Annotated in this window: 88 protein-coding genes, 1 tRNA gene and 1 pseudogene; 39 read left to right on the forward strand and 51 right to left on the reverse strand. The window is 61.2% G+C overall.

Annotated elements, in window-relative coordinates; all coding sequences use genetic code 11:
• From E1958_RS11215 to E1958_RS11225, 3 genes are all read left to right on the forward strand, one after another.
• Window positions 1–279, forward strand: a 279-nt coding sequence (locus E1958_RS11215) for a hypothetical protein (protein WP_208108593.1), incomplete at its 5' end; no start/stop codon positions are given.
• Between the two features lie 15 nt (window positions 280–294).
• The gene (locus E1958_RS11220; RefSeq protein WP_243725264.1) at window positions 295–1,017 is read left to right on the forward strand and encodes a DNA/RNA non-specific endonuclease; all 723 of its coding nucleotides are present in this window, start codon (window positions 295–297) and stop codon (window positions 1,015–1,017) included.
• Window positions 1,018–1,894: 877 nt separating this feature from the next.
• Window positions 1,895–3,640 carry a phosphohexomutase domain-containing protein gene (locus tag E1958_RS11225; RefSeq protein ID WP_133511957.1) on the forward strand — a complete coding sequence of 582 codons (1,746 nt, stop codon included), beginning with the start codon at window positions 1,895–1,897 and terminating at the stop codon, window positions 3,638–3,640.
• 427 nt (window positions 3,641–4,067) lie between these two features.
• Here the strand turns inward: E1958_RS11225 and E1958_RS11230 are convergent, their stop codons facing one another.
• The 3 genes from E1958_RS11230 to E1958_RS11240 form a co-directional block, all read right to left on the reverse strand.
• Window positions 4,068–5,312, reverse strand: coding sequence for a D-alanyl-D-alanine carboxypeptidase/D-alanyl-D-alanine-endopeptidase (locus tag E1958_RS11230; RefSeq protein ID WP_133511958.1), 1,245 nt, complete (start codon window positions 5,310–5,312; stop codon window positions 4,068–4,070).
• Window positions 5,313–5,317: 5 nt separating this feature from the next.
• Entirely contained in the window at window positions 5,318–5,998 is a 681-nt protein-coding gene (bioD, locus tag E1958_RS11235) for a dethiobiotin synthase (protein WP_089725963.1), read from the reverse strand.
• A gap of 271 nt (window positions 5,999–6,269) precedes the next feature.
• Window positions 6,270–6,344, reverse strand: a tRNA-Val gene (locus tag E1958_RS11240).
• Window positions 6,345–7,012: 668 nt separating this feature from the next.
• Here E1958_RS11240 and E1958_RS11245 point away from each other — a divergent pair.
• Together E1958_RS11245 and E1958_RS11250 are read left to right on the forward strand one after the other, a co-directional pair.
• Complete coding sequence (locus E1958_RS11245) at window positions 7,013–8,017, forward strand: sodium:calcium antiporter (RefSeq protein WP_133511959.1); 1,005 nt, start codon at window positions 7,013–7,015, stop codon at window positions 8,015–8,017.
• A gap of 476 nt (window positions 8,018–8,493) precedes the next feature.
• Window positions 8,494–8,961 (forward strand): Hsp20 family protein, encoded by a 468-nt coding sequence (locus E1958_RS11250; protein WP_089725968.1) that lies wholly within the window; start codon window positions 8,494–8,496, stop codon window positions 8,959–8,961.
• Window positions 8,962–9,266: 305 nt separating this feature from the next.
• Here the strand turns inward: E1958_RS11250 and E1958_RS11255 are convergent, their stop codons facing one another.
• Together E1958_RS11255 and E1958_RS11260 are read right to left on the reverse strand one after the other, a co-directional pair.
• The gene (locus E1958_RS11255; protein ID WP_133511960.1) at window positions 9,267–13,352 is read right to left on the reverse strand and encodes a hypothetical protein; all 4,086 of its coding nucleotides are present in this window, start codon (window positions 13,350–13,352) and stop codon (window positions 9,267–9,269) included.
• 102 nt (window positions 13,353–13,454) lie between these two features.
• Window positions 13,455–14,726, reverse strand: coding sequence for a glycosyltransferase family protein (locus tag E1958_RS11260; RefSeq protein ID WP_089725972.1), 1,272 nt, complete (start codon window positions 14,724–14,726; stop codon window positions 13,455–13,457).
• A gap of 403 nt (window positions 14,727–15,129) precedes the next feature.
• On the opposite strand from E1958_RS11260, the gene E1958_RS11265 reads away from it, so the two are divergent.
• The 3 genes from E1958_RS11265 to ubiD all read left to right on the forward strand — a co-directional run bounded on the left by E1958_RS11265 (window position 15,130) and on the right by ubiD (window position 19,686).
• A complete protein-coding gene (locus tag E1958_RS11265; RefSeq protein ID WP_133511961.1) occupies window positions 15,130–15,699 on the forward strand; it encodes a CNP1-like family protein in 570 nt (189 codons plus the stop codon).
• A 329-nt stretch (window positions 15,700–16,028) separates the two neighbouring features.
• Complete coding sequence (gene prlC / locus E1958_RS11270) at window positions 16,029–18,059, forward strand: oligopeptidase A (RefSeq protein WP_133511962.1); 2,031 nt, start codon at window positions 16,029–16,031, stop codon at window positions 18,057–18,059.
• A gap of 160 nt (window positions 18,060–18,219) precedes the next feature.
• Window positions 18,220–19,686 (forward strand): 4-hydroxy-3-polyprenylbenzoate decarboxylase, encoded by a 1,467-nt coding sequence (gene ubiD, locus E1958_RS11275; protein ID WP_133511963.1) that lies wholly within the window; start codon window positions 18,220–18,222, stop codon window positions 19,684–19,686.
• A gap of 117 nt (window positions 19,687–19,803) precedes the next feature.
• On the opposite strand, the gene E1958_RS11280 is transcribed toward ubiD, so the two are convergent.
• Window positions 19,804–20,070: an RNA recognition motif domain-containing protein gene (locus E1958_RS11280; protein ID WP_089725980.1), complete on the reverse strand. Its 267-nt coding sequence runs from the start codon at window positions 20,068–20,070 to the stop codon at window positions 19,804–19,806.
• A gap of 82 nt (window positions 20,071–20,152) precedes the next feature.
• Here E1958_RS11280 and E1958_RS11285 point away from each other — a divergent pair, with 82 nt between their 5' ends.
• Window positions 20,153–20,422, forward strand: coding sequence for a hypothetical protein (locus E1958_RS11285; RefSeq protein WP_133511964.1), 270 nt, complete (start codon window positions 20,153–20,155; stop codon window positions 20,420–20,422).
• 528 nt (window positions 20,423–20,950) lie between these two features.
• Here E1958_RS11285 and E1958_RS11290 read toward each other — a convergent pair.
• On the reverse strand, window positions 20,951–22,201 hold the full coding sequence (locus tag E1958_RS11290) for a permease (protein ID WP_243725261.1): 1,251 nt from the start codon (window positions 22,199–22,201) through the stop codon (window positions 20,951–20,953).
• A 126-nt stretch (window positions 22,202–22,327) separates the two neighbouring features.
• On the opposite strand from E1958_RS11290, the gene E1958_RS11295 reads away from it, so the two are divergent.
• Window positions 22,328–23,359: a CDP-6-deoxy-delta-3,4-glucoseen reductase gene (locus tag E1958_RS11295; RefSeq protein WP_133511965.1), complete on the forward strand. Its 1,032-nt coding sequence runs from the start codon at window positions 22,328–22,330 to the stop codon at window positions 23,357–23,359.
• Window positions 23,360–23,659: 300 nt separating this feature from the next.
• Complete coding sequence (locus tag E1958_RS11300) at window positions 23,660–24,613, forward strand: serine hydrolase (protein ID WP_133511966.1); 954 nt, start codon at window positions 23,660–23,662, stop codon at window positions 24,611–24,613.
• Window positions 24,614–24,811: 198 nt separating this feature from the next.
• Here E1958_RS11300 and ureG read toward each other — a convergent pair whose 3' ends face one another.
• The 6 genes from ureG to E1958_RS11330 all read right to left on the reverse strand — a co-directional run bounded on the left by ureG (window position 24,812) and on the right by E1958_RS11330 (window position 30,747).
• Window positions 24,812–25,459: an urease accessory protein UreG gene (gene ureG, locus E1958_RS11305; protein WP_133511967.1), complete on the reverse strand. Its 648-nt coding sequence runs from the start codon at window positions 25,457–25,459 to the stop codon at window positions 24,812–24,814.
• A gap of 10 nt (window positions 25,460–25,469) precedes the next feature.
• Complete coding sequence (locus tag E1958_RS11310; protein ID WP_243725262.1) at window positions 25,470–26,183, reverse strand: urease accessory protein UreF; 714 nt, start codon at window positions 26,181–26,183, stop codon at window positions 25,470–25,472.
• On the reverse strand, window positions 26,140–26,598 hold the full coding sequence (gene ureE, locus E1958_RS11315) for an urease accessory protein UreE (protein ID WP_133511968.1): 459 nt from the start codon (window positions 26,596–26,598) through the stop codon (window positions 26,140–26,142). The genes E1958_RS11310 and ureE overlap by 44 nt, the downstream gene beginning before the upstream one ends.
• A gap of 602 nt (window positions 26,599–27,200) precedes the next feature.
• Window positions 27,201–27,848 (reverse strand): LutC/YkgG family protein, encoded by a 648-nt coding sequence (locus tag E1958_RS11320; RefSeq protein WP_133511969.1) that lies wholly within the window; start codon window positions 27,846–27,848, stop codon window positions 27,201–27,203.
• A gap of 610 nt (window positions 27,849–28,458) precedes the next feature.
• Window positions 28,459–29,871: a LutB/LldF family L-lactate oxidation iron-sulfur protein gene (locus E1958_RS11325; protein WP_243725263.1), complete on the reverse strand. Its 1,413-nt coding sequence runs from the start codon at window positions 29,869–29,871 to the stop codon at window positions 28,459–28,461.
• A 132-nt stretch (window positions 29,872–30,003) separates the two neighbouring features.
• A complete protein-coding gene (locus E1958_RS11330) occupies window positions 30,004–30,747 on the reverse strand; it encodes a (Fe-S)-binding protein (protein WP_133511970.1) in 744 nt (247 codons plus the stop codon).
• Between the two features lie 227 nt (window positions 30,748–30,974).
• Here E1958_RS11330 and E1958_RS20880 point away from each other — a divergent pair, with 227 nt between their 5' ends.
• The 3 genes from E1958_RS20880 (at window position 30,975) to E1958_RS11345 (ending at window position 36,860) form a co-directional block, all read left to right on the forward strand.
• On the forward strand, window positions 30,975–31,370 hold the full coding sequence (locus E1958_RS20880) for a hypothetical protein (RefSeq protein WP_133511971.1): 396 nt from the start codon (window positions 30,975–30,977) through the stop codon (window positions 31,368–31,370).
• Window positions 31,371–31,408: 38 nt separating this feature from the next.
• Window positions 31,409–35,188 (forward strand): CHAT domain-containing protein, encoded by a 3,780-nt coding sequence (locus E1958_RS11340; protein ID WP_166664640.1) that lies wholly within the window; start codon window positions 31,409–31,411, stop codon window positions 35,186–35,188.
• A 550-nt stretch (window positions 35,189–35,738) separates the two neighbouring features.
• Window positions 35,739–36,860 carry a glycosyltransferase gene (locus E1958_RS11345; RefSeq protein ID WP_243448339.1) on the forward strand — a complete coding sequence of 374 codons (1,122 nt, stop codon included), beginning with the start codon at window positions 35,739–35,741 and terminating at the stop codon, window positions 36,858–36,860.
• 301 nt (window positions 36,861–37,161) lie between these two features.
• Here the strand turns inward: E1958_RS11345 and argB are convergent, their stop codons facing one another.
• The 8 genes from argB to E1958_RS11385 form a co-directional block, all read right to left on the reverse strand.
• Window positions 37,162–38,076, reverse strand: a complete 915-nt coding sequence (gene argB / locus E1958_RS11350) for an acetylglutamate kinase (RefSeq protein ID WP_133511973.1) — start codon at window positions 38,074–38,076, stop codon at window positions 37,162–37,164.
• Between the two features lie 224 nt (window positions 38,077–38,300).
• Entirely contained in the window at window positions 38,301–38,756 is a 456-nt protein-coding gene (gene dut / locus E1958_RS11355; protein ID WP_133511974.1) for a dUTP diphosphatase, read from the reverse strand.
• A complete protein-coding gene (gene coaBC, locus E1958_RS11360) occupies window positions 38,728–39,945 on the reverse strand; it encodes a bifunctional phosphopantothenoylcysteine decarboxylase/phosphopantothenate--cysteine ligase CoaBC (RefSeq protein ID WP_424945079.1) in 1,218 nt (405 codons plus the stop codon). Before coaBC ends, dut begins: the two co-directional genes overlap by 29 nt.
• A gap of 212 nt (window positions 39,946–40,157) precedes the next feature.
• A complete protein-coding gene (locus tag E1958_RS11365; RefSeq protein WP_133511976.1) occupies window positions 40,158–40,457 on the reverse strand; it encodes a type II toxin-antitoxin system RelE/ParE family toxin in 300 nt (99 codons plus the stop codon).
• Window positions 40,451–40,630 carry a hypothetical protein gene (locus E1958_RS11370; protein WP_133511977.1) on the reverse strand — a complete coding sequence of 60 codons (180 nt, stop codon included), beginning with the start codon at window positions 40,628–40,630 and terminating at the stop codon, window positions 40,451–40,453. Before E1958_RS11370 ends, E1958_RS11365 begins: the two co-directional genes overlap by 7 nt.
• Before the next feature lie 42 nt (window positions 40,631–40,672).
• Window positions 40,673–41,638, reverse strand: a complete 966-nt coding sequence (locus tag E1958_RS11375; RefSeq protein ID WP_133511978.1) for a reverse transcriptase family protein — start codon at window positions 41,636–41,638, stop codon at window positions 40,673–40,675.
• Window positions 41,607–41,915, reverse strand: coding sequence for a helix-turn-helix domain-containing protein (locus E1958_RS22015; RefSeq protein ID WP_207787629.1), 309 nt, complete (start codon window positions 41,913–41,915; stop codon window positions 41,607–41,609). Before E1958_RS22015 ends, E1958_RS11375 begins: the two co-directional genes overlap by 32 nt.
• 26 nt (window positions 41,916–41,941) lie before the next feature.
• A complete protein-coding gene (locus E1958_RS11385; protein ID WP_133511979.1) occupies window positions 41,942–42,181 on the reverse strand; it encodes a hypothetical protein in 240 nt (79 codons plus the stop codon).
• Between the two features lie 503 nt (window positions 42,182–42,684).
• Here E1958_RS11385 and radC point away from each other — a divergent pair.
• The 5 genes from radC to pdxH all read left to right on the forward strand — a co-directional run bounded on the left by radC (window position 42,685) and on the right by pdxH (window position 45,667).
• Window positions 42,685–43,359: a RadC family protein gene (gene radC, locus E1958_RS11390; protein ID WP_089728912.1), complete on the forward strand. Its 675-nt coding sequence runs from the start codon at window positions 42,685–42,687 to the stop codon at window positions 43,357–43,359.
• Window positions 43,360–43,374: 15 nt separating this feature from the next.
• Entirely contained in the window at window positions 43,375–43,941 is a 567-nt protein-coding gene (locus E1958_RS11395) for a Uma2 family endonuclease (protein WP_089728915.1), read from the forward strand.
• 148 nt (window positions 43,942–44,089) lie between these two features.
• Window positions 44,090–44,341: a type II toxin-antitoxin system ParD family antitoxin gene (locus E1958_RS11400; protein WP_133511980.1), complete on the forward strand. Its 252-nt coding sequence runs from the start codon at window positions 44,090–44,092 to the stop codon at window positions 44,339–44,341.
• Window positions 44,342–44,429: 88 nt separating this feature from the next.
• Complete coding sequence (locus E1958_RS11405; RefSeq protein WP_133511981.1) at window positions 44,430–44,996, forward strand: Uma2 family endonuclease; 567 nt, start codon at window positions 44,430–44,432, stop codon at window positions 44,994–44,996.
• A gap of 26 nt (window positions 44,997–45,022) precedes the next feature.
• Entirely contained in the window at window positions 45,023–45,667 is a 645-nt protein-coding gene (gene pdxH, locus E1958_RS11410; protein ID WP_133511982.1) for a pyridoxamine 5'-phosphate oxidase, read from the forward strand.
• Window positions 45,668–45,797: 130 nt separating this feature from the next.
• Here pdxH and E1958_RS11415 read toward each other — a convergent pair whose 3' ends face one another.
• From E1958_RS11415 to E1958_RS11430, 6 genes are all read right to left on the reverse strand, one after another.
• The gene (locus tag E1958_RS11415) at window positions 45,798–46,175 is read right to left on the reverse strand and encodes a type II toxin-antitoxin system VapC family toxin (RefSeq protein ID WP_133511983.1); all 378 of its coding nucleotides are present in this window, start codon (window positions 46,173–46,175) and stop codon (window positions 45,798–45,800) included.
• Window positions 46,175–46,510 carry a hypothetical protein gene (locus E1958_RS11420; RefSeq protein WP_133511984.1) on the reverse strand — a complete coding sequence of 112 codons (336 nt, stop codon included), beginning with the start codon at window positions 46,508–46,510 and terminating at the stop codon, window positions 46,175–46,177. Before E1958_RS11420 ends, E1958_RS11415 begins: the two co-directional genes overlap by 1 nt.
• Window positions 46,511–46,685: 175 nt before the next feature.
• The gene (locus tag E1958_RS20885; protein WP_207787628.1) at window positions 46,686–47,066 is read right to left on the reverse strand and encodes a helix-turn-helix domain-containing protein; all 381 of its coding nucleotides are present in this window, start codon (window positions 47,064–47,066) and stop codon (window positions 46,686–46,688) included.
• Between the two features lie 50 nt (window positions 47,067–47,116).
• Window positions 47,117–47,422 (reverse strand): type II toxin-antitoxin system RelE/ParE family toxin, encoded by a 306-nt coding sequence (locus tag E1958_RS20890; protein ID WP_243448336.1) that lies wholly within the window; start codon window positions 47,420–47,422, stop codon window positions 47,117–47,119.
• Window positions 47,423–47,465: 43 nt separating this feature from the next.
• On the reverse strand, window positions 47,466–47,615 hold the full coding sequence (locus tag E1958_RS20290) for a hypothetical protein (RefSeq protein ID WP_165741663.1): 150 nt from the start codon (window positions 47,613–47,615) through the stop codon (window positions 47,466–47,468).
• Window positions 47,616–47,822: 207 nt separating this feature from the next.
• Window positions 47,823–49,529 (reverse strand): glutamine--tRNA ligase/YqeY domain fusion protein, encoded by a 1,707-nt coding sequence (locus E1958_RS11430; protein ID WP_133511985.1) that lies wholly within the window; start codon window positions 49,527–49,529, stop codon window positions 47,823–47,825.
• A gap of 287 nt (window positions 49,530–49,816) precedes the next feature.
• Between E1958_RS11430 and E1958_RS11435 the strand changes: the two genes are divergently transcribed.
• The 5 genes from E1958_RS11435 to fabG all read left to right on the forward strand — a co-directional run bounded on the left by E1958_RS11435 (window position 49,817) and on the right by fabG (window position 53,584).
• Window positions 49,817–50,305 (forward strand): YceD family protein, encoded by a 489-nt coding sequence (locus E1958_RS11435; protein ID WP_166664641.1) that lies wholly within the window; start codon window positions 49,817–49,819, stop codon window positions 50,303–50,305.
• Window positions 50,306–50,458: 153 nt separating this feature from the next.
• On the forward strand, window positions 50,459–50,635 hold the full coding sequence (gene rpmF, locus E1958_RS11440; protein WP_133511987.1) for a 50S ribosomal protein L32: 177 nt from the start codon (window positions 50,459–50,461) through the stop codon (window positions 50,633–50,635).
• Between the two features lie 63 nt (window positions 50,636–50,698).
• Window positions 50,699–51,715 carry a phosphate acyltransferase PlsX gene (gene plsX, locus E1958_RS11445; RefSeq protein ID WP_133511988.1) on the forward strand — a complete coding sequence of 339 codons (1,017 nt, stop codon included), beginning with the start codon at window positions 50,699–50,701 and terminating at the stop codon, window positions 51,713–51,715.
• Window positions 51,716–51,726: 11 nt separating this feature from the next.
• The gene (locus tag E1958_RS11450) at window positions 51,727–52,683 is read left to right on the forward strand and encodes a beta-ketoacyl-ACP synthase III (protein ID WP_133511989.1); all 957 of its coding nucleotides are present in this window, start codon (window positions 51,727–51,729) and stop codon (window positions 52,681–52,683) included.
• Window positions 52,684–52,843: 160 nt separating this feature from the next.
• Complete coding sequence (gene fabG / locus E1958_RS11455; RefSeq protein WP_133511990.1) at window positions 52,844–53,584, forward strand: 3-oxoacyl-ACP reductase FabG; 741 nt, start codon at window positions 52,844–52,846, stop codon at window positions 53,582–53,584.
• Window positions 53,585–53,884: 300 nt separating this feature from the next.
• On the opposite strand, the gene E1958_RS11460 is transcribed toward fabG, so the two are convergent.
• On the reverse strand, window positions 53,885–54,706 hold the full coding sequence (locus E1958_RS11460) for an arsenite methyltransferase (protein WP_133511991.1): 822 nt from the start codon (window positions 54,704–54,706) through the stop codon (window positions 53,885–53,887).
• 228 nt (window positions 54,707–54,934) lie between these two features.
• On the opposite strand from E1958_RS11460, the gene acpP reads away from it, so the two are divergent.
• The 3 genes from acpP to E1958_RS11475 all read left to right on the forward strand — a co-directional run bounded on the left by acpP (window position 54,935) and on the right by E1958_RS11475 (window position 57,039).
• Entirely contained in the window at window positions 54,935–55,174 is a 240-nt protein-coding gene (acpP, locus tag E1958_RS11465; RefSeq protein WP_089723812.1) for an acyl carrier protein, read from the forward strand.
• 336 nt (window positions 55,175–55,510) lie between these two features.
• Entirely contained in the window at window positions 55,511–56,344 is an 834-nt protein-coding gene (pabC, locus tag E1958_RS11470) for an aminodeoxychorismate lyase (RefSeq protein WP_243448335.1), read from the forward strand.
• Between the two features lie 140 nt (window positions 56,345–56,484).
• Window positions 56,485–57,039: a hypothetical protein gene (locus E1958_RS11475; protein WP_133511992.1), complete on the forward strand. Its 555-nt coding sequence runs from the start codon at window positions 56,485–56,487 to the stop codon at window positions 57,037–57,039.
• Window positions 57,040–57,376: 337 nt separating this feature from the next.
• On the opposite strand, the gene E1958_RS11480 is transcribed toward E1958_RS11475, so the two are convergent.
• The 7 genes and pseudogenes from E1958_RS11480 to rluD all read right to left on the reverse strand — a co-directional run bounded on the left by E1958_RS11480 (window position 57,377) and on the right by rluD (window position 65,289).
• Window positions 57,377–58,456, reverse strand: a complete 1,080-nt coding sequence (locus E1958_RS11480) for a DUF3616 domain-containing protein (protein ID WP_133511993.1) — start codon at window positions 58,454–58,456, stop codon at window positions 57,377–57,379.
• Between the two features lie 118 nt (window positions 58,457–58,574).
• The gene (gene pgsA, locus E1958_RS11485; RefSeq protein ID WP_133511994.1) at window positions 58,575–59,159 is read right to left on the reverse strand and encodes a CDP-diacylglycerol--glycerol-3-phosphate 3-phosphatidyltransferase; all 585 of its coding nucleotides are present in this window, start codon (window positions 59,157–59,159) and stop codon (window positions 58,575–58,577) included.
• A gap of 11 nt (window positions 59,160–59,170) precedes the next feature.
• Complete coding sequence (locus E1958_RS11490; RefSeq protein ID WP_133511995.1) at window positions 59,171–61,276, reverse strand: carboxy terminal-processing peptidase; 2,106 nt, start codon at window positions 61,274–61,276, stop codon at window positions 59,171–59,173.
• Window positions 61,277–61,354: 78 nt separating this feature from the next.
• Window positions 61,355–62,287: an isoaspartyl peptidase/L-asparaginase family protein gene (locus E1958_RS11495; protein ID WP_133511996.1), complete on the reverse strand. Its 933-nt coding sequence runs from the start codon at window positions 62,285–62,287 to the stop codon at window positions 61,355–61,357.
• A 224-nt stretch (window positions 62,288–62,511) separates the two neighbouring features.
• Window positions 62,512–62,637 (reverse strand): annotated as a pseudogene (locus E1958_RS11500) (ACT domain-containing protein); the annotation flags it as partial.
• Window positions 62,638–62,974: 337 nt separating this feature from the next.
• The gene (gene pgeF, locus E1958_RS11505) at window positions 62,975–63,745 is read right to left on the reverse strand and encodes a peptidoglycan editing factor PgeF (RefSeq protein WP_133511997.1); all 771 of its coding nucleotides are present in this window, start codon (window positions 63,743–63,745) and stop codon (window positions 62,975–62,977) included.
• Between the two features lie 551 nt (window positions 63,746–64,296).
• Window positions 64,297–65,289 (reverse strand): 23S rRNA pseudouridine(1911/1915/1917) synthase RluD, encoded by a 993-nt coding sequence (rluD, locus tag E1958_RS11510; RefSeq protein WP_133512029.1) that lies wholly within the window; start codon window positions 65,287–65,289, stop codon window positions 64,297–64,299.
• Window positions 65,290–65,383: 94 nt separating this feature from the next.
• Here rluD and E1958_RS11515 point away from each other — a divergent pair, with 94 nt between their 5' ends.
• Window positions 65,384–66,208, forward strand: a complete 825-nt coding sequence (locus E1958_RS11515) for an outer membrane protein assembly factor BamD (RefSeq protein ID WP_133511998.1) — start codon at window positions 65,384–65,386, stop codon at window positions 66,206–66,208.
• A 139-nt stretch (window positions 66,209–66,347) separates the two neighbouring features.
• Here E1958_RS11515 and E1958_RS11520 read toward each other — a convergent pair whose 3' ends face one another.
• The 4 genes from E1958_RS11520 to E1958_RS11535 form a co-directional block, all read right to left on the reverse strand.
• Entirely contained in the window at window positions 66,348–67,016 is a 669-nt protein-coding gene (locus tag E1958_RS11520; protein WP_133511999.1) for a PqiC family protein, read from the reverse strand.
• Window positions 67,013–68,746 carry a PqiB family protein gene (locus E1958_RS11525; protein WP_133512000.1) on the reverse strand — a complete coding sequence of 578 codons (1,734 nt, stop codon included), beginning with the start codon at window positions 68,744–68,746 and terminating at the stop codon, window positions 67,013–67,015. Before E1958_RS11525 ends, E1958_RS11520 begins: the two co-directional genes overlap by 4 nt.
• Window positions 68,682–69,983 (reverse strand): paraquat-inducible protein A, encoded by a 1,302-nt coding sequence (locus E1958_RS11530; protein ID WP_133512001.1) that lies wholly within the window; start codon window positions 69,981–69,983, stop codon window positions 68,682–68,684. The genes E1958_RS11525 and E1958_RS11530 overlap by 65 nt, the downstream gene beginning before the upstream one ends.
• Before the next feature lie 622 nt (window positions 69,984–70,605).
• The gene (locus E1958_RS11535; RefSeq protein WP_133512002.1) at window positions 70,606–71,379 is read right to left on the reverse strand and encodes a TerC family protein; all 774 of its coding nucleotides are present in this window, start codon (window positions 71,377–71,379) and stop codon (window positions 70,606–70,608) included.
• 140 nt (window positions 71,380–71,519) lie between these two features.
• Between E1958_RS11535 and E1958_RS11540 the strand changes: the two genes are divergently transcribed.
• Both E1958_RS11540 and E1958_RS11545 read left to right on the forward strand, forming a co-directional pair.
• A complete protein-coding gene (locus tag E1958_RS11540) occupies window positions 71,520–71,837 on the forward strand; it encodes a nucleotidyltransferase family protein (RefSeq protein WP_165741656.1) in 318 nt (105 codons plus the stop codon).
• Complete coding sequence (locus tag E1958_RS11545) at window positions 71,827–72,210, forward strand: HI0074 family nucleotidyltransferase substrate-binding subunit (protein WP_133512004.1); 384 nt, start codon at window positions 71,827–71,829, stop codon at window positions 72,208–72,210. The genes E1958_RS11540 and E1958_RS11545 overlap by 11 nt, the downstream gene beginning before the upstream one ends.
• Before the next feature lie 135 nt (window positions 72,211–72,345).
• Here the strand turns inward: E1958_RS11545 and E1958_RS11550 are convergent, their stop codons facing one another.
• From E1958_RS11550 to E1958_RS11560, 3 genes are all read right to left on the reverse strand, one after another.
• Window positions 72,346–73,614 (reverse strand): multifunctional CCA addition/repair protein, encoded by a 1,269-nt coding sequence (locus tag E1958_RS11550; RefSeq protein ID WP_133512030.1) that lies wholly within the window; start codon window positions 73,612–73,614, stop codon window positions 72,346–72,348.
• A gap of 38 nt (window positions 73,615–73,652) precedes the next feature.
• Window positions 73,653–73,904, reverse strand: coding sequence for a hypothetical protein (locus E1958_RS11555; RefSeq protein WP_133512005.1), 252 nt, complete (start codon window positions 73,902–73,904; stop codon window positions 73,653–73,655).
• A 114-nt stretch (window positions 73,905–74,018) separates the two neighbouring features.
• Window positions 74,019–74,720 carry a DUF4126 domain-containing protein gene (locus E1958_RS11560; RefSeq protein WP_089726639.1) on the reverse strand — a complete coding sequence of 234 codons (702 nt, stop codon included), beginning with the start codon at window positions 74,718–74,720 and terminating at the stop codon, window positions 74,019–74,021.
• Window positions 74,721–75,040: 320 nt separating this feature from the next.
• On the opposite strand from E1958_RS11560, the gene E1958_RS11565 reads away from it, so the two are divergent.
• Both E1958_RS11565 and E1958_RS11570 read left to right on the forward strand, forming a co-directional pair.
• Window positions 75,041–76,018, forward strand: coding sequence for a hypothetical protein (locus tag E1958_RS11565; RefSeq protein ID WP_133512006.1), 978 nt, complete (start codon window positions 75,041–75,043; stop codon window positions 76,016–76,018).
• Entirely contained in the window at window positions 76,015–78,105 is a 2,091-nt protein-coding gene (locus E1958_RS11570; RefSeq protein ID WP_133512007.1) for a tetratricopeptide repeat protein, read from the forward strand. Before E1958_RS11565 ends, E1958_RS11570 begins: the two co-directional genes overlap by 4 nt.
• 144 nt (window positions 78,106–78,249) lie before the next feature.
• On the opposite strand, the gene E1958_RS11575 is transcribed toward E1958_RS11570, so the two are convergent.
• Genes E1958_RS11575 through E1958_RS11585 form a run of 3 tightly spaced genes read right to left on the reverse strand, consistent with a single transcriptional unit; the run spans window position 78,250 to window position 80,973 of the window.
• Window positions 78,250–78,924, reverse strand: coding sequence for a GAD-like domain-containing protein (locus E1958_RS11575; RefSeq protein ID WP_133512008.1), 675 nt, complete (start codon window positions 78,922–78,924; stop codon window positions 78,250–78,252).
• A 12-nt stretch (window positions 78,925–78,936) separates the two neighbouring features.
• Window positions 78,937–80,238 (reverse strand): PAAR-like domain-containing protein, encoded by a 1,302-nt coding sequence (locus tag E1958_RS11580; protein WP_133512009.1) that lies wholly within the window; start codon window positions 80,236–80,238, stop codon window positions 78,937–78,939.
• A gap of 24 nt (window positions 80,239–80,262) precedes the next feature.
• Window positions 80,263–80,973, reverse strand: coding sequence for a DUF4194 domain-containing protein (locus E1958_RS11585; RefSeq protein ID WP_133512010.1), 711 nt, complete (start codon window positions 80,971–80,973; stop codon window positions 80,263–80,265).
• A gap of 224 nt (window positions 80,974–81,197) precedes the next feature.
• Between E1958_RS11585 and E1958_RS11590 the strand changes: the two genes are divergently transcribed.
• Both E1958_RS11590 and E1958_RS11595 read left to right on the forward strand, forming a co-directional pair.
• Window positions 81,198–81,428 (forward strand): DUF433 domain-containing protein, encoded by a 231-nt coding sequence (locus E1958_RS11590; protein ID WP_133512011.1) that lies wholly within the window; start codon window positions 81,198–81,200, stop codon window positions 81,426–81,428.
• The gene (locus tag E1958_RS11595; RefSeq protein WP_133512012.1) at window positions 81,425–81,757 is read left to right on the forward strand and encodes a DUF5615 family PIN-like protein; all 333 of its coding nucleotides are present in this window, start codon (window positions 81,425–81,427) and stop codon (window positions 81,755–81,757) included. The genes E1958_RS11590 and E1958_RS11595 overlap by 4 nt, the downstream gene beginning before the upstream one ends.
• A gap of 169 nt (window positions 81,758–81,926) precedes the next feature.
• On the opposite strand, the gene E1958_RS11600 is transcribed toward E1958_RS11595, so the two are convergent.
• The 6 genes from E1958_RS11600 to ilvB form a co-directional block, all read right to left on the reverse strand.
• Window positions 81,927–83,417, reverse strand: coding sequence for a DUF3375 domain-containing protein (locus E1958_RS11600; RefSeq protein ID WP_133512013.1), 1,491 nt, complete (start codon window positions 83,415–83,417; stop codon window positions 81,927–81,929).
• Window positions 83,418–83,469: 52 nt separating this feature from the next.
• Window positions 83,470–83,754, reverse strand: a complete 285-nt coding sequence (locus tag E1958_RS11605) for a HigA family addiction module antitoxin (RefSeq protein WP_207787800.1) — start codon at window positions 83,752–83,754, stop codon at window positions 83,470–83,472.
• Between the two features lie 447 nt (window positions 83,755–84,201).
• Window positions 84,202–89,379, reverse strand: a complete 5,178-nt coding sequence (locus E1958_RS11615) for a hypothetical protein (RefSeq protein ID WP_133512016.1) — start codon at window positions 89,377–89,379, stop codon at window positions 84,202–84,204.
• Window positions 89,380–89,386: 7 nt separating this feature from the next.
• Window positions 89,387–93,697, reverse strand: a complete 4,311-nt coding sequence (locus E1958_RS11620; protein ID WP_133512017.1) for a hypothetical protein — start codon at window positions 93,695–93,697, stop codon at window positions 89,387–89,389.
• 35 nt (window positions 93,698–93,732) lie between these two features.
• Window positions 93,733–94,758: a hypothetical protein gene (locus E1958_RS11625; protein WP_133512018.1), complete on the reverse strand. Its 1,026-nt coding sequence runs from the start codon at window positions 94,756–94,758 to the stop codon at window positions 93,733–93,735.
• A 505-nt stretch (window positions 94,759–95,263) separates the two neighbouring features.
• Window positions 95,264–97,000: a biosynthetic-type acetolactate synthase large subunit gene (gene ilvB / locus E1958_RS11630; protein WP_133512019.1), complete on the reverse strand. Its 1,737-nt coding sequence runs from the start codon at window positions 96,998–97,000 to the stop codon at window positions 95,264–95,266.
• A 736-nt stretch (window positions 97,001–97,736) separates the two neighbouring features.
• Here ilvB and E1958_RS11635 point away from each other — a divergent pair.
• From E1958_RS11635 to E1958_RS11650, 5 genes are all read left to right on the forward strand, one after another.
• Window positions 97,737–98,159: a rubrerythrin family protein gene (locus tag E1958_RS11635; RefSeq protein ID WP_133512020.1), complete on the forward strand. Its 423-nt coding sequence runs from the start codon at window positions 97,737–97,739 to the stop codon at window positions 98,157–98,159.
• Between the two features lie 461 nt (window positions 98,160–98,620).
• Entirely contained in the window at window positions 98,621–99,973 is a 1,353-nt protein-coding gene (locus tag E1958_RS11640) for a heterodisulfide reductase-related iron-sulfur binding cluster (protein WP_424945080.1), read from the forward strand.
• A 1,138-nt stretch (window positions 99,974–101,111) separates the two neighbouring features.
• Window positions 101,112–102,008, forward strand: coding sequence for a hypothetical protein (locus tag E1958_RS11645; protein WP_133512022.1), 897 nt, complete (start codon window positions 101,112–101,114; stop codon window positions 102,006–102,008).
• Window positions 101,998–102,174, forward strand: a complete 177-nt coding sequence (locus E1958_RS20295; protein WP_165741995.1) for a hypothetical protein — start codon at window positions 101,998–102,000, stop codon at window positions 102,172–102,174. The genes E1958_RS11645 and E1958_RS20295 overlap by 11 nt, the downstream gene beginning before the upstream one ends.
• 262 nt (window positions 102,175–102,436) lie before the next feature.
• On the forward strand, window positions 102,437–104,056 hold the full coding sequence (locus E1958_RS11650; RefSeq protein WP_133512023.1) for a nucleotide-binding protein: 1,620 nt from the start codon (window positions 102,437–102,439) through the stop codon (window positions 104,054–104,056).
• The last annotated feature ends 297 nt before the right edge of the window (window positions 104,057–104,353 follow it).

Genomic DNA, 104,353 nt, shown 5'->3' on the forward strand with positions numbered 1-104,353 from the left:
CTGTTATACGTGAAATTCAACCTTAGGAGAAAACACATGACTGATCTTAGAAAAGGTTACGATCCAGAATTTCTGGGAAAAGGGGTTTCAATAGCTCTGCCAAAAGCGGGGCTGGAAATTGAAGATGATATTCTGTTTGTTCGAGATGACAACGAGAACGGACACATTATTGATTATATTCATTACTCAGTGATAATGAGTAAATTCAACAATCAAGCGCTAATTTCCGCTGCAAATCTTGATCAAAATGAATTCCAACAAGTGTCCGGCAGAGACTAGTTCGTAGACCCTAGAATTGGTCTTAACAACCAAGTTGGTCCTGCAGCATATAAACGAAATCCTTGGGACCGAGGGCATCTAACTAGAAGAACCGCCGTAACTTGGGGGAGTAAGTACGAGGCAAAGCGGGCAAGTAACGATTCATGTTCGTATGCTAATGCCTCAATGCAACACGAAAATTTCAATCAAGATGAATGGCGTGTTCCCGAGCGTGTTGTTCAACATCTAGAAAAAGACAAAAATGGCCGTATAACAATCTTTACTGGGCCTGTTTTCACTCAAACTGATCGATGGTATACCCGCCGTACTCTACAGCAAAAGGTCCAAATTCCATCGGGTTTTTGGAAGGTTGTCGTGTATATTGGGAAAGAATCCGAGCAGCTTGAATCTCAAGCATATATCCTCTACCAGGACGCACAGTTTTTGCTTGATAAGCGTGGTCAGCATTCTATAGATATAAAAAACTACCAAGTTACTATTACTGAGATTGAACAGCTAACAGGTCTTGAGTTTGATGAAGCTTTGTTCAACAGCAACCCACTATATTTTTATCCGCGAGAGGGAATTAACAACGGTCCAGAGGGATTTTCTGCGCCTTTAGGTACTGTGCCAGAGGAGCTTAATCGAGGGGTGGTTTTCAACAGAGAAGATGCCAAAGCGCCAGAATTTGAAGCTCGTCGCCGAATCATTCCACACGACGAATTTCTGGAATTTGCCAGCCGTGTAAGAGACGTATAATCGGATAGTCGGGGGTTTTTCTCCCCCGGCCTCCACAACACCCCGCATGCGGGTCCGCACGGGGCGTTTCCTTCGGGGTTAAAAGGATCACCGTAACATGGCGACCTCCAACGCTGGTTACGCGACGAACCGTCAAGGCGGTTTCACCCGGTCGGGTGCAATCCCGTCGTTGAGGCTCGCCCGGCTCTCTCGTTGCCGAAGGTTCAGGCCTTCACCCTGTCCCACCCATTACGGGTGGGCGTTTGGCTACTATGCCCTCTGCTGACTTCTGTCCCATCACGTCAGGCGTTGCCGCAAGACGCGCTGCCCGAGTCGCTGTCGGGTCCGGTGGCAATTCCAGCACTTTCGCGCTGGCCCTCAGGCCGGCTCCCTTAGCGACCACTGCCCCGTTAGGGTTCGATGGTGTTTCCAGCCCTTTCGGACTGGCCCTCAGTTCGACTCCCATAGAAACACGGGCCGCAAGTGGGACAGCTCTCCCCGGATAAGAACATGAACTTTCCATGCACAACCGCCGCATTTACCCTATCCCCTGCACCGGGTGGGCTTCGTCATCTTGTGCTGACTCGCCCGGGAACCAAGCCTTCTATGCGGTTTCTGTCCGTCGGCTCGCACGTTTGCGCTCGGGCTTCCTTCAGACATCCCCTCGCGGGTTTGCCCTTGCCGTCGGCTAGTAGTTACAGTTGTCCCACAGGACATCACAGGTACTCCTACAGGGGACTTTCACCCCATAAGTTCACGCCCGTGCCGGGCGTACACATTCGGCTCAAGGCGACCGCGAACCGTGCATCGAGTTCTACTTGGTTAATCTTGGCGTCGACGCAGCACGGTTTGTGTCGCCTTAGCCGTGCGTAGGAGTCTGGAGGAGGTGCGGCGGAAAATGAAAACTCAACCGCAGTTGTGTGACATCCTTGGCTACACGCCGGTGGTGTCACGCTTCGGGACCAGTGGGGTCCGGGCCTTGGTGAAGGATCTTACCGATCTGGAGGTCTACAGCCTGACGCTGGGAACCCTGCGTTACCTCGAAGACATCGGCAAGCTCCAGGCCGGTGCGGTGCCGCGTGAGTCACTGCAGATTCCCATCGCCGGGGACCTACGGCCTTCGACGCCGCAGATTCTGAGGGCCACGGCGCGCGCGGTCTTGGACGCCGGTTATCAGGTGGATTATATAGGCAGCTTGCCTACCCCTGCGTTGACCTTCTATGCCCTCGGACAGGGGGTCATGAGCTTCATGTGCACCGGCAGCCATATCCCGGCGGATCGGAATGGGCAGAAGGCCAATCGCTGCGACGGCGAGGTGCTCAAGTCCGACGAGCCGGGCATCGTCGCTGCGGTGGAGGCGGTTCGACAACAGGAGTACCGGCGTCCGGCGGCGGCATCCCTATTCGACTCCGCGGGGATGCTGAAGCCCGAGCAGCGGCCAGTCCTGCCGCCGGTCAACCCGGTGGCCGAGCAGGGCTACCTCGAGCGCTACCGCCGGGTATTCCCCCGCAACGGCCTGCAGGGTAAGCGCATCCTGTTCTACGAATACGCCGCTGTCGGGCGGGAGCTGCTGCCGCGCATCCTGGCGCACACGGGGGCCGAGGTGATCCGGGTCGGACGCAGCGATACCTTCGTCCCCATCGATACCGAGGCCATTTCTCCGGCGCATCTGCGGATGCTCGCGGAGATCGTCGCCGAACAGCAGGCCGTGCATGGCCGGATCGATGCCATCGTATCAACGGACGGCGACAGCGATCGGCCCTTGATCGTTGGCGTCTCCGAGTCCGACGATCCCGCAAGGCCCGTATTGCGCTTTTTTCCGGGGGATCTGGTGGGTGCCGTCGTCGCCGACTATCTCAAAGCGGATGCCGTCTCGGTGCCGATCAGTACCAACCCCGGTGTGCACGAGCACTTCATGGGCAAGGGCCTGATCACGACCAAGACGCGGATCGGATCGCCCTTCGTCATCGAGGCCATGCAGGAGGCGCTGGTGCAGGGCCAGCAACGGGTGGTCGGCTGGGAGGCCAACGGCGGCTTCCTGGTCGGTTCCGAGCTGACCCTGAACGGCGGCATGCTGCGCGCGCTTCCGACCCGTGACGCCATCCTGCCCATACTCGCCGTGCTGCACGCTGCGGCCGAACCGGGCGCGACCCTGTCGGAGTGCTTCGACCGCTTGCCTCAGTGGTATGGGAGAGCGGACCTGATCGACGACTTCCCGCAGGACACCAGCCGCAAGATCCTCGCCTACTTCCAACCGCCGGGCGAGGCTATCCAGTGGTTGGAGTTTCACAGTGATCGCATCCTGCTGCGTGATCTGACCGAGGCGGTCGTCGGTGAGTGGTCGTTGAGCGACCCGGAGGGTCAGGCCTTCGATCGGAAACGGCAGGTCCTCGAGGGCATCTTCACGCCTGCGAGGGGATTCGGCGAGCTGGCGCGTATCAATGTCCAGGACGGTATCCGCTGCTTCTTCCGCAACGGAGATATTGCCCACATCCGTCCATCGGGCAACGCACCCCAGCTGCGCATTTACGCCCATTCCCGCGCCCAGGCGCGGGCGGATGAGATCGCCGCAATGGCCGTGGCAGAACCCGCTGGCATGCTGCGTGATCTGCAAAGGTTCATCGAATCCGATACCAAGGGTTGACTATAACCCTAGCGAGGCTTTGCCTTAAGCCCACGAGTACCCAACTCGAGCTTCGTCGCGAACCCTCAATAGGACAGGATTTACAGGATTACACGGGATTTACAGGATTCTTACATTTTAATATGCATCCTGTAAATCCTGGGTAATCCCTGAGGTATCCCCACATTATTGCAATCTAAAACAACGAGTTATGGAGCGAATGAGCGGCCACGATGCCCTCATGGCTCGTTCCCACGCTCCAGCGTGGGAATGCCGTTGTGGCCGCTCCAGCGGCCAAGGTTTCATGACGCTGGAGCGTCCGGACTTGCTCCCACGCTGGAGCGTGGGAGCCAGAGGCTGATTTGTGGGGATACTTCAGGGGTAATCCTGTTAATCCTCTCTATTAGGATTTCGCGACAAATCATTCAGGACCGCTCCGATTCGCGGATCAACAACTCCCGCCCGGGCACAGCCGGGTCAGGTCCGGGGTATTGGCCAGGGAGTTCGCCACCTGCCGGCGAAGATTATGGGGCACGGGCTGATTGATCAGCAGACTGAAGGGCTCCCACCGCCCGTTGCGCTTTACGAATCCCGCATAAGAGCTCACGCCCCGCAGGGTGCCGGTCTTTGCCCGCACCTGTGCATTCTGCTTCGGCAGGAGCGTCCGGTAAGGGGCAAAGGCGTTCACCACCTCCAGCAATTGTCGGGCGCTCAGGCGGTTACCGCGGGACAGCCCGGCACCGTCTTCAATGCGGTAATCTCGCCACTCGAAGGTCTGGTCCACCCAACGCGCAAAGGCCCGCTGTGCCTTGGACATATTCAGCGCGCGTCCATCACCTGGGTCCGCCAGCTTCAGGAACAGGGCGTTGGCGATGAAGTTGTTGGAGTATTCGAGCATGGCGGTGATTACGGACCGCAGATCATGGCTGTTCTGGTGGCGGTAGACTTTTTTTATTCTTGTCGGTACCGGGCCATTGCGCAGATTGCTGCCCACCCGGACTCCCGCCTGCTCCAGCTTGGCGCTCAGGAGTTCGCCGAAGTAACGGACCGCCTTCTCCCGTTGCTCGAGGTTGACCCGGTGCGTACCGGCCCCCAACCCTTGTCCGAACCGCCGCGCCATGGGGGTCAGCGGCGTTTGCGCCTCGGCGCTACGGACCTTTCCACCTTTGTTGATGACATTGACGGTATTGAAGTTGGCCGCCAGCCCGGTCACCGGTGCATCATAGGGGTTGTCGCTCGACGAGCGTCCGCTGATCGCCAGGTTCGGATCGAAATAGCTGTCGTCCGTACCAATCCCCGCGACCTTCCGGACCCCGCGCGCCTTCAGCGCATCGGCGATGAGGTCCAGCTCCTCGGATACCAGATAAGGATCGCCGTAACCTTTTACCCAGAGCCGATCATCGTTGCCAAGATAGAAATCCGTGTGAAAACGGTGATCCAATCCCCAGCGCTCGATGGCTGCGAAGGCGGTCAGGATCTTCAGCGTCGACGCCGGAACCATGGCCCGGTCCGGGTGGCGGCTGATGACCGGGCGACCGTGCTCTGTGACCAACAGACTCGCCTTGGGTAGCTTCAAGGTGCGGGATAGGGCGTCGCCCGAGCCGGCGCTGGCAGGGGTGGAGCCTGCCGTCAGGATTAGGCCGAGCGTCAGCAAGGCACCGAGAAACAGGGCTGGGGATATTCCGGGTTGCATAATGGTTAACCTGTAAGCAAGGGCGTAAGATCCAAGTGCTCGGCAACCCGGCGCGGTTCGGGGGATGCCATCCAGGGTACCAGGCCCAGACAAGGTGCCTCGATCAGGGCCACCAAGGTGGCCAGGTTCTCGTCGCGAGCCGGCATATCCGGATCGATCTGGTTTGCGACCCAGCCGGCGAGCCGGGTCCCGGACATGCGGATACTCTCTACCGTCAACAGGCTGTGATTGACACAGCCGAGCTTGAACCCGGATACCAAGACCACCGGCAGGTCCAGGGCGAGCGGCAGGTCACTCGTGAACAGGGAGGGTCCGAGGGGCACACGCCAACCACCGACGCCCTCGACGACCAGGAAATCGGATCTGGCCGCCAAATGCCCCGCGGCCGCTGCGATGACCTCCAGCTCGATCCGCACCCCTGCCTGGTCGGCCGCAATATGGGGTGCGATCGGGGGCTCGAAGGCGTAGGCGTTCACCTGCTCGTAGGGTATCTGGTGACTGCCCTGGGCTTGGAGTCGCCGGGCATCCGCGTTACGCAAGCCCTCGGGGGTAGATTCGCCTCCGGATGCTACGGGCTTCATGCCGAGCACTGCTGCACCGCTCTGGCGCAGGGACTCCATCAGCGCAAGCGTGATTTCGGTCTTCCCGCAGCCCGTGTCCGTGCCCGTAACAAAGACACCCCTCATTTCTAGGCCGTATTTTGAACAGATGTGGCTGTGCTTTATATTAATCTTCCCAAAAGTATCCGCACAGCTTGGTCTCCCATAGCAAAATCCTTTCCCAAAGTTTACCCGGATTGGCTCGACAATTCATGAAGACCTTCAATACCGCTGGTCCCGTCAGGCCGGACAAAGATTACAACATTCCTCCGCTTCAAATTCCGCTTACGTAAAGTCTTGTAGGTCGGGTTAGGCGCGTCTTTCCGATGGCAAGCTTGATGGGATGCGGCCTGAGGTGTGGTGGGCGCAGCTGGGTTCGAACCAGCGACCCCTGCCGTGTGAAGACAGTGCTCTCCCACTGAGCTATGCGCCCGACAACGGAAAATCATTCTAGGGACCGGGCAATCGCCAGTCAAACGCCGCTCACCGGTCGCCTGGTACAGATGCTCTCAGCTATCGATAACATTGAGCGGGCAAGCTCTTCACGGAAAAATCAGCCGCAAATCAACGCAAATGGACGCAAATAAATGCAATGAGCTTAAGAACCGTCGAGGATAGCGAGCCGATCGCGACCGATCTGCGTTCATTTGCGGCAAAAAAATTCCCCTTGCAAGAACCGAACCGATGTTATCGGTACTTCGGCACTGCTGTACCAGGTCCTGTTGCCATTTAGCCTAACCGTTTGTTTTTCATCTGTCAGGTAGCCACAATGCGCAAGCGGTCCGCACAGCGGACCCTACAATCAATCAAACGGTTAGTGTAGGGTCCGCTGTGCGGACCGCTGGGATGTTGCGGCCATCTGGTACATCATTTCACAGTATTCTACATGTTCGTAGCGGCGTTCTGAGCGGCCTGCGGAACGCCACAGAGGGCGTTCCCTACGAACATGCAGAATACTTTGAAGTGATGTACTCGCCTTTTGGCGTGCGGCGGCGACCTTTTATTGACTGCCAGGATGTAAAACGGCATTTTTGACGATTCCAGTGTCCTGGCGTGGGTGCCCATCGCTCCATGCCGTCCTCCAATCTGGGGTTTTGACCGATGGTCTGGGTGCAATTCCTAGTGTGTGTGGTAGCGATCGGCTTCGCCGGGGTCAAACTGTCGCGTTACGGTGATGCCATTGCCGACAAGACGGGGCTGGGTGGCACTTGGATTGGGGTCATCATGCTCGCCAGTGTCACCTCCCTGCCCGAGCTGGTGACCGGAATCAGCTCGGTGACGGTAGCCGAGGCGCCGGACATCGCCGTGGGCGATGTGCTGGGCAGCTGCGTCTTCAATCTGGTGATCATCGTGGTGCTCGATTTCCTGAGCCGCGACGAACCCCTCTATTGTCGGGCCGGTCAAGGGCACATCCTCGCGGCCGGATTCGGGATCATGCTCATCGGGCTCGCCGGGTTCAACCTGCTGCTGGCGGCGCAGGGGTCAGGGATTTCCCTGTGGCACCTGGGTCTCTACAGCCCGGCGATCATGATGCTGTATGTGGTCGCGATGCGCTCGGTCTTTCTGTATGAATCCGAGCTGGTCGAAGGTTTTACGGAGGCCGAGGCCGACGCCTATCCGGGGCTCAGCCTGCGCACCGCGGTGGTGAGATATATCGCGGCCGCCGCGGTCGTCCTGGTCGCGGGAGTCTGGCTGCCCTTCGTCGCCAAATCGCTCGCTGTCGAGATGGGGTGGCACCAGGGCTTCGTCGGCACCCTGTTCGTCGCCTTCGTGACCTCCTTGCCGGAAATGGTGGTAACCGTTGCCGCCCTGCGGTTGGGCGCCGTGGACATGGCAATCGGCAACCTGTTCGGCAGCAACCTCTTCAACATCGGCATCCTGGCCATCGACGACATCTTCTATCTGCCTGGGCCCTTGTTCGATGCGGTATCCACGACCCATGCCATATCCGCCTTTTCCGCCATCATGATGACAGGGGTGGCCGTCGTCGGGCTCCTCTATCGGCCACGCACTCGGATCTTCAAGACCGTGGGTTGGGCGAGCATCTTTCTGTTTGCCATCTATCTGATCAATACCTACATGCTCTATAGCTATCGGGAAGGATAGACTTGAGCTGCCGGCTACCAGTCGCCGGCAGTGTAGGTTGGACAAAGGCCCAGGCCTGTCCCGACGGAGGCCTGTCCCGACGAAGGAGGGAACGATACTGTTCTAACCTTGTTGTTTCTGGTTTATGGGTGCCTTGAAAACCCCATGACAAAAGGAGTTTTCAAGTTCCCTATACTCGGCAGCAACAAAATTAGAACACCACCGAGGGAACCTGGCGGGAGCCTGACCTGTGCCCAACACCTAGGTTTTGTTTTAACGACGAATCACACGCATCGACGCGAATGTCCCCGTGCGCGCAACCATCCAATTCGCACAGATTCACGTGATTCGTCGTTTTCCCCGTTTTCTGGGTCTGAACGGTTGAACTTTCAGCGACCGTCCCTATCTAAGCTAACGTAGACGCTCGTATGAGGTCTACAGGCAACGCGGTTCGTAAGAACGCATTTCGTCATATTGCTCAGATGGAGGATATGTCCATGACTGCGCTTGATTTCACCCCCCTGTTCCGTTCCGCCATCGGCTTCGACCGTCTGGTCTCCGCACTGGAGTCCAGCTATCGGTCCGAAACCGGCGGTTATCCGCCCTATGACATCGAGGTCACCGGCGACGACACCTATCGTATCTCCATGGCGGTGGGCGGCTTCTCCGAGCAGGAGCTCGATGTCCAGGTCAAGGAAAGTGTCCTGACGGTTTCCGGTGCGCACAAGGACGACGCCAAGGAGAAGGAGCGCCGTTTCCTGTACCGCGGCATTGCTACCCGCAACTTCGAGCGCCGGTTCCATCTGGCCGACTATGTGAAGGTGGTGGATGCCCGCATCGAGGACGGTTTGCTGCACATCGACTTGGTGCGTGAGATCCCCGAGGCCATGAAGCCGCGCAAGGTCGAGATCCGCACCGGCAGCGGCAGCCTGCTCGAAGGCAAGGCCGAAAAGGCAGCGGCGTAACACCGCAACTAAGGCGGAACCGAAGGCCGGGCCCAGCCCGGCCTTTTGCGTTTACCCAGCCTAACGAACCACACAATCACGCAGGAATCGTAGGATGTGGTGAGCACAGCAGGTCTTACAGGATGGCATCACGAGGAGGCGCGAACCGCATCCTTGATGTGGTAAGGAAAACGAGCCGCACCGTCGGTGGGCACAGCCCACCTACGGCATGCCGCGGACATCGCTATTGGGCACGGACCATCCATTGATGCGGTTCGCGCCACCCGGCAGTGCCATCCTGAAAGATTTCCCGCGCTCACCACATCCTACGGTCGCTTGCGACGCGGGAGCACCAGCTTGACGTCCCGCCATAACATGGGACTGGACAGGCCCTGCCAGCCCCAGCGCAGCCAGCCCAGGAGGCGATGGGCGAGCCACAGGGCCCAGGCCAGCATCAGGCCCCGGTAGACCAGGATGGGCACCGAGATCACCCAGACCCGCGGCAGCTCGGGGTCGCTACGGTCTTGGTACCAATTCAGGTCGGTACTGGTCGAGCCGTTGCCGGCGATCTGCATCTCCGGCTGTCCCAACAGCCCTTGCTGGAGGGCGACCACCAGGGCTGAGAGCGCCGCCAAGCTGAACAGGAACAGGCCGGTTTGCATGAGATTGAACCGCCACGGGGGTAGCTCCCGGTCCAAGCGCGCCCGCAACCCGAGGGCAAAGAGCCAGCCGGTCACCAGCAGCCCGACCCAGATCCCGGCCTGACTCAGCCCCAGACCCAACAATAGCCAGTCACGGGTCTTCAGCGGCGTGAGTCGACTGCGCCCCAATCCGACGGCCAGAAAGACGAGCACGACCACCAGGCCCCAGAAGAGCACGGCCGGCCCCAGATCGGGACCCCCGGTGAGCAGGACCCAGCGGTCCTGCCCCAGCTGGATCCGGGTGGAGGCGTTGACCCCGTGGGTCTTAAGGTCCGGCACCGGCGGAGAGTAGTAGCTCGCCAAGGCGTCCGGCTGCCGCCACTGGATGCGAATCCGCTGGGTCCCCGGAACCAGCGGCAGGCTCAAGCCTCGTCCCTCCGGACGCAGGGGCCGTTCCAGGCCGTCCACCGCCACCTGTTGCAGCTCGGCGCCTGGGGGCAACAGGATCCGGTGCCGACCGCCCCGGCTGCTGCGTAGGGTCAGTGCCAGCGCCGCCTCGGTCACCCGTTGCCCTGGCCGTACCTGGTAGTCGCTCTCATCCAGGGTCAGGGTCGGGCCAGGGACCCCCTCCGGGCGGGAGAGGGTGAGCGACAGGGTCTCTCCGGGCCAGGGCCGCCAGGTAGGCAGCCAACGCCCGAGGCGGCCCTGATGATGGATCATGGGGATGCCTTCCGCCGTCAGGTGCCACAGGGGGCTCAGATCCACCCGCCACTCCTCGCTGAGACGCGGGTCCTCGGATGCGCGCAGCCGGATCTTGTCCACCGGCTCCAGGCTGGAGGACCAAGCGCTCTCGCGCTGTCCCGGCGCCAGGCTCACCAGCAAACGGCCGGCGTGGACCTGGGCCTCCTCCCGGAGGACCTGCTCGCCCGGAATCAGGGGGACCTCCAGGACGATCGGTGCCTCTGGCACGGACCGGCGTTCGACCCGGGTCTGGACCCGCCAATCGACCCCCAGCCGGAGGGTGCGTCTAACCAGCACTAGGGGCGGCAGCTCGGTGGGTTGCAACACGCTTGCTTGGCCTTCCCGGCGCAATCGCACGAGTCGGATCTGAGCACCCGGACGGCCCTCGTCGTCGATCCCCTCCACCCGCCAACCATCGGCCATCACTTCCACTCGCCGGGGATGCAGGGGCAGTGGGAGCTCGATCTGGGCGCGGGGAGGCAGGGGTCCCGTAAGCCCGAGCGACCAGCGGCCAGGTTGCACCGCTACCAAGAGGGGACCCGCTTTCCCCCTGCGCAATCCGTCGTAGGGCTTGCCGTCCAGGGTGACCGCGGTTGGGGTCCAGACACCGGTGCCGCCGGGGATGGGCAGTGCCACCGCCGCGTCGGCGTCCACCGTCATGACCAGCTCCAGGGTATCGCCGGTGGCCTGGAGCCGCAGGTGCGGGATATCGGCACAGGCGGGATGACAGTCGGGGGGCTCCAGCAGCCGCGTCTTCAGCGCCTCCAGTAGTTCGGGTGACGGAAACTGCTGGGCGGACGCGAGTGTCGGCATGCCGGATAGGCCGGCGACCAAGAGCACGGCGGCCGCGGCCGGGGCACGCCGCAAGGCCACTCCCCACAGTCCGGCGATCTTCAGGCCCAGCACCAGGACGAGCGCCAAGCGCGCCAAGGCCAGCGCCAGGTTGGAGCCGGGCGTCAGCAGCCATAGATGGATCCGGTGATCTTGGGGGACGGGGCCGTTCCAGGTCAGTTCCAAGGTCTTCCAGCGCCAGGTCGGGACGCCGGGGCCGGTCTGGACCCTGGTGTCCGGATCGATGCTCGGAAGGGATTGGGACAGCGGTTTGGGTACTGGCGTAGCTACCTTTCTTTTGGGTAACGCCTTGGCTAGCATACGGCTCTCTTGCTTCTCGCCAGCTATTGTCTGGTCCAGAACCATCTCCGAGTCCGCCCTCATGCTCCCGGCGGATTCCTCCATTAGCGTTGGCGCCATTGCCGTGGACATTTGCGCGGGTGGGGTCCAGGGACGCTCAAGTTGGGGATAGATGCCGGTACGCATCTCCTCCACCAGGAAAGGCACCGCGATCACCGCCAGCAGGACCAGGCTCCCGCGTTGGTAGAACAGCAGAAAGCGCCGTAAGTGGGCCATGGCAGCCCGGCCCGGCTCCGCGGGCAACAGACGCAGGAGGGCGGCGACGGCGAGCAGATTGAGCCAGATCATCCGCGGCGCATCCGGCTCCTGCCAGATCAGTACCATGGCGGCCAGGGCTAGGACACCCCAAGGCCAACTCCAGAGCCGCGCTACGGCCAAGGCGATGATGAGTACCAGAAACAGATCCAGCAGCGTCCAGCGATTGAGCCAGCTGTCCGGGAGGTTATCGATACCGGCCACCGCCAACAGATCCCAGCCGGGGGGCAAGTGCAGGCGGGTTCGGAGTGATTGGAAATCCAGCCGCCACCCGGTGGCCGGCAGGCTGCTCGTCCCCTCCTCGATGCGGCTGTCCGCCACCAGGTCGATCCGGCCCTGCCGGACCTCCACACCGGCTTGGGGCGAGCCGGGCAGGCGGGTGATGAAGCGCGGCTCACCGGCCACCAACACCTGCCCCAGCGCCAGCGCATCGCCCACCTGCAGGCGCCAGCTCCGGGTCAGCTCCCCCCGGATATGGTCCCGCAGGGTATAGCCCCCGCCCCCGAAGTCGAGCCAGAGGTCCCGTTCCAGGGACAGCCGATCGGGGGCGGGGTCCGCATCCCCGCGTCGGACCTGGACCAGCCGCAAGCTCCCGCCCGGACGCATCAGATAGGCAGGCAAGCGCGCCCATGGGGCCGGCAGTCGGGTTTGACGGGGGTCGACCGGCTCCGCCCCCGTGGGCTCCACCTGGCGTAACTGTGGATACGCGGCGAAGACCCAGACCTCCGACCGCGGCCAGGGTGGGCTTGCGGCGCTCAGATCAAGCTTGGTGACAGGGCCAGGGTGATGGGCGGTGACCGTCAGCTCCCAATGGCCGGGCCGTATCTGTAGGCGCAACCGACCGTCGGCCTCCAGGCGGGCAGGCAGGGGGCTATTCAGACCCAGGGGAATGCCCCCCTGGAGCAGGACCGAATCCAAGATAATCTCTCGCGCACGGCCCGCTACGTCCAAGTCCAGCCGGGTGATGACCCGCAAGGGGTTGTCGTCCTCGATCCGGCGGTAGACCAAGAGACCGAGGGCATCGCGCTCCGTAGCGGCCGCGGCGCCGACCTCGGTCCCGGCACCGACTCCCAGCCACAAACGGCCGGTGCGCTCGAAGCGGGGAAACCGGATCGGCTCGCCGTTCAGACGCAAATCGATGAGCCCGGTAGCCGGTGGGATTGCCAACCCGTCCGGCATTCGGCGCCAGTGGAAACGCCCGCTGATTGCATGCTCGCCTGCAGCGAGCCGGACCGCCGGTGCCCCCTCGTGTTCAACCACCGCAAGCGGGGTATCGCCTACCCGCACCTGCTCCGGCCACTGGTCCGGCGCCCCTGGAAGTGGGACCCAGCTACGGGCGTGGAGGCGCCAGCGCTGCGCGAACCGGCCGCCGGTCAGGTCCAGATCCAACTCCAGGCGGCCCGGCCAGGCGCACGGACGTTCCCCCCCGATGCCGATAATCAAAGGACAGTCGCGCCGATCGTCCTCCGCCAACACCCAGGGTATCCAAGGCTTGAGGGCATCCGGGATAGGGGGCTCAGGCTCGACACCGAGGATCCGAGGGGAAACGGCGAATGCCGCCAGGAGCATAAGGAGGCGGATCATATCGGATCTGTCACTGGAAGGGGTTTGGTGGAGCGTACCTGGGAGCCATCCCAACCAGAGGCCCTGAGCCTACACCGCCGGCGACCGACAGCAACTTACGTCCTAGGCCCGCCCGTTGTCCCGCTCCACGGCATGCAGCAGGCGATCGTAGATCTCAGGAAAGGAATAGGCGACCCGGTTCCAGGAGGGAATCAACTTGGCTTCCTGAGGTCCCCTGCTCTGCTCCCAGGCATCCCAGAGAAAGCCGCGGAAATGGCTGACGGCGAATTCTTCCCCATACAAATCGAAGGCCAGGGTATTGACGTCCGCGTCGTAGCTGTACTTGCGGACGTACTTGAGCGCGGTCTGGTAGTAGCTGTGCAGAATCATATCCACGAAGGCATCGTCCAGCGGCACACCGTGGGAACGCATATAGGTGAGATAGAACTTGGCGATGTCCACCACCATGCGATGCAGACCGCGCTCGGTATCCTCGGGGGATAGCTCCTGGTGCTTGTGCTCATAGTTGGGCGCCAGGTCGATCTGGGCGATCTGGCGCGTGGTCAACTGATCATAGACCTGGGACAGGGTCGCCACCTCCAGCCCCCAGTCGTAGGCCACATTCAACCTCCGCGCCAAGTCCGCAGTAAAGCAGAACTCCCCGGCCAAGGCATATTTGAAGGCACTGTGGTACTGGAAGAAGCGCTCGAGCCCGCCGTGTCCGAGCTGACGCATGATCTTGGACAGGGTCTCGACGAATGGGACGACGAAAAGCCGTGTCACACGCCCCTTCAGCGCACGTTCGGTGGGCGAGATACGGGCATAGTAACCCTTGCAGAACTGGAAGTGATTATTCGGATTGACCACCGGCTCGATGAGCCTTCCTAAGAGGGTGCGGTCATAGGTGACGATATCGCAGTCATGGAGCGCAATGACACCGCCGTCATCACGGGCGAACAGATACCCCAAGGCCACCCAAACCGACTGTCCCTTGCCCTGCACCCCAAAGGCGGTCCCCCCCCGCTCTGCCAACTCGCCCAGCAGCTTCTGGAGGCGCGGACCCTCGACCCAGACGACTTGCACATCCCGGTGCTCGGTCTCGAGGCGCCCGAAGTACTCCTGTGCCTGGCGGAACTGGCGCTCCTCCGAGGCGCCGCCGAGGGCGACCACGATGTTACTCAGATAACGCACCCCCTTGATCTGCTCCAGGATGTGGTCGAGCACCCCCACGTTCCCTATCTCACTGTAGAGCGAGGGCAGCAGCAGGCTGATGTTCTGGTGCCGGGCGTGCTGCTCCAATCGGCGTTCGAGCTCGTCCAGATAGGAGGCCTTGTCGAAGGCCTCGTAGAGACCATGCAGCGTAGTGATCAGGGGTTCCTGATGAAAATCGGCCATGACGCTCCTCCGCGGATAACGAGCTATTATAACTGACCCGGCCGGGAGTGCAGGCTCGGGAGCTGGACAATCGGGATGAGTGTGTATAATCTTCTTCCCGATCAATAGGTTGCTGCCGGTCACCGGCTTCCACCGGCGGGCAGCCGGCGACTGGTAGCTCACAAGCCGCTTCCCGACACTGGTCCGGTCGCGCTTCCGGCCTTATAGTTGGCGTTTCGCAAACAGAGTGAATCCTCAACCCTTAGAGGCTGTCTAAAAACTAACCTATTGATTTTAAATCGGTAGGCCGGGGTGAGGAACGACCCCCAGCTTTGGTTATTGCTGGGTTTTGGCCATCCCTGGCCGCAACCCAGCCTACGGCCTACGGTCTCTTTTTAGACAGTCTCTTAAGGTACGACCTTCCATGCGAGTTCTTGTCCCCACCTTATGCTTTCTGCTCATTTATGCCCCCATGCTTGCAGCCAAGTGGGATCGGCCCTTCATCGACGAGGCGGGATCGCCGACGCCCAGTAGCGTCGAGGAGAAGGACAGAAGCTGGAAGGAAGGAGCCATGAGTCTGCCGCCGTGGCCGGACGACAGGGATCTGGTCGAGTTCAGCGTGGATGATCCCGGGTCGCGGTTTCGTTACTACATCGACGGCAAGCACCTCTCGATAGGCGCCGACGGGGCGGTACGCTACACCCTGGTCGTGGAGTCCCAAAGTGGCGTTCGCAACCTGTCCTTCGAGGGCCTGCGCTGTACGCCGGGCGGCGTTTTCAAACTCTATGCATACGGCAACAACGGTCGTTTCGAGGCGATCGACGGCGATTGGATCCCCATCCAGGGACGCCACCACGACAAGCTCCACCGAGATCTGCACCAACATATCCTCTGCATCCCGCGGGGATTCGAGCCGCGCTCCAAGCGGGACATGATTCACACCATGCGGGCCCGCGTCCCGGATAAAGCAAGCACCGGTTTCCTGCCCGATTAGGGCGCAGCGAGCAATCCTTGACTCCCCAGGATCCGACCAGGGCCGCGTTGACTCCCCCCGGTGCTCCCTGCGTCTTAAGTCCATTGATGCGGTTCGCGCCCCCTGGTGGTGCTATCCTGGAAGACCTACCGCGCTCACCGCATCCTACACCCAACGTGAGGCCCGCGTGGGCCGGCAGCACGGGAGATAAGGTAGGTGTAGGTTGCGTTAAGACGCTGGCACCGGCGCTACAGGAGATCAGCGAGCCTTTGGGCATCGAACGCAACACGTCCGGTCCCCCAAACCGCGCCGAATCATTCAGGATTGCTTTTAAATCGAAGATCCCTGTCATGGATAACCCATTACTGACATTGAAAGGGCTCCCGCCCTTCTCTCACATCCGTCCCGCGCAGGTCGAGCCGGCCGTCGATGATTTGCTCGCCGCATGCCGGGCGCGGGTCGAGGAGTTGGCGCACCGCACGGACCCGCCCACCTGGGAGAACTTCGTCGAGCCCCTGGAAGAAGCCAACGACAGGCTCGACCGGGCCTGGTCGCCGGTCAGTCACCTCAACGCGGTCATGAACAGCGAGGCGCTACGGTCCGCCTATAACGCCTGTCTGCCCAAGCTTAGTGAGTACGGCACCGAGGTCGGCCAGAACCGAGCCCTGTTCGAGGGCTTCCGGGTCGTCGCCGACCAGGGACATCCGGACGCCTCCCAGCGCAAGCTGCTGGAGAACGCCCTGCGCGACTTCCGTCTCTCCGGTGTCGATCTGGCGCCGGACAAGCAGGCACGCTACAAGACGATCAGCCGGGAGCTCGCCGAACTCACCAGCAGGTACGAAGAGAACCTGCTCGACGCCACCAACGCCTGGAGCAAGCGGATCACAGATCCGTCCGCCCTTGCCGGCTTGCCCGAGTCGGCCCTGGCCCTGGCTCAGCAGACGGCCGCTGACCGGGGCGAGGAGGGTTGGGTCTTGACCCTGGATCTACCCTCTTACCTCCCGGTCATGACCTATGCGGACGATCGCGGGCTCCGCCGCGAAGTCTATGAGGCCTACTGCACCCGGGCCTCGGACCGGGGACCGCACGCCGGCAAGTGGGACAACACCCGGATCATGGAGCGCATCCTCGCGCTGCGTCATGAGTCGGCGGTACTCTTGGATTTTGGAAGCTACGCCCAGCGCTCACTGGCTACCAAGATGGCGCGCTCCACCGAAGCGGTCATGGGATTCCTGAACGACCTGGCAGAACGGTCCGTGGCCCAGGCCCGCCACGAGTTGGAAGCATTGGCGCAGTTCGCGGAAGCAGGGTATGGATGCGAGGGGCTCGAACCCTGGGACCTCGCCTATTATTCGGAAAAGCTGCGTCAGCACCGGCACCGGATCACCGCGGAGGAGCTGCGCCCTTATTTTCCCCTCCCGCGCGTGCTCGCAGGCATGTTCGCGGTGGTGGAGCGGCTGTTCGACATCCGCGTGCGGGAGGTGGAAGACGTCGAGACCTGGCATCCGGACGTGCGATTCTTCGAGATCCGGGACGGCGGCGGCGAGCTGCGGGGGCAGTTCTATCTCGACCCCTTCGCCCGCAGCAAGAAGCGCGGGGGCGCCTGGATGGACGTGTGTGTAAACCGCTTCCACACCAGCTGCCGCGACCAGACTCCCATTGCCTACCTGGTATGCAACTTCACGCCTCCGGTGGGAGATCGGCCATCCCTGCTTACCCATGAGGAGGTCGAGACCCTGTTTCACGAGTTCGGCCACGGCCTGCACCATCTATTGACACAGGTCGACTATCCGGCAGTGGCAGGCATCAATGGCGTGCCCTGGGATGCGGTGGAGCTGCCCAGTCAGCTGCTGGAAAACTGGTGCTGGGAACCCGAGTCCCTGGCCCTGATATCGGGTCACGTGGACACGGGAGAACCCATCCCCGAGGCCCTGTATCGGCGCCTGCGGGCGGCAAAAAACTTCCAGTCCGCCATGCAGCTGGTGCGCCAGCTCGAATTCGCCATCTTCGACTTCCGATTGCACCTGGAGTACGACCCGCGGCGGGGCGGGCGTATCTATGAACTCCTCGATCAGGTGCGCGATCAGGTCGCCGTGATGAAGCCACCGGCATTCAACCGCTTTGCCCACGGCTTCTCCCATATCTTCTCCGGGGGCTATGGGGCGGGGTACTACAGCTATAAGTGGGCGGAGGTCTTGTCCGCGGACGCCTTCTCCCTGTTCGAGGAACGCGGCCTGTTCGACCAGGAGACGGGGCTCGCCTTCCGCAAGACCATTCTGGAGCAAGGCGGGTCCTGCGACGCCATGGATCTCTACCTGGACTTCCGGGGCCGTGAGCCAACCATCGATGCCCTGCTGCGGCATTCGGGTATCGCGGCTTAGGAAATAGGGCCGCAAATGCACAAGGGGTAAATGGGCAGCGAGTACAGCGAACCACATTCCTTATCCACAGATTACGCAGATTTCCACAGATTATTTTGTTTGAATCTGTGGAAATCTGCGTAATCTGCGGATTAAAAAGGCTGCGGTTCCCACAATTCCAATGCAATACAAGGACCTGAGAGATTTCATCGTCCAGCTTGAGCAACGGGGCGAGCTCAAGCGGGTGTCCAGCGAGGTCGATCCTTACCTCGAGATCACCGAGATCTGTGACCGCACCTTGCGTGCGGGAGGACCCGCCCTGCTGTTCGAAAAGCCGAAGGGATCCCAGATCCCGCTCCTGGGCAATCTCTTCGGTACTGCCAAGCGGGTGGCGCTGGGGATGGGGGAGGAGTCCGTCGCTGCCCTGCGGGAGGTCGGAAAAACGCTGGCCTTCCTAAAGGAGCCGGACCCGCCTCAGGGTATGAAGGACGCCTGGCAGAAGCTGCCCATATTCAAGAAGGTGCTCGACATGGCGCCCAGACGGCTCGGTGATCCACCCTGCCGGGAGATGGTACGCGAAGGAGCGGAGGTGGACCTGGGCCGGTTACCCATCCAGACCTGTTGGCCGGGAGACGCGGGTCCCCTCATCACCTGGGGGCTGGTCGTGACCCGGGGACCGGACAAGCCGCGCCAGAACCTAGGCATCTACCGCATGCAGGTATTGGGCGCTAATCGGGTCATCATGCGTTGGCTGGCCCATCGCGGCGGCGCCCTGGATTTTCGGGGGTGGCGTCTGGAGCACCCGGACGAACCCTTTCCCGTATCCGTCGCCTTAGGGGCGGACCCGGCAACCATGCTCGCCGCCGTCACCCCGGTACCCGATGGCTTGTCCGAGTACGCCTTCGCCGGTCTGCTGCGGGGCAGCCGAACGGAGGTTACCGACTGTATCGGCAACGAGCTGCAGGTACCGGCCAGCGCCGAGCTGGTGCTCGAAGGCCACATCCACCCCGGGGACACAGCTGCCGAGGGTCCCTTCGGCGATCACACCGGCTATTACAACGAGGTCGAAAGCTTCCCCGTCTTCACCATCGACCGCATCAGTCAGCGCCGCGACCCCATCTACCACAGCACCTACACGGGTCGGCCGCCGGACGAACCGGCCATCCTGGGCGTGGCGCTCAACGAGGTCTTCGTCCCCATCCTGCAGAAGCAGTTTCCGGAGATCCTCGACTTCTACCTACCGCCGGAAGGCTGCTCTTACCGCCTGGCGGTGGTCAGCATGAGGAAACAATACCCGGGGCACGCCAAGCGCGTGATGCTAGGCGTCTGGTCATTCCTGCGCCAGTTTATGTACACCAAGTTCGTGATCGTGGTGGACGAGGACGTGGACCCCAGGGACTGGAAGGACGTTATCTGGGCCATGACGACGCGCATGGACCCGGAGCGGGACACGGTGATCGTGGAGCGTACGCCGATCGACTACTTGGACTTCGCCTCTCCGGTGTCGGGACTAGGCTCCAAGATCGGCTTCGACGCCACTAACAAGTGGCGCGGGGAGACCCAACGGGAATGGGGTCGGCCCATCCGGATGGATGAGCAAATCAAGCGCCGCGTGGACGAGCGCTGGAGCCATCTCGGGATCGACTGATCCCGACTCCGAACCCTCGCCGACAGAGACCGCTTAGGTCCGAATCCTCTTCCCGGACCTTGCCGGGCAAGGACGTGCGGTCCCTGCAGAACAAGGACCGCACGTCGACGCCTCCGCTCAGCGGAAGCCGCCGGACCTCGGAACCTTGGGCCGGGCCTCGTTGACCGTCAGATTCCGACTCCTCACAAGCTTGCCGTTCAGCGCTTTGATGGCCTCTTGAGCCTGGTCGTTATCGGGCATGTCCACAAAACCAAATCCCTTGGACTGGCCGGAGAATTTGTCCTTGATCACATCCGCGCTTGCCACCTCACCGAATTCGGCGAAGATTTCTCTAAGCTCATCATCGGTGACCTCGTAGCTCAGGTTTCCTGCGTAGATCCGCATCGCTCTCTCTCGTGCAATTGTGCATTGATCGATCTGGCACTGTCGCCCGACCAATGCACAAGTCAGACAATAGTGAACGGCTGTGTGCCGCCGTATTCTGCCGACCGCCTGCGACTTCAGCGGTCTCCCAGCCTCTCGTATCCCAGGTCCTGAATACAACCCGAAAGAGCACTCCTACCGCAAGGTCCAGCCGCCGGACGCGGACACCGGTTTTCGGATCAACCGGTTTCAGATCAGGGGGAGTGCCGTCGATGAGTATCGGACAAGCGCGGACAGACTGAGCGAACAGGTCCCGCAGGCAAACCCCGGACTCGGCCGGAGCGGAATGGCGGTTGCTTCTCTCCGTGAGTGATTCGGAACCTTAGAATACCCTATGCACTGGAACCTGGCGCCACCCTAGTTTATCTGGGCCTCCCGGTCAACCGGATTTCCGCCGAACCACAAAGGCGCAAAGGTTGCAAAGAGCACGTAGGTTGGGCAAAGGCGCGCACTGCCGAGCCGGCAACCGAGCCGACGGCCGCTAGCGCGCCGTGCCCAACATTTAGAAGCTGTCCGGTTAAAAGCAATCCTGAATGATTCGGCACTGTTTGGGGGACCGGACGTGTTGCGTTCGACGCCCCAAGGCTCGTTGATTTCCTGGAGCACCGGTGCCGGCGTCTTAACGCAACCTACACCTATCTTACCCCCGTGCTGCCAGCTCGCGCGGGCCTCACGTTGGATGTAGGATGCGGTGAGCGCGGTAGATCTTACAGGACGGCATCACGAAGCGGCGCGAACCGCATCAATGGTGCGGTGAACGCGACAGATCTTATAGGATAGCACCACCAAGAGGCGCGAACCGCATCAATGGACGCCCGCAGCGAACCGCATCGGAGGCCCTTCAGGGCCCCGAGGCCCGGAACCCGGCCGCTTCCACGGCCCGGATCAAAGCAGTGACATCCAAATGGTCACCACGTACCCGTACCAGCCCGGAAGCCAGGTCCGGTGTCGCTTCGCTGACGGCCGCGACGCCTTCCAGGGATTTTTTCACGCTGCCCACACAGTGCCCGCAGGACATACCCTCCACTTTGAGCATAAGATCTGTTCCCGGTTCCGGGTCGCGCCACGTCCGGAGCATCGCCTTGAGACGGAGCCCCAGCAGATAGGCGAGCAGTCCGCTCAGCAACAGGGCGGAGCCGATCGCAAGGTAGGGTGGGCTGTGCCCTCCATGCTCACTGTGACCGCCGGTGGGCACAGCCCACCCCACGCTATACACACCCGACAGCAAGGCATCGAAGCCGAGTCCGAGCAGGACGCTCATCAGGATCACGGTCCCGAGGTAGATTGCCAGGACGCGAGTCCCCAGCACGCGATAGACGGCACCGAGCGTCGCGACGTTGGTGGCCGGTCCGGCCATCAGGAAGACGAGGGCCGTACCCGTCGGCATGCCCGCTGCGATGAGGGAAGCGGCTATCGGCACTGAGCCGGTAGTGCAGACATAGAGGGGGATCGAAATAGCCAACACGAGCAACATGCCGCCGATGCCCTGGGTCCAGGTCAGGCCGGCCAGATAATCGGTGGGGATAAAGGTGGCGATCAACGCCGCTGCCAAGACCCCCGTCAAGACCCACAAATCGATCGCCGCCAACAGGTCGAACACAGCGTAGCGCAAAGCACCCTTCAGACCCCCTGCGCTCGGCTCGGCGGCGGTCACCACGGACTCATGCCGAGACTGATCACCAGGCGTGGTAAAACGGTTGACCAGAGTGCCGCCGATCAGGCCCGTCACAAAGGCCGCCGCCAGCTTGAACAACGCGAAGGGCCAACCGAGAAAGGAGGCGCTGACCAAGAGAGAGTCCACGCCGGTCAGGGGCGTACTGATCATGAAGGCAGTGGTCGCACCCTTGGAGGCGCCTTGGTTACGCAGGCCCAGCGCGGTGGGGATGACTCCGCATGAGCAGAGGGGCAGCGGCACGCCGATCAACGCGGCCCTGGCGGCACTGCGCAGGTTAGGACGGTTGAGTCCTCGGTGCACCAATCCCTCGGGTAGATACAGGTGCACCAGTCCGGCGATCAACAGCCCGAGCAACAGTGAGGGCGACAGGTCGAGCATGACCTGCCACAGCTGGTCGATAAAGGTCTCAAACCACACGGATGCACCCGTTGTTCGGTTACTGACGGGTTGTCGAAACGGCCGACGGCACCATATTGAAGGAGGTTATCGACATTCAAGCCGCCATCCCAACCACCTTATCTGTTGTAGATTGTAGAGAGTATCATGAGTTTCAAGGTCCGTACCGAGCCCGGCGGTCATACCTTCGAGGTCGCGACCGGCGAGGGCCTGCTCGCAGCCGCGCTGCACCAGGGAATCGGCCTGCCGTATGGCTGTCGCAACGGTCAATGCGGCTCCTGCGCCGCCCAGCTACTGCAGGGTGAGGTCGCTTATCCCGAGGGCGCGCCGGAGGCACTCCAAGGCCGGAGCCAAGACACCTGCATAACCTGTCAGGCCGTCCCCCGGAGTGATCTGATCATCCGGGTCCAGGAGGTCACGACCGCGGCCGGGGTGGAAGTGCGCACCCTCCCGTGCCGGGTCGTCGCCAAGCAACAACTGAACCATGATGTGATCCGGCTCTACCTCAAGCTGCCGGACAATCAGCGCCTCCAGTTCTTTGCCGGACAGTACCTGGACTTCATATTGCGCGACGGACGCAAGCGCGCCTTCTCCATCGCCAATGCGCCCCATGACGACGCGCTCATCGAGCTCCATATACGCCACGTAACCGGCGGCGAGTTCACCGATTATGTCTTCGACAGCATGCAGGAGAAGACCATCCTGCGTATCCAGGCACCGCTGGGGACCTTTACCCTGCGGGAGGACTCGCAGCGCCCGTTGATCTTCATGGGCGGGGGAACCGGCTTCGCACCCATCAAGGGCATCATCGAGCATGCCTTCCATATCGGCATCGAGCGTCCCATGCACCTTTACTGGGGGGTACGCGCACGGCGCGACCTCTACCTGCCGGACCTACCCGAGCAATGGGCGCGGGAGCACTCCAACCTGACCTATGCGCCGGTCCTGTCCGAGCCGGACACGGGTTGGACGGGGCGCACCGGCTTCGTTCACGAGGCGGTCGTCGCCGACCATCCGGACCTGAGTGGCTTCGATGTCTACATGAGCGGACCACCGATGATGGTGGATGCGGGCCGAGCGGCCTTCGGGGCACGCGGGCTGGCGATGGACCAGATGTTCTCCGACGCCTTCGAGTACGCCGCCGACAGCGTGCGGAAAGGGGATTCCAGCGGACGCTGACGGCATAACCCACACTCAGATCTCACCGACGGGAGACCCAAGATGGCGTGCTTCGCAGGTCAAGGGCGCACGCTATCTTGTGCCTCAATCACTATTCCCACATATTAAAAACCGCTCTGATCTATCTGACAAATATCACAATTCTTTGCATTCGCCGGTTGTCCTTTCGATTGCGAGCGTCTATGCTGGACAGATAGTCGATATCAGGTTCGGCGCGCGGAGGTGCGTCGGGTGTCGGCCGTACCTCATTACTTGGTCATCACGACTCCGGAGAATTCAGATCAGGAGTGAGCATCGACCATGAGCACGCATAACGACTTTCCGGACCCTGGGCGCTCGGAAAATACCCTGTCCTTCCCTACGCGGCGGGAATTCCTCGCCGCCGTGGTATCTTGCTCCGGTGCCCTGGCGCTGGGATTGCCATCCCTGGTCCGGGCCGGCGGCCGGCGGCCAGCCTTGCAACGACAGGTCTCGGATCTGGTCAAAGGCATGCGCTCCCGGGGCCTGATACGCCCGGAAGAAAAGACCTCCTGGTCCGTCTACGACTTGACCTCCCGCAAAAAGCTGGTCGCCATCAACGAGGATATCCCGCGCCAGGCGGCCAGCATGATCAAGCCCTTTGTCGCCCAGGCCTACTTCTACAAGCTCCAGGATGCCCGCGGTAAGCTGCGCTACACTGGAGCGGTGCGCAAGACCATGGAAGCTATGATCCGTGACAGCGACAACCGGGCGACCAACCGCATCATGGCCATCGTCAGCCGGCACGAGCGGAACCGCGGGCCGAAGGATGTAGAACGGGTATTGAAGAAGAACGCACCCGGCGTTTTCCGCGAGACCCGGATCGTGGAATCGATTCCCCCCGATGGCCGTACCTACCGCAACCTGGCGTCGGCCCATGATTACAGCCGCTTCTTATATGCCCTGTGGCACGACCGCATGCCCGGCACGGACGAGTTGCGCGAAATCATGTCTCTGCCCAATCAGGACCGCATCTGTCACGGCGTCAGATCCATTCCAGACGACGTGAAGATCTACGACAAGACCGGCTCCACGGCCCGGCTGTGCGGGAACATGGGCATCATCGAGGCACCGGGGCGCGGGGGAAGATATTACCCCTATATCTTTATCGGTATCATCGAGCGCCCCTCCCGCGCCCAGCATTACGAGCATTGGATCACTCAGCGCAGCGACGCCATTCGCGCCGTCTCCGACCTCGTTTACCTGGACATGAAACAGCGCCACCAGTTAGCCTGAGCCCGATCGTCCACCAAACCATCTCCTCGGGGTTCCGTCTTGGCCCCGACCTACCTTTTTATGCCCAATCTACGCGCTGGCGCCTGGGGGGGCAGACGCGGACCCCATGCCTCTTAGAAGCTGTCTGGTTAAAAGCAATCCTGAATGATTTGGCGCGGTTTGGTTAGTTTTCAGATAGCCTCTAAGCACTACCGAAATTCAGACGCCTTTGCCCTGGGGGAGGGACGACCCCGGCGCTCGGGTGAGCATCCCTTCGCGCAGGATGAAATCCACGACCTGGTCCAGCCCTTGACCTTCCCGCAGGTCGGTAAACACGAAGGGCCGCTCGCCCCGCATGCGCTTGGTGTCCCGCGCCATGACCTCCAGCGACGCCCCCACATAGGGCGCCAAGTCGATCTTGTTGATCACCAGCAGGTCCGAACGGGTGATGCCGGGTCCGCCCTTGCGCGGGATCTTCTCGCCCTCGGCCACATCGATGACATAGAGGGCCAGATCCGCCAGCTCCGGGCTGAAGGTGGCCGAGAGGTTGTCGCCGCCGCTCTCGATGAAGATCACATCCAGATCCGGGAAGCGCGCCTGGAGATCCTCCACCGCCGCCAGGTTCATGGAGGCGTCTTCACGGATGGCGGTATGAGGGCAACCGCCGGTTTCCACCCCCACGATGCGCGCCGCGTCCAGGGCCTGGCTGCGGATCAGGAACTCGGCGTCCTCTTTGGTGTAGATGTCGTTGGTGACCACGGCCAGCTGGAAATCCCCGCGCAGGCGTTTGCACAAGGCGTCCAGCAGCGCCGTTTTGCCGGAGCCGACGGGACCGCCGACACCGATGCGTAGGGCCGAGTTGTTCATGTTCGGTGCCTCAAGAGCGAAACAGACGGGTGTACTGGGTCTCGTGGGCGCTGCTGGCGATAGCCAGGGCCGGGGTCGAGGCCCCGATCTCGTGGTCGGCGAGGGCCAGTGCCCTGGCGACGGCCGCGGGAACCTCCGCCGCCAACCGCTGGAGTATCCGCTGGCCCTGGGCGCGACCGAGGGGGATGATTTTAATCCCGGCCAGGACCAGATTCTCCAACCAGCCCCAGGCATATCCCAGGGCGGTGTTGCGCACCGGGATAGCCCAGGCCGCGGCGGCGAAGGCGAACCCCGCGGCCTGACTGCGCGCCAGGGTCGTCTTCCAATCCCGGGCCCCGGTCAGCTCCCAGGCGATCAGCAGATCCGCCAGGGCGCGTCCGCGATTGGCCTCCTCCGCCCGCAGCTCGGAGGTCTCGCGGGCGGCGAGCAACCAATCGATCCAGTGGATCATGGCCGCCAGGTCCCGAACCCGAGCGGCGTCATACATGCGTGCCAGCAAGGGCAGGTCCAGATTGACCAGGGAGTTGCCGAGCTGATCCAGGAGCCAGGCCTGCAACTGCTCCGCGCTACGGATCCAGCCCGCCTCCACCGCCCACTCGATGCCTTGAGAATAGGCAAAGCCCCCGATCGGCAGCGACGGGCTCACCAGCTGCAGCAGCCGCAGCAGCGGCAAGGGGTCGTCAGTGCTCCCGGTGTCCTGCGCCATGGGTATGCCCGGGGCCACCGTAGGCGCCGCGCTCGGGTTCGATAGGGGCCTCTTCCAGGATTACCTCCAGGCCCAGGCCGCGCACCAGCGCGTCCAACACATGATCGTGGGGATAGCGCAGGCGTCCGGGCTCGATTTGCAGGGCCACATGGCGGTTTCCCAGGTGGTAGCAAGCGCGGGCGAATAGCCAGGGGTCTCGGCCGAGGACGGTGGAGACGGGCTCCCGGGCCGCTTTGACCCGCACGATCAGCCGTTCTTCGGAGATCAGACAGTCACCATCCCGCAGGCGATCACCGCGGGCGAGGAAGATCCCCGCCTCACGCCCGTCGTCCAGCCTTACCCGCAATCGACTCCTGACCCGTTGCTCCAGGGTCAAGGTAACACTGAAGTCGGTCCGGACCGGTCGGTCGAGCTTCTTGATCAGGCGAATCATTACCCAATGCCATTAAGTCAAGCCTCAAAGCCCCCCTCCCGGCGGAAGAGAGCCTGCCCCGAGCGCAGTCAGGTAGGTTGAGCAAAGCCCACCGCGCTCGTTCCCACGCTCCAGCGTGGGAACGCCGGCTTGTCCGCTCCAGCGGACGCAGCTCCTCTGTGCTGATAGGCGTTGGCTGTTAGCCTACCGAGGCGCTTAATCGACGCTGGAGCGTCGGGATCTGCTCCCACGCTGGAGCGTGGGGAGCCAGCTGAAAATCAATGTATGGTAGTGGTAAATTTATAAGTGAAAAAGTAGAGCGATTCATCCTTTTGATCCCCTCTCCCGGCGGGAGAGGGGGCATAGTGGCCAGTGCCGTTGGTCATGTTCTAACTTAGATATTAACCACTACCCGCGCGGGGAGTGCGTGCACTGGCCGGCAAGCTCGGAACCACCGCACTCACCGCATCCTACACCCAATGCAAGGTCCGCGCGGGCAGGCGACGCGAGGGGTGATGTGGGTGTAGGTTGCGTTAAGACGCCGGCACTGCCGCCACCATAGATGAGCGGGCCTTGGTGCGTCGAACGCAACACGTCGAATCCTCCGGACAACGCCAAATCATTCAGGATCGCACTAAGACCACCAGCCTCTGCGGCCCGTGGACCCCATAAGCCAGGGTCTGCTCGATGTCGGCGGATTTAGAGGGACCGGAGATCAGCAGAACATTACCCGGCATCCCGGTCTGCCAGGCCTGCCGGGTCAGCAATTCGTGGAAGGTCGAGCAAATCTCGGCCGCGTCCAGCAGCACGCAGTGGATAGGGGGCACCAGGGACAGGAGGCGCGGCTCCTGGGGCGTCGGCCACAGGACCAGGGAGCCGGTCTCGGCGATGGCGCCCCGGCAGCTGGTGAAGCCTGCGTCCACGGACCGGAACAGGGTATCGCGACAGGCCTCCACAGGCTCCAGGTACGGGATCAATCGGACCGCGCCCCGGTCCGGCCAGCCCTGCTCCAGCGCCGGCCCCAAGGGACCCTGGGGACCATAGAGCAGCGCGCCGCCTTCCCGGTGCAGGAGTTCGTACATCCGCTGGGGCCAGTCGGCACCGACTTGGTGGACCTCGCCGTGAGCCGCCTCCATCCGGGCCCGGAAGCGCCGGAGGCACTCCGCCGGGTCCCAGTCAAACCGGCGCAGAGGGATGTCGGGCGGCGTTTGCTCCTCTTGGATACCGCCCGCCCGCAAGCGTTGGAGGATACCTGATCTGGCGTCGCTCATGGGGGCCCCCGTGCTATTAACATCGGTTCGGTTGTTTCATTGGAGATTATTTTTTCCGCAAATGAACGCGAATCAACGCAAATTGCTCGCAATCGGTTCGCCATCATCGACGGTTCTTGGTTCATTGACGTTGATTTGCGGCCATTTGCGTTGATTTGCGGACAAATTTTGCATGGGGGTCCTGCCGGCTCAATGTTATCGCAGGGCGAGCGCGTATAAATCCTCCCGAAAACATGATCTTGTAGGTTGGGCAAGGGCTGTAAGATGTGGTGAGCGCAGCGAACCGCATCTTTGGACGGTGCGCCGTGCCCAACGAAATGTTGATGTTGGGCACGCCGGATCGTCCCTGATCCGGCTTTGCCCAACCTACGAGCCGGCAGGATGCCGGCGCTCCCAGCTTTGCCCAATCGACACGGCTGGTAGTAACTTGTTAATCAAAAAGAAATTTATACGCGCCCGCCCTGAATGTTATCGGTAACCCGTAGGATGGGCAAAGCAAGCGTCCATCAAGCGGGTTCTAAGGTATCGGACATTCCGCGGCGGTTTCCGTACCGCGGCGGCTGGTTAGGATGCACCAAGCGAAGCGTGCCCATCGATCCATCTGTGGCCCTCAATCATCGACAAAGCCCGCCTCCCGCGCCAGTCGGTGCAGGCCCTTGGGGGCGAGGCGTGGGGGGCGCCGGCTCTTGGTCCAGGGCCTAATCAGCCGTGGGATCAGGGTGCCCGTCCTGCTCAGCAGGCCGCTCAGGAACCGGTAGCGACCGGGGTCGGCGTGGAGCCAGGCCCAGAGTCGCCAGATTGCGGCCTGCCTGGGGTCACGCCGACTGCCGCGGCCCGGCACTTGGGAATCGGACCCGGCGCCTACCCCTTCGGCGCGCAGTCGGTTCAGGAGGCGGGGGATGGGGATGCGTACCGGACATATCTCATCGCAGGCACCGCACAGGCTGGAGGCGTCCACCAAGGATCCGGCCGCGGCCAGGCCCTGGAGCTGGGGCTCGAGGATACCGCCGATCGGGCCCGGATAGACGGTGCCGTAGGCATGGCCGCCGAGGCGTACATACACGGGGCAGTGGTTCAGGCAAGCCCCGCAGCGGATGCAGCGCAGGGTAGTCCGGAGCTCCGGATCGGCGAAGATGCGCGACCTGCCGTTGTCCAGCAGGATCAGGTGAACCTCCTGGGGTCCGTCCAGCTCGCCGGTCCGGCGCGGCGCGCCGATCAGGTTGACATAGGTGGTGATGGGTTGGCCGGTGGCAGAACGGGTGAGCAGGGTCAGCAGGGTCGGGAGCTGATCTAAGCGCGCGATCACCTTCTCGATGCCGGTGACGGCGATATGCACCTCAGGGACCGTGGTGCACATGCGGCCATTGCCCTCGTTTTCCACCAGGGCCAGGGTCCCGGTCTCGGCCACCGCGAAGTTGACCCCGGTGAGGCCCGCCACGGCACCCCGGAACCTCTCGCGCAGGAGGCGGCGGGCGGTGGCCGTGAGCGCTTCGGCGTCCTCGCTGTAGGGGAGCTCCGGGAACCTGGCCTTGAAGAGTTCGGCGATCTGGCGCCGGTCCTTATGGATGGCCGGTGCCAGGATGTGGAACGGGCGTTCCTCCGCGAGCTGGACGATGAGCTCCCCCAGATCCGTCTCCACGACCTCGATGCCCTGGGCTTCCAGGAAGGCGTTGAGTCCCAACTCCTCGGAGACCATGGATTTGCCCTTGATGAGCATCCGCGCCTCGTGCCGGTGCAGGATATCCAACACCTCGCGATTGGCCTGATCGCAGGTCTCGGCCCAGTGGACCCGAATGCCGTTGGCGGTGCAATTGCGCTCCAACGCTGCGAGCAAGTCGGGGAGGCATGCCAGGGCCTGGGCCCGAATGGCCTGCCCTTGGTCCCGCAGACGTTCCAGTTCGTCCCGGTCCGAGAAGGCCGCCCGGCGCTTGGCGACCAAGCCGTCCAGGGCGCGTCCTATGTTTGCCCGCGTCCGCTGGTTGCCGAGGGCATCCGCGACCCGGGCGTGCCACTCAGCCGCCACTGGTCCGCTCCCAGGTAGTGGTAAATTCATAAGTGTTAAAGTAGAGCGGTTCATCTTTTTGATCCCCTCTCCCCAACCCTCTCCCGGCGGGAGAGGGGGCATAGCGGCCAGTGCTGTTGGTCATATTACAACTTAGATATTAACCACTACCCGCTCCCACACCAATTCGGCGATGTGCTTTACCTGCGGTCCGCTCCCTCGGCGCCGGAAGGTGCCTTCCAGATTCATGAGGCAACCCCAATCCTGGCCCACCAGCAGGGGGGCACCGGTAGCGGCGATGGCGGCGGTCTTGTCCGCGGCCATGGCGGCGGAGAGCTGCGGTTCCTTGACCGCGAAGGTCCCGCCGAAGCCGCAGCACTCGTCGGCATGGTCGGGCTCCAGGACGCGGACGTTGGCGAGCCGGTCGAGTAGCTCCCGGGCCGCATCCGCAACGCCCAGCTCACGGCGCGCCGAGCAGGAATTGTGCAGGACGACAGCCAGCGGCGGTCCCGGAGCCACGGGTCTGAGATCCAGGACCCGCACCAGAAACTCGGTAAACTCATAGACCCGACCGGCCAGATCCAGGGCGCGGGCCTCATCAGGGGTGCCGGCGAAGAGCCGCGGGTAGTGCACGCGGAACATGCCCGCGCAGGAAGCAGAGGGGACCACCACCGGGATGTCCGCGGGCAAGGCGTCGAGCTGGGCGGCCGCTACGCTACGGGCCTGGTCCCGGTAACCGGAGTTGTAGGCCGGCTGACCACAACAGGTCTGACCCTGGGGGTAGCGGACCCGGATGCCCGCCCGCGCAAGCAGCCGCATGGCGGACAGGCCCGCCTGTGGATAGAGCAGATCGATCAGACAGGTCCCGAAGAAGTAGACCGCGTCGGGCTTGCGCATGGTGGTTATAGTTCGAGCGATCCGGTTGCACGTACCCGTTCACCGCCTTAGAGGCTGTATCTAAAAGCGGTTGTAGGGTAGTTAGAGCCCAAAGCCGAAGGGATGCAGCGGCCCTGCTTCAATGGGCTGGTCCAGGCTCCTCCAGGCTCCCTCCTCCGCAGGACAGAGCCTCCGTCAGGACCAGGCTGGCCCTTTGCCCAATCTACCACGCGGCGCGAACCGCATCGATGAATGAAACTGCCCCAATCGATGATGCGGTGAACACGGTAGTTTTCCGACAGAATGTCGGCGATCCCAGGGGCCGACAGAATGTCGGCGGTCCCAGGGGCCGACAGGATGTCGGCGGTCCCGGGCCGGCTGGGACCGCCGTCTTTCAGACGGCTTACGGACCCCATCACCAGCTGGCGGCAACGGTCAGAGCAGACGCCCTCTGGGCCGCACCGGATAACGCCGGACAGCCGGCAGGTTTGATTCCCGTGTATACCACCGGTCTGATGCTCTCCGTGGCGCGGAGCAACCAGGTTCCCACGCAGCGCGTGGGAACGAGAAATTGTTTCAGCAGTGATTATCATTCGGTTGCCCTGCCCCCAATCTGCCTGGCCGGACGGGCCCGCATCGGATAAGCTCTCCGCACCGAATGGGGAGACCGGGAGCAAGCGCCATGTCCGCTACTCTATTGATCCAAGACGACGCCTACGAGCTCTTCGCCGGCGACACGCCGATCGGTACCCGCCGAGTGCTGGATGCAGAGGCGTCCGCATGGCTCATGAACCTCATCTCGCGCTACGGACCCTTGGAAGCACGCCCGGACCCGGCCGCGGCGATCCGCATCGGCCGCGACCTCTACGCCTGGCTCGACGGCGACCAACACCAGTTGACCCGGCTGTTGGAGAGCGCCTCCCGCCCCTTGCTGCTGAGCATCCATTGCCCGCGCCGGGAGCCGAGCCTCGCCGAGTGGGCCCTGCTGCAAGCCCCCTGGGAGCTGGTGGCCGATGAGCGGGGCCATCTGGCCGCCGATGCCCTCCTGCAGTACAGCCCCCAGCGCCGCCTGGGCCCGCTCGGGGAGCCACCGCCGCCGGACCAGGACCAGTACCGGCTCGGCCTGGCCTTTATGGCCGCAGCGCCCCAGGATACCTCGGAGCTCGCCTATGAGGCCGAGGAGACGGCCATCCTCGACGCCGTGGGTGACACCAATCTGGACCTGCTGGTCGACGAGAGCGGCGCGGCCGCGGCCCTGGGACGGCGGCTCGGCGCGCTACGCCAGACCGGCCGCCTGCCCGTGCTGCACCTGTCCTGTCACGGCGATAACAACTGGCGGGACCGGCCGGACCAGGACCCGAGACCCGTCCTGCTCCTCGAAGACGACGCCGGCGCCCTACTCGCCACCGACGCCGCGGCCTTGCTGGGCACTCTGCGGCCGGCTATGCCCCGCCTCTTGTTCCTGTCCGCCTGCCGCAGCGCGGCGACGGCCGGTCACAGGCCCGCTCCGGGGGCCGGGCTGCCGCCTGCGCCCGGCAGTGAAAAGCCCGACCGCGACCCGGCTCCCAAGGTGGCACAAGCGCCGGTGCACTCCCTCACCAGCGCCCTGATCCAGGCCGGGCTGCCCGCCGTCATCGGCTGGGACGGCACGGTCGCGGACACCGCCGCCATCCGGTTCGCGGCCACCCTCTATCAAAGGCTCGCCGAGCGTGAAGCCCTGGCCCTGGCCGTTGCCGAGGCCCGCCGCGCGCTGCTCGATGCCGACCAGGAGCAGATCCGGAGCGACTGGCACCTGGCGCGGCTGTGGCTCGGCAGCGACGCGGACGGCGCCGCCCCGCTGGTGACTGGCCGTCGCAAGCGCTCCCTGTTGCCCGCCAGCCATATCTCGAAGACCTTCCTCGGCAAGGAGGTCCCGGTGGCCTCCCATGAGATGTTCGTCGGCCGGCGCCGGGAGCTCCAACATGCCCTGCGCAGCCTGGACGCGGGTCGCCACGCCGGCCTCATCCTCACCGGCATGGGGCGGCTGGGTAAATCCAGCCTGGCCGCGCGCATCGCCAACCGCCGCCGCGACGACTATGCACTGGCCGTGCTCCACGGCCGCTTCGGCCCTCAAGCTCTGCTCGATGAGCTCGAGGCGGCCCTCCACAGCTTCCCGACTGCCCGCGCGCTCCTGCAAGACGGGCAACAGAAGGTCCGGGCCGCGGCGCAGCAGGGAGCAGAGGAGGCCCTGGTCGCCCTCAGGAATCTGCTGACCGACTTGTTGCACGGCCCCTGCCAACAGCAAGACGAGACCGGACCGGCACTGCTGCTGGTCCTGGACGACTTCGAGCAACTGCTGGAAGAGGCCGCCGGTGCCCGCCCGGTCGCCGCCCGTTACGCCGGCCTGGTCGCAACCATCCTCCGGGCCTTCGAGCCGACCGCCACCGACAGCCGGCTGCTGATTACCAGCCGCTTCCCGTTCCGGCTGGCGGTGGGGGGCCAGGACCTGGCCGAGCGGCTCGACCGCCTCGAGCTCACCAGCTTTGGGGAAACCGCCGAGCGCAAGCTCGTACTGCGCCACCAGACCATGGCCGATGGATTGGACCTGCCCGACCTGGAAGAGCGCGAGAAGCTATTGGCGCGGGCTCGGACCGCGGCGCGCGGCAACCCGGGGTTGTTGGATCTGCTGATCGCCCGCCTGTTGCTCAATCCCGCCGTGCCCCTGGCCGAGGCCGCGGCGGCCCTGGGTGAGATGGAGGCCTACCTGGCCGGCGGCGGACTGCCGGAGGCCGAGCAGTTGCGCCAGCTGCTAGAGAACATCGCCGTACAGACCTTGCTCGGGCTGGCCGCCAAGGCCGGCAGTGCGACCCTGCTGCGGGCCATGACCTGGTTCCGACTGCCGGTGCCGCCAGCGGTCACCGCAGCGCTCGCCGCGGAGAGCGGGGGCCGGATACAGGACCTGAGCGACCTGGCCCTGCTGGAGCCGGGCGCAGATCCGGTACGACCGGACCTATCCGGGGTGCGGGTCAGCCCACTGGCCGCAGGCCGCCTAGCACCGCTTGCGGCGGCAGAGCAGGGGCGATTCGCTGCCATCGCGGTCGGACCCCTGTTCAGGGCCTGGGGCGGTGAAACAGGATGGCGCCCCGCCCTGGCCGACTTGCAGCTCGCCGAGCTCGCCCTGGCCGCGGAGAAGCCGCCGATCGCCGCTGCCTGCGGCGCCGGCGCCGTCCGGGCCCTGGAAGCGGACAGCTACGGCAAGGCGGCGAGGCTCGGGAAGGACCTGATTGGCTTGCTGGAAGCTACCGCGCATCCCATTCCCTGGCGGCTTTACGCCGATGCCGCCCGCGTGACCAGCGGTGCCGGGGACGGCAAGACCGCCGATGACCTCTTGGAACGGGGTATCGTGGCCTTGGAGGCGGCGGAAGAGGCCACCGATCTGGACGCACTGCCCCTGCTCGACGGATACGCCGACAGGCTATACCGGCGCGGCGAGCTGGATGAGGCCCTGCGCATCCGCACCCAAGAAGAGCTGCCGGTCTATGAGCGCCTGGGCGATGTGCGTTCCAAGGCCGTCACCCAGGGCCAGATCGCCGACATCCTGCAGGCCCGCGGCCAGCTCGATGAGGCCCTGCGTATCCTAACCGACGAAGTGCTCGGGGCCTTTGAGCGCCTGGGCGATGTGCGTGAAAAGGCGGTGACCCAAGGCAAGATCGCCGACATCCTGCAGAGGCGCGGCCAGCTGGATGAGGCCCTGCGCATCCGCACCCAAGAACAGCTGCCGGTCTATGAGCGCCTGGGCGATGTGCGTGAAAAGGCGGTGACCCAGGGTAAGATCGCCGACATCCTGCAGGCCCGCGGCGAGCTCGATGAGGCCCTGCGCATCCGCACCCAAGAAGAGCTGTCGGTCTATGAGCGCCTCGGCGACGTGCGGTCCAAGGCCGTCACCCAGGGCCGGATCGCCGACATCCTCCAGGCCCGCGGCCAGCTCGATGAGGCCCTGCGCATCCGCACCCAAGAAGAGCTGTCGGTCTATGAGCGCCTGGGCGATGTGCGTTCCAAGGCCGTCACCCAGGGTAAGATCGCCGACATCCTGCAGGACCGCGGCGAGCTCGATGAGGCCCTGCGCATCCGCACCCAAGAACAGCTGCCGGTCTATGAGCGCCTGGGCGATGTGCGTTCCAAGGCCGTCACCCAGGGTAAGATCGCCGACATCCTGCAGAGGCGCGGCGAGCTCGATGAGGCCCTGCGCATCCGCACCCAAGAAGAGCTGCCGGTCTATGAGCGCCTGGGCGATGTGCGTGGATTGCTGGTCTGCCGCACCAATATCGCGCTGACTCTGCTGGCTCGGGGACGGGCCGAGGAGCGCGCGCAGGCCAATGAGCTGCTCTGCCTCGCCTTGACCGACGCCAGACGACTGCGGATCCCGGAGGCACAACAGATCGAAGAAATCCTGCGGCAGCTCGGAATGACCTGTCGCCGGTAGGTGGGGCCAAGACTCTCTCGTTCCCACGCGCCGCGTGGGAACGCGGAAGCTCCGCGCCGCGGAGTGCCTCGGAGAGGCTACGAGCCCTAGTCCGTAGGGCGGGAAAGCACAGCGCATCCCGCCTTGCGGTGGGTTGCGGCCAGGCTCCCTGCGGGACGGCGCCTGGCCTTTCCCACCCTACGCGGGCTGGGTTGCGGCGTCCCAGCCGGAACGACGGTCTCAGGTGTCGGCTCCCGGCGTCGCCGGCCTGGTTTGAGCCGTGTTTTCCTATAGGAAAAATCGGTTCAGAGAACCACGGATGAACACGGATCGACACGGATGAAGACCAATCTGTGTTGATCCGTGCCGATCCGTGGTTCGAGATAGCGAGGATCAGGTAGTTTGTTATACTGCCGCACGCCACAATTCGAGTTTTTGAATTTCCCCCTCACCCCGGCCCTCTCCCGGAGGGAGAGGGAGGGAAATGCGCAGATTGTGCCATGTAATTGAGAACACCCCTGTCATAACCTTCGCTGCGTCCGTTGCAAACGATGGAAAGGGGCACATAATGATGCCCGATCCCGTGCGTCCCATCGCCGTCTTCGTCTCTTTCTCAGGGCACGGCGGGGTAGAGCGGATGGTCGTGAACCTGATCCGCGGCTTGGTGGCGCTGGGCCGACAGGTGGATCTGGTCCTGGTGCGCACCGAGGGCCCCCACCTCGAACGCCTGCCGCGGCAGGTGAATCGGGTGCATCTGGGCACCCGGCATACCTTCGCGGCGGTGCCGGCACTGGCCCGCTATCTGCGCCGATACCGCCCCGCTGCCCTGCTGGCGGTGAAGGATCGGGCCGGGCGCGCGGCGGTCCTGGCCCGGTGGCTGGCGGGCACCGACACCCGGATCCTCATGCGCCTGGGCACCAATGTCTCCACGGCCATGGCAGGCAAGACCGCCGGCGCGCGCTGGTTGCGCTTCTGGCCGATCCGTCGGCTCTATCCACGGATAGATCGGATCCTGGCGGTCTCCGCCGGGGTCGCCGACGATACCGCCCGCATCGCCGGGATCGCGCGTACAGGCATCCAGGTCATCCCCAACCCTGTGATTACGCCGGAGCTCCCCGGATTGGCCGCCGCGCCCTGTGACCATGCCTGGTTCCGACCCGGCCAGTCGCCGGTCATCGTCGGCGCCGGCCGCTTACAGCGCCAGAAGGACTTCCCGACCCTGATCCGGGCCTTCGCCCAGGTCCGTAAAGGACGCCCTTGTCGACTGGTCATCCTGGGCGAAGGCAACGGACGGGCGCGGCTCCAGGCCCTGAGCGCGGAGCTGGAAATCGCCGCCGACCTGGATCTGATCGGCTTTCGGGCCAACCCCTACCCCTACCTGGCCCGCGCGGATCTGTTCGTGCTCTCGTCCCGGTGGGAGGGCTCTCCCAATGTGCTCACGGAGGCCATGGCCTTAGGCACCCCGGTGGTGGCGACGGACTGCCCCAGCGGCCCCCATGAGCTGCTGGACGGCGGCAGGTACGGGGCCCTGGTCCCGGTCGGAGACGCCCAGGCCCTGGCCCAGGCCATGGCCGAGACCCTGGACCATCCGCTGCCGCCGCAAACCTTGCAGGCCGCGGTCGCCGAATACACCCAGGCCAAGAGCGCCGAGCGGTATCTGGAGGTATTGGAAGCAAGTGTTATTGGAAAGTGAAACCAGAGAAATACACGTCTAAATAAGGGCGCCCTTGAAGAATGCTGCTGTTGTTCGGCGGTCGAGCGGGTGGTAGTGGTAAATTTTTAAATGGTTAGCGTAGAAGGGTTCACGCTCGTTCCCACGCTCCAGCGTGGGAACGGCAGCTTGTCCGCTCCAGCGGACGCAGCTCTTCTGTGCTGATAGGCGTTGGCGGTTAGCCTACCGAGGCGCTTAATCGACGCTGGAGCGTCGGGATTTGCTCCCACGCTGGAGCCTGGGGAGCCAGCCGAAAATCAATGTGTTAGTTTTTAGACAGTCTCTAAGTCTTATTCCCTGACTTTTCGCTCCGAATCAGGGTCCCCACGCCTTCGTCCGTAAACAGGTCCAGCAGGAGCGCATGTTCCACGCGGCCATCGATGATGTGGGCGGAGCGCACGCCCGCATGGACCGCGTCCAGGGCGCATTTTATCTTGGGCAACATGCCGCCGGTGATGACGCCCTGCCGGATCAGGCCAGCGACGGCTTCCGCATCCAGCTCGCTGATGAGCGCGCCGGAGGCGTCGAGCAGCCCCGGCGTATTGGTCAGCAACAGGAGCTTTTCCGCCCCCAGCACTTCCGCCATCTTGCCGGCGACCAGGTCCGCGTTGATGTTGTAGGAGGAGCCGTCTGTGCCGACGCCGATGGGGGCGATGACGGGGATGAACTCACCCCGGATCAGCATATTGACGACGCTCGCGTCGATCCGCTCTACCTCGCCCACATGGCCGAGATCCAGGATCTCCGTGGCCTTCAGCTCCGGTGCGTCGTGGTGCAGGCGCAGCTTACGGGCGTGGATCAGGTCCCCGTCCTTGCCTGTCAGACCCACGGCCGCGCCGCCGTGCCGATTGATGAGATTGACGATCTCTTTGTTGACCAGACCACCCAGTACCATTTCGACTACGTCCATGGTCTCGCTGTCGGTAACCCGCATGCCCTGCACGAACTCGCTGTCCTTGCCCAAGCGTTGGAGCAGGCTCCCGATCTGGGGACCACCGCCGTGCACCACTACCGGGTCGATGCCCACCAGCTTCATCAGCACCAGGTCGCGGGCGAAGCCTTGCTTGAGGGATTGCTCGACCATGGCATTGCCGCCGTACTTGACGACCATGGTCTTGCCGCGAAAACGCCGGATATAGGGCAGGGCCTCGATAAGTACCTGGGCGATCTTGTGGGCGCGTGCGATGGCAACTGACATCTCGATTGTTCTCTTACGTTCTCTCACAGATTAAAAACGAAACAATCTGTGAATATATTCATCATCTATGGACAAAAAAGACCATCTGATCTTTTACGACCGATTTGCGTTGATTCGCGTTCATTTGCGGCAAAAAAAGGATTCCCGATCGAAGACCAAACTGTTGTTATTGGTACTTCGGCACTGTATCGAGGTCCTGATAAGGGCTTCGGATACCGCCCGGCTCAGCGGCGCCCGGTATGGCCGAACCCACCACCGCCGCGCTCGGAGTCGGTAAAATCGGTGACGACCTGCAAGTCTGCGTGCAGGACCGGGACCAGCACCAGCTGGGCGATCCGCTCACCGACCGCGATGCGGAACCGAGTGTGGCCCCGATTCCAACAGGAGACGTATAGCGGCCCCTGGTAGTCGGAATCGATCAGACCGACCAGGTTGCCCAGGACGATGCCGTGCTTATGTCCCAATCCCGAGCGCGGCAGGATCAGGGCCGCAATACCCGGCTCGGCGATATGGATCGTCATGCCGGTGGGAATCAGCTCGCACCGTCCGGGGTCCAGGTCCAGCGGTCTGTCAAGCATCGCCCGCAGATCCAGGCCCGCGGAACCTGCGGTAGCGTACTCCGGCAGGGGGTAGTCCCGACCCAGCCGGGCATCAAGAATCTTGACTTGGAGCCTGTGCAAGGTAGCGCTCCACGATCAGGTCGGCCAGGGCATCCGCCAGCCGGGCCTTGGGGCTGAGGGGCAGCGATCGGCGCCCGCCGGGCCACAACACCAGCAGGGCGTTTTCCGCGCGGTCGAACCCGCCGGTTTCGCCGCCGACCAGATTGGCCGCGATCATGTCCAGTCCCTTGGCCGTGAGCTTGGTACGCGCATGCGCTTCCAGGTCTTGGGTCTCGGCGGCGAAGCCGACGGTGAAGGGACCCTGGGCCAGGGCGGCGACCTGGGCCAGGATGTCCGGGTTCTTGACCAGGCGCAGGTTCAGCTCGGCTTGGTCCTTCTTGATCTTCTGCCCCGCCGGCACTTGCGGCCGGTAGTCGGAGACCGCCGCCGCGGCGACGAAGAGGTCGCAGTCCCCGACCCGCGCCATCACCGCCGCCTCCATCTCCAGTGCTGACTCCACGGGCACCAGCTCCACCCCGTGGGGCGCGGCCAGGGCGCTCGGTCCGCTGACCACGACCACCTGGGCACCACGGGCGGTGAGGGACCCAGCCAGGGCGTACCCCATGTGGCCGGAGCTGCGGTTGCTGATGTAACGGACCGGGTCCAGGGCCTCCCGGGTGGGGCCTGCGGTAATCAGGACCCGCCTTCCCGCGAGCCGCGGGCCGATGCCGGACGAGAGGGTGCAGAGTGCCAGGGCATCCAGGATCTCGTCGGGCTCCAGCATGCGTCCGGGGCCCTGTTCACCACAGGCCTGATCGCCCTGGGCCGGTCCCAGGATACGCACCCCCCGGTTCTGCAACCGGGCCAGATTCTCCTGGGTCGCCGGATGGCGCCACATGCGATGATTCATGGCCGGGGCCAGGACCAGCGGCGCTGTGGTGGCCAGGGCGAGGGTGGTCAGCAGATCGTCGGCCAGACCGGCGGCCAGGCGCGCCATGAGGTCGGCGGTCGCGGGCGCCACCAGCACCAGGTCCGCCCAACGCGCGAGCTCGATGTGGTCCATCCCCGCCTCCGCGCCCGGATCCAGGAGGTCACAACGTACCTCGTGGCCGGAAAGCGCTTGCAGCGTCAGCGGCGTCATGAAGGATTGGGCCGCGGCCGTCATGACCACGCGGACCTCGGCCCCACGCTCACCCAGGCGTCGCACCAGTTCGGCCGCTTTGTAGGCCGCAATCCCGCCACTCACGCCCAACAATACCTTGATGCTCACGGGGTCGATGTATGCAGTTGTTGCTTGCTCGGCAAGCCCAGCCCGGCCTGTGCGGGAATGATCACTCCCTCCTCCTCATCCGGGTTTTGTTTTTATTATCTCTAGTACACCATTTCACCTGATTTTGCACTTGTAGGGAACGGCCGACCTGCCGTTCCGCAAACTGTTCGGAACGCCACAAAGGGCGTTCCTTACAGCAATATCAATCGAAATCAGGTACTAGGAATATCTTCGACTTCCAAATGTCGCCGCTTGTGAATGATTGCCAGAACTTCGATAAGGTTATCGGATTTGATCTCATACAGAACCCGATAAGAGTAAAGCCCTAGCTCCCGTATGGCATCTTCATTCAGTTCCGGTACCATTCGTCCTTTGCGGGGCAGTTCATCCAGACCAATGGTTTTCTTGACCAGTTCTTCACTGACTCGTCCGGCATACAATGGCGAGTCCTGGGCGATGTAATCATGGATGTGGCGAAGCTGGCGTTTGGCATGTTTCGTCCACTTCACCATGATTGAATATCCTTCAGCACCTCCTCGGCGGATTGGGTTTTCCCTTCGGCGGCGTCTTGTTGACCACGCCGGATATTCTCCAGTACATAGAGCCGGTAGACAATTTCTTTGGTATCCACATCGTCGGGTAGCCGTTGAATCGCCTCCAGTGCTTCCTGTTTGGCGGTTTGCATCGTCATCATCTCATTCGTCAGGCCGGTGGGTTGCCTGCTGAATCATCGTATTGGTTTGACTGTCTGCAGGCGCTTTCTGAGTTTGTTTCCCTCAGTCTCATGAAATCTGGTAAGTGTGCTAACTTTGCCGGACGTACGTTCCCAGGATTTTCTATAACCTTCTGAGGTACGGTCTTGCATGTAATGATTTTCACAGCGATGCACCATCGCACGAATGATTTTCCTTTTTTCCTTTGGCATTGACGACGTATTCTTGTTTACATTAAGGCCAGTGACTCCCATTCTGTTATCATTTGTCGCTATTCGATGCTTCGCCCGCTTGGGTGAATATCCCCTCAAGCTAAGCATTCTGTAAATTTCAGAAATGACAAAACTCTTTTTAGATGCACCAATTCTACACCTTGAGGAGACCGTTATATCATCTATGAAACGGCTGTACGAGAAACCACGCTTTTCAAGTCTTTCTACCAAATCAGGTTCCAAATCCCAAAAAGCGAGGTTTGCCAGATATCCACTCGTTTTCCACCCCTGCGGCAGACAGTCGTTGTAAGTGGTCAGGGATGTCAGAACAGATGCAACATCAGGGCTAGTATGGAACAAGCATTGCCAGATTGAGTGTACCACGTCAGTTTTTGTGCTCGAGAAGAAATCTTTGATATCTTCGGATATCAGGATATTCTTTCCCGAGTGGATGGCAGCATGACATTTGTAGTCCCTTGGCATCATTGAATCCGAGATGCCGCCAAGAAGGTAGTAGGGATAGCAGACCCGCTTTAACAGCCTATTCTTAATTTTCTCGTGGAGCCCCTTGAGTGGCTCTTTAGCGTTACTTGTTAGTCTCGGCTCACCGGATTTCTTTCTCAGTGTCTTTCCGGGTATCCAGAAACTTTCAACAGATTTGGAAACGGTGAGCAAGTCTTTGGCAGAAATGGAAAGCATGGATGCCAGTGCATCAATACATCCAATAGGTCCGACTTTAGAATAGGCTTTTCTGTCTTGATGCTCCATCTATGATTCCCATGATATTACGCGTCAGTTCTTCTATTTGATTTTCAGTCAACTCCGTTATTTGCTCGTTATCGGCAGCGAGGAAAATCAATACGCTGACTGGAATGCTTAGGGCATTTGAAATAGCCTCGATTGTAGATAAACTCGGGTCCCGTTTTCCCCTCTCCAGCAAGCAAAGATGAGACACGGAAATATCTGCACGGTCGGCAAGTTGCGACTGTGTATATCCCCGCTTCTTTCTGACTAACTTTATTGTACTGCCCAGGTTCATATTCATAAGAAATAGAAAAAAGGTTCGCTGTGTTAATCGGAAAACAGTTTCAGCAACGCAGCGATACTAGGGATTTTTTGCAGCACTTTGCCAATTACGGATAGAACTTTATTGTTCATATCTGTATCAGCACTCCCGTTCTCAATGCACTGTTGGATAAGGATTATCGCCTCATTCAACTGCCGATTAACACTGGCGTTCGCTTCACCGTGCATGGTCTGCTTCAACCCATAGAGGGTATCCAAGACCTTCTTTAAAGACTCGTTTTGCATAGCAATACCTCGGTAGTTCCAACTCGGTGCAATTGCACCAGTCCGCAGAACACAACTGGACCGAATGGAGCGAAGCGAACGCCACGAACCTAATTTCCAACCAGTCCGCCTAAGTGAATGGCACTCAAAGCGGCCGCCATGCGCGCATCGGAGTCTCGATACTCCGTACTACGAGCGTGAGCTTCGGAAATGGTGTTGAATCAACACCGACTGCTCCACGGTTCGAAGCAGCCAAGGTCTAGGACCAGTCATCGAGGTCGAGTCTGTTAAAGAGCACACAGGACGATTCGCCCTGCCAAGGTACGCAGTATACGCAAAAATTTACTGGTTGAAAATAAATTTTGCCAACAGCAAATCTGATTGAGTATTGGTGACAGTAGCTAGGTTGAGCGGACTTGCTTACCCCCCCATAATGCCTACGAACCATTTGATTTGGCAGTTTGACCGGGACACTATCCACTACCCACTAACAACTAGTTACCACCCACGGGAGCGGAGGGGACATGTCGATCACGGAATGGCCCGAGGAAGAGCGGCCCCGGGAGAAGTTGTTGTCCCGCGGCGCCCAGGCCCTTACCGACGCCGAGCTGTTGGCGATCTTTCTCCGCACCGGGGTCTCGGGAAAGAGCGCGGTGGATCTGGCCCGGGACCTGCTCGCGGAGCTGGGAGGACTCAAGGGCCTGTTCGGCGCGGACGAGAAGGGTTTTTGCAGGCTCAAGGGCCTGGGTAAGGCAAAGTACGCCCAGCTGCAGGCCATGCTGGCCTTGAGCCGTCGTTATCTGGAGGAGGAGATCAAGGATCGGGATCTGTTGACCAGCCCGGAAACGACCCGCGCCTATCTCAAGGCCCAGCTGTACCACCATGCGCGCGAGGTCTTCGCCTGCGTCTTTCTCGACAACCGCCACCGCGTGATCCGCTGCGAAGAGCTCTTCCAGGGCACCATCGACGGCGCCAATGTGCATCCGCGTGAAGTCGTGCGTCGCGCCCTGGAGCTGCACGCGTCCGCCGTTATCTTCGCCCACAACCACCCCTCGGGCGTCACCGAGGCGAGCCAGGCGGACCTGCGGATTACCCAACGCTTGAAGGATGCCCTTGCCTTGGTGGAGGTGCGGGTGCTCGATCACTTCATCGTCGGCGAAGGGGATGCCGCATCCCTGGCCGAGCAGGGGCTGTTGTAGCGCAGGAACAATCCAGTGACCAATACCGCGGAACAAGCCAAGCTCGGCGTTGACGATTATCTGGCGGGCGAGGAGATCGCGCCGCTCAAGCATGAGTATGTCGCCGGTGAGGTCTTTGCGATGGCCGGTGCCGGCGAGGCCCATGTCACCGTCGCGCTCAACCTGGCCTCTATGCTGCGCAACCACGTCCGCGGCGGCCCCTGCCGGGTCTATATCTCGGATATGAAGGTGCGGGTCGAGCAGGCGGACGCCTTCTACTACCCGGATGTATTCGTTACCTGCGATCCCGCCGACGGCCGGGAGAAGCGATTCAAGCGTAATCCGATACTGATCGTCGAGGTACTGTCCGACTCCACCGCCGCCTTCGACCGCGGGGCCAAGTTTGCCCATTACCGGCAGCTCGATTCGCTTTTGGAATATGTGCTCATCGAACCGGAACGGCCGCTCGTCGATATCTTCCGCCGCAACGCCGAGGGGGGCTGGGTCCTGCACCCGGTTGCCGAGGGTGGAGAGTTGGTATTCGCCGCCATCGACTTCCGTTGCCCGGTAGCCGCGGTTTATGAAGACGTGGCACTCGGTTGACGGCATTTCAGCAACCCTGAATGATTCGGCGCTGTTTGGGGGACCGGACTATCCCTGCACAGTTACCAACTCCGGGCCGAAAATCGGGATGCCTACAGGTCGCTATGAGCATATAGTACTGGTTAATAAGCGAGAGGAAACCGCGCACATGGCCACGAACACCAGCATTTCCTTAAGCGGGTATTTTGCAGGGTTCATCGCACGGCAGATCGAGAATGGTCGTTACGGTTCCACCGGTGAGGTGGTTTACGCCGGTCTGCGCTTGCTCGAAGAACGTGAACGGAGGCTCGAAACCCTGCGCCAAGCCCTCATCGAAGGGGAAGCAAGCGGCGAGGATTCACCGCTCGATATGCACCAAATCCGGCGTGCAGCACGGGAAGAAGCGGGGTTGGATGCGTGAATCCGCATCATCTTCGAGTGCTGCATGCACGGATGGACTCGGATCTCCACTTGTAGAACCCTGGAATAGGTAAAAAAGAAACAACCCAATGACCAACACCGCGGAACAAGCCAGGATCGGCATTGACGATTATCTGGCAGGTGAGGAGACCGCGCCGATCAAGCACGAGTATGTCGCCGGCGAGGTCTTTGCAATGGCCGGCGCCGGTGAGGCCCATGTCACCGTCGCCGGCAATCTGTTCGCCTTGTTGCGCAATCACGTCCGCGGCGGCCCCTGCCGGGTCTATATCGCGGATATGAAGGTGCGCGTCGAGCAGGCGGACGCCTTCTACTATCCGGATGTATTCGTCACCTGTGATCCCGCCGACAGCCGGGAGAAGCGATTCAAGCGCAATCCGACACTGGTGATCGAGGTCTTATCCGACTCCACCGCCGCCTTCGACCGCGGGGCCAAATTCGCCCACTACCGGCAGCTCGATTCGCTGCTGGAATATGTGCTCATCGAACCGGAACGGCCGCTCGTCGATATCTTCCGTCGCAACGCCGAGGGGGGCTGGGTCCTGCACCCGGCTGCCGAGAGCGGAGAGCTGGTATTCACCTCCATCGACTTCCGTTGCCCACTGACCGCGGTTTATGAAGACGTGGCACTCGGCTGAAGAATGCCTTCCCCTAGCCCATCCAAATGACGACCACCCCGGAGGACTTCCGCACCCAGGCCATGGCGCGTGGACTGTCCAGGAAAGCCCTGGAGCCCGATCCTATCCGTCAGTTCCAGCACTGGTACGAGGAGGCGATCGCTACCGGCATCCCGGAGCCCAACGCCATGAGCCTGGCAACGGTAGCCCCAGACGGCCAGCCCTGGGTGCGCACCGTGCTGCTCAAGCTCTATGACGAGACCGGCTTCGTGTTCTTTACCAATTACGAGAGCCGCAAGTCCAAACAGATAGCGGCGCAACCCAAGGTCGCCTTGCTCTTCCCCTGGGTCGCCCTGGCCAGGCAGATCCAGATCACGGGCAGGGCCGACCGGATTCCGACCGCCGAGTCCCTCAAATACTTCGCCATCCGCCCCCGGGGTAACCAGATCGGCGCCTGGGCCTCGCCCCAGAGCCGGGTCATCAGCTCCCGCTCTTTGCTGGATGCCAAGGTGGAGGAGATGCGGCGCAAGTTTTCCCAGAGCGAGATCCCTTTACCCGGTTTCTGGGGTGGTTTTCGAGTGGAGCCCGAGACCATCGAGTTTTGGCAAGGCCGGGAGAGCCGGCTACACGACCGCTTTCTTTACCGCCGCACACCCCAGGCCGGTTGGCGCATCGAACGACTCGCGCCTTGAGGGGGGCACCGTGAAAAATTCGGTAGTGCTTAACAGGTAGTGATGAACTTCCCGCTGAACCTTTCCCTTCTCCGCTGAGAGAATTACACGACCACTACATGTTAAGCACTATCAAAAATTCAAGGTGCCCTTATGGATAAGGTGACTCCAGATCGGGAAACATTGGGAAGTGCTTCACGTTCCTGGTAACAAGCTTAGCACCGTTAATTTGCGCAGTTGCGCCAATGATCGCATCAACGAGTCCTATTCCATGACTGGGCGCGTATCGATTCCTGAAATATCCACCGAGTATAGCGATTTCGGCAGTAACTTCCAATATCGGGGTTAATTCGAGAAATCGTTCAAGTTCGGATAATTCGTGTTGTCCTCTGAATCCACCGTAGAGTTCCGCAACAGTCATGGCCGATATGCGAGGGACTTGTTGAAGTCCTTCTAGAAATACAATAGCAGCGGGATGTTTCCTGAAATAGTCAATGATAACGCAGGTATCGAGGATCACTGTTTTCATTAAAATAAACGGTTACACTCTTTCCGGATTCTCGACATCTCCTCTTCCTTCTCGGGATGACCCTCCCAAATACCTTTCAATGACATAAGCGCCTCTTTCCACTGTTCCAGTGTGGTCACGGGCTTTGCCTTTGCGATTCCATCCTTCCCCTTCCAAGTCCCCCGTTCTTCTTCAACGGGTCCCTTGTAATCGGTAATGGTGCGGGAGGGTCTTTCATCTCGTTCCATATCGATAACGAGATGAATATGTCGAGGGCGGTTGTTTTTACTCCTCTCTTCGGCCGTCCACTGTTCCAATTCGTCGAAACTGGAGAAGGTCGCTTTGGTTACCGGCATGTCGGTGACTCCTGCAGCAACGTCATTCAGTCAACCCGTCATCCCGCCGGGGATTGGCGGGATTCAGTCACAGTGCGGTTGGCGCATCGAACGACTCGCGCCTTGAATGCTTGGCTCTCTTTCAGATCCTTTGGCTCGGGTCCTTTGGTCACAATGGCGAGGTCCTAGGTAGGTGTCAAGCCGGGCAGCCTGCTGTGTGTTTGTCCACTGTCCGTTTGCGGCGCACTTCCCCTTTGTCCTTCTCCTCGTTGCCGAACAAGGCGGCAAGGGACACGGCCGGCCGGTCCGGAAAGCGGACAATCAGGTCCAGAGAGCCGCCCATGGCGGCAATGTAGCTGCGCAGTGTGGACAGCAGCATGTCCGCCCGGCCTTCGAACCGGGAGATGTTGTCCTGTCCCACGCCGAGCAGCTCCGCCATGCGCTCCTGCGCCAGGTCCTGCGCCCTGCGCAGGTCCCGCAGTGTCATCTCCTCGGCAATCAACGCCTTCGCCCGCGTCTCGATCCTGGTGCGCCGATCCGCCGCAAGCGCGTTTATCGCATCCTTCAACTCTTTCATGCTTCACCCCCCCTTCATTCCGACAGTTATCAAACCGCTCATCCGCCTTCTTAGATGAGCTGTTTGTAGAAGCGTTTCTCGCCCCTCCCTGCTTTGTCTCCTGCCACCAGCAGGATGGCACGGCGTTTCGGGTCGAAGGCGAACGCAACACGCCAGACCCCATGGTTGGCATTGAAGCGCAGCTCCTTCATGTTCGCGTGCTTGGAACCCTTCAGGGTATCGACGCGGGGCCGCCCGAGCCGTGGCCCAAAGACCTCCAGGAGCTTGGCGTGAGCAAGCAATTCGTCCTGGACCGCTTCGGCCAGATCCATAAACTCCCTCTCGAACGCCGTATCGAGCAGAACAGTCCATGACATTCCCATAACATGACACCATAGACATATGTTGCCAAGAATATAATCAGAGGCAAAAAAAGTCAGAAGGTCCGCTGACTTCGAGCAGGATTTGTACCGTATCGGGGCGCGTGAATACCAGCAGCCGTTCCAGCACGGTGAATGTCACGAAATGCGGCGCTCGCGGCTCGACAATAGGGTAGCGGCTACGGCTCATAGCATTTCCGATACACTCCGCGGCGCGGAGCTTCCGCATTTCCACGCGGCGCGTGGGAACGAGAGAAGGGGAACAAGTTAGAAGGTCCGCGCAGCGGACCCTACGCTAACCATCTGATCGACTGTAGGGTCCGCTGTGCGGACCGCCGGGATGTTGCAGCCATTCGACATGTGAAAACAGTCGGTCAGCGTCGGATGTCAACAGGCCCTAATCCCCCGTTTTCCGGCCCCCCATTTTCTGGCCCCAGGTATCGCGCAGGGTCACGGTGCGATTAAACACTGGCCTTGCGGGATGGGAATCCTTGTCCGCCACGAAATAGCCCTCGCGCTCGAACTGAAAGCGATCGCCCGGCGCAGCCGCCGCCAGGCCCGGCTCCAGGAAGCACAGCGTCAGGGTATGCAGGGAAGCCGGATTCAGGTCCGCGCGAAAATCCCGCCCCCCCGCGCCCGGCTCCGGCACCGTGAACAGCCGATCATAGAGCCGTACCTCCGCCGCGATCGCTTGCCGCGCCGAGACCCAGTGGATGACGCCCTTGACCTTGCGACCTTCCGGGTTCTTGCCGAGGGTGGCGGGATCGTGCGTACACCGCAGCTCGACGACCGCTCCGGTCCGGTCCTTGACAACCCGGACGCAACGCACCACATAGGCGTTGCGCAACCGCACCTCACCGCCGGCGACGAGCCGTTTGAAACCCCGGACGGGCTCCTCCATGAAATCGTCGCGGTCGATGTAGAGCTCCCTGGTGAAGGGAATCGGGCGCGTCCCCTTGGTCGTATCCTTGGGGTGATTGGGCACGGTAAGCAGCTCGGTCCGGTCCTCCGGATAGCTTTCCAGCACCAGCCTGAGGGGCCGCAACACCGCCATGGCCCGGGGGACCTTGCGGTCCAGATCCTCGCGGATGGTGTTCTCCAGCATGGCCATCTCCACCAGGTTGTCGGCCTTGGTCACGCCGATGCGCTCGCAGAAGGTGCGGATGGCCTCCGGGGTATAGCCGCGGCGGCGCAGCCCGGCGATGCTCGGCATCCGCGGGTCGTCCCAGCCCGCGACGAAGCCCTCGTCCACGAGTTGGGTCAGCCGGCGCTTGCTCATTACCGCGTACTCGAGATTGAGCCGGGAGAACTCGATCTGGCGCGGCCTGCAGGGTACCGAGACATTGGCGACCACCCAATCGTAGAGGGACCGGTGGTCCTCGAACTCCAGGGTGCAGAGGGAATGGGTGATCCCCTCGAGGGCATCCGAGATCGGGTGGGTGTAATCATAGGTGGGGTACAGACACCACTCGTCGCCCGTCCGGTGATGGATCACCCCATGGCGGATGCGGTAGAGGACGGGGTCGCGCAGATTCAGGTTAGGCGAGGCCATGTCGATCTTGGCCCGCAGGGTCAGGGTCCCATCGGGAAACGCACCGGCCCGCATATGCGCGAAGAGGTCCAGATTCTCCGCCACCGGACGCTCGCGGTATGGGCTCTCCTGCCCGGGTTCGGTCAGGGTACCCCGGTACTCGCGTATCTGCTCCGCATCCAGCGCGCAGACATAGGCCCGCCCCTTCTCGATCAGCTCGACGGCGAACCCGTAGAGCTGCTCGAAGTAATCGGAGGCAAAATAGAGCCGCTCTCCCCACGCGTAGCCCAGCCAATGCACGTCCTCCTTGATCGCCTCCACGTACTCCCGATTTTCCTTGTGCGGGTTGGTATCGTCGAAACGTAAGTTGCAGGTGCCTTGGTAATCCTCGGCAACCCCGAAATTGAGCACAATGGACTTGGCATGCCCGATGTGCAGATAACCGTTCGGCTCCGGCGGAAAGCGGGTGGCGATTCGCGCGTGCCTCCCATGGGCCAGATCCTCGTCGATGATCCGGCGGATAAAATTGGGGCGAATGAAATTGGTCTTTTTGGGGTCTTCTTTCTCGGACATCTGGGCGCGACCGTTGCGGCAGGAATGGGATGGACAATGCAAGTTAGGGGCCATTATGCCTCAATGGGGACTCAGTTGATGCTCGCCCTGATAGGCAGACAGGACCGTAGGGCGGGAAAGCGTAGCGCATCCCGCCGCAAGCGAGGCTGATAACCGGCGGGAGGTGGCCATCCCTGGCCTGTCCCGCCCTACGCTGGCTCGCCCTGACAGGCGGGCCTATATTTTTGGCAGATAAGTGCTGTCCATATATAATTTAAAAGTTTATGTCCTCGGTGCTTCCAAATCGATTGGACCCTTGGCGAGCCGTAGACAGTCGGTTGGTCCTGGTAGGTCGTCTGCCCTTGTCGAGCCTGCCGCGGTTGCGGGGCTCGCTGGTGGAAGCTACGGGCGATGCTCGGTTCCGGCTTGCGTTTTTCCGTGATGAAGCACAGCGAGCCCTGTTGCGTTGCGAGGTGGTCGCAACCTTGAAGTTGCGTTGTCAACGTTGCCTGGAGGCACTCGATCACAAGGTCAGCACCGACACCCTGTTGGCATTGGTCTTAAGTGTGGACGAGGAACGTCACCTGCCGGAACCTTATGATCCCCTGCCGGTGAGCAACGAACCGATCCGACCTGGGGATCTGATCGAGGATGAGCTGCTGCTTGCGCTGCCTCAGATCCCGATGCACGAACCAACCCTTTGCGTGCGGCAGCTGCCGGATGTGGACGTTGCGCGGATGCAATCCGGTGAGGCGAGTCCCTTCAGGGTGCTCGCCGAACTCAAACGCAGGGGATAGGGGTGCATCCTCGATAGATCACAGCCGTGCGGAAACTCGGAGCTCCGGCGGCCGACTTGATTTGAAGAGAGAATGCAAAATCGGGTCACGGAGCAACGGTAACCTTAAAGGGCACCTTGAAAGATTCATGGTCCCCTTGAGTCGGAGGCAAAAATGGCAGTTCAACAGAATCGGAAGACCCCTTCCAAACGGGACATGCGTCGTTCCCACGATGCCTTGTCGAGGCCGACGCTGGCGGCGGATCCCACGACGGGCGAAATCCATCGTCGTCACCATGTATCGTCGGATGGTTATTATCGTGGCCGCAAGGTCGTGGACAAGAACGACTGACGGCGGCCGCCGCTATCTCTACGACACCTGCACAGGGCTCTCAGCGCCGGGAGCGAGTACCTCTTGTCCGAACGTCTAACCATCGCCCTCGACGCCATGGGAGGTGACTACGGCCCCGCCGTGGTCACCGCCGCCGCCTTGCAATTCTTAAGCAAATCCAATCAGATGGCGCTGATCCTGGTGGGGAAAGAAGAGGCGATCATTCCCCATCTCGGCAGGGTCGATTTCGGCGATCGCCTGACTGTCCATCACGCCTCGCAAGCGGTCGGTATGGACGAGCTTCCCTCCAGTGCCCTGCGCAACAAGAAGGATTCCTCCATGCGGGTGGCACTGAACCTGGTCAGGAGCGGCACCGCCGATGCCTGCGTCAGTGCCGGTAATACGGGGGCTCTGATGGCGATCGCGCGTTTCGTGCTCAAGATGCTGCCGCTGGTGGATCGGCCGGCCATTATTGCCGCCGTACCCTCCCTGCAGGGACAGACCCATATGCTCGATCTGGGTGCCAACGTGGATTGTACGGCGGAGCACCTGTTTCAGTTCGCGGTCATGGGCAGCGAGCTGGTGACGGCGGTGTCCGGCGTCAAGACCCCCAAGGTCGGTCTGCTCAACATCGGGGAGGAAGAGATCAAGGGCAACGAGCAGGTCAAACAGGCCCACGAACGGCTGGCCGGCAGCAGCTTGAACTACATCGGTTATGTCGAGGGAGACGACATTTACCGCGGCGGCGTGGATCTGGTGGTGTGCGACGGCTTTGTGGGCAACAGTGTCCTCAAGGCCAGCGAAGGCGTTGCCGCACTGGTGCGCCATATCCTCAGAGCGAGCTTCAAGCGCAACCTGCTGACGCGACTCTCGGGATTGGTGGCCGGGCCGGTTCTGAAGCACTTGGGTCGGGCCTTCGATCCCCGGCGTTACAACGGGGCCAGCCTGTTGGGGCTGAAAGGCATCGTCATCAAAAGTCACGGGGGCGCCGATCGGTTGGCGTTCGAGAACGCGATCCACATCGCGGAGCAAGAGATTCACTGCAACATCCCGGACCGCATCGCCCAGCAGGTAGCGCGGCAATTGAAAGCAGAAGAATAGAGGACAAGGGCGTGAGTCTTTATGCACGCATTGCCGGGACCGGCGGCTTCCTGCCCGAAAGGGTCCTGACCAACCAGGATATCGAGGCGATCGTCGACACCTCCGATGAGTGGATCCGCGAGCGCACCGGGATCCGCAAACGCCACCTCGTCACCCAGGGCGAGCGCTGTAGCCGGCTGGCAGAAGTCGCCTCCCGCCGGGCGCTTGCGGATGCCGGCATCGATCCCGCAGCGCTCGATCTCATCATCGTGGCGACCACCACCCCGGACCAGGTCTTCCCCAGCGCCGCCTGTTTCCTGCAGCAACGTCTGGGTATCCGGGGTTGCTGCGCCTTCGACTTGGTGGCCGGGTGCACGGGCTTCGTCTATGCCCTCGGGGTAGTGGACCAGTTCATCCGTACCGGCGGCATAAGGCGTGCATTGGTCGTCGGTGCCGAGATCCTCTCGTACATCGTCGACTGGCAGGATCGCGACACGGCCGTATTGTTCGGCGACGGCGCGGGCGCCGTGGTGGTAGAGGCCGGGCCGGAACCGGGCATCCTCTCCTCGCACCTCCACGCGGAAGGCGCCTACACGGACATACTCCAGGTTCCCGGCGGGGTCGGCGACCGCAAGCGGGACCCCTACATCGAGATGAGGGGAAACGAGCTGTTCAAGATAGCGGTCACTACCCTCTCCGATGTGGTCGAGGAGACCCTCCGGGCCAACGGTATGCAGAAGTCGGAGCTCGACTGGCTGGTGCCGCATCAGGCCAACTTTCGGATCCTCCAGGCCGTCGTGCGTCGGCTGAAGCTGCCCCTGGACCGGGTCGTCGTCACGGTGGGCGAACATGCCAACACCTCGTCCGCATCTATCCCCCTGGCGTTCGACGTCGCGATACGGGATGGACGCATCCGCCGCGGTGAGACCGTGCTGATGGAGGCCTTCGGGGGTGGTATCACCTGGGGATCGGTGTTGCTGGTGTACTGACATCGATAACATCGAGCCGGCAGGATTTTCACGGAAGATTTATCCGCCAATGAACGCCAATCAACGCAAAGGGATCGAGAACCGTCGCTCGACAGACGAAACCTGGGTCTTCGGGGGTGCAATCCCACGAGCCTGACGATAGCTTGGGAGGCAACGAAACATGCTTAATGGCGAGATCGCACTGGTAACAGGTGCATCCCGGGGGATCGGACGAGCGATCGCACTGGCCCTGGGCGAGGCAGGAGCTAGCGTGGCCGGTACCGCTACCACCGAGGGCGGTGCGGCCCGGATCGACCAGACCTTGCGGGAGCAGGGATACCAAGGCCTGGGTGTGGAGCTGAACGTCACCGATCAGACCTCGATCGACATCGCCTTGAAGCATTTGAGCGACAGATTGGGTACCCCGACGATCCTGGTCAACAACGCAGGTATCGTCCGCGACAATCTACTCATGCGTATGAAGGACGCGGAGTGGGCCGAGGTGATCGATACCGACCTGAGCTCGGTCTATCGTCTGAGCAAGGCCTGTCTACGCGGCATGATGAAGGCGCGCAAGGGGCGGATCATAAACATCACCTCCGTGGTCGGCGCAATGGGGAACGGAGGGCAAACCAACTATGCTGCCGCCAAGGCCGGTATGATGGGCTTTACCAAGTCCCTGGCGCGCGAGGTCGGATCCCGGGGCATCACCGTCAACTGCGTGGCCCCCGGATTCATCGATACGGACATGACGCGGGACCTGGATGAGACGTACCGCGAGCACCTGCTGGCCGGTATTCCCTTGGGACGCCTCGGTAATCCGGAAGAAATTGCCGCCGTCGTGGCCTTTCTCGCCGCCGAGCAGGCCGGTTATATCACCGGCGAGACCATCCATGTCAATGGCGGCATGTACATGGGCTGATCCTATTTCGGTAGTGGGTAGTGGTGAACGGTAGTGGTAAATTTATAAGTGTTAACGTAGAGAGATTCATCTTTTTGATCCCCTCTCCATCCAACCCTCTCCCTGGGGAGGGAGAGGGGGTATAGCGGCCAGTGCCGTTGGTCATGTTACAACTTAGATATCAACCACTACCTGGTGAACTTCTAACTGATAAAGTGGTTGATAGTCCAAAAAGACTTCCGTCCGCCTAGCAGCAGAGCGATCCAACCTACCCTCTATCAGTTAAAGACTTACCACTACCCAAAATCATAACACCACTGGTCAAGGTTTTCTCGCCTCGATGTAAGCCGAGACCACATAGTCATCCACTGCACGCCCTGGCGCCCAGTCCTTGATGAACTCGCGGGATTCATCCTTGGGCTCGATGCGGATATCGAGAAAACCTGCCTGCTCGAGCATCGCGCGGACCGCATCGGAGGAAGCCGCACCGCTCACACAGCCTGAATACATGGCCTGATCGGACTTGACCTCGTCCGGCAACTCGGCGGTTGTCACCACATCGGAGATCGCTAAACGCCCGCCGCTTTTCAACACCCGGTACGCGTCGCGGAATACCTGTTGCTTATCCGGCGATAGATTCACCACGCAGTTGGAGATGATGACATCGACGCTGGTATCCGCCACTGGCAGGTGTTCGATCTCGCCGAGGCGGAACTCTACGTTGGCGTAGCCGCCTGTTTGCGCGTTGGTACGGGCCTTGCTGAGCATATCGGGTGTCATGTCGATACCGATGACACGGCCTTCGGCGCCCACCTCGCGCGCGGCAAGGAAACAATCGAAGCCGCCGCCGCTGCCGAGATCGATGACCACCTCGCCGACCTTGAGCGCGGCAATGGCGCGGGGGTTGCCACAACCGAGTCCCATGTCGGCACCCTCGGGGACCACCACGAGATCCTCTGCGGAATAGCCAAGACGGGTGGAGGCAACGCCGATAGGGCCGGCGGGCACGCCGCAACGATTGTTCGGCTCCCCGCAGCACGCCCCCGTTTTGTGGGTGGCCGCTACCGCGGCATAGGCCTTGCGCACCCCGCTTCGAATATCGTCCTCGGTCTTTGCCTTAGTCTCAGTGGTCTTTTCGTTCATCGCTTACCCTCTAGTTAAAGTGGGTTTTCTCTCAGCAGGGCTAGTATTATACCCCGGTGAGAGATGTGGGCTGGAAAAACAGACCAAAATCCAGCAAAGTTAAGGGTGCGTCGAGGGCGGATACGCACCTTTCATCCTGAACCGATTGTGACCTGAACCGATTGTGAATAGAATACCGCGTGCCCTGGGGTCAGGGCCATCCATCTAAATCTGGAGGAAGATAACACAATGAGCAGCGTCGAAGACCGAGTGAAGAAAATCGTGGTCGAGCAGTTGGGGGTCAAAGAAGATGAGGTAGTTCCCGAGGCCTCCTTCGTGGACGATCTGGGCGCGGACTCTCTGGACACCGTCGAGTTGGTGATGGCCCTGGAAGAAGAGTTCGAGACGGAGATCCCGGACGAAGATGCCGAAAAGATCACCACCGTCAAGGAAGCGATCGATTACATCAAGGAGCACACTACTGGTTGAATCTTGTCGCAGACACGGTGACGCGCCACGCGGCGGCGCACCACTGTTCACATTATCCTTGAGCAGAGATCGGGGTACCCCATGAGCGGAGGCCATTTTTTGCCTTGTGGCGGTTCGTGATCAGGTAACCCACCACCAACCACGAGACGCCGGATGCGGCGTGTGACCCCGATAGATGCCCAACAGCGTCCGTGAGCCGGAGATCGATGTTGCCGTGACCGATTCCTTCTGCTTCGGCGACACCAAGGGTACGCCCATCCTCTGCCGACTGTTAGGTGCGGGCGGAGGAGGTTTGGTGTGGCCGGCGCAAGGTTTGCGGTATTGGTTCCGAGAGCCTTGATCAATGGGTCAGAGGCCAACTGCCTGCCTGTCTCCGACCGCGGTCTGCAGTATGGAGACGGGCTGTTCGAGACCCTTGCCGTGCGTGATGGCGCCCCCTGCCTGTGGCACGCGCATCTTGATCGCCTCGCGCGGGGGGCTGATCGCCTCGGGATTCCCTGTCCGCCACAGGAGCTGCTGCTGCGTGAATGTCGGCAGCTCGCCGGAGGCGAATCCACCGGGGTGGTGAAGATCATCCTCACCCGCGGCAGTGGGGGCCGGGGCTATGGCCCTCCCGAGGGCCCGCAACCCAGCCGTATTCTCACGCTCCATCCCTGGCCGGATTATCCCCCGGACTGGGGGGAGCAGGGTGTCGAGGTGATCTTCTGCCGCACCCGGCTTGGTGAGAATCCGGTGCTTGCGGGCCTCAAACACCTGAATCGGCTGGAGCAGGTCCTGGCGCGTTCCGAGTGGCGGGATCGAGGGATCGCCGAGGGACTCATGCAGGATATCAGGGGCCGAATCATCGGCGGTACCATGTCCAATCTGTTCCTGGTCCGCGCTGGTCGTCTCCTCACACCGCGGCTGGATACCTGCGGCATCGCCGGTACGGTGCGGGACCTGGTATTACGCATTGCCGGCGCTTTCGGCAGCAAGGTCTTGGAGAGGGACATCATGCGTGCCGACTTGTTTGCTGCCGATGGACTCTTCCTCACCAATGCCTTGATTGGTGTGTGGCCGGTGCGGCGCCTGGGAACCCAAAAAATGGGAACCCGGAAAATTAGTCTCGATAACCTACCCTTAGAGCTGCTGGCGGCCGTGCGGCGAGCGACCCGGACACCCCTCAACTAGGTCCTGTTGACATTTGGAGGGGCTCTAAGAGCGAAAAATAAGGTGAAACGGGGTGCTAGATTGGGGTGAGGAACGAACCTCAACGGCGAAACTGAATTCCGTGCCGTTTCAACCAGGGTGGCTGCAAGGGAGAAGAAGAGGTGGCACTGAGAATCAAGAGTCATTGGTGGAATGCAGAGCAGGCAAGGTCCGTGCCGGAGATCGCGGGTGCACTTGCCTTCATTGCCTGGCGTCTTTCCGTCGAAAAAGCCGTCAACCTGCATTGTGAGCGCTTCGTCTATACCGACGACAGACAACGCATGGCGGTCATTCAGGAGTATCTCGTCTTCCTGATTCAGATCGCCGACCGCCTATGTTACGGCATCATGAGCGAAGATGACCGCCGCACACTGATCACCACCGTCGTCACCAAGGTCATCGAACAGGTTCAGGACAACGGCCAAGACCTCTTCGGCGACGGCAACCATGGTCGTCCCTTCATCGCATTGCTCAACCGGCGTTCCGACGAGTATGCCCAGCTCCACTTCGACGGCGAAGGACCCAGCTATCCCTTCCTGCGGCACCTGGGCTACGAAATACAGTGTGTCATGGGGCAACAGGAGGAGAACCGCTGGGTCATCGACCAGGTGATGGATAAGGACGGTTGGGAGGCCTACCAGCAGTTTTCCGGCACATTCAGGAACCTGTTCGAGTAGCCTGGATTCATTGCGAGCCGCAACTTAGAGACTGTCTAAAAAGGCGGTCTCTTAGGATACTTAAAGCCCCTCTCCCTGGAAGGGAGAGGGGTTGGGGAGAGGGTGATCCAAACACGCCCGCCCACGCGCTCAATCAGGCAAAATCAAGGGGTTAGTTTTTAGACAGTCTCTTAGCCTTAATACGACGCGAGGCTACAGGTCCGGAAGCGGTCACGCACCTTGATCGGGGCTCGTTTACAGCAGCAGGTTGCAGCGAGTTCCAAGGGCTTCCCCCCACATGGCCGATTCACGCTCAACATGATGCAAACCGGGAAGCGGTTTTAGCCGGTCATCAGCATCAGGCGTCGGGCGGGGCAAAGACGTCCGCCAGGATCGCGTTCTTGGCCACCAGGCGGTCCGACCTTGGGGCGTCGTAGACAACCAGGAGTCCGGAATCACCGTACCTGCACAGACCTTCGGCCTTATCGCCGTGGGTCATCAGCGGAAGGTGGTAGAGCAGCTCCAGCCGCCCGTCATCCAACGCAGTTATGCTGTCATCAGTGAGATCGGCAGCGTAACGTAAGCGGTAGATACTCTGAAGCCCGGTGATATCCATTGTCGGGCCGGCCAGGATGAGCAGATCTGAGCCATACCACATGAGCTCACGAACGCCCATGCCCTTCAAGTCGATAAAATGTTTTCGATAATGCCTGCCATCGGACCCTATGGGCTCCAGCGTGAGCCGGTTGCCTGTGCTCTCGACGAGGCATATTTCCAGGAGGATCGCCCAACCCCGCAACACCGGTCCGCGCAATCCGAGAAACAGTCGATCTTCTCTGACAGCCACCCCCTCGATGTCAAAGCCATTCTCCTTCGACGCGATTTGTTGGCAACCGCCGTGCTGCTCCTCCCCCTTGGTGCCCAGGAATGGGCCGAGATGTGGGTCCTCTTGCAAGGCTAGGGATAGTGCGTTTCCCTCTTTGGTAATCGGGATTTGGGTGAGCCTGTCGTCCTTGAGCTTACCTCCATCGATCTGTGCGGACGCGATCAGGAACCGGTTTGGCCGCAGCCGGACCTGGGAGAGACGTTCCAAGTTGTCCTCTATATCCTTTTTGGGTTTGAATTTCTTGCGGGTGCCGGTATGGGAACCTACGATCCAAAGTCGATCCTCCTCAATGTCCATTCCCTCGATGTCAATCTCCTCATCCTCTTCAGGCAGCTCGAGCCGATCAGACAGGTCCTGGTAGAGGTGCTTGGCAAATACGTCGGGGGTCTTACTCTTGAGCCGCGACAGTCCGGTCGATTCGTCATTGCCGAGCCATAGATTCCCCTCCCGGTCCTGGGCACAGGCGGAGAGGTGACAGCGGAAAAGGTCCGGCTCATTTGTATCTCGGTCGAATCGCAACAGGACACGGGAGCATGGGTAGGTTTGCATCATAGTTTTTCTCGATCTTTGGCATCCGTTGGTGCAGCTTGATTCCTGCAGATTGGTCTGATAGCAGCGATTCACGGTGATAGCCCGGTGTTCACCTCATCGAAAAGCAAGCCGTTCCGCTTTACTGTTTCTCCTCACCGTCCAACGGTCTGTCCGGGGACTTTAAGCTCGGCCAGGCCGCACGTAAATAGAGCAGCATGGACCAGAGCGTCAGGACCGCGGCGATATAGAGCAACCCCATCCCGAAACCGTAGAACGGCGAGTCCGTATCGTCCCGGCTGGAAATCAGCAGGATGATGGCGACCATCTGCACTGTTGTCTTGAACTTTGCGACCTTTGAGACGGCGACCTGCGTCCGGGCGCCAAGCTCGGCCATCCACTCGCGTAGGGCGGAGACAGCGATCTCGCGGCCAATGATAATTGCCGCCGGGAGGGCCAAGGCCGCCCGTGGATCCGACTGCACCAGCAGCACCAGTGCCACGACAACCATGAGCTTGTCGGCCACCGGATCGAGAAAGGCGCCGAAGGGTGAAGTCTGCTGCCAGCGTCGTGCCAGGTATCCGTCAAGCCAGTCCGTGAGCGCGGCAACGCTGAATACGAGGGCACAGACGAAGGGGGCCCAGGAAACAGGGATGTAAAAGATCCCGACGAAGACCGGAATCAACAGGATACGCAACAGGGTCAACAGGTTGGGAGTATTCCACACAGGCTCTGAAATCAGTCGCGCATGGCGGAGCGTGGCCGGCCGGGAGAACCGAGGCGGATGGCGTCGGCAAGGATGCGGGCCGCCTCCTTTACCTGAATCCGCGCAATGATTTCCTGTTGCTTCTCCAAGGCGTCCTGATCCACATCATCGGTGTTTTCATCCACCGGATCGATGCCCTGCGTCCGCAGAAATGCATTGCGCTGGTCCTTGAGTACACGTTCGCGTCGTTTCGATTCGATGCGTCTATCCCACTCGCGGAGCGAAGCGACGGTTTGATCGTCTAATTCTCTCAGCACTTGCTCCTGGGCGGTCAGCATGTCGAATCCGGGGTCGCGGCGGATGCGCTTCTCGGAACGCTGCCGGAGCGATCGTATTTCTCCTCCGCTCAGGGAGACCCGGGCGTAATCGGCTGCCTCGATCTTGGCCCACGGCAGCGGATTGTCCAAGGCCCGCTCCCCATGGTCGTCGGAGTCCGACATCGTTGGGAATGCGATGTCGGGCACCACGCCGCGTAGCTGCGTGCTGCCACCGCTGATACGGAAGAACTCCGCTACCGTAAGGCGGAGACGCCCGAGGTCGTCTTCCTGTTTGGGGACGAAGCGATTGAGATCGATCAGGGTTTGGACTGTCCCCTTGCCGAATGTCGGCTCGCCGATAATGATCCCACGACCATAGTCCTGCATCGCAGCGGCAAAGATCTCGGAGGCGGAGGCACTGTTGCGGTCGACGAGCACCGCCAAGGGTCCCTTATAGAGGATACCCGGATCCGGGTCCGTCTCTACCTCGACCTTGCCGAAGGCGTCCTTTACCTGCACGATCGGGCCCGTGTCGATAAAGAGCCCCGTCAATGCCGTTGCCTCGGTAAGGGAGCCGCCTCCGTTGCTGCGCAGATCCACCACAATGCCGTCGACGCCTTGGCGTTTGAGTCTCCGGATCAGACCCCGCACATCCTGGGTCGTGCTGCGGAAGTCTTTGTTCCCCTTCGATTCGGCTCGGAAATCGCGATAGAAAGCCGGGATCTCGATAACCCCGATACGTACCCTGGGGACAGTATCTATGTTATCAATCAGATAGCTCTTAGCGGCCTGATCTTCGAGCCTGATCTCGTTGCGTACCAGGGAGATTTCACGTGTTGCCCCATCCGATCCGGAAGACTTGGGCTGGATCTGGAGGCGCACCACCGAACCCTTGGGACCACGGATCTTATCCACCACATCCTGTAGCCGCCAACCGATCACGTCTTCCATCACGCCGCCTTTCCCTTGGGCCACGCCGACGATTTGATCGCCGCTGTGAATCAGGCCACTTTGCCGGGCCGGTCCCCCGGGGATGGTACGTTGTACCACCGTGTACTCGTTCTCTCCGCGCAGCACCGCACCGATGCCTTCCAGGGAGAGCCGCATGCTGATGTCGAAATTCTCCGAGGTACTCGGGGACATGTAGCTCGTGTGGGGCTCCAGACTCTCGGTGTAGGCGTTGATGAAGGTCCGGAAGACATCGTCGCTGTCGAATTGCCGGATACGCCGTGCCAACCCTTGGTAACGTCTGCGTAGGAGTCCCGGAATCTTATTTTCTTGCTGCTTGGAAAGGCGCAGCCCGAGCCAGTCGTTCTTTACCCGCTTGCGCCAGATTTCGTCGAGCTCGGTGCGCTTCCTTGCACGCTCCGCCTCGGAACGGTCGAAACGGTAGCTCTCCTGGCGCTTGAAGTCGAAGCCGGCGTCCAACAGAGACAAGGCAAGCCTGACCCGCTCGTCGACCCGCTGACGGTAGAGACGGAAGATCTCGAAGGCGGCGTCGAGTCTACCCTGCGTCAAGTCGTCGTCCAGACGATGGGCAGTGTGCTCGAAGCGATCGAAATCCCCTTGCAGAAAGAAAGATCGGTTGGGATCCAGCGCTTCGAGGTACTTCTCGAAGATCCACTCGGCAAACCCGTCGTCCAAGGTCATTTCGCGGTAATGAAAGTGCTCCAGCGCCTGGTTGATGATCATCGTGGCCCGTTGTTGGCGGTATGTGGGTACCAGGCTCGAAATCGGGACATCTTGAGACTCGGCGCAAGCCAACCCGGCGGGCAATGCCAGCAGCAAGGCAATCAGCAACGGAATCAGGCGCTGTCTCATAAGGACCACTCTTAAAGATTTGCAAATCGGCTGTTTTCTTAAGGAGGATTGTTGTCGAAGCTCGGTTTTGTTTCCTTTTTAAATCCCTACTTCGGGTTTCCCATCTTCAGTGACTCGTCCCCATGACATACCTTTGGTGGTAAAATGGAAGTGGCCTTTTCCTATTTTGTCAATGACTATAATGCCGCCTTTACCCCCAGCCGGCAACAGTTCTTCGCTCAGTATCTTACTAGCAGCAGCTTTCCCGTCCATTGCTTTGTATTTTATGAGAGAGCATATACTGTGCGCAGCAGCGTAACGAATGAAAAACTCCCCATGCCCGGTACAAGATACCGCACATATGTTGTTTTCCGCATAGGTTCCCGCTCCGATAATAGGGCTATCCCCTATACGTCCAGGTGCCTTAGTTCCAAAACCTCCGGTAGAAGTACCGGCACTCCAGGTCCCGCACCGATCCCGGACCACAGCTCCCACAGTTCCAATGTCCTTAGCGGAGGGAGTTGCCTTTGAACTGTAAAAGTAACTATTAGGTACGGTTTCTAAACCTTGTTTCTCTGCAAATGCATCTGCCGCATCTCCGGCAAACATCACATGTTTCGAAGCATTCATTACTTTTTGTGCCGCTTTAATCGGATTTTTTACTCTTTTAACCGCGGCAACAGCACCACAATTTTTATCATCCCCACGCATGATTGAAGCATCGAGCTCAATGAAGCCCGCTTTATTTTTATTGCCTCCTCTACCGGCATTAAAAAGAGGAGAGTCTTCTAAAATTGAAATAACCTTAACTACAACGTCCTCTCCCTTTGCTCCATTCTTAAGAAGATCATGTCCCTCAGCCAGAGCCTTTTGAATCACTTTAAGCATCTTTTCTTGTGTTTCTTTGTGCTTGTCTCCTGAACCCGATCCACCATGTATCATCAGAGTGAATTCCTTTTGTTGATTGCACTCGGCATAGAGTTGATTACTCCAGAGACTGAATATAACGATCAAGATTGGTAAATATTTCATATTTCCTTCTATTACCTTAATACGAGAGAATACATACAAGGCCCCTTAAGCAGCAGACATTGTCTGCAAGCGATGTTTGACTGTCGAGCACTGCCATCCGCGGATTATCCGAGCCGGGTCTCCACGGATGCGATGTCCACCCGCATCCCCTCATGGGCCAGCATTGCCACCGAGGCCCTGAGCGACTCGGCGTTTGCTCAGAGTAGCCTTGGATGCTCATAATGTAAAATGGTGAAATTACCACCGAGACGCAGCATCGACGCCTCGCCGAGGTTACCGCCGGCCTCGAAGACGGCGTGCGTCACACGGGCGACGATACCGGGCCGGTCCACCCCGACCAAAGTGAGCATGTTCCAGGCTGCCGAGATCCACCTCGTCATCGTTTGGAATCGCCCCGACCGGCCCCTTCCAGAGGAGCTACGAGCCCTGCGAAGGGCACGAAAAGGAAGGGTTACTCGTCAGGTCTCGTTACTACCGTATCAGTATAGGGTACCTTGAGAAATAGGTGTTTTCATCAATCAATCAAGCAACTCCGACCATTGATTATTCAGACGCGCCGTTGACGAAAACCGTATTTTCAAGGTGCCTTAATGGAGGACTTGAAGAATTCCATACTTGGGATTTTCAACCCCCCCTGTTGGGTGTAAACGGCGTGCATCGCGGCGGAGAATCCAGGTGTGATGGATATCAACCAGCGTCCGGATCGATCCAGATCAGGCTTGCCATGCGCCCGGTAATCTTATCGCGCCGGTAGGAGAAGAAGCGCTCGGGGTCGGAATAGGTACAAAACTCGCCGCCCCAGACCCGGTCGACGCCACAAGCGCGCAGACGTTCGCGGGCCAAGGCATAGAGATTCGCCAGCCATTTGTCCCCCCATTTGTCTCCAGGCGCCGGCACGAATGCGGCCTTGGTGTCCTTACCCCCCTGCGCGAGGAAACGCGCCCGTACTTCGGCTCCCACTTCGAATGTCTCCGGACCGATAGCCGGTCCCAACCAGCACAGGATCACTCGGGGCGGCACCGCGAGCCGGGCGATGGTCGCTTCGATGATACCCTGCGCCAGGCCCCGCCAGCCAGCGTGTACTGCCGCTACGCGGGTTCCTGCCGCATCGCACAGCAACAGCGGGAGACAATCCGCGGTCAGCACGGCACAGACCTCCCGCGGGCCCATGGCGATCACGGCATCCGCCCGGCAAGCCCTGGGCTCCCTGACCGCATCGGCGACCCGACAACCATGGACCTGTCGCAACCAATGGGGCTCCGTGGGGAGGCCGAGGCGTGCGCGCAACAAGGCGCGATTTTGCACCACCAAGGATGGCTCGTCCCCCACGTGATCGGCCAGATTCAGGCCGGCAAAGGGTCCGGTACTGACACCTCCGCCGCGCGTCGTGCACAGGGCCCGCACCCGTGGCGGGGCGGGCCAGCTCGGCTCAATCCTCCACTCCAGGGTTGTTGACATTTATCTGAGCGAGCCAGGTAGGTCGGGTTAGAGGCTGTCTGAATGCGGTTCGCTGAATGTCAACAACCCGTAGGATGGATGTAGGATGCGGTGAGCGCGGGAGATCTTTCAGGATGGCACTGCCGGGTAGCGCGAACCGCATCGATGATGCAGTGAGCGCCTGCCTGGCGTCCCAGGGACGCCTGCCTGTGCCGGAGGGGATAGGTAGGCCGCGAACCGTATCTTTGGATGGTGGGCGTGTTCAACTGGTTGGGCACGGGCCATTCATTGATGCGGTTCGCGCGGGGTGTGTGCACCGACCGGCAAGCTCAGAACCACCGCGCTCACCACATCCTACGCTTTTTGCTCAATCTATCCAACTCGCTTCTAACCAAGTCCGGTCCTCCAAACGACGCCGAATCATTCAGGATTACTTTTAACCGGACAGCTTCTTAGAGGCTGTCAAAAAACTAACCTATTGATTTTAAATCGGTAGGCTGGGGTGAGGAACGAACCCCAGCTTTGGTTATTGCTGGGTTTTGGCCATCCCTGGCCGCAACCCAGCCTACGGCCTACGGTCCCTTTTTAGACAGTCTCTTAGGCCCATCATGTTCCCGCAACAAGTTCAACAGCACATGCATGTCCCCGGGTAGGGGGATCTCCCAATGCATGGCCGTTCCGGTCAGCGGGTGGTCGCATCCCAGTGCAGTGGCGTGCAGGGCCTGGCGGGGAAACCCCTGCAGGGCCTCGGTCAGGCGCACACCTGCGCCTTGGGGGGGCCGTGGGCGACCGCCGTAGGTCCGATCTCCCGCCAGAGGATGGCGAATGTGGACCATATGGACCCGGATCTGATGGGTGCGTCCGGTCTGAAGCCGCACGGCAAGCAGCGTATGGGCGTCGAACCGTTCCCGGACCCGGTAGTGGGTTACGGCCGGCCGGCCTCCCGAGACCACGGCCATCCTGGTGCGGTGGAGCGGATCGCGGCCGATGGGTGCGTCGATGGTCCCCCCTGCGACCAGAATACCCTGGACCAGGGCGCGATACTCCCGGTACAGGCTACGCCGTTGCAGCTGGTCCACTAAGGATTTATGGGCCAAGAGCGTTTTGGCTACCACCAGGAGTCCACTGGTGTCCTTATCGAGCCGGTGTACGATCCCGGCACGTGGCACCGAATCCAGTTGGGGGAGATGATGTAGCAGGGCGTTCTGCAAAGTGCCGTCTCGGTTCCCGGCAGCGGGATGGACTACCAATCCCGCCGGCTTGTTGACCACGAGTAGCTGGTCGTCCTCGAACAGGATATCCAAGGCAATCGGTTGGGCAACACACAGATTGCAGGGTTCCGGCACCAACTTCAGGCGTATCTCCTCACCGCCCCGTACCTTATCGCGGCGCCGGCGGGTCCTCCCGTCCACCAGCACCAGGCCCTGGTCGAGCAACCGCTGCAAGCGGCTGCGAGAGTATTCGGGCAACAACCCGGCCAGGACCTGGTCAAGCCGGCGTCCCGTCAGCGCCGGGTCGATACGTAGGCAATGCTCCGCGGGAACCGTTCGGTCGGCGTCCTTCATGCCGACTCCCCGCACTGGCGTTGAGACAAGCGGCTGCTCCGAGACTCGGCGTTTCGGTATAATCCACTCGTTCTTCTTCTGAGCAAATTGCGGCATGACCCGGATCCGATCGACGCTCATCTGCGCGCTTGCGTTCACCCTGACGGCCTGTGCCTGGCTGGAGAGCTACCAGGATCCAACCCGGGCCTGGAACGTGACCAAGCTCTATTCGGAGGCGGCCGCAGAGCTTGCCGCGGGCAACTACCCAAAGGCCATCGAGTACTACGAAAAGTTGGGGGCCCGTTATCCGTTCGGGCGCTACGCCATGCAGTCCCAGCTCGATGTGGCCTATGCCCATTACAAGGCCGGGGAACCCGAGGCGGCGATCGCCGCAGCCGACCGCTTCATCAAGCTCTACCCCCAGCATCCGTATGTCGACTATGCTTACTACCTCAAGGGCATTGTCAACTACAACCGCAGTGTCGGCTTCCTCGACCGCTATATCCCGACCGATCCGTCCCAACGCGATCCAGGCTCCGCGCTGGACGCCTTCCAGGATTTCGCCGAGCTCGTGCGTTTGTTTCCGGACAGCAAATACGCCTCCGACGCTCACCAACGCATGGTCTTTCTACGCAACAACCTGGCCCAGAACGAGATCCACGTGGCTCGTTACTACATGAAGCGTCAGGCCTATGTGGCAGCAGCCAACCGCTGCAAGCATGTCATAGAGCACTACCAGCGCACCAGCGCCGTCGCGGATGCCTTGGAGATACTGATCGAGGCCTACAAGCACCTCGGCGAAGACCAGCTGGCGGCAGATACCGAACGGGTATTGACCCTGAACCGGCGAGCCGGTCGCTTGTTGGATGACGAGCCACCTCCCGAGGAGGTCAGCCTCGGACGCAAGCTCTGGGACTATATTGGGCTGGATACCAATTAGTCCAGCCACCAGCTTCCAGTCGCCGGCTACCGGCTTCCAGTGTCGGTTTCCAGCCTACCCTTGCCTTCCGCGGATGTGGAGAAATAGGCTACTGGCAGCTGGTAGCTGGTAGCTGGTAGCTGGTAGCTGGAACAGCCGTTCATTTAGGGTCCGATCGCTTACGGCCCGATTGCTGGGGCTCGGAGGGCGTGGTCGTCGCTCTGGTCTTGGGGAGACCACGCAGTTGTTCGGCGATGTCACGACTGAAGGCGGATAAGGTCTCGCTCAAGGCGGCGACCATGGCCCCGGGTTCCGAATTCGCGGCCCGGCTGCGATAGGTGTCCTCCCTGATTACCAAGGCCTGCTGCATGTACGCATCCAGCACCCCCCAGCGCACCTTGAATACGGCATTGCCGTCGGGCGTGCCCTCGAACTTCAGCACGTCCGCAACGACCCGGAAATCCACTGGAAAACGCACCTCCGCCGGTTCCACGAGAATCCGACTGGTACCCAGCAGCTGGCCCAGGTTCTCGCTCAGCACCCGCAGGAAGTCGTCCTCCAAGGAGCCGCCCCAACGGTGGAACTCGTCCACTCGGAGCTGGTTGTCAGCGGTACGGGCCACAATCTGGGGCCGATCGAGAAACGCCGGAAAGCGCACCGGTCCGATCCCGACGGCCAGATTCTGCTCCGGAATGGGCGCTGCCGATTCCTCGGCAGTCGGTAACGTCGAGCTCAGCGTATAAAAGGAAGAAGGTTCGGTAACGCATCCGCCCAGCGCCAAGCTGGCGAGCAACAAAGCGGCGGATCCCGCGGCAAATCGAGTCTTCATCGCAATCCCCCTTTGCCCTTGAGAAGGGCCTCCGGATGCCGTTCCAGGTAGTCCGCCATCCCGCGGATGGAGCGTGCGGCGGCGGAAAGCTCCTTCAGCATGCGTCTGAGTTCCAGATAGAGCGCCGAATCCGGCGCCACCAGATCGTCCGCTGAGGTGAGGACGACACGGGCCTGCTCCAGGGCCGTGCCCAGATGAGGAACCACATCTCTGTCCAAACCCCGCGCCGTTTCGCCTACTTGCCGGAGCGCGGACTCGAGCGCCGTAATGGATCGGTCCAGCGCCTCGGAAGTGGCGATATCCTTCGCCCCCTTGATGGTAGCTCGGAGGTCGTTCCCGATCTCCCGCAGCGGCAGCGCGTTCAATGTGTTCATGAACTCAGCCGCCTGGCTGGTCAGCTCCCCCAGCTGGGCGGACGCTACGGAAGGAATCACCGGATACCCGTTCCGTCTCCCGATCTCGGCCGCCGGCGCACCATCGAAAAAATCCAGCGCTACATAGAGCTGACCGGTGATTAGGCTCCCAGATTTGAGCTGGGCCCGCAACCCCTCTTTGACGAGTCGCTGCATGGGGGCGGTCTTTTCGACCTCTTCGTAGTCGCCGCCGACGAGCCGGACCCGCTGGGGCTCGAGCTCGATCAAGACCGGGATCTGGGATTTGAACCTCTCCACGTCAAACTCGAGCCGCACGTCCAGCACCCGGCCCAACTTGATACCCTGGAACAGGACCGGAGCCCCCACGCCCAGACCACGTACCGATTCCTCGAAGAACAGCAGGTATTTTTTCTTGTCCTGGTAGATTTTCTCGTAGGCTTCTTTGCGGCCGGCATAGAGGTGGAAGGCATGGTCCGCGGCCGGAGGTACCCCCTGCTTCTCCAGGGTCGGCGGCGTATCGAAGGCCACGCCCCCGGCCAATACCGAGAGCATGGACTGGGTATCCACGGTCAGGCCATCGGCGTCCAATTTGAAATCGATGCCGCTCGCGTTCCAGAAGCGGGTATCGGTCAGGACCAATCGATCATGGGGCGCGGCGATGAAAAGCTCGATGTCGACGGCCTTCCCATCCCGGTCGAGTTTGAAGCCGACCACCTCTCCGACCTCAATGTGCCGGTAGTAGACAGGGGAGCCGATATTCAGGGAGCCGAGGGTCTTGGAACGGAGTATGAATTTCTTACCGGGTTCCGAAGCGGTGAACAGGGGCGGCATCTCGAGTCCGACGAATTCCCGCGCTGGCCCACCCCCCGTGACCGGATCGACGGCGATGTAGGCACCGGAAAGCAAGGTATCCAGGCCCGACACCCGGCTTGCGGTAACCCGTGGACGCGCCACCCAGAAGCGGGTCTCTTGGGTCAGATACCGCTCCGCCCCGGCGACGAGCTCGGCGGTAACCACGACCTTCTGCAAATCCTCGTCCAAATCGATGGCCGTGACCTTCCCGACCTCCACCTCCTTGAACTTGACCTTGGTCTTGCCCGCCTCCAGACCCGCCGCGGTCTTGAACTCGATGTGGATGCTGGGGCCCCGCTCGGTATAAGCCCTGTAGGCCAACCAACCGCCGATCAGCAGGGCGACGATCGGGATAAGCCAGACCAGCGAAACCGGGCGCCGTGATACCACCACCGCTTCCGGCGGTTGGGCCTCCGGCGGCTGGGCTTCCGGCGGTTGGTTAGGTGGCCTGCTCGGTTGCTGCTTGTTCGGTTGTGGCTTGTTCGGCTGTTCCGGCGCTTTCATGTGCTTGGCTCCTGTGGTCCCAGATGAGTCTGGGATCAAATGCCATGGCCGCGAACATGGTGATGACCACCACGGCGGCGAAAAAGACCGCCCCCGGTCCGGCCTCGATGGTCGCCAGGTTACCTAACCTAACGAGTGCCACCAGAATGGTGACCACATAGATATCCACCATGGACCAGCGACCCACGACCTCCGTTAGCCGGTACAGGCGGGTACGATCTTGGGGACGCCGGGTAGAACCCATATGCACGGAGACCAGCAGATAGACCAGGATGACCAGCTTCATCAGCGGCACCAGAACGCTGGCCATGAAGACGACCAGGGCCAGCGGCCACATGCCGTGGCCGAGCAGATAGATCACCCCACTCATGATGGTATCCGATTGCGGCTTACCAAAAGAGGTCACGGTGGTGATGGGCAGCAGATTCGCCGGCAGATAGCAGATGATGGCAGCGATCACCAGGGCCCAGGTACGTTGCAGACTGTCCGGTTTGCGCCTGTGCAGGCTTGCGCCGCAACGGGGACAACCTAGGCGACCGTGTACCCGGTCGGCCTCCGCCTCTGGCATCACCAGCTCGCAGACGTGGCACGCACGGATAGCTTCCCCCGGGCGTGGAGAGCGGCGAACACGCTCGGGTACCGGCACCCGAGACCACACGATATCCCCGTCCAGGGAGGCCTGGGCGGCGGCGAGCACGAAGATAAGCACGACGAACGCGAACAGAGAGGTCTCCGGGATGATGGTGGCCATATCCGCGAGCTTCACGACCGACACCAGAATCCCCAGCATGAACACGTCCATCATCCCCCAAGGAGTCAAGGTTGCCACATAGCGGAAGAGCCTGGGAAATCCGCGCCTGGCAGGGTTCAGTTTGAGGGGGAGCAACACGATCAAGAGCAACACCAGCTGGAGCCCCGGTGCCAGGACGCTGGTGAAGAAGACCACCAGGGACAATTCCCACATGCCCTCTCGGTACAGTATCTCGATCCCGGTCACCAGGGTCGTCTCAGTGATCTGCCCCCGAAACTGAAACGACAGAAAGGGGAAGCTGTTGGCGACCACAAACAGGATGATCCCGGCGATGGTCAAGGCCAGAGCACGGTTCAGACTGTTCGGAACATGGCGATGCAGCAGGGTATCGCACCGGACGCACCGCACCGCACCGCCCGCGGGCAGGGGCGGATTACGCTGGAGCAACCCGCAGGCATGACACTGGACCAGTGCCGCGTGAGCCATCGGTCAATCTCCTCCCGAGGCTCCGGGGTTGCAACGCCCGGTCCGCGGTATGCCGCCGTCTACCCATCCCCGTGACCGGGTTGCGGGGCGTTGGAGAGAAAATCTCATTCAAGACCTGTCTAACTTACGATCATCCTACTGTGAGGTAGTCGATGATATTGTTCTAAGCTCGTTATGGATTCCGAACTGCTTTGGAGTGCGCCGGCTTAAGCGGCGCGGCCGAATCGAACCCCAGCGACGGGGAATACCAGCAGCGTTTGCCGGGAACCTGGGCGTTGGGTTCCACAAGCGCCGCGGCGACGGCGCTTTCCCCTGGCCGCAACGCCTTTGTTTGGGAGGGATGCGTCGCCGAATCCAAAGCGGCGGCAGGCAGGTGCTCCATAGCCAACCCAGTGGCTACCTTGGGCACCGTGGGTTCCGGCCAGGTACCGGGAAAGGGTTGCCGCCGCACTCCAAAATGTTCGGTAGCATCCTTTCACGATCGTCAGCGGTCTGGAATCCATAAAATACCTTGTTTTAACTTAGGAATCACACGAACCGACGCGAATGTTCCCATAGGAACAAAAAGTCCAATTCGCGCAGATGCGCGTGATTCGTAGTTTGTGCCTAGCCCGCCCCTTGGTCAGTGCGGATCCGAAGTCCGTGCGTGCCGCTTGGACGGCGACTCACCCGAGCGAGCGGTTTCATCGCGTTTCTTGCGCATGCGGTTATTGAGGATCTCGACGGCCACCGAGAACGCCATCGCGAAATAGATATAACCCTTTGGAATCGGTTGCTCCAAACCCTCACCGATGAGGGCCACGCCGATCAGGATGAGGAAGCTCAGGGCCAGTATCTTGATGCTCGGGTGGCTATCCACGAACTCACCAATTGACTTGGCCGACAGCATCATGACACCGATGGCGATCATAATGGCAAGGACCATCACCGGAACATCACGCGCCATGCCCACCGCGGTAATCACCGAATCCAGGGAAAACACGATGTCCATGATGGCGATCTGCCCCAGAACGAGCGGATAGCTGGAAGCAGCCTTGAACTGCCTTTCCCCCTCCCCGGCCCCTTCCAGACTCTCCCAAATCTCCCGCGTACTACTCCACAGCAGGAACAAGCCGCCGCCGATGAGAATCAGATCGCGGCCGGAGAGCTCGTGCCCGAGAACCGCAAACAAGGGGTGGACCAGACGCATCATCCAGACCAGGGACAGCAGCAGCAGGATGCGGGTGATCATCGCCAACGCCAGGCCCTGGATCCGGGCCCGGTTACGCTTGGCGGCCGGTAACTTGGCGACGACGATGGAGATGAAGATGATGTTGTCGATCCCCAGCACGATCTCCAAGGCAGTCAGGGTGACGAGCGCGAGCCATGCCTCCGGGCTGAAAATCCACTCGAACATGGAATTACCTCGGTCGTTGCGTCATTAGACTTTTTTATCCATACGCTATAAAATCAGCGCCATTATCCCAGATCTTAAGAAGATTTTGGGTATATCGTGATGACAAGCGTAACTCGGATTCGAGTTGGCAGGTATTTATCGTGGTTGAATTAATTAATAATGTTTTAGTGGGGAAAAAAATTTTAGACTTCATTGTGAAAATAATCGACGAATATTTTCCGGGTCAAAAAGTTAAAGTTTTTTTATATGGCTCCCGAGCACGTGGAGATAATAAACTGAAGTCGGATTACGATTTCGCTTTCGAGCTTCCAAATTCTGTCAATCGTTCAAGGTTTAAATTAGAAGTCAGAGAAAAGGTCCCATCACTTTGCGGAGTAGACGTTGTCGTTCTTGATGAAATAAGCGATGATTTAAAAGCAGAAATCTTAAAAGAAGGTAAACTTTTGTATGAATCCTAAGAAACAGGAAAATCTGAAAAAGGCATTGCTCAGTTTAGAGGAAGCCTTGAGTCTTCCCATACAGAACAAAAGAGATATTGCTGGGATTATTCAAAACTTCGAGTTTACTTATGAATTATCCTGGAAATTCCTAAAAGCTTATCTGGCGGATAGGGGCACACTGAGTACAACACCTAAAGACACCTTAAGCAAAGCTTATCAGCAGGATCTGATATCAGATGAACAAACCTGGCTGGATATAATCGAAGACAGAAACCTTTCTGTTCATACTTATGATGAAGCTCTGGCAGAACAGCTGGTTGAAAGAATACAAAAAAGATATATCAATATCTTTCTGGATCTGAAAACATTGTTTGGGCACTTTGAAAAATAGGCGTTTTCACCAATTAAGCGACTCTAAGCCATTGATTATTCATGTGTGCCGTTGACGGAAATCGTATTTTTCAAAGTGCCCATAACTCAGGCGTTCACAACTATAAAGTTATCCAGACTCTCCGGTTTCCCAAGCTCAGCAATTGCGTATCGCCTCCCGCAAGGCCCGGATGCGGGCCGCGCGAATGCGCTCCGGGATCTGCGCCGGTTCGGGCGCCGCGGCGGCCACGGCGCGGACGTCCACCGATCCGGCTGCCGCGAAGCACAGGCGCAGTCGTGCGGCCTGGGGATAGGCGCGTTCTTGGTAACCTCCGCGGCCCCGGTAATCCGCCTCGAAGGCGATCAGCGCCTGCTCGAAACGCCCGGGTCGGCGGAAGGCATCCAGGCCCTCCAAGAGATCGAGCACCGTTCCCGGACGCAGCTCGTCGGCCTTGTGTGACATGCCATGATAACGCGCCACTCCCCGCGCCAGCTCCCGGAAGCGGCGCGGGGCCTTGAGCCGGTCGCACAGCGCCTCGACCAGGGCCAGGCTACGCTGCTCGTGCCCCCGGTGACCCGGCAGGATATCCGGTGGCGTGGTGCCCTTGCCGAGATCATGGGTCAGGGCGGCGAATACTGTTTCCGAATTGGCTGTTTCCGGGCCGGGCGTTCCCGGACCGGCCGTCTCCGGATCGGAGGTCAGGCGGGCGGCCATATCCACGACCATCATGGTATGGACACCCGTGTCGATCTCCGGATGCCACTGTGCCCGCTGAGGGACCCCGAACAGGCGATCCACCTCCGGCATCAGCCTCGCCAAGGCACCGGCTTCGCGCAGGACATCGAAAAAGCGCGAGGGCTTGGGTGCCGCAAGCGCCTTGACAAGCTCCTGCCACACCCGCTCCGGGACCAAGGCATCCACCTCGCCCCCGTCCACCATGGACCGCAGCAGGGCCATGGTCTCTTCCGCCACGGTGAAGCCCAGTTCCGCGAAGTGCGCGGCGTATCGGGCCAGCCGCAGCAGACGCACGGGATCCTCGGCAAACGCGGGCGAGACATGCCGCAGCACCCGATTCTCCAGATCCGACCGGCCGCTATAGTAATCGATGAGATTACCCTGTTCGTCCTCGGCCAGGGCATTGATGGTGAGATCCCGACGCCGCAGATCCTCCTCCAGGGTCACGTCCGGTGCCGCATGGAACAGGAACCCCCGGTAGCCGGGTCCGGTCTTGCGCTCGGTGCGGGCCAGGGCATATTCCTCCTTGGTCTGCGGGTGCAGGAAGACCGGAAAATCCTTGCCCACCTGACGAAAGCCCCGTGCGATCATCGCCTCCGGGGTGGCGCCGACGACCACAAAATCACGGTCGGCAGCGGGCCGCCCGAGCAACCGGTCCCGCACGGCCCCGCCCACCAGATAGACCTCGATAGCGTCCCCGGGATCTTGCCCCAGGGCTTGCGGTACGTTCATATCCCCATCCGGCAGCGCTCGCTCAGGTTGGACCACAATGCCATCAAGTCAGGCCTTACCGGCAACGGTTGTCGTTTCTGTGAATAGAACCACGGATTCACACCGATGGACACGGATGGACTCGGTAAGACAACCCGCTTCCATTCCAACCGCGCCCGTCGAAAATTCAGGACCAGACTGAGCTTCAGGTCGTTGCGCACCGCCATCGCACAGCCGATGATCTGCCGCGTCTCATCTTCATGAGCCAATCCGTGTCTATCCGTGTTTATCCGTGGTTCACTTCCCCCCGAGCGATGAAGCGCTTGGTGGGCATGATCTTTCGCGGGTAGCAGCGATTGGGCCAAACGGGCTCGACGCTTAACTTAATGGCCTTGGGTCGGACCGGGCGGTTGGCCCCGGTCCTGTCCTGGGGGCTTCGCCTCCAGGGCCCGCACATCGGGTCGCGAGGGTACGGTCTCTCCCTTCCGGGTGCCTCCGAACCACCTGGCAATGGTCCCGAAGACCCGCTTGATCCCCCGCCACAGCTTGGGGAGCAACCAGATCAGGAGCAGCAGGAAGAGGGCCAGGAGCACCAGAAACAGCACCGGATGATTGACCGCCACCAACAGACCGGCCACGACACTGAAATCCTCCACAATGGAGGCCGTCCAGTTGGTGAAGGGCTCGGGCGAGGTGTTGATGAGCACCCGGGTCCCGGATTTCGCGGCGTGGGAGACCGCAGCCATGCCGCCGCCCAGGAGCGCCGTCGCAAGCTCGGCGCCAAGGCCCACATCCCCCACCGCACCGGCCGCCAACATGGCCCCGGCCGGGATGCGGACAAAGGTATGCAGGGTGTCCCAGACCGTATCCACGCCGGGGACCTTATCGGTGAAGAACTCCACCAGATACATAAACCCGGCGGCGAACATGACCAGCGGATCGGCCAGCACCTCCATGCCCTCCGGGAGTACCATCCTGCCGGTGGCCCCGAGAAAGCCCAACACCAGGATCGCGGCATAGAGATTGATCCCGCTGGCCCAACCGGCGCCCAGGGAAAGGGCGAGTGTCTGCGCCAGATCGTCCACGTCAGCGTCCTCCTGCCAGCCTGTGACCGATCGGATTATACGCCGAACCCGCACGGGTCGCTTCCGGTCGCCGGCTTCCGACTGTTTTGAACCCCGGAGACGCTGAGTCGAATCCTCCAACGAGTTATCTTTCGGTTGCCGTGTGTGCAGCGGCGTGGACAAAGAAGCAACCGTGGCTTAATCTGGTAAAAAACCTCCGCGTGAGTTAGTCTTCATCAGCTACCGACTACACTAAGAGCTTGCCCTCCCGGCAGACCGGATGTCGGTCCGATGGAATTTTCTGCGGGACCTCATAAAAGACCCAAGTAAAATCAATAGATTTGCAAACCATTCCCAACCTTCACGGCTACCTGAGCGCGGCTTCCAAATCCGATGATTACGAGGAGCGGGCCTGCGCCCGGAATTTCCTGCTCGACGAACGTCCGCCCCCGGAGGCGCTGGAACTGTACAAGCCCCATTTTGCATTCGGTCCGGTCTCGGACATGGACGACTGGTACGGTCGTCATCACGGCTTTGCTACGGAGCAGCTCTTTCTCGATCCCAGCGAATCCGATGCGCCTGTGACCTTCCGTCCGCTCAGCGACCGCAATCGGGTGACTCAGATCGATGAGCGTCTGAACCTGATCCGGGTCGAGCAGGCGGATTGGCCGTGCATTTTGCGCGGAGATTCCTTCGAGGAAGTGGCGGACCAGATAAAGCGGTTTCGGGCTGGTGATGATGCCGCCCGCGGCTTTCTCCAGGGCCTGTGCAATGCCTGGAACGCTGATCGGGACCGGCGTCCCGCCTACGTCACCACCGAGATCCAGGTCGCAGACATCCTGGCGGACGGGGTGGCAGACTGGGCCGTGCGTCTGCGCAACCGCCTGGGGTTGGGCCACTTGGACCCTGGCCCCGCCGGGCGGCCGGTCGAGATCCTGGTCATGCGCTATCCAGTGGCGGAGGCGATCGCCGCCCTCGATGGACAAGGCCATCCGGCCATTCCTACCATGCTGGACGGCGACATCAGTAACTACTCCTTTCCAAGCCCCCTGCCGAAGCCGGATGCCACCAAGGCACCGCTGTACGGCAGGACGGTGAATCTGACGCCGGTGGAAGACGATAATGACTACGAAATGGGCTGTGAGCTCTTGAGCCCGCGCCTGGTCTACCGCCCGGAGCACTTCTATCGGGCCGGTATCGTCGCTGAGCCGGTGACCATGCCCCTCGACCGAGCGCGTGGCTTCCATCTGCCCTGGGTCCGTATCGACGCGGGACGCGACGACTTCGGCGCTGACCTCTTCGGCGAGGGTGGGGAATGAACGCACTTCCCGTCAGTCCGGCCATCCAGCGTTGGCAGGCGCGCTTTGTCGCCGAGCCCGTCCAGGCCATCGGCGATCTGCTGGCCGACCGTATTTTCCTCGGCCCCTTCGCCCGGGCGCGTCCGTCCGAGGCCCTGGTCCAAATCCTGACACCGGAACAGATCCCGCGCGCGGACCAGGCAATGCACGAATGGCTCGATGCGGTGCTCGGTGCACCGGCGTCAGAGGGCCTTCCAGGCAAGCGGTTCGCCGACGCCCTGGTCGACGCCTTCCGTACCGTGCTGCTGGTGCCCTTGCCGGAATCCCGGGCCTGGTGCGCCCACAACCAGGGTCGGCTGCGTGCCTGGCTGCGCGGCTTTTACTTCGGCCGCTCACGGGACCCGGAGGCGGCACTGCTCATCGCCCTCACCCAGGGCCAGCCGGACCGCCGCTTGCTCGGTCTGTGGCTCGGACTCACCTGCCTTGCCGGGGGTGTCCACGAGGACTATGCACGCATCGGCATCACCGGTTTGCGCCTGCTGCCGGCGGACGATAAAGGCGGGGTGGAGCGTTCGGTACCACGAGCCATGCTGCGCGGCGTACTGGACTATGGTGAGGCCCTGGCCCGCCGGGGCGACCTGAAAGGAACCCCCTGGCTCGCCGAACTGGACTATCTGGCGGGCGTCTACCCCATGAGTGCTGACCAGTGGGGACGGCGCTTTCGTGAGCTGATTCAGGCACGGGACGTCTCCAGCCCGGTGCGCAAGTGGCTGGACCGGCGCTACCCGTCTGCCCTGGGGCCGTCCGATCCACGGCAGACGAAGGGCCTCCTGCAGTCGCCATATCCAGATGAGCTGCGGCCGCTGCTGCGGCAATTGCCGGGGAATCTGGCGGCCATCAAGCCACAGCTGCAAGCGCTGCTCGACCGGTATCGCCATTACTGCCGCGAGAGCGGGGATAGTTACTATCTGGTGCGCGCCTTCTGCAGCCTCGGCAACCGACTCCTGGAGCCGGACCCGGCCTGGGCGCGGGCGCTGGCCCATGAGGCCGCCCGCTGGAATCCGCAGGATCATTATGCTGGGTCCCTGCTCGCCCGCGCCTTGGAGGCAGAAGGCGACTGGCACCGGGCCCAGGCCGTCTACTGGCACGCCCGCCGGCGCTTTCCGCATAACGTGCAATCTCACAACCAGTTGGCCCATGCCCTGGTCCTGCACGGCGATGCGGAGCTCGGCGAGGCGGTCTACCGGGCGGCCATCCGCTTGTTCCCGGACAACCCCGTTTGCCGTAATGATTTGGCCCACACCCTGCGTATCACCGACCGCCGGGACCAAGCGGTGGTGGTCTACCGAGAGGCCCAGCAGCAGTTCCCCCGCGATCCCGTGACCATCAACGGGCTGGCGGATACCCTGATCGACCTGGAGCGGTTGGAGGAGGCCAAGGAGGTCCTGGACCGGGCCGACCAGCTCGACTTCAATGAAGAAAGCATCGCCAAGCGCGACCAGATCCGCCGTCGCCTGCAAGGGGCGCTGGCCGGCGAGCCGATTCGGCCCGCGCAACCGCGGCGCCCCCACGAGGGTCCCGCCGGCGATCTGGCCGATCTAGCCGACATCACCGGGGAAGACCTCTCCCACGACCCCGCCTTCGGCCGTGCTGTCTTGCTGCGACGGAGCGGCAACGGGGCACTCGACCGCGCACAATCGGAGATCGAGACCCTGCCCCCCGGCAGTGTCCGGATCATCGAGACCGGCCTCTGGCATGCCCGTGCCCAGGGTTGGGGCATAGCCGCGGACTGGTTCGACCGCAACTGGGAGCAGTATCCCGGCGACGGTGTGCTGCGCGTACACCGCAACCGTGCCCAGGCCCGGGCCGGGAAGCCGGTGGACTGGACCCTGGAGCAGGCGCGCTATCCCTATCTTGCGACCGTGATCGAGACGGAAATCGGCGGCGAGCCCCCCGCACGCATCAGGCATCTGGATGCGGGCGCCGCAGACCTGACCGAGGAGCAACGTCAGGATGTCTGGTTCCTGGGCCTGACGAAACGGGGCGATGCCGAGCTACGCGACAGCGCCGAGGAAGACCTGCTCTCCGCCCGACACCTGGTGGGCTGATGGGTCCTTTTGGCGTGCGGCGGCAGGCTTAGAGGCCGTCTAAAAACTAACCCATTGATTTTAAAGCCAGTAGGCTGGGTCGAGCCTGCCTGTGCGTCCCTGCACGAGACAGGTGCTTACCGTGTATCCTACGACTGCTATGCGTCAAGGTGTGATCCTGCCTTCCCGAAGCGCCTTGATGGCCTCGTTCTCCCGGATCTCTTTTTCACTCAGCTGGGCCAGGATGAGCAGATGTTCCACAGCTTTGACCTTCACCAGGTTTTCCAGCTTCTCAACACCCCCCAGGGCCAATGCCGGCTCGAAGCCGTACAGCTCATCCGGTTCCAAACGCCCCAGTCTTTTCAAGGCCCGTTTAAACAGCGGTTTTTCGTTGCTGTCGTAAAAATCAAGATCGTCTTTGGATTGGCCTGAGATAAATGATTGGAGCGACAAATCTAATTTGCCTTTCTGGATTAATATTGTAGGTGGCGTCGGGAACAACATTCCATATAGCGATAGAATGTCTAAGGAGTTCCCACCTTTTTCTCCCCACATAAACAATTCGCCGAAGGCAGACCGCGCAAACACATGGTAGTTGTCCGAACCCGCAAGCGGCGTGTCTTCGAGCCAGGCATCGACCACGTCCTCGAACTCCTCGGGATTGACAATCCAGAACAGACCCTCCCCATAGCCGCAGAAGCCGAACGCCCGCCAGTATTCCAACAGCTTGTTCGGCAGTTTGCCTTGATACCTGTTGAAGGTCGCTTCGCTGACCGGCCGACAGTCGAAGGCCGGGGCGAATCCCTCATCATTCAGAAATAGTTCAAAATCCTCATCCATCGTATTCCCCCCTTATGGGCATCGCTTGAGCTCGACATTCATTCCGGTCTTTCCGCGTTCTACCCCGGAAACCTTGCCGGCAGCTTCATCCAGATCCTCGACCCGGCTCTTCCAGCCGCCGCCGATGGATTTGTTGACCTGGGCATCGCCGAAGCCACCGATCACATCTTTGCCGCCGACAACCAGATCCGGCTCATGCAGAGCGGCGAGACCTTTCATGATCTCGGATGACTTCGACTTCGCCAACCGTTTGGCTTGCGTCGCCGACATACCTTGTTTGCGATAATTATCACGGAGACTTTTAGCCAATTTTGTTTGTTCTCTTCTTCTCGCCGCTTGTGCAGTTGCCGAGTTCCTCCTGATGCTCCTATAGGCCGTGCGCCCCTTGAAATACTCGTCCACGGTCATCCGGTTCAGGGCATCCCGCTGGCGCCGGAGTTGGCGGTCGAATTCCACATGCTTGTCCTTGGGGATCTTCTTTCCGGTCCGGAAGCATTTGACCTCATACCGCTTCATGCGTCTGCCGGTGATCCGGACGCCATCCTTGCCGACCTTTTCGCCGGCTTTCTTGGTGCCTTTTTCCGCAGCTTCTTTGGCCCCTCTTTCCGCGGCCTCCCTGGCGACTTTCCCACCGGCCTTGGCCGCCATAGCCCCGGCCTTGATGCCGTCACCGATGCCGGGGGCTGCCGCCACGCCGGAAAGAATGGCCATCGCCAAGTTGCCTTCGGCGGCGTAGATACCGGCGTTGGCAAGGTCGGCGAAGATGCCTACGCCGGGAATGAAGCCGAGCCCATCCAGGGCGGTATGCACATCTTCGGAGAGCCGCGCCCACAGGCCCCGTTTCTCCCGCGCGGCCTGTTCTTCTTCAGGCGTTTCGGGGACCACCGGCGGGTTGGTGTCGCCGCTTGTGTTGGGGGCGCCGCCGCCCGGTCCCTGGTAGAGGATGCGGCCGATGGTGTTGCCGTTGTTCATCTTACAGCGGTCGCCGTGGCGCACAACCGGCTTGCCGTTCACGCGGACCGTGGAACTGCCCTCGACGGACTCGACGATCCCTTTGTAGGTCCTGGATACGACCCCGCCACCGATGCCGGCCTCGTCGCCGGTCACATGGGAGATTTTGCTTTGGTCGTGGACGAAAACCGGCTGTCCGCCGAACCGGACGTTAGGACTGGTGGCAAAGCTGTCGCTCAGATCGGCCACGATCATATAGGGCACCGGCACCAGGGTGCTGCCCACCGGTGTCTTGCACACGTCCGGGGTCAGGCTGACGGCAATGAATTCGTCCGACTTACGGGCGCCTTCTTGATCCGCCATGGTGGGTCTCGCTGAGCAGGCTCTTTATGGATCTTGCCCACGGTCGGCCCCGGCCTGTCGGGCGAGAGCCGCCAGCAGGTTTTGCAGATTGGCCGGATTGGCGACGTGTACGATCAAGGGCCGAATCCGCAGCCGCTCGTCGTCGTCGATCTCCGAGACCAGGCCGTGACCGCGCAGCTGCTCCAGCAGCAACCGGAGGCGCTTGTCGTCCTGGCGATCGCTGCCGGTCTCGCCCAGAAAGTGGTTCAGCTCCGGCAACAGCTGGTCCAGATGGACGACGGCCGCGTCGTCGCCGACCCCCTTGTCTACCTCGTGGGCGACATAGAAGCGGCGCAGGATGGCGACCAGCAAGGATTGTTCGAGATTGAGTCGCTGGCGGCGTAGCAGGGGATGGCTCCACTGGTCGCGATCACCGCCGTCATAGCCGTCGACGACCCGGATGAAGGCGAGCCCGCGCACCTCGTCGATCTGCATGCACAGATCCAGGGCCTCCAGCAGGCCGTTGATGGTGTCGCGTGCGGTCAGCGCGGTGCGATACAGATTCGGTTTGCGCGTGGCCTCCAGCACGCCGGTCCTGAGTAGCTCCTGCACGCAGTCTTTGACAGCGCGCTCGACCGGGGTATGCTCCGAGGGCGAGTCCGTCAGGTCGCCAAGCGCCTGATCCGGTGCCGGGTCCGGCGTGTTCGGCGTGTTCGGCGTGTTCGGCGTGTTCGGCGCATCCGGTTGCCGGTGCATCAGAACTCCAAATTCTCATCCAAACATATTGGGGATGTGAACCGTAAATGTTATCTCGCTGAACATTCAGGATCGAGAACTATTACGCCGCTTCGAGGTAGTGGATATACTTTCAGAGCACGAGAAAGACCTGACTAAAGGGAATTTGGATTTGGTCATCCTGAAGCACCGTTTCCGGGAACTCACCAACCCTAATGCAGCCTTAGGATAAAGGAGCAAACCTCATGACGGACGATCAAAATCACATCACCATCGAGCCGGGCAAACGTGGCGGCAAGCCATGTATCCGCTCCATGCGAATCACCGTCTATGACGTGCTGGAGTGGTTGGCTTCGGGCATGAGTGAAACGGAGATTTTGGAGGATTATCCGGAATTGACCCAGGACGATATCCGTGCCTGCCTGGCCTTCGCCGCCGACCGTGAACACCGGCTCTCGACGATCGCACCGGCTTGAAACTGCTACTGGATCAAAACTTGTCGTTTCGGTTGCTGGAGAAACTGAAACCCGTTTATCCTGGCTCGACCCAGGTCAAGTTCGCCGACCTCGATCAGGCCGATGATCTCACCGTCTGGCACTTCGCTAAAGATAATAACTTTACCATCGTCACCAAGGACTCGGATTTCCATGAACTCAGTCTAGTCTACGGTAATCCGCCGAAGGTCATCTGGCTCAAGTGTGGTAACAAGCCCAAAGGGTACGTACTCGATCTTCTGCTCAATAATCAAGACAAGATTGAAACCTTCTTTGAGAATGAAGAAAGCAGCTGTTTGGAGATTTATTGAACCGTTGGTGGAAACGATTTGTGGTAGTGGAAAACTTTCAAGTGATAGAAATTCAGGATGACTATCGACTGCTGGATGTTCTCACTTGAAACTTACCCACTACCCCGGATTGCAAAGGTGAAGAAAAAGAACCAAGCAGATTTGCCACTTAAAATTTATCCGCTACCCATCACAGATCCAACTCGATACCGGCCACCGCCCCGGCATTCAGCGCGACCCGGGGCAGGGTGAAGCGGGTCCGCTTGCCCTGCCGGTCACACAGCTCCAGCGCCTCCTCGTCGGCGATGGGCAGCTCGGCCTCCAAGGCCATGGTCAACCACAGGGCCAAGGCTTCCAGGTCGTGACTCGGCGCCAACCGGCGCGCGATCTCGGCAATAGTCATGGCCCGGCCTTCCTCGGCCAACAGCCGTTGGGTCTGCTCGATCAGCGCGCGTTGGTCGAGGGCATCGAAGGCCGACCAGAAATCATCGTCCAGCTCGTCCAGGTCGGTAGTCTGCTCGATCAGCTCCAGGATCGGCCGGATGCCCTCCTCCAGGTCCTTGAACCGCAGCCGTTCCACCACGGGCAGACTACCGTTGGGAAAGCCCACCGGCGGCAGCGGGCCGGGCGCCCGACGCAGCGCCTGCCGGGACCAATCCACGGCGGCCGCTTGGGCGAGGAGCTCGTTCAGCAGCTGGCCCACCCGATGATGCTCGCTCGCTAAGCCGGTGCGCAGAAAGCCCTTCAGATCCCGCTCGCTGCGGGCGCGCGCCTCGATCACCACGGCACTCTCGTCCACCAGGCGCATGACCAGCCACCGCAGCTCGGACCGCTGTTCCCGGTTCAACGCCTTGTGTATGTGGGACCGATCCGTCAGGGAGCGGATCTGCTGCTTCATCTTCTCCAGCTCGAGGCTGCGGGTCAGCTGCTGTTGAAAGGCATCGAACACCTGGCCCTCATCGGTCTGCAGCAAGGCGTCCTGGCTGTCCAACAGGGTATCCACGATCTGCCCGCGATGACTGTCCTGGCTCACCACCGACTCGCGTAGCCGCTGGTCGGCCGCGCGATAAGAATCCTCCACCCGGCGAAAATCGCTGCGCAGTCCCATGGACAGGGTATAGACCTCACGAATCGCCTCGATCGCCGCCTGTTCGGACAAGACCTCCACCTCGCCCTGCTCCACGGCCGCGAGCTCGGCCTCCAGATCCGCGATCCGACTTTTGAGCAGCCTGGCCCGGACATCCGGGTCGGGATTTAAGCGAAACTCCAGGTTCTCGATCTCCCGCTGCACGATGGACAGGCGCGACGCGGTGGAGGTCATGATGCGATTGTCCAGTCCGTCGACGAACCGAAACGTCGCCTCCAACGCATCGGTGGCGATCAGCCGACCGTCCCGCTCCAGGATCAGCTCCTGCCGGATCCATTGCCGGATCTCGCGCCGCGCCAAGAGGCGATAGTCCTCGTCGCACTCGATCTCCCCCGCCTCGTGCGCCAACTGCAGGGACTCGCTCAACAGCTGCTGGGCGGCGTCCAGATCGATGCCATTGACCTGCTCGTCGAACAGCGCCTTCAACGAGCCGATCACCAAGGGCCCGTTACGGGCCGCCAGCAGACGCCAGGCGGGATGCTGCTTCTTAAGGCCCAGCAAATAGCGACCGCGGGTTTTCGAGGCTTCGATCATTAGATTGAAAACGATGTAATTTGTGACAATCCGCGTAAATAGAGGCCTTAGGTCAGGCTGCAATTTCCTGCAGGGCACGCACCGGTGGCTGTTCGTGCTGCATCACCCGAGCCAAGTCATAGTTGGCCTGCATGGCGAGCCAAGCGCGAGCCGTGCTGACGCCGGCAAGTTCCAAGCGCACGGCCAGGTCCGGGCTGATCGCAGCATGGCCGTTGAGTACGCGCGATAGCGCGACCCGCGACATGCCGAGGCGTGCGGCGACTTCTTTGACCGACAGGCCCAGCGGCGCAAGTACGTCCTCGCGGAGCAGCTCGCCGGGGTGCGGAGGATTCTTCATCATGACTGTGCTCCTGTCAGTGGTAGTCTTGGTAATCGACCAGCTCGACATTGGAGCCGGCAAATCGGAAGGTTACACGCCAATTGCCATTGACCCATGTCCGGAGGGAAAAAATCCCTCCTGCGTCGGGACAAGAAAGATCCCTCCTGTGTCGGGACAAGGTTTGACGGGTTGCATTCGACGCACTAAGGCTCGCTGATCGTTTACCAGGCCAATGCCGGCGTCTTAACGCAACCTACCCAGGATCACCCACCGTGCTGCCGGCCCACGTAGATCTCAATACCATTAAGCTAAGAAGCTGTCCAAAAAAGGACCGTAGGCCAGAGTAGGGAGTAGCTGGGTTGAAGAACGAAACCCAGCATTTACAGGCAAGCTTGGTTTGCCGGGTCTCGTCCCTCGATCCAGCCTACCGGCTTAAAATCAATGGGTCAGTTTTTGGACAGCCTTTCAGTCTAAAGCCACGCGGATTCCGTTCAGCCGCAGGAGCTCGCGGTTGCGGGATGAGAACCACTGCAGATCGAGCAGGAAATGCTCGAACGGCTCTGGAAACCGAACCTGCGTGGAGTCCGCCTCGCTGGGTTTGACGTTGACAATCTCAAGGGCGAACTTGGAGAGAACTTCAGATGCCAGCTCCTTGGATTTTTCTTTCCCGCTGGGATCGAAGTATCCCTTACGGAGCTGGCTTCGCTGCTCGTGAAATACGCTCACAACCACCAAATGTTGCTGACGGAGACTGGAAGGCAGCAGAAACTCTTGGTCGACCAAGGCCGTTTCGATTTGTCGCCAAGTGACGACCCGTGCCGGCAATTTCAACTCCCGGCCAACGTCGGGTACAGAGGCAGTGTATTGCTGGGGGACAGCGCTGGTTCTCGACCGCGAGGTGAAGCCGAAGATCGGCGCAAAATCAGGACCCTCGATGTCCTTACGGTTGCGCGACTGTCCGAGCCGGATCGCGGTTCGTCGCCAGATCGGCCGTTCCACCGCCACCAGGAGATAGTGGGCCCGCGGCCGGGGTGGAACATCCGGCTCAATCGGTAGGACCCGGAACAGGAAGGCTTCAAGGTAGCTGTCGGGGTCCGACGTTATGTCGATTCGGCGCAGCGTTTCTCCGTTATTCACCGTGTCAACGACGAGGCGCAGTGACGGCTCCGTATCCCATGCCTCTCCGCCGGGATCACTGACCGGTTCAAGCAGGCTTCCGGCTTCGTCGACATGGTTGAGCAGTTGGTCGAGGTCTTGGATCCCTTGGATCTGCGGCGAGTCCGACAGTTTGAACAGCTGCTTCAGGAAGGTTTCCGAAAGGCTAACTGTCGGTACGCTGCTCTTCATCTCTATAGTTTCACCCTCATCAGCATCCTCGATCCAGAGGTCGAAGGTATCTTTCGAGAACCCGTCCTCCTCGTCGCTCCAGACCTGGAATATGCCGGTGACCAGAAAGTCGTCGAGGGCTTGGGACTGGTCCGCTGGGTCGGTCGTCGCCGCTCGGACCGAGACCCTTGGGCCTTCCGTCACCGCCACGAGCTCCCCGCCGAGCAGTTTTTGCAGATCGAAGGACTTGGTGTCGTCCCGGATCTCTTCCGACCAATTCGGATTGTTCTGGATCTCGTCGAAGATCGCGGCGGATGCCAGGGCCGGATCGCGGATCGGCTGACGCGACGGCAGGAAGACGGATTTGGCGTCTTTGTCTTGGTCCGGCATCCTGACACGATCCCCCTTCAGCGGAATGGACGGATCGCGCTTGGTGATTGGGTTCTGGCCGCGTTCGAAGGGTTCGATCAGGCTCTCGAACGACAAGGCCTGCGCGTCTTCCAGGGTGAAATCGTTGCCGTAGCCAGCATCCGGTAACACCTCGAGAAACCCGTAGCCGTACTGGCCGGCCAGGTCGGTCAGCCCGTCGCGGTAGGACAGCCGGCGCTGGTCCTGTAGAAGGTACCGATCTTCACCCTTCGATCCTCTCTCCCCAACCCCTCTCCCGGCGGGAGAGGGGGTTTTGCGGTACTTTCCCGACCGGCGAAGGGTTTCCCAAGCGTGGAAGGCCGGTGTGATTTCCAATTGAGAGTCCCCATCCCGCAACCGCGTATAGAGGAGCGCTTTCGCCTCGCCGAATAGCGAAAGATCTCTCAGCAACAAGGAGAGCGTGGCGGTCCGTACCTTCTCCTGTACCTCCCTGGCCGGGTCTGTGTCGGGATCGGTGAGGTCTTGGATGGCCTTACGGACTTCTTCGTCCAACGCTTGATCGTCCGGGCCACCCTTGGCCAAATGGACCGGTCTCAGCAGATCCCGAATCCGTTCCGCCATGTTCACGATAGCCTTGTTCTTGTCATAGCGTTTCAGACGGTCCAGAAGATCAGTCCAGGCCGTCACAACCTGGTCGTCTTCACCCTTCGGCGTCCATGCCCCCGGCGCAAGCGACAGGATCATCTGTAGCCCCTTCAAATACCGCTTTGCCAGCTCGAAGGTCTGGGGTCCCAGCTGCGGATGCGGCTTCACCGGCACGAAGCTCAGCGGCGTAATGCTGGCCATGATGCTCTGGCCACCTAGCCGCTTGAGGCCCTCCGGCACGATCCAGGCGCCTGCCGACTCGGCACTGCCATCCGAGAGCAATCCCAGCAGCCTGCCCGATGCTTCGCGCGTTTCCTGATCGGGTTGGATGGCCGCCCGTCCCCTGTGCAGCCCGTTCAGAAATTGCCGGAAGCCTTGGTCGGTCCCGACGGCGGGCTCCAATTGCGGACCGGTCCACTCGGGCTGGGTCGGGCGCACGCGGGTGCGCACGACGCTCCAACGGGTCGGGTCCTTTGCCGGAACCTTATCTGGATTACGGGTCACCCGCAGGGCGAGCTCGATCACATTACAGCTATCAGAGATCGACGGATGTTTCCCCACCGGCAGCGGGATCTCGATCCGATCCGGGGCGGTGTCCCAACCATCGAGCAAGGCGCGCGCCACCGACTGGAGGTTCTGCTCCGGCGGCAGACTCGGGTCATTGAGATGGACCGGCCACCCGGTAGCGTCCCCCTCGAATGCAGGGACGGGTGTCAGCCCAGCTATGATGGGCCCCGAGTCCGAATGGAGTGCCTGCCTGAAATCGAAGGTCAGGAACCGCCCCTCCAGCTCGATCTTCTCGGCATAGGCCAATTCGCACAGGGCACGCTGCGCATTCACATACGCCTCGCGCAACTCCGAGACGCGCTTGTCATCATCAGGAGTGCGGGCCGGTGCCAACGCCGGATCCAGGTACCGTCGGTCGAACGTCAAGGTCAGCAACTCGCCGGCCGCCGCCTTGCGGTATCCGACACTGAAGAAAGGTGGGGCATCGACCTCTTTCACGGTTTCTTCCTTGAAACGAGGACTGGCGGCATGAGGCGGCAGCAAAGGGCGAATATCCAGGGGACAGGCGAGAGAGGAGTCCTTTCCAAGGTCGAGCTCCGAGCCATAGGTGTGCTCCAGGCGAAAATCGAGTCGCCGTTGGGTTCCGGCGGCCTGGTACAGGGCATCGAAGTAGCGCCGGATGTCCGCACCCGCGAGATCGCCGGGCGGCGACTGGACCGGTTGCTTGAAAAGATACTGGAAGGCAACGGAGCCGGCGTGGCTGTCACCATCCTCGGAGTGGCCGCCGTCCTCGGACCAGAAAGGAAACAGCTCGCTGAACCGCGTGTTGAGCTCACGGCGGTCTTCGCTGTCGTCGACCTCCGATAGCGCCCGATCCAGAATCGGCCACCGGTGATAGACATTGAGGGTGTTGAAATTGACGAGATCCTCGCGGATTTCTTGCTCCGCCTCCTCGCCTTCGATTTCGGGGTAATCGACCCGGATCACCCCCTCGTAGCGGGCGGCGCTATGGGCGAAGACGAATTCGGCATCGTCCCGGAAGGCAACGGCGACGATCAGGCGGGCCTGATGCTCCGGTGACAGGGCCGGCTCGACGAGCCGGAGCAGCTCGAACTCGGCATCCGGCAGCTGTGGGTCCGCCGGCAATTCCCAACGCGGCCCGGTGGGGTCGCGCATGCCTTCTTCCTTGGTGCGTGAGCCGGCCGGGTCGAGCGTCAGTCGGATAGGCTTGCCATCCGGTTCGACACGTGGAAACACCACGCTGACGGTTTCAAGCTCGCCGATGACACCACTATCTCCCTCGCCGACATCATCGGTAACCCCGCTATCCCCCTCACCACCGCTGGCAGGCATGCTCTTGACCAGGAACAAGGGAACCCGTTCGTCGCCTTCCCAGGGGAACTGGTAGCAGCCGAGATAACGGACTTGGGTGGCCGGCAGCACATCTCCGTTTTGATCGAGCAGCGGTTTGTTCCTAAAGCAGTCCTCGTCGGCCTCGAGCTCGCGCTCGAACTGCGCACGGTCGGTCTCGGTCGGGCTCAAGCGCGCAACCAGCCAGGCCCCTGGTTCGGTCGCACCACCAAGGCGATAGCGGGTCAAGCGGCATTCGACGACATCTGCCACTTCGAACGTCATCGGACCTTCGACGGGTGGTAGGTTGCTGTCTTGGGCGGTGGACTCCATGGGCCGGCCGAAATGGACCACCAGCCGCGACATGTCCGCAAGTCGGGATTGGAGCTCGGGGTCCGCGCGCCGCTCCGCTCGCCGACGAAACCAGGTTTGCTTCGCGCCACCGTCACCGGTCCCCAGCTGAACGGCGCCGAAGCCGATCATCTGATCGTCCACATAGACCCGGTTCGCAAATCCGGGCGCCTCCCGGTGCTTCAGATCACTGAGAACCTCGGCCGGCACATCGCCGAGGGTCTCGAAGAACGTTTGCAGTCGCTCCAGAGCCTCTGCCGCCGCCTCGCTGACCTTCAGTACCGTGCCGCCACCGGGCCAGGACAGCCTGATTGTCAGATCGCGCACAGTGCCGATCTCTGGGACCTGGCTTCGTTCCAGGACCTTGAACATCAGGCCGTTCAGACTATGGAGATTGGTCACGCGAAAGGTCGGGTCCTGTTTCACCTCCGCGTCGTCCGCCAGATCGCCCGTATCCAGGGCCATGAGCTCGATATCGCCTGGAGTCACGGATCGGGCGCGAATGCGCCGGCGCGTACCGCCCCAGAATCCGAGAATGAGCTGATCCGCCAGATCGGAGAGATCGGTGTTCGGGTCCCTGGTTATCGCCTGCAACGCGCCCTGAAGGGCCTGATTGTATGCTGCTGCGAACGGCCCGGCCTCGACCGGCTGCGCCTTGTCCTGGCCTGCGGTGTCGGCTGCCTGCCCCCCCCGGTTGTCATTGTTGAAACAAGTCGGGTCGATGATGTGCATCCCTGTCGACCGGGTATTGCGGTTGGGCTGCCGCATGGGGCCATCCGTGTCCCACTGGACGGTGATCTCGACATCGGAAGGCAGATTGACCGGAACGAACTCGCTATCTTTAACCTCTTCCGGCAAGAGGAGGTACTTGAATCGGCCGCCTGTCGCATGGTTCTCGATAAAGGCGCGCAGATCGGCGAATTTAACGTCCACGCGACTGATAACGTCCATGCGCCTGATGATGTAAGGAAAGACTTGGCGACGCTGGATACGGATGTGAGGCTGGATACAGAGCCAGATGGCGGCATCGTCGGCCTGGGAATCGAACCAACGATGGGCGTGCAAATCGACCGTCAGGTAGAGGGTGGTTGACATGCGTACCTCACAGAGAGAGATCGTAGCGCGCCCGCATCGGCACGCTGACGGAGATCGATTTACAGAGCTTGAACCAACCCGAGCCGATGCACGCCCGGGCGCTCGCCCGGGCATAAAGCAGGAAATCGACGCGGATCACCGGTCGTCCCGGATCGATGGTCGCCGGGATTCCGATCTCCGTCAGATCCGGAATGCTGTCGTCCGACCGATAGAGCAGGGTCATGCCGGCTTCGGCGCCGACGACGATCTCGACCCGGACGGAGATGATCCAGAAGTTCAGCTCCCCGACGCCCCGCAGCACGACGCCGATGGCGCCGGTCAGCCGGAAGGCCTTCAGATTGTCGTCCTTCAGGACGACGACACCCTCGATGACGCTGTAGATCCCGACGGTGACCCACACCGAGAAGACGCCGCCGCCGAACGTCGCGCCCAGACCTACCTGTAATGCGTAGCCCCCGCCGGCGGCGACCAGGTTGTTGCCCAAGGGTGCCAGGATGTTCTCTTTCCGGATGTAGAAGCCGCCGGACCCCTGGTACGGCGTGACGATGGCGCCGAAGGTGCGGTTCCACAGCCGCTCCCCCTCGCGTCGCCAGGGAAAGCCACAGTCCAGGAGGAAGCTGCCGTCGAAGGCAATCCGCAGCGAGATGACGCCGCCGAGAAATTTGAATGTCGACAGGTCTATTTTCGGGGCCCGGATGGATATGACGACCCGATCCTGGCTCGGGGTGGGACCCTTCTCGTACAGCACGGACAGGGCGAACTCGAACCCGAACCACTCCTTGAAGATGCCACCGCCGACGGCGAGGCCGTAGTATTTGCGATCCTGGAACAGGAAGCGTCCGTTCAGCAGCGGCTCTTCATCGGATCCAAGTCCGAACCCGGCCGCAAACACCCAGTCGCCGATTGGCTGCTCGGACGCTATCAGGGGTAGCAGGCCACCCTTCTTGCCCTGTGTGGCTAGTTTGCCTCCGATGTCCTCATCTTTGTCTTTGTCGAGAAAGTCCACCGACATGATGTCAGCGGCGAATTTGGGGTCGAGGAGAACGTCCCGGCCAATCAGGACCCAGCGGATCTTCAGGAAGGTGTCGATTTGCGTTGGCACAAACGCGAGAATGCCGACTTGCCCTCCAGGCGACATGAACAAAAAGAAAGATAGATCTTTGACGACCTCTCGACCGAGGATCAGGACCCGCACGCCGCTGGCCTGAAATACACTGTACCGGTATTCCTTGGTTCCCCTCTTGGCCGTTTTGGTTTTGAGGTCGATGGTCTTGGCAGAGATGGTCAGGAACCGCAGCAGGTCCAGTTCGAACTTTCGAAAATCGACGGCGGACAAGCCGATTTCGATCCGGTCCCAGAGTTGTCCGTCGCGTCCCTGCAGACCAATCTGCAAATCGAGCAGCAGCTTGTCGACCGATTTGAGTGCAAGCTCAGGCAGGGACCCGAAATCGATCTGCAAATCGAAAAAGAAGGTCGGCAGCTCGATGTCGAAATCCCCGGCGCGCACCAGTTTGAGGGGCGCTTCCCAATCGATGCCTTTGCCGTCCCAGGACATCGCAATGGATTTCAGCTTCAGGCCGATCGGCCCGATCTGGAACGGCGTAAGGTCGAGATTGATGCGGATCGACGGATACCCGAACTCGAGAAAATTACCGTTCAGATCAAGGCCGACATCCAACGGTGGTAGAAACAGATCGAGACCGCTGAAATCGATGCGAGCGTCATTGCCGAGGCCGAACCCATCGAACCCGAGCCCTGGGACGCCGAAGTTCCCGAGCTCGAGGTCGCCGTCGAGCGAAATCGCCAATCGGTCCTTGCCGGTTCGGGTAATCTCGATCGACGATAGCGCAAGCCGGCGCAACGGACCGAAACCCGCATCACCGTCGGTGAATGGAAAGATCTGCCAGGGCTCCGAGAGATCGGCGAGAAAGCGGACCCGATCCTGGTCCTCGTCGTATCGGCCGCCGATATCGATCCAACGAGATTCCGGGCCTCCGGTCGTGGACTCGTGGCGGATGCCGAACAGGCTGTCGATGTAGAACCGGGTGTCGATGCGCAGATCGGACAGGACGCCGTCCGCCCAGGTCACGTCGATACGGTTGAGCTGAAACCGCGTCTCCTTGCGATCGTGTGGATTGTGATTTCCGTCCGAATCCTTGAAATCGGAGCGGTCGATGACCGAGCGGCCGTTCTTCCAGAGCACCCGCGCGAAATGCGACATGCGCCGGGTACCACTCGCATCCCGGACCGGGGCAAGCGCCAGATAGGCGAGCTCCAGCTCGTCACCGAGCACGTTGCCGATCAGTTGCGCGGCCAAGCCCGGCTCCTCATTCGGCTTCGACTCGCCGAGGATCGGGAGCCGGAACAGGATCAACCCGGTCCAACCCTGGCCTTTGACGTCGGATGGAAGTTCATCGAACAGGTCGATCGTCCTGTCGCCTCCTCCAGGGATAACGTAGCGGTGTTCGATCGTCTCATCGTCGAAGATTTTTTCGAGCGAAATCTTCCGGGACAGCTTGACAATGGCGACGACGGGATTGGCAGGTGATGAACCTTTCGCAAGCCCCTGCGGAAACTCCCGCTGCGGCATGAAATTGCCGCTGGGGTCGAATGCGAACTCGACGATCTGGTCCAGCTCGAAGGCGCCTGCCACGTCTTCTTTGCGGATCACCATGTAGTCGGCGATCTTGGGTTCGACCCGGATGTTCACGCCGAGGCTGCGATAGTCGAACCGCGTATCATAGGGCCCAATTTTGGGGAAGGGCCGCTCGTCGTCGTCGGCCGACACGAGGGCGACCACCGGCCCATCTGCGTCGTCGGCCGCGGCCGTGAACAGCCGGTCGAAGAACTGAGTCGCCGGCGACTTCAGGACCGGTTCCAACAGATTGGTCTCGTGGACGGCTGTCTCGTCGTGCCGTCGGTGCTGACTGCCCAGGGTGGACGCTTCGATCTTGCCTACTTCGAGGTCCCAATTGCTCTGGCGGTTCTTGGCGATATGCTTCCGGTCGATCAGCGGCAGTGTCAGTGCCCTGCCGCGCATGTGGAAGTTGGCCGCCGAGTGGCCGTCCTGCCCGGCAAAGGTCTCTCCCGGCCGGACGGTCACCACTCCGAGGTTGTTGGACCCAGGCCCCCTGAAGTCCAGGCGCGGCAGCACGGTATCGGACAGCAGATCGGGATTTACGTCGGGATTCACGTCGTCCCGCGAAGGGAAGTGCTCTCCAATCTCTTCTCCCTTAAGCATCACGCTTCCGGCGCAGATCACCCGCGTGCGACCGATGATCCCGTGCAGGCCATGTAAAGAGGTGTCAGCGGGGTCGGTGGAGTCTACCCGGACGGAGACGGCGGGAGAGATCGACATCCCGCCCGGCCGGCTCGGAGTTTTGGCACGTAGCGTCAAGGGCAACCGCTCGCGGATGCGCCAACGCGATGCCCGATTGCGGGCGTCGGAGAAGGCATACGCGGTCAGGACCTGACCGTCGCCATTGGCCGGCGTCAGTGCTAGGTCGTCCAGTCGCGGGTTGTCCGCGGGCCGATGTAGGAAGGTGACCTCAAGATCGCTGTTCTCGACCTCGAACGGCGCAATCGCCGGATTGTCCGCCGATACGGGTGCGGCATCCACCGTATCCGCGTTGAGCGCGATGCTCGCCACTGGGTCGTTCGCGGCAAACCGGAGTACCGTGCGGTCCGCAAGCCGACGCAAGTCGACTGTGACCCCGGCGCGCGATCGACCGTGCCATGTAAACAATTGGCCTCCGGCCTGAGGCGGGTCGTTCACGACCCCGACGCCGACCCGGACCCGCACGGCATCCTCGGTCGCGGTGAGCCGTCCGTCCGTCAGGTCGAGCACGAAACCGCCCAAGCTTCCCTCCAAGGCGAGAGGTAATGCATTCTCGGGGGAGCGGAACAAGGGGGTTTCCGGGAACCGCGCCACTAGACGGTCGTGGTCAGTGACGAACGGCTGGTCGCGCGATGGATCGCCGACCAGACGGAGCCCACCCAGGGCCAAACCCCAATTACCGCCGGGATCGCTGTCCTGGAACAGCTTGAACCGGATACTGCTGCCGTCTTCGACCGGATCGTGCGCCGGCACCAGCAGGGTGGGTGCATCAGACGCGCGTCTCAGCCTTATGAGCGGCAGGTTGATGTTGAATGAACACCGACCGAGACGGCCTCTCAACTCGAGTTCGGCTCGCCATTGGCCGCCGGATTCCACCGCCCGTCCTGCGAACGAGATCACGAGGTCCGTTGGTGGGTTTGCTAATTCGAGGGTACCGTCGGTCGCAATCTGGAACTCCAGTCCGAACAGGCGTAGTCGCATGGCTCGTTACCTCGTCTCCGGACGCACGTTATTTGTCAGTCTCTGGCGACGCGCCAGAAGATCACGTCATCGGCGCCGACGATGATCCGTTCCTTTTCGGATGCCGAGATGAGAAGCGGGCGCCCGAAGAATCCTTTGAAGCCTAAGATAAAGGTGAGAAGTGAGCGGTCGACGAATCCTTTGAGACCTGGTCGGTCGAACCAGACTGTGAAGCGGGAGTCGGCGTCAGGGTCGGGGCGCGCCTTCTCGAGGTCGGGCTCCTGTGCGCCAACCAGATTCGCATCCGGGAAATAGGCACCCTGCCGGGCGATGCCCCCGACCTCGATACCCAGCTGCCGTTCGAGGTCGGCGACGCTGAAATAGAAGGGGACGTACCAGTGACCCGGCCAGTCATACAACGTGACGGGCACTTCGACCGATAGCAAGGTTCTCGGCGCATAGGGCCCGTAGGGCCCGGTGTGAGATTCATGCCTGCCGAGCCAGACGTTCGGATACTCAGGGGTCGAATCGAGATCTTTGAACTCTATGGGATCGCGTGTTTGGAACGGATCACCGCTCCGATCGAAGACCGACACGGTGTCTTGCGGGTCAGCACCGCATTGGTCCGAGGTTTCCGAAGGCAGCGCGATCTTGAACTCCACCTGGAAGGTCGAGTTGTCGTCTTGCGCCTCAAAATCGATCGCGCGTCCCTCGTTCGCCAATGCGCGATACCAGTCGGGTGTACCCGCTTCGTAATCGGCGAGGCCATGATATTGGACCCGTAGACTGTTCACCACGGGACCGAGAACAGCGTTGGCGAAGGTCTGAAAAAACGCGTCCGGATTGCCGTCGGTCTGTTGCTTCAGCTGGTTCCCGATAGCGCGCAAGCAGGCCATCGGATCGCGTGGAGGTTCCCCCTCTCTGCGGGTATCGGCAGCGGCGAGCAACGCGGAGACGGCGAAGAAGTCCCGCTGCCCGAAACGCCCGTCCTCGGGTAAGATCCAATCGAAAGAGGAAGGAACCGACATGATCACATTCCGCTCCCGCGCCAGCTGTGGGAGCGCCGTAATCACCAGCTTCATGCCCGCCCTCGGCCGCACCGACGGTGCAAACTTGTCGCCACTCAATCCAGTCCTGTCGAGATAGGTAAGACCATATGAAAGCGTTGTCGGATCCTTGAGCGGGACGCTGTAAGCTCTGATCAGGATTATTAAGATCAGAGCGAGTAAGGTCAGGACGAGTAAGGTCGGAGCGAGCAACGGATGCATGAGTATTTCACCGGTTTTTAACTACTGGGTATCTTGAAAAATTCCAGTTGTCTGTGTGGATCAGAAATGTGCCGTCACCTTATGCCAGACGATCGAAGTCATATCTAAGAAGCTGTCTGGTTAATAGCAATCCTGAATGATTCGGCGTTGTCGGAGGGAAAAGATCCCTCCTGCGTCGGGACAGTTCGACGTGTTGCGTTCGACGCTCCAAGGCGCGCTGATCGTCCTGCCGGGTCTGTGCCGGCGTCTTAACGCAACCTACGCCCACATGACCCCCCGCGCGGCCTGTGGGCCTGGATCCATTTTAACCAGACAGCTTCTAGGATTCGATCATCTCCCCCAGTCCCTGCCCCGGCTGGATCATGGGCAGCACGTCTTCCGCCTTGTCGATCCAGACATCCACCAGGACCGGACCCTGATATGCGAGGGCCTCGCGCACGGCTTCCGGCATCGCCTGGGGGGTTCTGACCCGCATGGTCTTGAGCCGCGGATAGACGAACCGCAGCCCGGTGAGGTTGGGGAGCTGGATGCGACAGGTCGGATCCAACTTGACGCAACCGGGATCGCACTCGACGGTCCGGGAGAGGCAGGTCTCGTAATGGTTCCCCTCGTCCATCATGTCTTCCCACTGGCGCACCATCCCGAGATAACCGTTGTTGAGCACAAACATCTTCACCGGGATGCGGTTGGCGACCAGGGTTCCCAACTCCTGGATATTCATCTGGAAACTACCGTCGCCGTCGATGAGCACCACGGGCCGATCCGGGCTCGCATACCAGGCCCCGATGGCGGCCGGGAGCCCAAAGCCCATGGTCCCCAACCCCCCGGAGCTGATCCACTGGCGCGGACGGGTAAACCGATAGTACTGGGTCGCCCACATCTGGTGCTGGCCCACCCCCGTAACCAGAGTCGCGTCACCCGCGGTGAGCTCCGAAATGGCCTCGACCACCGCCTGCGGCTTGATGTAATCCCCGGTGCCGTAGGGCTTGGGCATCTGCTCCCGCCAGCGGCCGATCTGTGCCAGCCAGGCCGCATGATGGGCGCTGCGGCCGGACGCTAGGGCATGGCGCAGAAACGTCTTGAGATCGGCGGCCAGGGCTAGATCCGCCTTGATCGCCTTGCCGAGCTCCGAGGGGTCGATGTCCACATGGGCGATGCGCTTGTCCGCCGCGAAGCCCTTCACCGCCACCCGGTCATCGAAGCGGCCCCCCAGGGTCAGGATGAGATCCGCGTCCCGCAAGGCATAATTGGCTGGGATACTCCCGTGCATGCCCGGCATCCCCAGATTGTGAGCATGCGCAAAAGGCACGGCACCCAAGGCATTGAAGGTGGTCGTCACCGGGACCTGGAAACACTCGACGAAGCGGCGCAGGAGGTCCGCGGCACCGGCATGGATGATGCCGCCCCCCGCCTTGACCACCGGACGCTCGGCCTGCGTCACGGCAGCCAGGATGGCATCCGCCCTGGCGGCGTCGAAAGGAACCGGCTCGCGACGGCGCCGGCGCGGGGGATTCCCGGACTCGACCGCCGCCAGTTGGACATCCTTACAGATATCCACCACCACGGGACCGGGCCGACCGGTGGCGGCTAGATGGAAGGCCTCGTGCAGGGTCCATTCCAAGTCGGCAACCGCCTTGACCAGATAGTTGTGCTTGGAGACGGGGCGGGTCACCCCCAGGGTATCGACCTCCTGGAAGGCATCGGTCCCGATCGCGCCGCTCGGGACCTGGCCGGTGATGAAGACCGTCGGGATGGAGTCCTTATAGGCATCGGCGATCGGGGTGATCAAATTAGTCGCCCCCGGACCCGAGGTCGCCAGAGCGACACCGATCTGACCACTGGCCCGGGCATAGCCCTCAGCCGCGTGGCCGGCCCCCCCCTCCTGCCGGAAGAGCACGAACCTGGGCCCCGACTCGCCGCGGCTCATACGCTTGTTCAGCTCCACATGGAGGGGAATGACGGCGCCCCCGGTATGACCGAACAGATAGTCAACCCCGAGTCTGCCGAGCACCTCCCAAAAGAGAGCGGCGCCGGTCTTGAATCTGTATTCGTGCACGTTTTTCCAGAGTAGTCACAGGCTTGCAGCATTCTAACAGGGCAAAACCATTTGACCGAATCGGACGCACTTAAGCCAGCGAGCCCGTATGAATTTCTTTATGACTAACAAGCTGTTATCAGCGGTAGGTTGGGTTAGGCGCGGGGAAACGCCACAGGGGACACGGCATCGAACGCACCCTAGTACCTCATTTCACCCTATTTTACGTTCTCAGGCTCGTAGGATGGGCTGTGCCCACCAGCCAGGCACGGTGTTGGTGGGCACAGCCCACCCTACGGGTTACGCGCAAAATATGCAGAAATGGGGTACTAGTCCAACACCGACCGGAGACCTAGCGAATGTCGGACCTCAATGCGGCCCAGGAATAAGGCAACAACCGGCAGCATGCCCGATCTGATCTTGAGCAGCGATTCCTTATGGGTGGCGTCAATCATAGGTAACACCTATCGGTCAGATTGGAAATACCCATTAGCATCTCGCGGGTAGAGGGTATAGCTTATAATTCAGGATGCAGGTTAGGAGCCTGTCCGACTTACGGCTGCCCCGCTGCGGAACCCTGGATGCCGGTCATCTTTTCCGCGCGATTTCCGCATGCAGAGCAGGCCGACCGTTCGCCTCAATCGCGCGCACAATCCACCTTAACTCCGGGGTCCCCGGCTACGAGCGCGTAAGTCGGACAGGCTCTTAAGCACTGCGTGATTCGGCAACCAACCGCAACTTTAAGAGAGAATCTCACATGAAACCACTCCAAGGCACCAAGACCGAACAGAACCTGAAAGACGCCTTTGCGGGCGAATCTCAAGCCAATCGCCGTTATCTCTATTTCGCAACCAAGGCGGACGTCGAAGGCTATAACGACGTGGCCACCGTCTTCCGCTCCACTGCCGAGGGTGAGACCGGCCACGCCCACGGTCACCTGGAATACCTGGAGGCCACCGGCGATCCGGCCACGGGGCTGCCCATCGGAGGAACTGCCGACAACCTGAAGGCGGCCATCGCCGGTGAGACCCACGAGTACACCGACATGTACCCCGGTATGACAAAGAAGGCCCGCGACGAGGGCTTCGACGAGATCGCCGACTGGTTCGAGACCCTGGCCAAGGCCGAGCGCTCTCACGCCAACCGCTTCCAGAAGGCCCTGGACAACTTGGACACCTGATTTCGGGGACGCCTGATTCCGGGACGTTCGCCCCGCGTCCCTTTCCCTCCGGGAGAGGGGCGAAGCTCGTAGATTGGGCAAAGCCGGTAGGATGTGGTGAGCGCCGGGCGCTCCGCGCCCGGCGCGAACCGCATCTTTGGACGGCGGCGTGCCCAACAAATCATTTAAATATTAACCACTACCCAAACCAGAAACGGGGCATAATGAACCGCTCTAGGCTAACCCACGCTCGTTCCCACGCTCCAGCGTGGGAACGCCAGCTTGTCCGCTCCCGCGGACTCAGCTCCTCGGTGCTGATAGGCGTTGGCGGTTAGCCTACCGAGGCGCTTAATCGACGCTGGAGCGTCAGATCCCTCCTCCGTCGGGACCAGGTCTGCTCCCACGCTGGAGCCTGGGGAGCCAGCCGAAAATCAATGCCACTAGAAAATCAATAGGTTAGTTTTTAGACAGCCTCTTAAGCGTTGAAACGCAGGACCCATGACATGACAACACGCGAAGGCAGCCTGCAGGCACCCACCAGGCACCCGATCGATTGGACTAACCCTAGGTTTTTCGATGAGGGTGACCTGCTCAAGGAGCTCGAGCGGGTGTACGACATTTGCCACGGTTGCCGGCGGTGCGTCAGTCTGTGTCATGCCTTCCCCACCTTGTTCGATCTGGTGGACGAATCGGACACCCTGGAGGTGGACGGCGTAGCCAAGGAGGACTACTGGCGGGTCGTGGACCACTGTTACCTGTGTGACCTGTGCTTTATGACCAAGTGCCCCTACGTCCCGCCCCACGAGTGGAATCTGGACTTCCCGCACCTGATGCTGCGGGCCAAGGCGCTGAAACACAAACAGGGCAAGACCCGGCCGCGGGACAAGCTACTGTCCAACACCGATGGGATCGGCTCGCTGGCGGGCATTCCCGTGATCTCGGGGGTGGTCAACACCGTCAACCGGTCCGGCGTTGGCCGTAAGCTCCTGGACGCCACGCTCGGTGTCCACCCCCAGGCGCGGGTTCCCGAGTACCATAGCAATACCCTGCGCAAGCGGCTCAAAGGCCGGGGCGGGCGCCGCTCCGAGGGCGAGGCCGCGGGCCCGACCACCGGCAAGGTCGCCCTCTTTACCACCTGCTACAACAACGTCAGCGAGCCGGGCGTGGGCATGGACCTGGTAGCGGTGTTCGAGCACAACGGTATTCCAGTCACCATCCCGAGCAAGGAGAAGTGCTGCGGCATGCCCAAGCTGGAGCTGGGAGACCTTAAGGCCGTACAGAAGGCCAAAGACGCCAATCTCCCGATCCTGGAGCGGCTGGTGGACGAGGGCTGGGACATCGTGGCGCCGATACCCTCCTGTGTGCTCATGTTCAAGCAGGAGCTGCCACTCATGTTCCCGAACGAAGACGGGATACGGAAGATCAAGGCGCACATCTACGACCCCTTCGAATACCTGATGCTGCGCCATAAGCACGGCAAACTCTCCACCGAATTCACCCAGCCCTTGGGCACCGTCGCCTATCACGCCGCTTGCCACCAGCGGGTGCAGAACATCGGCCGCAAGACCCACGAGTTGCTCTCCCTGATCCCGGATACCAAGGTGGAGCTCATCGAGCGCTGCTCAGGGCACGACGGCACCTATGCGGTCAAAAAGGAATTCCACGAGTACTCCATGAAGATCGTCAGGCCGGTGACCAATCAGGTGAAGCAGTTCGAGGCCGACCACTACGGCAGCGATTGCCCCATAGCCGGGCAGCACATCGGCCATGCCCTGGCCGACGGCAGCAGGCCCGAACACCCGCTGACGCTGCTGCGCATAGCCTACGGGCTGTGATGCCTCTATCGGGTTTCGGTTAATATTGCAGACTGCCCAAGCGGTGCAATGCCGGGCAGGCGCCAGCGTATAAAACTACGAATCACGCTCGTTCCCACGCTCCAGAGACTGTGAAAGTATTCCTGGATTTTCGGAGCCATAGGGAAGGCGAAACATAATTATCCTATTTTAGGCCGAAAATACTTCTCTTAAATCCACATGAGACAAAATTTAGTATGAAATATGGTGGATTCACCCCACCACTTCCGGGAAAAACGAATTCTTTCACAGTCTCTCCAGCGTGGGAACGCCGTCGTGTCCGCTCCCGCGGATTCAGTCAGGGTGGTGGGCACAGCCCACCCTACAATTCCTTTGTGCCTTTGCGGTTCAAACTATCCCACAGCCAACGATTGCAGATATGGATGTCGGGCACGCCGCCGTCCAAAAATGCGGTTCGCTGCCTGCCCTTTGTCTGCCGTGCCTGGCCCATCCCTGGGGTGGTGTCGGTAGGCCAAGCACAGGCAAGCGGTCCTGGGGCGGTAGGCAGGCGCGAACCGCATCATTGATGCGGTTCGCACCTCCTCGTGATGCCATCCTGTAAGACCTACCGCGCTCACCGCATCCTACGTCCATCTTACGGGCTTTGCCCAACCGAAATCACTTAAATATTAACCACTAGCCCGCCGAGGTCCGACCCGCTCGCGGCAGGCAGGGAATGCCATTTCTCCGCCGTAGGGAGGGCGACTACGGATTGCGGGCGAGACGCCCATGCCCCTCGCGGGCAACGCTGTGGCCTCATCGAAGCGACCCGCTCGTTTTTCCCATACTCAATCCGGCCTGGGCTGTCCGACGACCAGAAGACGCAGTCTCATTGATGCCGCGTGAATCGTCGGTGGGCACAGCCTACCCTCCGATTCTGATTTTGTATCCTTTATCCGCAGATTACGCAGATTCTCACAGATTGAGAACGGAATAATCTGTGAAAATCTGCGTAATCTGTGGATTAAAAAAATGTCGGGATTCCTCCATCACCCCAACTACCCTACTGGCGACTGTAAACTTGCTCCCGATTCTGTCCATAAGGACACACAGGCGACGATTGCACTATGATTACGCTAGCTGCTTTGTCTAAGAGATCAGGACGGGAGAGGAGAATGCGATGACGCGCACGCGGGGGTTTCAGATCTCGAGCGCCGGGCCGAGCTCCGGGCCGAACTTTGGGCCGAACTTTGGGCCGAGCGCCGGGGAGAAGGCGAGCGACACTTCGCCTACCGACGAGCGGATGGGCGGCCTGCTGCTGGTGATAGCGGTTTCCTGGATACTATTCTCGGGTGGAGTCGGATACTGGTTGTGGGCAACCGGACATCACGACAAGGCGATCACCGCCTGGATTGTCACCTTCACCTTGTTTGTTACCGTTATGGGACTCTGGCGGTTGTGGGAAAAACGCCGCTACGCAAGCATCCACTGGACCCTGCTCAATCACCAGCTGCCCTTGGTCTTCGTGTTGCTGCCCCCGATTGCGGGCGTATTGATACTCAATGTCACTCCCCCTGACCAGATCTGCTCACCCCAGGAAATAACGGGCGGAGCGGATGCGCAAGCGGTCGGGAGGTCGGCGGCGGACCCGGAGACGGTCAAGGTGCGGGACGCCGGTGACTATAGTACCCCCCTTGTCTCGCATGTGTTCTACCCCACCTATTACAGCCTGCTCGTGGTGGTGAGTACCATCTTCTTCAACCTGCAGACGGAGGTCGAGGAATGGATGAAGACGCTGGAGAAAGGCGACCGGGAAGCGAGCCGCTGGCACTCCGTCAGTGCCTTCTGCCTACTCATCGGTCTGTTCGCCGCGCTGCTCTACGCCTTGCCCTATATCGCGGACATCCAGGGGCTCATCGAGGATTCGATCCACCGCGCCACCCTGTTCTACATCGCCTTGGCGGCCGCCTTGTTTCTGCCCTTGATCGCGATCCTGATCCGCGCGAAGCTGGAAAGGGCGCAGACCAAAGCGACGGGGAAAACCAAACCGACGGAGGAAACCATCTATGCCTATTGAGATGATCATGGGAATCAGTGCGAACCTGATCCTCGGGCTGCCCCTCATCGTGGCCTTTATCTGGACCACACTCTCTTCGCACCGATCGTCACGACCGCCGCGGCCGGACCCGACCAACCTTCCGGGCTGTAAAGATACTTGGTTCCTGCCCACCGATCGGACTTGAGGGCCTGTCCGGGCGCAGTCCTGAGTTGTTTGGCGTTGGTTGTAGAATGCGGTGTGTTGGGTTACGGCGCGTTCGGCCCTATCATTGTGCTTCGGGATCGGATAGCGCGCCTAACCCAACCTACGCTTGACGCGAGGTCCGCGCGGGCCGGCAGCGCAGGGGGGCATGCGGGTGTAGGTTGCGTCGAAACGCGACACGTCAAATCCCCCCGACAACGCTAAATCATTCAGGATCGCTTTTAACCAGACGGCTTCTCAACTCTATGAGGACCCTGGTCTTCCACTCCGTCAAGGGCGGCCTCGGCCGCACCCTGGCCCTGTGCAATCTGGCCCGGGCCCTGGCATCGACCGGGCGGCGGGTCCTGATGCTGGATTTCGATTTCACCGCGCCGGGGCTTCACCACAAGTGGCAGCAATCGCCCGGGCCCGGCTACCTGGAGTATCTGGACGCCTTCGACGTCGAGGCCCGCGCCGGCGGTGTCTCGGCGCGCAAACGCTGGGGCCTGCTCCAAGACCGGATCGATCGCATCGACGAGCAACTGTACCTCCTGCGGGCGGGGGACGAGACCAGCCCCGATTATTGGCGCCTGATCGCCTCCTACCGTTTTCATCGCCTCTTCTACTTTGCCCCCAAGGAGATCAATGGCCTCAGTCCCAGGGTCTTTCCGCTGGAATGGCTGGATCGCAACCGGGAGGCCTTCGACGCCGACAAGCAGCTGATCGCGGAGCGTTTTGCGCCGGACTATCTGCTGGTGGACTGCAAGACCACTACCGAGCCGAGTGCGGTCATCCTGCTATCCTGGGCGGATTCCATCGCCCATTTTCTCCCGGCCAACCCCGAAGGCATCCAATACGCCTGTGGTACCGCCCAGGCCGTGGTGCGGGAGATGGCGCGCCAAGGATGCCCCATCGGCTTCGTGCCCGTGATCGCCCGGGTGCCGGATCATCGCAGCGAGCACATGGACGTGGACTGTATCCGCACCATCGGGGACAGCTGGCGCCGCCGGCACTGGTCCGACGGGGAGCAGGGCTACGCCGCCGGGCTGTTCCGGGAGCGGGATTTCGTCGTCCTCGCCGAGACCCGGGAGATCGAAGGCCGGGAGCGCATCCTGTTCGAGATGCGGGAAAAGAAGGACCCGTTCTGGCAGCTGAGTCACGACTATCTCGGCCTGTGTGCCCGCTTGGCGCCGCCCGCGGGAGATACGGAAGACCCGGCCGCCGCGGAGGCCTGGTGGTACGAGCAGCTCGGCATGCAGCAGGATGCACGCATCCTGGCCCGGCAGTTCGACAGCTACCCCCACCAGGGGACCCTCCTCAATGTGGACGAGCAGCCCCACATCGCCATGCGGGTCAAGACCTTTCATCTGCTGATCAAAGGGCTGCTGGACGCCTGTCAGTTGGACGGGCCAGACGCCCAACGGACCGCCCTGGTCACGGTGGGCCAGCGCTGTGGCCGGGATTTTGCCGCCGAGCTCAACGACAGCTTCGAGCGGGAAGGCGTCGCGGCGGCGTTCTCCGAGCGTATCGAGCGGTGGGCCGAGTTCGACTCGGGGGTCGGCATCGGCGTGATCCATCCCATGGCGATCGACGAAGCCTCCGGGGCCATGTGGCTGCGGGTCGTCGGCGACGCCTTCGGATTGCACCCGGACTGGTTTCCCGACGATCAGGGCAAGGATCTGCGCAGCTTCTTCGAGGGCTACCTGGAAGGCGTCATCGGAGACCTCTTCCAGGCCGTGGCGGCCACGGATGATCACCCTGGGCTGGCGGTCCGGACCGTTGCGGAGGACCAGCTACCATCGGAGCTTCGCAGCAACACACGGTCGGGCGCGGTCAATTATTATCGGGTCTCGGCAGCAGACCCCGAAAACCATGTCCAAACCTAAGAGACTGTCTAAAAAAGGGCCATAGGCCGTAGGCTGGGTTGCGGCCAGGGACGGCCAAAACCCAGCAACAACCAAAGCTGGGGTTCGTTCCTCACCCCAGCCTACCGATTTAAAATCAATGGGTTAGTTTTTAGACAGCCTCTAAGGCATCCCGGCGGGATGCGGCCGTCCATGGCCTGTCCCGCCCTACGGGGGCCGCTCCTGACAACTGCTATCCGTATCCCTCTCGTTCCCACGCGCCGCGTGGGAATGCGGAAGCTCCGCGCCGCGGAGAGTTTGCGCTCGTTCCCACGCTCC

Source organism: Candidatus Thiosymbion oneisti (assembly GCF_004359955.1).
In the GTDB taxonomy this organism is placed as follows: Bacteria; Pseudomonadota; Gammaproteobacteria; order Chromatiales; family Chromatiaceae; genus Thiosymbion; species Thiosymbion oneisti.

Bases quoted from the DNA above. Each gene is read 5' to 3' on its own strand.
- E1958_RS11300 (WP_133511966.1), top strand. From the start codon at position 23,660: ATGAGCACGCATAACGACTTTCCGGACCCTGGGCGCTCGGAAAATACC.
- E1958_RS11230 (WP_133511958.1), bottom strand. From the start codon at position 5,312: ATGCAACCCGGAATATCCCCAGCCCTGTTTCTCGGTGCCTTGCTGACG.
- E1958_RS11430 (WP_133511985.1), bottom strand. From the start codon at position 49,529: ATGTCCGAGAAAGAAGACCCCAAAAAGACCAATTTCATTCGCCCCAAT.
- radC (WP_089728912.1), top strand. From the start codon at position 42,685: ATGTCGATCACGGAATGGCCCGAGGAAGAGCGGCCCCGGGAGAAGTTG.
- E1958_RS11460 (WP_133511991.1), bottom strand. From the start codon at position 54,706: ATGAACGAAAAGACCACTGAGACTAAGGCAAAGACCGAGGACGATATT.
- prlC (WP_133511962.1), top strand. From the start codon at position 16,029: ATGGATAACCCATTACTGACATTGAAAGGGCTCCCGCCCTTCTCTCAC.
- E1958_RS11385 (WP_133511979.1), bottom strand. From the start codon at position 42,181: ATGCAAAACGAGTCTTTAAAGAAGGTCTTGGATACCCTCTATGGGTTG.
- fabG (WP_133511990.1), top strand. From the start codon at position 52,844: ATGCTTAATGGCGAGATCGCACTGGTAACAGGTGCATCCCGGGGGATC.
- E1958_RS20885 (WP_207787628.1), bottom strand. From the start codon at position 47,066: ATGAAAGAGTTGAAGGATGCGATAAACGCGCTTGCGGCGGATCGGCGC.
- E1958_RS11590 (WP_133512011.1), top strand. From the start codon at position 81,198: ATGACGGACGATCAAAATCACATCACCATCGAGCCGGGCAAACGTGGC.
- E1958_RS11345 (WP_243448339.1), top strand. From the start codon at position 35,739: ATGCCCGATCCCGTGCGTCCCATCGCCGTCTTCGTCTCTTTCTCAGGG.
- E1958_RS11580 (WP_133512009.1), bottom strand. From the start codon at position 80,238: ATGGCGGATCAAGAAGGCGCCCGTAAGTCGGACGAATTCATTGCCGTC.
- E1958_RS11570 (WP_133512007.1), top strand. From the start codon at position 76,015: ATGAACGCACTTCCCGTCAGTCCGGCCATCCAGCGTTGGCAGGCGCGC.
- E1958_RS11260 (WP_089725972.1), bottom strand. From the start codon at position 14,726: ATGGCCGATTTTCATCAGGAACCCCTGATCACTACGCTGCATGGTCTC.
- E1958_RS11635 (WP_133512020.1), top strand. From the start codon at position 97,737: ATGAAACCACTCCAAGGCACCAAGACCGAACAGAACCTGAAAGACGCC.
- E1958_RS11480 (WP_133511993.1), bottom strand. From the start codon at position 58,456: ATGATGCAAACCTACCCATGCTCCCGTGTCCTGTTGCGATTCGACCGA.
- E1958_RS11620 (WP_133512017.1), bottom strand. From the start codon at position 93,697: ATGCGACTACGCCTGTTCGGACTGGAGTTCCAGATTGCGACCGACGGT.
- bioD (WP_089725963.1), bottom strand. From the start codon at position 5,998: ATGAGGGGTGTCTTTGTTACGGGCACGGACACGGGCTGCGGGAAGACC.
- ubiD (WP_133511963.1), top strand. From the start codon at position 18,220: ATGCAATACAAGGACCTGAGAGATTTCATCGTCCAGCTTGAGCAACGG.
- E1958_RS11625 (WP_133512018.1), bottom strand. From the start codon at position 94,758: ATGAAGCTGGTGATTACGGCGCTCCCACAGCTGGCGCGGGAGCGGAAT.
- E1958_RS11370 (WP_133511977.1), bottom strand. From the start codon at position 40,630: ATGCAAACCGCCAAACAGGAAGCACTGGAGGCGATTCAACGGCTACCC.
- E1958_RS11415 (WP_133511983.1), bottom strand. From the start codon at position 46,175: ATGAAAACAGTGATCCTCGATACCTGCGTTATCATTGACTATTTCAGG.
- E1958_RS11340 (WP_166664640.1), top strand. From the start codon at position 31,409: ATGTCCGCTACTCTATTGATCCAAGACGACGCCTACGAGCTCTTCGCC.
- E1958_RS11585 (WP_133512010.1), bottom strand. From the start codon at position 80,973: ATGCACCGGCAACCGGATGCGCCGAACACGCCGAACACGCCGAACACG.
- E1958_RS11520 (WP_133511999.1), bottom strand. From the start codon at position 67,016: ATGAAGACTCGATTTGCCGCGGGATCCGCCGCTTTGTTGCTCGCCAGC.
- acpP (WP_089723812.1), top strand. From the start codon at position 54,935: ATGAGCAGCGTCGAAGACCGAGTGAAGAAAATCGTGGTCGAGCAGTTG.
- E1958_RS11255 (WP_133511960.1), bottom strand. From the start codon at position 13,352: ATGATCCGCCTCCTTATGCTCCTGGCGGCATTCGCCGTTTCCCCTCGG.
- E1958_RS11530 (WP_133512001.1), bottom strand. From the start codon at position 69,983: ATGGCTCACGCGGCACTGGTCCAGTGTCATGCCTGCGGGTTGCTCCAG.
- E1958_RS11365 (WP_133511976.1), bottom strand. From the start codon at position 40,457: ATGGTGAAGTGGACGAAACATGCCAAACGCCAGCTTCGCCACATCCAT.
- E1958_RS11280 (WP_089725980.1), bottom strand. From the start codon at position 20,070: ATGCGGATCTACGCAGGAAACCTGAGCTACGAGGTCACCGATGATGAG.
- E1958_RS11490 (WP_133511995.1), bottom strand. From the start codon at position 61,276: ATGAGACAGCGCCTGATTCCGTTGCTGATTGCCTTGCTGCTGGCATTG.
- E1958_RS11250 (WP_089725968.1), top strand. From the start codon at position 8,494: ATGACTGCGCTTGATTTCACCCCCCTGTTCCGTTCCGCCATCGGCTTC.
- E1958_RS11295 (WP_133511965.1), top strand. From the start codon at position 22,328: ATGAGTTTCAAGGTCCGTACCGAGCCCGGCGGTCATACCTTCGAGGTC.
- E1958_RS20295 (WP_165741995.1), top strand. From the start codon at position 101,998: ATGCCTATTGAGATGATCATGGGAATCAGTGCGAACCTGATCCTCGGG.
- E1958_RS11330 (WP_133511970.1), bottom strand. From the start codon at position 30,747: ATGCGCAAGCCCGACGCGGTCTACTTCTTCGGGACCTGTCTGATCGAT.
- E1958_RS11650 (WP_133512023.1), top strand. From the start codon at position 102,437: ATGAGGACCCTGGTCTTCCACTCCGTCAAGGGCGGCCTCGGCCGCACC.
- rluD (WP_133512029.1), bottom strand. From the start codon at position 65,289: ATGAAGGACGCCGACCGAACGGTTCCCGCGGAGCATTGCCTACGTATC.
- pgeF (WP_133511997.1), bottom strand. From the start codon at position 63,745: ATGTCAACAACCCTGGAGTGGAGGATTGAGCCGAGCTGGCCCGCCCCG.
- E1958_RS11225 (WP_133511957.1), top strand. From the start codon at position 1,895: ATGAAAACTCAACCGCAGTTGTGTGACATCCTTGGCTACACGCCGGTG.
- E1958_RS11545 (WP_133512004.1), top strand. From the start codon at position 71,827: ATGAATCCTAAGAAACAGGAAAATCTGAAAAAGGCATTGCTCAGTTTA.
- E1958_RS11645 (WP_133512022.1), top strand. From the start codon at position 101,112: ATGACGCGCACGCGGGGGTTTCAGATCTCGAGCGCCGGGCCGAGCTCC.
- rpmF (WP_133511987.1), top strand. From the start codon at position 50,459: ATGGCAGTTCAACAGAATCGGAAGACCCCTTCCAAACGGGACATGCGT.
- argB (WP_133511973.1), bottom strand. From the start codon at position 38,076: ATGTCAGTTGCCATCGCACGCGCCCACAAGATCGCCCAGGTACTTATC.
- E1958_RS11320 (WP_133511969.1), bottom strand. From the start codon at position 27,848: ATGAGCGACGCCAGATCAGGTATCCTCCAACGCTTGCGGGCGGGCGGT.
- E1958_RS11375 (WP_133511978.1), bottom strand. From the start codon at position 41,638: ATGGAGCATCAAGACAGAAAAGCCTATTCTAAAGTCGGACCTATTGGA.
- E1958_RS11420 (WP_133511984.1), bottom strand. From the start codon at position 46,510: ATGCCGGTAACCAAAGCGACCTTCTCCAGTTTCGACGAATTGGAACAG.
- E1958_RS22015 (WP_207787629.1), bottom strand. From the start codon at position 41,915: ATGAATATGAACCTGGGCAGTACAATAAAGTTAGTCAGAAAGAAGCGG.
- ureE (WP_133511968.1), bottom strand. From the start codon at position 26,598: ATGATTCGCCTGATCAAGAAGCTCGACCGACCGGTCCGGACCGACTTC.
- E1958_RS20880 (WP_133511971.1), top strand. From the start codon at position 30,975: ATGAATGAAACTGCCCCAATCGATGATGCGGTGAACACGGTAGTTTTC.
- E1958_RS11495 (WP_133511996.1), bottom strand. From the start codon at position 62,287: ATGAAATATTTACCAATCTTGATCGTTATATTCAGTCTCTGGAGTAAT.
- ureG (WP_133511967.1), bottom strand. From the start codon at position 25,459: ATGAACAACTCGGCCCTACGCATCGGTGTCGGCGGTCCCGTCGGCTCC.
- E1958_RS20290 (WP_165741663.1), bottom strand. From the start codon at position 47,615: ATGAGCCGTAGCCGCTACCCTATTGTCGAGCCGCGAGCGCCGCATTTC.
- E1958_RS11400 (WP_133511980.1), top strand. From the start codon at position 44,090: ATGGCCACGAACACCAGCATTTCCTTAAGCGGGTATTTTGCAGGGTTC.
- pdxH (WP_133511982.1), top strand. From the start codon at position 45,023: ATGACGACCACCCCGGAGGACTTCCGCACCCAGGCCATGGCGCGTGGA.
- E1958_RS11535 (WP_133512002.1), bottom strand. From the start codon at position 71,379: ATGTTCGAGTGGATTTTCAGCCCGGAGGCATGGCTCGCGCTCGTCACC.
- E1958_RS11575 (WP_133512008.1), bottom strand. From the start codon at position 78,924: ATGGATGAGGATTTTGAACTATTTCTGAATGATGAGGGATTCGCCCCG.
- E1958_RS11405 (WP_133511981.1), top strand. From the start codon at position 44,430: ATGACCAACACCGCGGAACAAGCCAGGATCGGCATTGACGATTATCTG.
- E1958_RS11615 (WP_133512016.1), bottom strand. From the start codon at position 89,379: ATGTCAACCACCCTCTACCTGACGGTCGATTTGCACGCCCATCGTTGG.
- E1958_RS11605 (WP_207787800.1), bottom strand. From the start codon at position 83,754: ATGAAGAATCCTCCGCACCCCGGCGAGCTGCTCCGCGAGGACGTACTT.
- E1958_RS11525 (WP_133512000.1), bottom strand. From the start codon at position 68,746: ATGAAAGCGCCGGAACAGCCGAACAAGCCACAACCGAACAAGCAGCAA.
- E1958_RS20890 (WP_243448336.1), bottom strand. From the start codon at position 47,422: ATGTCATGGACTGTTCTGCTCGATACGGCGTTCGAGAGGGAGTTTATG.
- E1958_RS11245 (WP_133511959.1), top strand. From the start codon at position 7,013: ATGGTCTGGGTGCAATTCCTAGTGTGTGTGGTAGCGATCGGCTTCGCC.
- E1958_RS11515 (WP_133511998.1), top strand. From the start codon at position 65,384: ATGACCCGGATCCGATCGACGCTCATCTGCGCGCTTGCGTTCACCCTG.
- E1958_RS11265 (WP_133511961.1), top strand. From the start codon at position 15,130: ATGCGAGTTCTTGTCCCCACCTTATGCTTTCTGCTCATTTATGCCCCC.
- E1958_RS11600 (WP_133512013.1), bottom strand. From the start codon at position 83,417: ATGATCGAAGCCTCGAAAACCCGCGGTCGCTATTTGCTGGGCCTTAAG.